Genomic DNA, 111273 nt, shown 5'->3' with positions numbered 1-111273 from the left:
TACCCCATGTGCACCACCGGCGCGTTCATCGCCCCCACCGCCTGGCGCGCCCGCGCCATGTCCTTGCCCCAGTGCAGGGACGGGTCCTCGAACCGCAGGCGCGCCTGCTCCATCGTCATCAAGGCCACCGGATGGCGCTCTTCGTGGTAGGTCTCCAGCAGTTCGGGCCCGGCCTCGCCGCGCAGCACGTGCGCGAGCTTCCAGGCCAGGTTGTGCGCGTCGGCGACGCCGGTGTTCAGCCCGAACGCGCCCAGCGGCGGGATGGCGTGCGCCGCGTCGCCCACCAGGAAGACCCGCCCGTCGGAGAGCCGGTCGGCCACCTGGCCGCGCCCCCTGAACGTCAGCACGCTGCGGATCTCCACCTCGATCGACGGGTCGCCGAGCGCCGTGCGGATGAGCTCGGGGGTCGGCTCGGTGCCGAGAGTGGTGAGGAAGACCCACTCGCGCTCGCCGTCGACCGTCACCAGCAGGCCGCGCGCGTCAGGATGCTCGATGTCGCACATCGCGAACGGCTGCTCCGGCCGCAGCTCGGCACCGAACAGCACGCTCGTCGTCTCCCTGCCCATCGCGCCGGGGCCGGTGACGCCGAGGCCGAGGATCCGCCGGACCCGGCTGCGCACGCCGTCGGCCCCCACGAGATAGCGCGCCCGCACCACCCGCCCGTCGGACAGGGTGGCCGTGACGCCGTCGGAGTCCTGCTCGAACGAGTCGAGCGCCACGCCGAACTCCACGTCGCCCGCTTTGGTGATCAGTACGCGGTCGAACCGGTTCTGCGCGCAGGTGCCGCGGATCCTGGCCGGCGTGTACGTGAACTCGCTCTCGCCCCTCGCCTTCCACGCCACGCCGTCGGTGAAGTCGGCCTCGGCCAGCGTACGCCCCTTGATCTTGCCCGCCCGCAGGTCGATCGCGGCCTCGTCGACCGCTTCCGCCAGGCCGACCTCGCGCAGAATCTCCACCGTTCGCAGCCCGATGCCGTTGGCCCTGGGATGGGGTGACAGCTCCGGTTTCTCCTCGACGACCAGGGGTTTGACGCCATGGTGGCGCAGCAGCACCGCGAGCATCAGGCCGACGGATCCGCCGCCGGCGATCAGAACATCAGTGGATACAGTGTGCCCGTTCATGGGAACACTGTAGCCATTCCGGTAGAGTCGTGTCCATGCCGCTTGTCTGGGAGCGTGAGCCGTACCGGCCGAAGAGGCAGGCCCTGAGCGTGGAGCGCATCGTCGGCGTGTCCGTCGCCATCGCCGACGCCGAAGGGCTCGACGCGGTGTCGATGCGCCGCGTCGCCGCCGAGCTTTCGACGGGCACGACGTCGCTCTACCGCTACGTGGACAGCCGCGACGACCTGCTCGACCTCATGGCCGACACGGTGCAGGACGACCAGGTGCCGCTGACCGGCGACTGGCGCGCCGACCTGGAGGCGTACGCCCACCACGAGCGCGAGCTGTGGCTGCGGCACCCCTGGCTCGCCCCGCTGCTGGCGACCCGGCCCTCGCTCGGCCCCAACTGGCTGCGCGGCCTGGAGCGCGCCCTCACCGCGGCCGCCCCGCTGACCTCCGACGTCGCCGCGGCGGGCTCGGTCGTCGGGCTGATCAGGGATTACGTACGGGGGGCGGTCATGCGCGAGCTCGCCGAGAAGGAGACCCAGCGGCGCACCGGCCAGACCGAGGACGAGTGGCGCGCCGACGTGGCCCCCTACATGCGCAAGATCATCGAAAGCGGCGACTATCCCCGGGTCACGAGCCTCACCGCGGCAGCCGACCTGAGCCCGGCCGAACAGTTCGCCTCCGGCCTGCAGCGCATCCTCACCGGCATCGCGGCCTCCCAGCAGACGGCTCCCTGAGCCGGCGCGCCCTGTTTCGTAGGGATCAGGCGGGCTCGGGCGGCTGGTCGCCGTGCGCCCGCGCGTTCCCGCTCGCCAGCCGGTCCATCACCCGCTCCACGAACAGCCGGTTCACGCGGTGCTGCTGCTCGTTGAGGTGGCGTTCGCCGTAGGCGGCGAGCATCGAGGAGACGTCGGCGCCGAACTCGACGTCCGGCCAGTTCTCCAGCAGGGGCAGGTACCGCGTCACCATGTCGTCGGCGAGCCGCTCGACGCTCTCCCACGGCGTGTCCGGGCCGAGTTCGCCGAAGCGCCGGACCAGGTCCGCCGTGGCCGGGGTGAAGAGGGCCTGCTCGGCCATGGCGCCGGCGAGGGCGGCGGTCCCGTTCTCGCCGATCAGGTGGGAGATCAGCAGGAGCTGCTCGTACTCGTGACGGGCCGTGTCCGGGGCGACGGCCTTGATGGCCTGGCCGTAGTCGGCCATCTCCGGCGGCAGGTCGGGCATCGCGCCGTCGCGGCGGAGCCGGGCGATGGCCGCCCGCCGGCTGGTCAGCCGCTCGATCTCGGCGACCGCCTGCCGGTCCAGCTCGTCGAGCACCTCCTCGGTGACCTGGGGATCGTCGAGCACGTCCGGGAGCTCGGCGAGCGGCAGGCCCAGCTCGGTCAGGCGGCCGATCCGCAGCAGCCGGACCAGGTGGCGCACGTCGTAGTCGCGGTAGCCGTTGACCGAGCGCTCGGGCTCTTCGAGCAGCCCGATCTGCAGGTAGTGCCGCACGGTACGGATCGTGACGCCGGCCAGCGCGGCCAGTTCACTGCTGCGCACCGGTCTCCTCCTTCGTCGTCGGCGCCCGTCCGCCGGCGTGGCCCGTCACCGCCTTGCCCCCGGCGATGTCATGGCGTGCAGGCTACCCGGGTCAGGTGCGGGCCTCGTAGGCCTCCCGGCTGGCCTCGATGTGCGCGACGTTCTCGATGGCCCAGCCGGCCAGCGCCAGCGCGGGCGGGATGAGACTCTTGCCGGTCGGCGTCAGGGCGTACTCCACCCGCGGCGGCACCTCGGCATGCACCGTCCGCGAGACCAGGCCGTCGCGTTCGAGGTTGCGCAGGGTCAGCGTCAACATGCGCTGGGAAATGCCGGGAACCTGCTCGTGCAGGTCGGTGAAACGCAGGCAGCCCTGGTCGAGGGTCGCCACGATCAGCAGCGTCCACTTGTTGCAGATCCGGTCGAGTACGGCGCGGAGCGTCCGGCCCCCGTCTCCCCGGATCATGCAGGTGTGCTCGTACTCCGACACGACAGCCCCTTGTGGGTAACGCACACGCGTGTGCCTTTTGTAGGGCTTTCGATAGTGACGCATCATGAGGCTGCCCCACCAGTGGTAACCATCGTGGCCGAGGCCACATCAACAACCCCCGAGGTGTGCCTTTCATGGAGATTTCCTATTGGGTCGTCGCCGCGCTCCTGACCCTCATGTACCTCTACTCCGGAGGCAAGAAGGTCGCCCAGGACAAGGAGCGGCTGCGGCCGATGATGGGCTGGGTCGACGCCGTCCCGATGCCGTTCGTCCGCGTGATCGGGACCCTGGAACTGCTCGGCGCGGCCGGGCTCGTCCTGCCGCCGCTGACCGGGATCGCGCCGTGGCTCGCCCTCGCCGCGGCCGTCGGCCTCACGCTGCTCCAGGTCGGCGGCATCACGCTGCACCTGAGCCGGGGCGAGGCACGGCTGATCGGGCTCAACGTCGTCCTCCTGGCCGCCGCGGCGGTGGCCGCCTGGCTCGCCACCGTCTGGCTCTGACGGTCTGGCTCTGACGGGCCCGTTCAGTCCTGCGGCTTGCGCCACACGATGCTGTAGCGCCACATGAGGTGGCGGCGGTACGCGGAGCCGGGCAGGAGCTCGGCGGCCAGCGCCCGCATCTCCGGGTACGTCACCGGCGGCGGCCACACCGTGGGCGACGGATGCTCCCAGTGGTTCTTCGTCGCCCGGTGCAGAACATTGGCGGCGACGGCGGCCAGCTCGCCCGGCAGGTCCCTGGGCATGGTGCTGCGGGCCAGCCCGACGACGGCCAGCACGCCGCCGGGGGCGAGCAGGTCCCGCATGCGGGTCAGCCCGGCGGCGGCGTCCATGTGGTGCAGGGTCGCCACCGAGGTGACGACGTCGAACGAGGCGGGCTCGAAGGGATGGGTGAGGAAGTCGCCCTCGATGTAGACGATGTCGCCCGCGTCGCCCGCATCGTCGGCGTCGCCCGCGTCAGGCACGCCGGCCGCGGCGGCCGCGTGGTCGCGAGCCTGGGCGATGCCGGCCGGGTCGCGGTCGACGCCGGTGACGTGCGGCACGACCCGCCGTAACTCACGGGCCAGTGTGCCCTCGCCGCAGCCCACGTCAAGGGCGCTCTTCGCACCGTCGGGGATCGCGCCCAGGATGCGCGGGTGGTAGTGGATGTTGTGGTTCCACCGCTTGCCGTTCTGCGCCGTCATGCGATCATCCTGTCGGTCGGAGAGATGGGGCGGTCAACCGAGGACGAACGGCAACCTCCCGGCCAGTTCGCCCAGCTCGGCCCGCTCCGCGCCGGTCGGATCGCGCCGCCCGGTGCCGACCAGCAGCGCGTCCTGGTCGGAGAACGACGCGGGGAACGGCGTCCCGGCGATCTTCTCCAGCATCTCGCGGGAACGGGCCGCGCCTTCCGAGGGCGGTCCCGGGATGTGCGGGAGGTGCGCGACGAGGTCGAGGTGGTGCAGCGTCCACTCCAGCACGTACGCGCCGAGGTAGTCGCCCGCCGTCAGAACCTCGTCACGGGTGCCGACCCGCAGCGCCGGATCGGCGAGACGGGCGGCCCGGCCGGCGGCGGACCCGACGTCGTCAAGATGGAACGTGAGCAGCCGAGGCTCCTCGTACGCCGCCGCCAGCCGGACGGTGAGCGCGTCCAGCGGATCCTCACCACTCGGCGGCGTATCCGAAACCTCCCAGTACGTCACCGCATCGCGGGTCGGCTCCGTGTCCGCGGGGGTCGCCAGCGTGATGAGAACGTCCTGCGCGTCGATGACCAGGTGACACACCAGATCCCGGACAAGCCATCCCCGGCACCCTGACGGCCGCGCGAAGTCCTCCCCACGAAGCTCGGCGACCGCCGCGAGCAACGCATCCCATGAGCGTGAGAAGAGATCCACTCCGGCAACGTAATGCGATCCCACGACAAGAACCAAACCAGCTCCGCCGGCGCCACCCCGCCAAACCCCATTGACCAGCGGCATCCCCGCGAGACATGCCGGCCCCGGCCCGTCGATCAACGGCATCGCAGCAAGACGCTCCAGACGCCGCCGGGTAATTGACAGCATCCGTGCACAACGCCCCGGCCACACGGCCCGGCGACCAGCGGCGTCGCAGCGAGACGTCCCAGCCACCCGGCCCGGCGTGGGCGGCTACGCCTTCGGTTCTTGGGCGATGCGGATCATGGTGCCGGAGGGGTCGCGGACGGCGCAGTCGCGAGGGCCCCACGGCTGCTCGGCCGGCTCTTCCAGCACCTCCGCGCCGCTGGCCCGCACCTTCTCGAAGGTCGCGTCGAGGTCGTCCGTACGGAAGATGAGCATCGGCATGACGCCCTTGGCGAGCAGCTCGCGCACGGCGTCGCCGTCGGCTTCGGATCGGCCGGCGTGCGGCTCGGACAGGACGATCTCGAGGCCCGGCTGGGTCGGGCTGCCGAGGGTGACCCAGCGGAACCCGCCCGAGGAGACGTCGTTGGTCACGTCGAGCCCGAGCCCGTCGCGATAGAAGGCGAGCGACTCTTCCACGTCGTTGACGGTGACGTGACAGTACTGCAGTGCGATGGACATGAGGTCAACGCTAAGCCGCGGCTTCGCGTCCCGCCTCCCTCCGGATCTCGGCGTGCCTGACCGGTCTGGTGCGCACCTTCGCCACGCACGGGGGCATGGCCGTCTCGGCGCGGTGCTCGCGGGCGCGGTAGGCGCTCGGCGTCTCCCCCACCAGCTCGGTGAAGCGCGAGCTGAACGAGCCGAGCGACGTACACCCCACCGCCATGCACGCGTCGGTGACGCTCATGCCCGCGCGCAGCAGGGCCATCGCCCGCTCGATGCGGCGGGTCATGAGGTAGCTGTAGGGGGTCTCTCCGTAGGCCGCGCGGAACCGCCGCGAGAAGTGCGCCGGCGACATGAGCGCGTGGCGGGCCATCGCCGCCACGTCGAGCGGCCGCGCATAGTCGCGGTCGATCAGATCACGCACCCGCCGCAGCCGGACCAGGTCGGCCAGGTCTTCCGCAGTCATGGGAAGAATATACAACCGCCCGCCGACAGAATCCGTTGACCTGCGATAACAGCCCCTGCGGAGGGTGATCGGGCAGGTGACGCACGCGAACGACCAGTCCGGTCCGGGTACGGGGCCAGGCGCGCCGATGGCCGGCCCTCCGGCGGAACTCCCCGCATCGGCAGTCCGCATTCCGGCGAACTCGCCCGCCGAAGGCCGCCCTCACCGCGTACCCGCCGCACCACCTCTACGATCTCAACCGTGACCGCCTACGACGCCGACCCGTTCGACCACCTCGACGCCGCCGCCCTGCCGCCGCGTCAGCAGCGCATCCTGGCCGCCATCCAGGACTGGGTGATCAGGTACGGCTACCCCCCGAGCACCCGCGAGCTCGGCCAGGCGGTCGGGCTGCGTTCGGCGTCCACGGTCTCGAAGCACCTCAGAAGCCTGGAGGACAAGGGTTTCCTGCGCCGGAGCGCGTCGATGACCCGGCCCATCGACGTCCGCCTGTTCCTGCGCGGCCCGGCGGCGGAGACGTCCGGCGAGCTGGTGAGCGTGCCGGTGGTCGGCGACATCGCCGCCGGCGTGCCCATCCCCGCGGACGAGCACCTGGACGGCTCCCTGACCCTGCCCCGCGACCTGACCGGGCGCGGCAACGTCTTCGGCCTGCGCGTCCGGGGCGACTCGATGATCGACGCCGCCATCTGCGACGGCGACCTCGTCGTGGTACGCCAGCAGCCCGAGGCCCACTCGGGCCAGATCGTCGCCGCGATGATCGACGACGAGGCCACCGTGAAGGTCTACCGGCGGCGCGGCGGGCACGTTCTTCTCGAACCTCGCAATCCCGCGTACGACGTCATCGACGGCGACCGTGCCGTGGTGCTGGGCATCGTCGTGTCGGTGTTGCGCAACGTCTGAGTGTCGCGGCTGTATGACGGCTCAGCGGTCGTGGCTGTGTGACGGCTCAGTTTCGCGTCAGCGGCCAGCGCCTTTACGTCGTAGATTCGGGCAATCCCGCACATGCTCCCCTGCCTCTCCTACTACGATCGTTTTAACGAGTGACTAAGGAGAAGGCATGACGGAGCAGGAGCGGGCACCTGCGGGCGTGGACGCGACCGTGCCGAGCGTGGCCCGGATGTACGACTATCTCCTGGGTGGCAAGGACAACTTCCGCGCCGACCGCGAGGCCGCCGCCCAGATCATCCAGCTCTCTCCCAACGCGAAGGAGGTCGCGCAGGCCAACCGGGCGTTCCTCGGACGGGCCGTACGCGCGGTCGCGGAAGGCGGCACCCACCAGTTCCTCGACATCGGCACCGGGCTGCCGACCCAGGACAACGTGCACCAGGTCGCGGCCAGGTTCTCCCCCGGCTCGCGGGTGGTCTACGTCGACAACGACCCGATCGTGCTCGTGCACGCCCGCGCCCTGCTGGCGGAGACCGGCGACGTCCTCGTGGTGGAGGGTGACATGCGCGACCCCAAGGCGATCCTGGGCCACCCCGACGTCACCGGCCACCTCGACTTCCGGCAGCCTTTGACGGTGCTGATGGTCGCGGTGCTGCACTTCATCCCCGACGACGACCAGGCCCAGTCCATCGTCCGCACCGTCCGCGAGTCTCTGCCGTCCGGCAGCCACCTGATCATCTCGCACGTGACCGCGGGCGAGCTGGGCAGCGACGTGGTCGGCGAGGGCAATGACGTCTACCGCAGGACCACCGCCGGCAACGTGACCCCGCGCACGCGCGAGCAGATCGCCGGCTTCTTCGAGGGGCTGGAACTGATGGAGCCCGGCCTGGTGTCGACGACCGACTGGCGCCCCGAGGTCGCCCTCGATCCCTCGCTCGCCGGTCCGGGCGGCGCCGACATCCTCTGCGCCGTCGGCCGCGTCCCCTGAGGTCCCTGCATCCCGGCTGCGTCAGGGCTTGGCGGCGGCGGCCAGGAGATCGGCCAGCTCCGCCGGACGGGTGAGCATGGGCCAGTGCCCGGAGTCGAGGTCGACGTAGTCGACCCGCTCGGCCTTGGCCAGCTCAGGCACGTCCCCGGCCGCGACCCACTCGCGCGCCTGCGCGGGGGTGAACTCGGGGCACACCACCAGCACGGGTACGCCGAAGCGCCGCTCGTCCGTCAGGCGCACCACGCCCTTCGCCACCCCCTCGGGCACCGGTACGGCCGCGCTCGCGAAGTCCCGCCTGGCCTGCTCGTCGAGGTCGGCGGAGTCGGGCCCCTCGAACGGCCCCCATCCGGGGAACGGCATGACCCCGTCCTCCACCTCGAAGAAGTCGGCGTAAGCCTGCCCGTCGCCCGACGGGAAACCCCCGATGAGCGCGACCTTGGCGACCCGGTCCGGGCGCGCGTCTGCGGCCAGCCAGGCCAGGGTGCAGGCGGCGGAGTGTCCTGCCACCATGACCTCGCCCCGCGCCGCGTCCACGGCCGCGAGCACCGCCGCCACCTGGTCGTCGAGCGTGGCCGAACGGGCTCCGTCGCCCTGGCCCGGCAGGGCGACCGGCACGGCGCGATGCCCGTGCGCCTCCAGGGCGGGAACGACGTCGTCCCAGGTGGAGGCGTCGAGCCAGAGGCCGCCGATCAGCAGAATGTCCATATTCAGGTCTTTCTCCTCGGTACGTCCCGGCGAGCGCCGTACCCGCGGGACCCGGTAGCCCCGCCAGGCTAGGACCGATTCCGGACGTTCGGCTTCCTGTTCTTGACGTGACCTCCTAATCTTCAGGGGTGCCGACCGATCTCAGCCCCACCGCACGGGCCCTGCGCACGATGGAGCTCCTCAGGAACCGCCCCGGCGTGACGGCCGCCGAGCTCGCCGATCACCTGCACGTCACCGAACGGGCCGCCCGCCGCTACGTCGGGATCCTGCGCGAGGCGGGCATCCCGGTCGAGTCCACCCGCGGCCCTTACGGCGGTTACCGGCTCGGGCGCGGCACCCGGCTGCCCCCGGTCGCCTTCACCGAGCCGGAGGCGCTCGGCCTGGTCATGGCGGTGCTCGACGGGCAGCCGGCCGCCACCGACGCGGGCGACGTCGTCGGCGCCGCGCTCGGCAAGGTCATCAGGGCGCTGCCGGAGAGCGTCGGGCGGCAGGCGGCGGCGCTGCGCGAGCACGCCTCGGCGGCTCCCGACCGGTTCTCGGCCCGGCCTGACCCGGCGATCACCAGCGCGCTCGTGGCCGCCGGCGCGGACCGGCGGCGCGTGGTGGTCGCCTACCGGAGCGAGTCGGGCAACGAATGGGAGGCGGAGGTCGACCCGTGGGCGGTCGTCGTCCGCCACGGCCGCTGGTACCTGCTCTGCCACTCCCACCACGCCGAGGCCGTGCGCACGTACCGGGTCGACCGCGTACGCGAGGTCCGGCGGACGACGCGGGCCTTCGAGCCTCCTGACGGCCTCGACCCGGTGGCGGCGCTGGAGGAGAACCTGGGCACCGGGTGGGAGTTCGGCACGCGGGTCGTGTTCGACGCCCCACGGGACGAGGTCGCGCCGTGGATCCGGCCGCCCATGGGACGGCTCGAACCTCTGAACGGGGGGTGTGTGCTGGTCGGCAGCACGAGCAACCCGTCGATGTACGCGCAGGAGTGGCTGCCGACGATTCCGTTCCCGTTCCGCGTCGAGGGCGGGCCCGAGCTGCGCGCCGCGGTCGCGACCCTCGTCTCCCGCCTCACCGCCTCCCTGGAGCCCCGCTGACCGCGCCCCCGGGCGGCCGAAGCAGCCACCGCGTCTCAAGCCGGTGTCACAGGCCGCCGCGTCAGAGGCTGTCGAGCGCGACGCCTATGATGCGTTCGGTGTCGATCTCCGGCCGGCCGTGCGGTGGAGAGCGCCGGACGGGCGGACTCGCCGCCCGGCCTCGCCTCACCGCTCATCGGGGGACCGGCGGGGACAATGGGGGCGACAGGGGGCGATGGCGGTGACGGACAGCGGGTCGGACGATCCGAAGGAGCTCGAACGGGCCGCGGAGGTGTTCGCGGACGTGCGCGGACGCCTGTTCGGGATCGCGTACCGGATGCTGGGCAGCGCCGGCGAGGCCGAGGACCTGGTGCAGGACGTCTGGCTGCGCTGGCAGGGCTACGACCGTTCGACGGTGGACAATCCGGCCGCGTTCCTGGCCACGACGATCACGCGCCTCGCGATCAACGAGCTGCAGTCCGCGCGCGTGCGCCGCGAGACCTACGTCGGCCCGTGGCTGCCCGAGCCGGTCGACACCGGCGCCGACCCCTATCTGGGGGCCGAGCGCGGTGAGGCGCTGAGCCTGGCGGTGCTGCTGCTGCTGGAACGGCTCTCGCCGACGGAACGGGCCGCGTACGTGCTGCGGGAGGCGTTCGACTACCCCTACCCGCAGATCGCCGAGATCGTGGGGCTCAGCGAGCCGGCAGTGCGCCAGCTCGTGTCCCGGGCCCGCAAGCGCGTGCTCGTCGAGCGCCGCGCCCCCGTGACCCCGGGCGCGCAGCGCAAGCTGCTGACGGCCTTCGTCGCCGCCGCCCGCGCCGGCGACCTGGCCACGCTGGAGGAGCTCTTCGCCGCGGACGTGGTCAGCTACTCCGACGGCGGCGGCGCCGCGCGTGCCACCCGCATGCCCGTGGTCGGGGCGACGCGGGTGGCGAAGGTCATCAAGGCGTTCGCGCCGCGCTTCTGGACGGGGGTCGAGGTGGCGTGGGGGACGGTGAACGGGCAGCCCGCGGCCCTGCTCAGCCGCGACGGCGAGGTGTTCACGGTCATCGCGGTCAGCGCCTCGGAGCGGGGCATCGACCAGGTGATGTGGATGATGAACCCGGCCAAGCTGACCGCCGTGGCCGGCGGCCGGCGTCAGGAGAGCGAGTAGCGGATCGGCAGTCGTTTGAGCCCGCCCACGAACGTGGTCGCCGTCCGCGCGGGCTCACCGTCCGGCTCGACGCGAGTCAGCCGGGGCAGCAGCTCGGCGAACAGCTCCTGGATCTCCATCCTGGCCAGCGCGGCGCCCAGGCAGTAGTGCACGCCTGAGCCGAACGCCAGGTGCCGGTTGGGGTCGCGCCCGGCGTCGAAGCGGAACGGGTGGGGAAAGACGTCTTCGTCCCGGTTCGCCGACGGGTAGACCAGCAGCACCGACTCCCCCTCGCCGATCGGCGTGCCGCGGACCTGGGTGTCGGCGGACGCCGTGCGCATGAACGACTTGACCGGGCTGACCCAGCGGATCATCTCCTCGGCGGCCGAGGTCAGCAGGCCGGAGTCGGCACGCAGCCGGCGCAGCTCGGCCGGGTGGCGGATGAGCGCGTCCAGGCCGCCGGCGATGGTGGAGCTGGTGGTGTCGTGCCCGGCGGTGGCGATGATGATGTAGTACGAGGCGACGGTGTTGTCGTCCAGGTGGCGGCCGTCCACGCGGGCGTTGGCGATCTCCGAGGCCAGGTCGCCGGTGGGGGTGGCGCGGCGGCGGGCGGTCAGGTCGTGGAAGTAGGCGAAGAGGTCCTCCAGCACCGAGGTGTGGTCGACGGGCGTGCCCGAGCCGCGCCCGGTGTCGGCGTCGTCCTGGCCGAACAGCTGCTGGGTCAGGCTGAGCATGCGCGGGAAGTCGGACTCGGGCAGGCCGAGCAGCGAGAGGATGACGTAGAGCGGGTAGTGGGCGGCGACGTCGCGGGCGAAGTCGCAGGCGCCGCCGTGCTCGGCCATGACGGTGACGTATCGCGCGGCCAGCTCGCGTACGCGTGCTCTCAGCTCGCGCATCGCCTTGGGGCGGAACCAGTCGGCCCCGATGGCGCGCAGTTCGCGGTGGCGGCGGCTGTCCAGGTGCACGAGGGTCGCCAGGGCCCCGCCCTTGGCGCGGCGGGCTTCGAGCGCGGCGTCGAGCGCGGCGGTGCGCAGGACGGGACGCGGGGCGTTGCGCCACAGGGCGTGGTCGCGTTCGATGTCGAGGATGTCGGCGTGCCGGGTGACGGCCCAGAAGGGCGTGTAGCCGGGGGCCTCGACGCGGTGGACGGGGGCCTGCTCGCGCAGGAGCGTGAGCGCGGCGTGCAGGCGGTCCTCGTCGGCGTAGGTGGCGGGGACGGCCAGCGAGCGGCCGGCCTCGGCCACGGACAACGCTGCTGGGGTGGCGGTCACGTGGAGGGCTATTCCCGCGCGACGTCCGGTCCATGCGGCCACCCGCCCGCTCGGCCGCCCGCCCGTCCGGCAGGTCAGCGCGGTCGGCGGGCGGGGTCAGAGCGGGCGGTGCATGATGTGGAGGCCCACGTATCCCCGTTCCGGATGCCGGAAGCCCTCGGGCACCGTCCCGATGATCTCGAAGCCGAGCGACCGGTAGAGCGACACCGCGTGCGTGTTCGTCTCGACGACGCCGTTGAACTGCATGGCGCGAAAGCCCCGCTCCCGCGCCCAGTCCAGCGTGTACGCGCACAGCGCCCGCCCGACGCCGCGGCCGGTGCGAGCCGGATCGACCATGTAACTGGCGCTCGCGACGTGGGCGCCGTTGCCCCACTGGTTGTTGTTCATCTTGGCCGTGCCCAGCACTTCGCCGGCGTCGTCCACGGCGACGACCGTGCGGTTGGGCGCCGGCAGCATCCACCAGTCATGAGCCTGGTCGGCGCCCATGTCGACGGGATAGGTGAACGTCTCGCCGGCGGCGACGATCTTGCGGAAGAACGGCCACACGGCCGCCCAGTCCTCCTCGGTGGCCTCTCTGATCACCATCCGGTCATCGTACGGGCGACGAAGACACACCCGCGACAGGTTATCCGCTGGGCTGCCGGCACAGTACGGCGGGATTCTCTGGGTTTACGGCACATTGCCGCCCTCGTCCGGTCTCCGTAGCCTCTGAGCATCCCCCCGCGACACCCCCGGGAGAGCCGCACATGCCCTTCACCAGCGCGTCGGACGTCGAGATCTACTACGAGACGGCCGGAGACCCGTCCGGCAGGCCGCTGGTGCTGATCGAGGGCTTCGGCGGGCAGCTCATCGGCTGGCACGAGGAGTTCTGCGCGCTCCTCGCCGACGCCGGGTTCCACCTCATCCGGCTGGACAACCGCGACGTCGGGCTGTCGCAGAAGTTCGGCGGCCCCGAGGACCTCGACGGCGGTTACGGGCTGTCGGACATGGCGGACGACGTGGTCAGGGTGCTCGACGCGCTGGGCCTGGAGAGCGCCCACGTGGCGGGCCGGTCGATGGGCGGGATGATCGCACAGATGCTGGCGATCGAGCACCCGCGGCGCGTACGCGGCCTGGCGCTGTTCTACTCGATCCCGGGACAGTCGCCGAGGTACGTGCTGCACGGCGAGCACCCCGAACGCCTGATGGTGCAGCCCAGGTACGGCCGCGACGAGGTCATCGCGTACGCGGCGGCCGCCCACCGGGAGGCCCGGCCCGACCATCCTGAATCCGAGGTGGAGTGGGCCCGCGACCGCGCCGCCGAGGCGTACGACCGCTGTTACGCCCCCGACGGCATGGCCCGCCAGTGGGCGGCGCTGGTGCGCGCCCCCGAGCGGCTCGAACGGCTGCGCGCGGTCGAGGCGCCCACGGTACTGGTGCACGGACGCGACGACCCGCTGCTGCACTGGCACGCCTCCGCGGACATGGCCGAGGCGATCCCCGGCTCTGAGCTGCACGTCTATCCCGGCATGGGCCACTGGCTGGAGCGCCGGCTGTGGCCCGACTACGTCGCCGCGATCACGCGTACGGCCCGCCGCCACGAGCTCGCGGGCGCCCGCTAGGAGGCTTCGCCCGGCCAGTTGGACAGGGCGAAGTGGAGGACGTCGAGGATCGCGGACCACGAGCTGTCCGTGTCGCGCACCCCGCTCGAATGGCTGAAGGACTGGGCCGCCTCCAGGCTCACGAACCCGTGGAAGGTGCTGCCGAGCAGCCGGATCGCGTCGATCTGGTCCGCCTCGGGCACCCGGTAGCCGCGCAGGATGGCGCGCGTCATCTCGGCGTGCCGGACGCCCGCGCTGGCCGCCGCGGTCTCCGGGTCGAGCGGGAAGCGGGTGGCGGCGTAGCGTCCCGGATGCCGCCTGGAGTAGTCGCGGTAGGCGTTGGCGAAGGCCACCAGCGCGTCCTTGCCCGCACGCCCGGCCAGCGCGTCGCTCACCTCGTCGGCCAGCTCCGCCAGGGCGAACAGCGCCACCTTGATCCGCAGGTCGCGCATGTTCTTGATGTGGGAGTAGAGGCTGCCCTCCTTGACCCCGAAGCTGCGCGCCAGCGCCGTGATCGTCACGTTGTCGAAGCCGAGCTCGTCGGCCAGGTCCGCCGCCACCTCGGTGAGGCGGTCGACGGTCACCCCCGCACGTGCCATGGACGTCCTCCCAGAAACCTAAACCATTTATGCATTTGCATAATAGTTTGAGCTTGTCTAGCCTCGCCACTCATGAAAGCCATCACCGAGCGTGACATCCGCGCGTCCTTCGTCAACTGCTCCAAGGGTGAGGCCAAGCGGCTCGGCCTGCCCAAGGACCTCGGCGACCAGCCGTGGGACGACCTCGACTTCCTGGGCTGGCGCGATCCAGGCGCGCCGGAGCGCACCTACCTGGTCGTCGAACGTGACGGGCGGCTGACCGGGATCGCGTTGCGGGTGACGTCCGGCGGCGGGCGCGGCTTCACCTCGCGCAGCATGTGCTCGCTCTGCCTGACCACACGGACCGGCGGCGGCGTGGCGCTGATGACGGCGCGGCGCACCGGCGAGGCGGGCCGGCTGGGCAACACCGTCGGGCAGTATCTCTGCAACGACCTGGACTGCTCGTTGTACCTGCGGGGCAGGAAGGAGTCGATGTCCGGGGGCGACCTGGAGGAGACGCTGCCGCTGGAGGGCAAGATCGCCCGCCTGCACGCCAACCTGGACGCCTTCCTCGCCAAGATCACCGCCTGAGGCTTTGAGGACGGCGCGGCGCGGAAGACGGCATCGCCCGCAGGCGGCCCTGCAGGGCCGTTACAGCAGGCGGCGCTGGAGGACGTCGGCGAGGGCCGTGGACACGAGCCGCTCGACCTCGGCCTCGCCCGGCGGGCCGCCCTCCCGCCCGGCGAACAGCAGGTGCCCGGACCCGATCAGCATGAGCGCGAGGGTGTCGACGTCGGCGTCCGCGGCGATGCGGCCCATGGCGCGCTCCTCGGCCAGATAGACCGCGATCATGCCGGTGGCCTCGGTGAGGATCGGAACGCCCGCGGGCGCGGTGACACGGAGCAGCGCACGCAGATCGTCGCGGAAGACGAGCAGACCGACGACGGCCACCGCGACCGAGCCGAACAACTCGGTGAGCGCGCCCGCGAGGTTGCCGGTCACGGTGCCGGTGCCCGCGGCGGCGCGCAGGACGGCCGCCTGCCGCTCGACCCCGGCGATGCGCTCGCGGACCAGCTCGGCCAGGAACTCGTCGAAGTCGGCGAAGTGCCGGTGCAGCACCCCCTTGGCGCAGCCCGCCTCGGTGGTGACGGCGCGGCTGGTCAGGGCCTGGGGGCCGGCGCGGAGCAGCACCCGTTCGGCGGCGTCGAACAGCTGCCGGCGCGCGTCGCGCATGGCCACTCCAGTCGGCATGACACGCCTTCCTTCCTCGCGGGTGAGCCACTGGCAACTTTATCGGCCGGCGCGCCCCATCAATTCGGAGTGAACACTCACTCCGTCCGTTCGACGTCATCCCTTCCTGGCCCTGGATGCCGGCTGTCCGGAACGGTGGCGTACCCATTAATCGGACTACTGCGGAGAAAACGGCGGAACCTACTGAGTCCGCCCGAACGTCCAACCAGAGCTAGCGTTCGCGTCCGGCATCCGTACCCGTTGTGGTGGTGCCGGCGCCGTAGTCCGGCCTGTTCGCCTTCGACAAATGACGCGAGTTCAGCCCCTCCCTCCACGTCACGGCAGAGCGCCGTGGCGGTCGTCGCCATGCGCCGGTTCGCCGGGTGGAGGGCCAGATGACTCCGATCCACATGGAGGACGCGTATGAGGTTCGACCGACCGCGCCCGCAGCGGCGGGTCTCCAGGCAGTTGCTCAAGGTCGCCGCCGTCGCGATCGTCACCGCCGGCGGGCTCGGTGTGACCGTGACGGCCTCGGCGGCCACCCTGACGCCGCCGGCCCCGACCCCGACGATCACCGAGTCCCCCACAGAAACTCCGACCGAGACCCCGACCGAGACCCCGACGGAAACCCCCGTACCGACGGAGACCCCGACTCCGACGCCCACCGCGACCGAGGTGCCGTCGATCAACCCCTGGAGCTTCCTGGGCGCGATGCACGGCGAGTTCGTGGTCCCGACCAAGGACGGGTGCGGCACCGTCACGGTGCTCGCCCAGACCGGGCAGGTGTCCGCCCTCGCGACGGACTCCATCACGGTACGCAGCCAGGACGGGTTCGAGCAGACGTACACGATCGACGAGTCCACCCGCCGGCCGGTGCGCTTCCGTGACCGGGAGGCCCAGATCGAGCAGGGCGGCTGGGTGTCGGTGACGGCCACCACGGACGGCACGACGGCCAGGGCGCTGAACGTCCTCGACCTGTCGCGGCCCGTCCGGCTGCACCCGTGGAACAACCGCGAGTGGAAGCGGGCCAAGCAGTGGTGGAGAGGCGTCGTGCCGACGTGGCAGACGCCGACTCCCTGCCCGACGCCGACGTCGACCGCCACGCCGATCCCATCGGACACCGCGACACCGCCCCCGACCGACCCGCCGACCGAGGTCCCGACGGAAACCCCGACCGAGACCCCCACGGAAACCCCGACGGAAACCCCCACAGAGACGCCGACCGAGACACCGGGCTCCTGAACGGCCCAGTGAGCGGGCGGCGACTGGCGATATCCCGTGGGAAGTTGTCGATCGGCCCACTGGGGCGAGGGTGCCGGGCAGCCTAGCGTTGCCTGCGCACCCGCCGCGACCACCCCAGAAACGGATGATCACGTCCCATGTCCATCGTCATGCCGATCCTCATCGGCGTCGTCGCCGTCACCCTGATCTCCCTGGTCCCCGAGCGGCACCGGCGCCCGCTCAACGCCGTCGTGGTGGCCGGGGCGGGCGCCGCCTATCTGAGCGGAGGCGGGCTCGGACCGTGGGCGTTCGTGCTGCCGGTCGTGATGAGTTACGTCGCCTACCGGGGGCTGGAGAGCTGGACCTGGATCGGCGTCGGCTGGCTGCTGCACACCGCGTGGGACGTGATCCACCATCTGAACGGCACCCCGCTGCTGCCCTTCGCCGAGCTGTCGTCGTTCGGCTGCGCCATCTGTGACCCGGTGATCGCGCTGTGGTGCTTCGCGGGCGGGCCCTCCGTCGTCGGCCTGGTCCGGGCCCGGTTCCGCCGCGATCCCGCGCTGGGCGGGCCCGTACAGGAGTGACGCTCGGCGGACCCTGTAGCCGTAATGACGGAATGAGCGGAAAGGCCCGTCAGTCCGGGGCGTACTGCGCGATCCCGTTCCCGAACGACCAGTCGATCGACTCGTTCTCGGTCAGCGTGACGAACACGTTCCGCGGCTCGGTGCCGGCGTACTCGTGGGCGAGTTCGGCGATGCGCCGGTAGAGCGCCCTCTTCTGTGCGGGGGTGCGCCCTGAGCGGAACGTGATCGCCACGAACACGAGGTCGTCGTCGCGGCTGATGCCGGGGAAGCCGTCGTAGCACAGCGTGCCGGTGGTGCCGTCGTGGCTGGTCAGGACCTGGAAGCGGTCGTCGTACGGGATGCCGATGGTCTCGGCCATGGCGTCGTGCACGGCGCGGCCGAGCGCGTCGAGCCGGTCGGGGCCAGCCCTGAGCGCGTCGATGCGGACGAAGGGCATGTCAGTCCTCTCCTGGACGGACGGCGAGCAGGGCGAGGGCGCCCTCGACGGCCTGGGCGTAGGCGCCGGCCGAGCCGGTGGCGCGGGCCAGCACGTAGCCGCCCTGCACCACCGCGACCAGCGCCGCGGCCGTGGCCGTGGGGTCGAGGCCCGCGGCGAGGTCTCCGTCGTCGCGGGCGCGCGTCAGCAACTCCGTCAGCCGGCCGGTGAGCCAGGAGAACGTGCGCTCGATCGGCTCGCGCAGCTCCGGGTCCTTCATCACGTCGGGGTCCTGGGTGAGGCGGCCGACGGGGCAGCCCTTGAGCGCGTCGCGTTCGCGGCGCAGGTAGGCGGCGACCTGCTCCAGGGCGGTGCCGGGGCCGGTGAACGCGGCCTGCGCCCTGTCCCTCAGCTCCGTGGCGCTGCGGTCGATCGCGGCCCGGGCCAGGTCCGGCTTGCCGCGGAAGTGGTGGTACATGCTGCCCTGGCCGGCGCCGGCCCGCGCCTGGATCGCCTTCGGGCTCGTGCCCACGTAACCGCGCTCCCACAGCAGCTCACGGGTGCTCTGGATGAGCCGTTCCCTCGTGTCCATGCCGTACATACTAGTAGGTACAGTCTCGTTCGCTACCATCCACCAGGTGGAAGATCACGCGATAGCCCCGCTGTACCTGCTGGCGGGCGCGCCGGGCGCGGGCAAGACGACCCTGCTCCCCCATCTGGTCGAGCGGGCGGGCGGGATCGTCGTCATGGACATGGACGAGCTGCTGGAGGACGGCCGGCTGGTCGGCGTGCCCATCGCGACGCCGGACGCGGCGCCCGTGTGGCCGGCGTACGACCGGATGTGGGGGCGGATCGTCACCATGGTGCGCCGCGCCGGCCATCCGGTCCTGCTGCTGTGCCCGGTGCCCGACCCCGGTGAGCTCGCGCCGGGAGCGCGGTGGGCGGAGCCGGCCCGCTGGGCGCTGCTGGACTGCCCGGACGACGAGCGGGTACGCAGGCTGCGGGCGCGCGGCGGTCCCGCCGAGTGGATCGGCGGCGCGCTGGCGGACGCCGCCGAGGGGCGCGAGCTGATCCCCAAGATCTTCGGCACGGGCGGCGGCGAGCCGGCCGCCGGGGTGGCGGAGCGGGTTCTCGCCTGGGTTCGCGAAGAGGCCGGGTGACGAAGATCACAACTGGCCGTTCGTCTCGTATGATCCGATCAGGGCGAGGAAGGGCGGGACCATGGCCGGAGATCACGATCGCGGCGCGCAGGGCTTACCGGACGAGCGGGCTCCCCAAGGGGTCGATCCGACGGTTCCCAGCGTCGCGCGCATGTACGACTACTACCTGGGCGGCAAGGACAACTTCCACGCCGACCGCGTGGCGGCGGAGCAGATCGTCGCCATCGCCCGCGAGAGCGGCGCCGACGTACGGGAGATGGCCCTGGCCAACCGCGGCTTCCTCGTCCGCGCCGTACGCCACATCGCCGGCTCAGGCGTAAGGCAGTTCCTCGACATCGGCACGGGCCTGCCCACGCAGGACAACGTGCACCAGGTGGTCCAGCGGGAGGCGCCCGGCTCGAAGGTCGTCTACGTCGACAACGACCCGATCGTGCTCGTCCACGCCCAGGCCCTGCTCGCCGACAACCCTCACACCGCCGTGATCGAGGGCGACCTGCACCGGCCCGACGCCATCCTGAAGGCCGCCGCCGCCCACCTCGACCTCTCCCAGCCGGTCGCGATCATCGTGGCGGCCGTCTTCCACTTCTTCCCCGACAACGACGAGGTGGCCGCGATCGTCGCCACCCTGCGCGAGGCCCTGGTGCCCGGCGGCCATCTGGTGATCTCCCACAGCTACGTCGAGCCCGAGGAGGGACGGGCCGACAAGATGGACGAGGCCAGGGGCGTCTACCGGCGCTCGGCCGCGGGGACGATCACCTGGCGCGACCGGGAGACCATGCGCGGCTACTTCGCCGGGCTTGAGCTGCTGGAGCCGGGGATCGTACCGGTTCAGGAGTGGCGCGACGACGAGACCTACCCGGCGCCCGGGCTGGCCAAGGGCGGCGTCCTGGCGGGGGTCGGCCGCCGGCGCTGACGCGCGACACGCGGGTGGCCTGTTTGACCTGGAGTGCACTCCAGCAGACAGGCTGTCCTCATGCAGAACGCCATGCGAACGCGTGCCATCGGAAACCTCCAGGTCAGCGCCATCGGGCTCGGGGCCATGCCCATGTCGGTGGCCGGTCACATGCCGGACGAGGAGCAGTCGATCCGGACGATCCTCGCCGCCTTGGACGCCGGCATCACCTTGATCGACACGGCCGACGCCTACACGCCCTCCCACGAGGACGTCGGCCACAACGAGCGCCTGGTGGCCAAGGCACTGGCGCGCTGGGACGGTGACACCGGCTCCGTGCTCGTCGCCACCAAGGGCGGCCACACCCGTACGCCGGACGGCTGGGACAGGGACGGGAGCCCGTCGTACCTGCGGGAGGCTTGCGACCGGTCGCTGAAGGCCCTGGGCGTGGACAGCATCGGGCTCTACCAGCACCACCGGCCCGACCCGAAGGTGCCGTACGAGGAGACCATCGGCGCGTTGAAGGAGCTGCACGACGCCGGCAAGATCCGGATGGCCGGCATCTCGAACGCCGACCCGGCGCAGATCAGGCTCGCCCACGACATCCTCGGCGAGCGCCTGGTGAGCGTCCAGAACGAGTACTCGCCGCGCTTCCGTACCAGTGAGCCCGAGATCGACGTGTGCGAGGAGCTCGGCCTGGCCTTCCTGCCCTGGTCGCCGCTCGGCGGCATCGGCCGCACCGGCGAGCTGCGCGAGCGCAACGCCGCCTTCACCGAGATCGCGCAGGCGCACGGTGTGTCCCCGCAGCAGGTCTGCCTGGCCTGGGAGCTGGCCCGCAGCCCGGTCGTCATCCCGATCCCGGGCGCCAGCCGGCCGGAGACCATCGTCGACTCCGCCGGCGCCGCCGCCTTGGAGCTGAGCGCGGAGGAGCTCGCCCGCCTGGGCTGACCTCGGCACCGGCGCCCCCGGCCCTGAGGGGGCGCCGCGTTCCGGCTACTTCCCCGAGGCGCCTCCCGGGAGAACCAGCTCCCGGGCCTTGGTGCCGAGGTCGGCCAGCAGCGTGGCCTTGCCGGTGGTGACGTCCACCGCGTAGAGGCGCCGGCTCGACTTGACGGACGTCGACACCGTGACGACCTTCTCGCTCCGCCACACGGACAGCCCGTCGATCCCCGTCTTCGCCGGCACGCCGGTCATCCGCACCTTCCGTACGATCCGTCCGGTCTCCGCGTCGAGCACGCCGAACGTGGTGTGCGCCCCCTTCCGGTAGTCCGCGTGGTCGATCGCGACCACCGTGCGGCCGTCCTGGTGCAGCTCGCTGAAGCCGATCCAGGCCCCCTTGAACCGCACCGGCTTCCCACCGCCTTCGACGGGCATCCGCCACAGGTCGGTCTTGACGTAACGGACCAGTTCGACGACCCCCTCCTTGATGCTGATCGGCTCGTACCGGCTGTTCAGCCGCTTCGCCTCGCCGGTGCGCAGATCGATCAGCGTCGTGGGGCGCTTCTTCCCGATCAGCGGGTCGAAGGCCAGGTGGCGGCCGTCGTCGGAGAGCACGAGGATGGCGCCGGCCTTGATCTCCTCCTGCCGGAACTTGATCGGCGAGGTCACCTCGCGCCCGGTCATCAGGTCGCGCACCACGAAGGCCACCGCCTCGTCGCTGTAGTAGGCGAGCTTGCGGCCGTCGCGGCTGAGCGCGAGGGGGACGCGATCGTGCGCCGCGGTGAAGGCAAGCGCCTGCGGCATCCGGTACGTCGTGCCGCCGGCGGTGACCACCCGCCACTCGGCGGGGCTGCAGTCGATCGTCCGGGGGGCCTGGCCGGCCGTGCACGCCGTCCGGTACGCGTGGCTGACCGTCCCCACCTTGCCCTCGGGCAGTTCGGGCACCTCCACGGCGTTCTGCGGCGTGGCGTCGGCGGCCAGCCGGTGCCACGGCATCACCAGGGCGACGCTCGTCGCGCCCGCCACCGCGAGCGCCGCCACGGACGTGATGGCCAGCGCCGTCCGCATCCTCCTGCGGCGGTGCCCGGCGATCGCCAGGTCGGCCAGGTTCACCATGGGGGCGTCGGCGGCGATGTCGCCCAGCGCCTCGCGCAGCCTCGTCACCGGGCCACCTCCTCGATCTCGGGCTCGGACAGCAGGTGCGCCAGCTCGGGGGCGATCGTCCGCAGCCGGGCCAGCGCGTGATGGGTCTGGCTCTTGACGTTGCCGACGGAGCACCCGAGCACCTCGGCCGCCTGCGCCTCGGTCAGGTCCTCCCAGAAGCGCAGCACGATCACGGCCCGCTGCTTGGGTGCCAGCCGGGCCAGCGCCTGGCGCAACACGATCCGGTCCAGCGTCCTCTCGTCGCTCGAGACGCCGTGCTCGGGCACGGCGGCGCTCGGCAGCTCGACGCGGGGGCGGCGGCGCCACGAGATGTACTGGTTCACCAGCGCCTTACGTGTGTACGCCACCGGATCGCCGCCGCCCTTGGACAGCTTGGCCCACTGCCCGAGCATCTTGACCAGCACGCTCTGCAGCAGATCCTCGGCGAGGTGCGCGTCTCCCGTGAGCAGGTACGCCGTCCGCATCAGCGCTTGCTGGCGGACGAGCACGAACTCGCGGAAGCCGTCGTGATCGTTCAATTCGACTCCTCTCGCCCGTTCCCTACGCCGGGGGCGGGCGAAAGGTTGTAGTGATCGTCCAGATTCTCGTACGGCTTCAGGCGATCGGGCCCAGCGCCAGCACGGCCACCACCGGCGCGAGATACAGCAGCGGGTACGGGACGTGGGCGTACGAGCGCGCCCTGAGCACGGTGATCACGGCCCCGGTGAAGTACAGCACCAGCCCGATCCCGGCCATGACCCCGACGACGGGCACGACCAGCCCCGCCAGCAGCCCGGCGGCCCCCGCGGCCTTGGCCGTGCCCAGCCAGGGCCACCACCTGCGGGCGACGCCGTACTCGGTCAGCGGCTCTACGACCCACTTGGCGCGGATGAAGATGGACAGTGCGGAGAAACCCACCCAGAGGGCGGTCAGGACGGTGACGACGGCAGTGAACATCAGACGCTCCTTCACGAACGGCCGCCGGCCCCGGGCGTGGTGCCCCGGAGCGGCCGATTCAGATGCATTCACTGCCTTGACCCGGGCCGGGGCACGAGTGTGACACCCCCTCGCGCGGATATCCCCGATCCAGGGATCCGCCCGCCGGGGATCCGGGAGCCGAGGGGCGGGGCGTTTTGGTGCCCCGCCTTCTCAGGTCGCGCGGTCGCGTAGGTACTCGGTCACCGTGGTGGCGCGGAGCATGTGGGGGTCGAGCAGTTCGGCGCGTCGCCGGGGGATGCCGCCGGCGAGAGCGGCGTCGGTGAGGGCGTTCCTGAGCCAGCGCACGTCCACCGGCCGGCCGTCGGCGCGCGTGAGCAGGGGCTCCCCCGCCGTCCGGTCGGACGACAGGTCGCACAGCAGGGGGCGGGCCGGCGTCGGGACCGGGAAGGCGACGAGGTCGCCCCGCGCGTCGTGCATCGTCACGATGGCGGGCTCCCCGGACACGACCGCCCGCAGGTCTTGCAGGGTCAGCCCGGCCAGGGCGTCGGCGCTCGCGCCGGTGGCGGCGAGCAGCGCGACGGCGACGGCCTCGGCGGTGCGGCCGCCGGCTGCCAGGCGGGCGGCGCCCTCGCGCAGCCGCCGCCGGTCGTCCTTGCTCAGCAGGCGGGGGTCGCGGCTCGCGTCCGTTCGCGGAGGCCATTCGTGTCGCGCGGCGCCGGTCCGCCAGGCGAAGGTGTAGAACGACGACAGCACGGCCCGCTTCCTGGCCACGGTCGCGCGGGCGAGGGGCCGGCCCGGGTGGCGCACGCCGACGGTGAGGCTGCCGGCGAGCGCGGCCTCGCAGTAGGCGTCCAGGTGGGCGGTGGTGACCTCCGCCGCTTCGACGTCCGGCTCGGCGGCCCCCAGCCAGCGCAGGAACGAGGCCAGCACCTGCAGTCGCGTCTGCCGCGCGGCGATGGAGACGTTCTCGCTCAGCCAGGCGATGGCGGTGCGGCGGGTCTCCGGGGGCAGCCCGTCCACCAGATCGACATCGGCGCCCGGCACCTGGCCTCCGTCGCCGGGTGTCCGGCGGGGTCGCAGCCCCTCGACGTCCTCTAAGCCGACGCCTCGCGCCTGACCGGCCGCCCCCGGCCCGCCCATCCCGGTCGCACCATGACCGAACGCACCGAACCCGGACGTGCCTTGCCCAGACGTACCGGCTCCGGACGTGCCAGGCCAAGACGCACCGAGATCGGGCGTATTGGATGGGGACGCGCCGGGCCCTGCCGCACCGAGCCCAACCACACCGGGCCGAGCAGGACCGCGGCCGGACGCATCAGGCCCGGATGCGTCGAGTGCGGCAGCACCGGCGCCGGTTGCACCGAGCCCGGCCGCGTTGAGCCTGGACGCGGTCACGCCGAGCCCAGAGGCGGTCACGTCCAGCCCCGGCGCGGTCACGCCGCGCTCCGGCCCGACCTCGCCGAGCTCGGTCCCGTAGCTGTTCCACTCGGGCCTGTACCCGCCGAACCCGGGCCTGCGTCCACCGGGCTCGGGGTTGTGGTCGCCGGAGCCGGGCTCATCCGCGCCCGTTTGTCCCGCTTCATGGCCCGCGATCTCGTCACCGGTCATCGTCCGCCCTGCCGCCTTCCACCCGGCCACCGCCGGTCCGGCCGGCCCAAACCCGGCCTCCTCCGGCCCGGCCACTTGCTCTGCTCGGCCGAGTCCGGTCACTTGCCCAGCCGAGCCGAACCCGGCCACCTGCTCTGCCTGCTCAAGCTCGGCCACGTGCGCCACCTGGCCAAGCCCAGCCACTTGCCCGGCCGGGCCACGCCCAGCCGCCTGCCCCGCCAGACCCAGCTCGGCCGGCTGCCCGGCCGGTGCGAGTCCGGGCGCCTGCGTCGAGGTCTGCTTTCGCTTCTTGATCGGCCCGCCTGCCATGGTGAGTGCTTCCTCCGGCTCGGTGCCGGGAGTGGAGGCGTCATGGGTTCGGGGCATGCTCAGCACTCGACCGTACCCGCCCTCACCGGCCTGACCTGCCGCGTCATGGACGTCGCGGAGGTGTCGGTGTCCATCGGGCGGCTGCGGGGGTCGCGGCAGCCTGAGCCAGGCAGTTCAGTCATGAGCTTGATCTTCTCACGGAGCGGCCCTTCCCAGCCTCCTCGACCGATTGTTGTAAGCCCTCACCCATGCCTTGGTCAGCACGGACGGGAGAATCGGCCGGTCGCAGGGGCCGGCGCACGGCCGGGGTGGGGCAGGTGGCGTCGGGTGATCCGGGTGGGCGTACGTGCCAGACTACGACGGATGCGGGTGGAGGAGACGAAGGCGATCGCGGCGGCGCTGGGCGTCGAGGTGGTCGCGGCCAGGACGCTGGCCGGTGGGTTCTCGCACGAGACGAGCCTGCTGGAGCTGGCCGGCGGAGGCGCCGTGGTCGCCCGGCTGGGCGGGCCCGACCCCGTCGTGGAGGCCGCGGTCATGGAGCTGGGCCGTCGTCACGTGCCGGTGCCTGAGGTGCTGCTCGTCCTGCCGTCCGTGGCGGGCGGGCGTCCGGCCATGGTGCTGGAGCATGTGGCGGGCACGCCGCTCGACATCGTGCTGTCCGACCCCGAGATCGTGCCGGTCGGCTCCGCCCCCGGGCCTGGACCTGGGGCCGCCCTGGATCCCGGCCTCGCCACCGCCGCGGATGAGTTGCGGGCGTTGGGGGTCGAGGTGGGGCGGGTGGTGGCGAGGATCGGGGTCGCGCGGTTCGATCGGCCGGGGTTCTTCGGGGGTCCCGATCTCGCGGTCGCCGCCGGCCCGCCCTGGTCCGAGCAGTTGCCCGCGTTCGCCGAGAGCCGCATGAGCAAGGTGCCGCCCTCCCGCCTCGATCCGGCGGTACGGGCGGCGTGGGCGCAGTTGTGCGCGGCGCACGCCCCGGCGCTCGCCGGCGTGGACGAGCGGGCCAGGCTCGTGCACGCCGACATCAACCCCAAGAATCTCCTGGTCACGCGGGCGGCGGACGGCTGGCGGGTGGACGCCGTGCTCGACTGGGAGTTCGCCTACGCGGGCTGCCCGTACGGCGACGCGGCCAACATGTTGCGGTTCGGAGCCGACTACCCGGCCGGCTTCACCGAGGGCTTCCGGGCGGGGTTCGCCGCGCATCTGCCCTCCGACCTGCCGCCTGACGACGACTGGGCCCATCTGGGCCGCGTGCTCGACATGTTCGCCCTCACCGATCTCGTCACCCGGCCCGCCGGGCATCCGGTCGCCGACCGGGCCGCCGAGGAGATCAGGCGGTGGGTGGCCGCGGGCGTTCCCCGCTGACGAAACGTCCGCCCGGCCCGTACGGTGCGAGCCGCGGGTCCGGCCACGGCGGGTTCGCTTCTAAGATCCGAGGTGTGGCCAAGTACATCGATCTGCATCCGGACAATCCCCAGCCTCGCCTGATCGGCCAGGTCGTCGAGCTGTTGCGCGGCGACGGGCTGATCGCCTACCCGACGGACTCGTCCTACGCCCTCGGGTGCCGGCTGGGCAACAAGGAGGGCATCGACCGGATCAGGGAGATCCGCCGCCTGAGCGACGACCATCACTTCACCCTGGTATGCCGGGACTTCGCGCAGTTCGGGCAGTTCGTCCATGTGAGCAATGCGGTGTTCCGCCTGGTCAAGGCGGCGACCCCGGGCGGTTACACGTTCATCCTGCCCGCGACCAAGGAGGTGCCCCGGCGCCTGCTGCACCCCAGGAAGAAGACGGTCGGCGTGCGGATCCCCGATCACGTCGTGACGCAGGCGCTGCTGGCCGAGCTGGGCGAGCCGCTGCTGTCGAGCACCCTGCTGCTGCCCGACGAGAGCGAGCCCATGACGCAGGGGTGGGAGATCAAGGAGACGCTGGATCACGCGCTGGACGCCGTCATCGACGCCGGCGAGTGCGGCGCGACCCCGACGACGGTCGTCGATCTGTCGCAGGACGAGCCGGAGATCCTGCGCCGGGGTACGGGAGATCCGTCCCTGTTCGAGTGACGAGTGGTCGGCGTCGGGTGATCCGCCGTCATCACGTGCGACGTGGCGTGGCGGTGGACGGCGGGTGGGCGCGGAGCCAGTCGGCCGCCCGGCGGGCCGACGCCCGTGACAGCCACGCGTCCTGGACCACCTCGGCCAGCTCCGCGCGGGTGAGCTCACCGAGCCTGGCGGCCCGCAGCAGCACCGACGCGTGCCCGTTGAAGTGCGGGGTGGTGAAGAACGGCGACGTCTCGTCCTGGACCAGTGCCAGTTTGTCCGCCTCCGACTCGACCCAGAAGACGATCACGTCCGGGTACCGCTCCCCGGTGTCCGGGTCCACCGCGTCCGGGCGCGGGTTGCGGAAGAAGACGAACGACTTGCCGCCCACCTGGTAGATCGGGTTGTCGCCGGTCCCGGGCCAGACGGTCACGTGCGGCATGGACAGGGCCAGCTCGTGCACGTCCTCGACGCGGGCGGGCCGGTCTCCGTCGTCGGTCTCGGTCATGGTCCCAGCGTAGGCGGCGGCGGGTTCCGTGTCCCAGGCGTTCAGGGCCCGCGGGCGGGCCCCGGTGACATGACAGAGTTCCCTCGGTGACGCCGGATTCGCTGGATTCGCTGGATTTCGGGGCAGGCCCCAACCGTTCGGACCCTCCAGGGCGTCTTGTCTACATGAGGGATTCCGAGGCGTTCGAGGCCTTCGTCGCCGCCTGGCACCCGAGGCTGCTGCGTGCGGCCATCCTCATCAGCGGTGATAGGCATCTGGCCGAGGACGTGCTCCAGGAAGCCCTGATCAAACTGGCGCGCCGCTGGACGAAGGTGCACACCGATCCGGTCAACTACGTACGTACCACCTTGTACCGGGACGTCGCGTCCAGACGGCGCAGGCGGCGGGAGTTCGTCTACGAGGAGCCGCCGGAACAACTGGACCAGGACACCTCCGAGGAGTCGGACCTGAAGCTGGTCTTCGCGCGCGCGCTGGCCAAACTGCCGGTGAAGCAGCGCGCGGTGCTCGTGCTGCGCTTCTACGAGGACCTGCCCGTCGGGGAGGTCGCCGCGATCCTGCGGGTCTCCCCCGGGACGGTGAAGAGCCAGACGCACGCGGCGCTGAAGCGGTTGCGCGAGGTCGCTCCCGAGCTGGAGGAGGTGCTGATATGACGGACCAGAGGTTGCGGGAGCTGTTCGGCGAGCTCGCCGAGACCCTGCCGGAGGGTTCGTCCAGCGCGGGAGAGTTGTGGCGGCAGGGCACGCGGAGCCGTGCCCGCCGCCGGTTGACGGCGGCCGCGGCGGTGGCGACGGTCGCCGCGGTCGTCGTGGCCGGGATCGTCATGACGCCGGAACCGGTCGAGCGCGGCGTCGCCGTTCACCCCGACGGCTCGCCCGCGGTCACGACGCCGTTCGCTCCCGCCGTGGACGTCGCGCCGCCGCCCGGCGGCGAGGCGGCGCTGCCCGTGCTGGCGACCGCGCTGCCGGAGAGGTGGGCCGGCGTCCCCGTCATGACCTCGGTCTCCGGGGCCGTCCTGGCGCTGGCCGAGTACGGCGACGGGCGGATCTACGCGTTGAAGGCCGACGGCCGCGTCTCCCTGGACGTGCAGCTGGACCAGGCCGTGGACGCGACCGGCTCCCCCAGCCCGCCGCTGGTCCCCAACTCGCTCGCCCCCGACGGGACGATGGCCGCCTTCCCGCAGAAGGACGCGGTGGTGGTCGTCGACCTGGTGGTCGGCCAGGCCAGGCGTTACCGGGTGCCGGGGTTCAACCAGGTGGTGCTGTGGCGCGGTGATCAGCTGCTCGTCGAGCAGGCGGCGGCCAACTACCTGATCGACCTGGCCACGGGGGCGGCCACGCGACAGCCGTTCAAGGGGTTCGCGAGCGCCGCGGGCTACGGCGACCTCAGGATCGTCTCGCCCGGCACGGGCCGCAGGACGCTCATCCGGCAGGGTGACCGGGAGCTGCGGCTGGACGTGGGAGGCATCACCGGCCAGGGCCGGATGCCCGTGCGCGGCCCCGGCGACCACGGGTGGCAGCGCGACGGCCTCGTGGCCAGGTCCGCGCCCGCGCACGACGACCGTCGGGGCCGGGCGGACGTGGTCGTCGTGGCCGACACCGCCACCGGACGGGTGGTCAGGACGTTGCTCCTGCCCTGGGGCGATCCGCCCGGCGCGCGCTGCGGGAAGAGCGGCTGCGCGGTACGCGGCTGGTACGGCCCCGACACGGTGATCGTCGAAAGCAGGGACAGGCTGCTCGGCTGGAACATCGGGACCGGAGCGCTGTCACGCCTCGCTGAGCTGCCCAAGGAGGTGACCGCCTACTCCCTGCGCAGCGGATGAGCGGCCGATGATCGGCCCGGCGACGGCGGCCCGGGGTGCGGAATCAGCGCCTCGGGAATGGCGCATGCCGTCAATTCAATTATTCGTCACCCGCAAACCGGGCGATGGCGTCGATTCGCAATAAATACCGGTATTAATGCATCTTCCGCAACTCGCATACTGTGTTTAAACTCGCTTTCGTGACGACACAACTGGCTCGTTACCTCACTCCAATGGAGGACAGCTCCAGGTGGGACGGTTTCGAATTCCGTCCCGGCGACATCGTCATCAATTCTCCGGCGAAGTGCGGCACCACCTGGACCCAGACGATCTGTGCACTCCTCATCTTCCAGTCACCCCGGTTGCCCGCCCCGCTGTCGAGCCTCTCACCGTGGATCGACATGCTCGTACGCCCGAAACAGGAGGTCTGGGACCACCTGTCCGCGCAGCGGCACCGCCGTTTCATCAAGACCCACATCCCGCTCGACGGCATCCCCATCGATCCCCAGGTCACCTACATCACGGTGGGACGCGACCCGCGCGACGTCGCCATCTCCCTGCGCAGCCATGGCAAGAACCTCAAACGCGACGTGATCCGCCGGCTGATCCACCAGGCCGCCCACCCCGGCGGCGGTGCGGCCGACGCCCCGGTGGACGGCCATGACGACCGAGACCTCCTCGACGAACGCACGTACCTGATGCGGTGGGTGGACAACGACGACCCGCCGCACGTCAACCTCGACTCGCTGCGCGCGCTGATCTGGACGCAGAGCCGGGCCTGGGTCCGGCGTACGGAACCGAACGTCGTCCTGCTGCACTACGCCGACCTGTCCCGCGACCTGGCCGGCGAGATGCGGCGGCTGGCCGGGCGGCTCGGCATCGAGATCGACGAGAGCAGGTGGCCCGAGCTCGTCGAGGCCGCCACGTTCCAGCAGATGCGAAATCGCGCGGACGAACTCGCGCCCGACGAGCAACTGGGTTACATCCGCGACCGCAAACGCTTTTTCCGCAGCGGAAAGTCCGGCGAATGGCAGCAGTTCCTCATCGCCGAGGATCGGGCGCACTACGACCGCAGGGTGGCCGGCCTGGCCGAACCGGACCTGCTCGAATGGCTCCACCACGGGACGGGCTGACCACGTGACCACCCTGTACGGATAACGCACCAGGAAATACGCAATATGACGCAAGAAGTGCCCGGGCCCGTGACGATCGAACGCGTTCCCTCGCTGTCCGACGTCGCGGGGCGTGCGTGGGACGACGTCGCCGACCCTAGGGACCTGTTCCAGAGCCGTGCGTGGCTGCGGGCTCTCGAACGTACCGGTGAGGCGCCCGTCATGTACCTGATCGCCCGCCGGCCCGGGCACTGCCGCATCCTCGGCGCCCTGCCCCTCTACGACTCGCTGCCCAGCCGTGGCGACTACCTCTACTGGCCCGAGCTGCACTTCCAGGACCTGCTGCGGGCCGCGGGCCCGGCCGGCGGGCGGCTGGGGCTGCTGGCCGGTTCCCGTGCGGGTTTCGGGACCCGGCTGGTCCTGGATCCCACCCTGCCGGGTCCGGCCAGGGCCGTGGTCCTGCGGGCGCTCAGGGACGCGGCCGGCGCCGTCGCGGCCGAGCGCGGGCTTCCGTACACCTTCTTCCTGTTCCTCGACGCCGCCTCGTGGCGGGAGCTCGCGCCGGTCACGGGCGACGGCGACCGGCACCGGCTGGCGGGCGTCGCCCAGACCGAGCTGGAGCTTCCCGGTACGTGCTTCGCGGACTACCTGGCGACGCTGCCGCGCAACACGCGTACCAGCGTCCGCAGGGAGGCCGGGCACTTCGCCGAGGTCTGCGCGACCGAGACCGTCCCTCTCCGCGAGGCCGTCCCGGCCGTCGCGCCGATGATCGCGAACGTGCGGGCCAGGCACGGGATGGCCTACAGCGTGGACGCCGTGGCGGGGCGGCTCTCGGCGTACGCGTCCGCGCTGGGCGACACCGCGGCACTGGCCGTGCTGTGCCGGGTGCGCGGCCGCGTCGTCGGCGCCGGGGTGCTGTGCCGGTGGCACGACCGGCTGTACGTGACGGACTTCGGGCGGGTGGACGACGAGGGTCCTGACCCGTTCGTGTACTTCAACGCGGCGATCTACGAACCCATCAGGCACGCGTACGCCATGGGCCTGTCCAGGGTCGTCACCGGCGCGGGGGCGGAGCTGGGCAAGGCCAGGCGCGGCGCCGCCGTGCTCCCGCTGGCGCACGTGGCGTGGCCGGCGAACGGCGAGCCCGGGAACGGCGCGACCGGCGCCGAACCGGCGGAGAGCCGCAGGAAACACTGGCGCGACCTCCGCGCCGCTCACCCCAGGTACTTCCACCCGGTGTGGGACGAGCTGCTGTGACGCGACATCGATCGGACGAGCGGGAGTCGTGCCCGCGAGGGAGGCCAGCGTGAGCCGACGGGACGAGCCGACCGGCCCCGCCCGCGACACCACCAGCACTGCCGTCAGCACTACTACCTACGCGGAAACCGGCCTGGGAGTGCTCGGGCGGGCGCCGCGTGACCCGGGCAGGGTCGCGCTGGTGCACGAGGACCGCGAGCTCACGTTCGGCGAGCTCGCCGCGCTCGGCGCGGACGTCGGCGAGGTCGTGCGGCGCCACCGGCTGGAGCGCCGCGTGGTGGGCGTGCCCGCCGAGCGGAGCCCGGAGTTCGTCGCGCGGCTCCTGGGGCTCTGGGGCGCGGGCGCCGTCCCGGCGATCCTCGGGGACTGGGGTCGTGAACGGGTACGCGGGGCGCTGGCGGTCACCGGCGCCGCCGCCGTCTTCGCCCCGTCAACAGCTCCGTCGTCCGCCCCCGCTGCCGCTCTGGAGCTGCTCGACGCCTCCGGCGGCGGCAGCGTCGCGGACGACGTGAGTCATGTCCTCTTCACGTCCGGGACGACGGGCAGGCCCAAGGGGATCGTCGTCGGACGGGCGGCGTTCGAGGCCGCCTGCGCGGCGTTCTTCGAAGAGCTGCCCATGGACGAGTCGGACCGGGTCGCCTTCCTCAGCAGGCCCGGCCACGATCCCAGCCTGCGGGAGCTGATCGCGCCCTGGGTCACGGGTGCGACGTTGTACGTCCCAGGCTCGCGCACGGCCGGCGATGCCCGGCCGGCGGCGGACTGGCTCGCCGCGCACTCCGTCACCGTGCTCCAGGGCTCGCCGGTCCTGCTCCAGCTCATGGCGGGCGCGTCTCCGCGTCCCGTACAGAGTCTGCGGCTGGTCTGCTCGGTGGGGGCGCGGCTCACGGCGGCGGCGCTGCGGGCGACGGCCCGGTTCGCGCCGCGTGCCACGGTCGTCAACTGTTACGGCGCGTCGGAGACGCCGCAGGTGGTGTGCGTGCACCGGGTTCCGCCTGGTCAGGGGGTCACCGGCGAGGACCCGATCCCCATCGGGCGCCCGCTCGGCCACGCCACGGTCAGGATCGTCCCGGAGTCCGCGCGGAACGGCGGCGTGAGTGATGGTGCGGGACTGGAGGGCCGGTTGCAGGTGGAGTCCTCGGCGTGCGCGCTCGGCTACACCGGCGGGGCTCCGCTGCTGACCACCGACCAGGACGGGCGGCGCTGGTACGACACCGGCGACGTCGTCCGCCTGCTGCCGGACGGCGACCTGTGCTTCCTGCGGCGGGCGGACCGGCAGGTCCAGGTCAACGGCACGCGGGTGGAGCTGGACGAGATCGAGGGCGCCGCCTCCCTGGCCCCCGGCGTGGCCGGCGCGGTGGCGACGTTCGTCGAGGACGGAGCGGGTGTGGGAACCGTGCGCCTGACCGTCGTACGGAGTCCGGGGGCGGCGGTGGACGGCGAGGAGGTCCGTGCGGTGCTCCGCGACCGGCTGGACCCGGCGGTCATGCCGTCGAGCATCGAGGTGCGGGACGAGGCCCGTAACGACTCCTGGAACGACGAGCCGGACGAGGACCGGGCCGACGCGTGGGGCGATGAGCGGAGCGACGGCTGGGACGACGAGCCGGGCGAGGACCAGGCCGGGAAGTTGTGGGCGGTGGTGGACGAGAGCGCCCGGTCGGTGCTCGGCCGGAGCGGGATCGACCCTGACGGCGGCTTCTTCGAGGCCGGTTTCACCTCGATGTCCCTGATGCGCTTCGTGTCGGAGGTCTCCATCCGCCTGGGCAGGGAGATCTCCCCGGTGCTGGTCTTCCGATATCCCACTTTGCGGGCTTTCGCCGATCACCTGCGGGAGACCCTGGACGACGACCTGACGTGAGGCGTCCCTCTCCCGAGGGCACGCCCGGCTCGATCTTGGTACGCGGCAAGCAGTTTGGAGGACGAACGACATGAGCGACCTCGTCGAGCCGATTGCGATCATCGGGATGGCCGGCCGTTTCCCCGGGGCGGCCGACACCCGGCAGCTGTGGGAGATCCTCGTGGCCGGCGAGGAGGCGGTGCGTTTCCCCGCCGAGGACGAGCTCCGGTCGAGGGGCGTGTCACCGGAGGCGCTGGCCGACCCGGCCTACGTGCGGGCGGTGGCGGAGCCGGAGGGCATCGACCTGTTCGACGCCGGCTTCTTCGGCCTGAACCGGCGCGAGGCCGACGTGTGCGATCCGCAGCTGCGGCTCTACCTGGAGACCGCGCACGCCGCCGTGGAGAACGCCGGCTATGACGCGACGCGGCTGGGCCGGGCGGGCGTGTTCTCGTCGGTCGCCGCGAACCGCTACGGGATCGGCCGCCTGATCGGGAACCTGGAGGCGCTCAGGAGTGCCACCGGCATGGGCGCCGGCATGTGGAACAACCCGGACAGCGCGTCGACGCTGGTGTCGTACAAGCTGAACCTGAACGGCCCGAGCCTGACCGTGCAGACCGCGTGTTCGAGCTCGCTGGTGGCGGTGCACCTCGCCGTGAACGCGCTGCGGCTGCGCGAGTGTGACGTCGCCCTGGCCGGGGGCGCGGACGTCGAGTTCCCCGTCGGGCACGGCTACTGGTGGGCCCAGGACGGCCCGCTCAGCCGCGACGGCCACTGCCGCCCCTTCGACGCGGCGGCCACCGGCACGATCTTCGGCAGCGGGGCCGGCGTCGTGGTGCTCAAGCGGCTCACCGACGCCCTGGCCGACGGCGACCGGATCTCCGCGGTGATCCGCGCGGTGGCGGTCAACAACGACGGCGCGCACAAGGTCGGCTTCACCGCGCCCAGCGCCGACCGGCAGGCGGAGGTCGTGACGCGGGCCATGGAGCTGGCCGGCGTGGGGCCCGAGGACATCGGGTACGTGGAGGCGCACGCCACCGCGACCCGCCTGGGTGACGCCATCGAGATCGCGGGGCTGCGGATGGCGTTCGGCGCGCGGGCGGCGTCGCGGGGCGAGCGGTGTCCCATCGGCTCGATCAAGGGGAACGTGGGCCATCTGGGGCACGCGGCGGGGATCACGTCGCTGATCAAGACCGCGCTGTCGCTGAGCCACGAACACATCCCCGCGACCGCCAACCTCGGCGAGGTGAACCCGCTGCTCGACCTCGGCAGCTCGCCGTTCGTCGTCAACGACGCGCTGCGGCCCTGGCCCCGGCCGGACGGGGGGCGGCGGCTGGCGGGGGTCAGCTCGTTCGGGATCGGCGGCACGAACGCGCACGCGATCCTCGAAGAGGCACCGGCTCGGGCGCCCGTCCCCGTCCGGACGGGCGAAAACGGCGCGCGCCCTGAGCTGATCCGCTTACCCTCGCCCCTTCCTCGGCCAACCCGTCCGCAACCGGCTTGCCCGGAGCCGGCGGAGCTGATCGTGTGGTCGGCGCGGACGCCGTCCGCGGCCGCGGCCTGGCCTGAGCGGCTCGCCCGATCCTTCGCGGGCAGCTCGGAGCCGCTCGCCGACGTCGCGTTCACGCTGCGAGAGGGGCGCACGCCGCATCCGGTACGGGGTGCGGTGGTGGTGGAGAGCCTGGCCGACGCGGCGGCCGCCGTGCTCGACGAGGGGCGGCGCATCGTCACCCCGCCGGAGCGGACGGACCGCAGCACCGTGTGCCTCTTCCCGGGCGAGAAGGCGTGGCATGCCGACATGGCGGCGGAGCTTCGCCGTACGGAACCGGTGTTCAGAGCGGCCCTGGACGAGTGCGTCGAGCTCTTCGACGCACTCGGCCTGCCGCTGCGGTCGCTCTGGGAGGGGACGCGGGAAGCCGTGCCGGACCAGCCGGTCGTGGCTGTCGCGCAGGCTGCGGTCTTCAGCGTCGAGTACGCGCTGGGACGGCTCTGGCGGGCGCTGGGCATCGAGCCCGACGTGCTGCTCGGCGTGGGCGTCGGGGAGTTCGCCGCCGCCACGCTCGCCGGGGTGTTCACCCTCCAGGAGTCGGTACGGCTGATCAGCGCCCGGGCGATGGGCGGGCCGTCCTCGGACAGTGCCGTCGAACGCTTCCGCGCCGCCTTCGACGGCATCCGGCCACGGCGTCCCCGGGCCGGGCTCTATTCCGCGGCCGGCGGCGGCCTGGTCGAGCCGGCCGCCGCGGGCAGCGCGGACTTCTGGATGCGGTCGCTCGACGGGCCCGTCCTGTCCGAGCGGGCGCTCGACGCCGTGCTGTCCTGTGGCGACCGGGTGCTGGTCGAGATGGGCCCAGGGCGGTCGCTCTCCACCCTGGCCCGTGCGCATCCCCAGGTGCGGGCAGGGCGGCATCTGGTGGTGCCGGTCCTGCCGGCCGGACCGTCGAAGGGCGCTACGGAACGGGCCTCGTTCCTGTACGCGCTGGGCCGGATGTGGACTCTCGGTGCGGAGGTGAACTGGGCGCCTCTGTCCGCGTCGGGTGCTCGTGAACGTGTGCCTCTGCCCGGTTACCCGTACCAGCGGGAACGGCACTGGATCGACCCGGACGCCGCAAAGGGCCCGGCCGACCGCGCGCCCGCGCACAAGGCGAACGGTGCACCTGCACACAAGCCGGACGGTGAACCCGCGCACGACCCAGGCGACGAACCCGCCCACGACCCGAGCGGCGGGGCGTTGCGGCTGCCCACATGGGTGGAGGCCGCCCCGGCCGGACGCCACGGGCCCGGTGCCGGGAACGGGTCGCGCCCGCTGGTGTTCCTGCCCGACGACCCACGCCGCGCGGCCGAATTGTCCGCCCTGCTCGACCGAGCCGGATGGAACGCGACGCGGGTCCGGCACAGCCCCACGTACACGGGCCCAGCGACCGACTCCACGGCCCACCCCGGGGACGAGTCCACTGCCAGGCCGGAACACCTGGAGGACCAGTTCACGATCCGTCCCGGGCACCCGGAGGACATCGTCCGGCTGCTGGATGAGCTGAGAGAGTCGCAGCGCTACCCGGAGCTCGTCGTCGACGCCACCCAAATCGGCGACCTGCCGGAACCCGACCTGACCAGCATCGACGACCAGCTCGACGCCGGTTTCCACCGAATCGTGGACCTGCTGCGGGAGGCGGCACGCCGCGCACCCGACAAGCGCGGCCGCGATGTCCTGATCATCACCGAGCTGTCCGCTGACGTGACGGGCGGCGAGCGCGTGCACCCGGTCCGGGCCATGCTGCTCGGCCTCCTGCGCAGCTACATGCTGGAGAACCCCCGTTCCCGCTGCAAGCTCATCGACGTCCAGAACGACGTGGGCGGCAACCGGCTGCTCACCGAGCTGCGCAACCTCGACCACTCGGAGATCGTCGCCCTACGCGGAGACCGGCGCTGGGTCCCCGGCGAACGACCACTCACCTTCGACGACACGCTCCCGGACGACCCGGCGTGGGAAACCACAGCCCTCCTTGGCATGCCCCCCGACCACACCGCTCTGGCCGACTCGGCTCCTGACCACGCGATCCCGCACGGCGCGGCCCCCAACGGCACAACACCTCATGGCGATGACGCAGCCGGTGCGAGCTCCAGCAACGCGGGGTTCAGTGATGCGGGGCCTGTCGGGCTGCGGCGCGAAGGCGTCTATGTGATCACTGGTGGGCTCGGAGGGCTCGGCCTGGCCGTGGCGCGGGGCCTGGCGGAAACCGGGTTACGGCCGCGCCTGCTACTACTGGGCCGCCGTACGGACGGACACGGGGACGAGCTGGCCGAGATCAGGGCGCTCGGGGCCGAGTGCCGGGTCGAGGCGTGCGACGTAACCGACGTGGAGGCGCTGCGCCGCGTGATCGGCCAGGCGTCGGAAGCCTTCGGCGGCGTCAACGGGGTGTTCCATCTGGCGGGGGTTGCAGGAGACGGCATGCTCCTCTTCCGGACGCGGGAGCAGCTGTCAGCGACCCTCGCGCCGAAGGTGCACGGCACTCTGGCACTGATCGAGGTGCTGCGGAATCGGCCCGGCCTCGACTTCTTCGTGGCCTTCTCCAGCCGGGCCGCACTCAGGGGCCTGATCGGCAGCGCCGACTACGCCGCCGCGAACGCGTTCCTCGACGCGGTGGTACGCCGGCAACCGCTGGCAGGCTGCGCCTCGGTGACCATCAACTGGCCGTCGTGGACCGAGGTCGGCATGGCCGCCCGCCAGGAGCTGCAGTCACACGCCGGGCGTCCGGGCCCGCGCACGGGACCAGGAACAAAGCCGGGACCGAAAGCGGGCCCAGGGACGGGAACGGCGGTGGGACCGGAAGCGGAACCGGGACCAGCGACGAAGACGAGACCGGAACCGGGGGCGGGGACGGAGCCACCGTCGGAGCCGACTGTGCGTCGGTGGTCGGTCCCGTTGTCGGCCGATAACTATCCGATCCTCGACGAACACCGCATGGACGGCATCCCGGTGCTGCCAGGCACAGCCCAGGTCGACTTCGTCCTGCGTGCCTTCCGCGAGGCGGTCGACCCCGTCAACAGCCGCCCCGCACGAGTGCGCCACATGGTCTTCCGGCAGCCCATCACCACCCCGGAGCCCGTCTCACTGGAGATCGCCTTCGAACCGCACGAGGACCTCTGGCGCTTCACCGTACGCACCGCGCCGCTGTCATCGCCCCCCGGCTCGCCCGGCGACCACCGCGTACACACGACAGGCGAGATCGGCCTGGTGGACGCCACCGCAGGCACGGTGGACCTGGACGGGCTGCGCGCGACGCTGACCAACCGGCGCACGCCCGTGAACGACCCGGCCAACCGCCTGTTCACCATCGGCCCACGCTGGCCGGGCGAGGAGATCTGGACGTCAGGGAAGGACCCGGGCACAAAGCTGGCCGTGCTCACCTTCCCCGACACCTTCAGTTACGAGCTCGGCGAGCACGCGCTGCATCCCACACTGCTGGACGCGGCGGTGTCCCTGGCACGCGATCCCGACCTGGAGCCACCGCACGCCCCGTTCGCGTACCAGTCGATCGTGGTGCACCAGCCGATCCCGGGCCGCGCGTACAGCCACATCCGCCGGCGACCGAGCGGTGCCGACACGATCGTGGCGGACATCGACGTGCTGACGGCGAACGGCGAGGTGGCCGTCGAGGTCAGGGGCTTCACCATGCGCCGAGTCGACGAGTCCATGGTCGCCCCCGACACCCACCGCGACGAGCGAGCCTCCGCCACCGAGCAGGAGCTCTCGCCAGGGGACGCGATCACGCCCACCACCGGAATCCGCCTACTGCTCCAACTCCTGGCCCGGCCCGAGCACCGGCAGGTGGCGATCACCGTCCCGGGACACGACGCCGTCATGAAGAACGCGACCGCACCCGTACAAGACGAGCCCGGCGCCGGCGCACCCCGCAAGCAGCCGGACCCGGCCGGTACGCGCCCCGCCACCACCCCCGAACGGCCCTCGGACGAGACGCCACAGCACCAGGCACAAGAGCAGGTGCCGATCGAGGACCGGCTGGCGGAGATGTGGTGTGCCGAGTTCGGGCTGGATTCGGTCGGCCCGGACGAGAACTTCTTCGACCTGGGCGGCGACTCCTTCGCCGCCGTCGGCCTGGTCGAGGAGATCCGCCGGGCCTTCACCGTGGACGTGGGCATCGCCGTGATCTTCGACCACCCGACGGTGGCCGAGCTGGCCGCCGAACTACGCCGGCTGAGCGAGTGAGAGGAGACCTACAAGAAACGACGTCACCAGCGCACGAGAGGTTCATCCAGAAAATGTGCTGAGCCATTCTCGAAGCGTCTCGGAAGGCAGCTCTTCAACCATCTGATGGCCCCCCGCGACCATATGGACGGAGAGCCGTTTCGTCGTGTAAAAATGCCACTCGTCGAGGTTTTCCGAGCTCCACGAACTGGCGTCGCCCTTGGCACCCACCGCGACGATCGGCGCGTTCAGCGTGGGCCGCGGATCCGATTCCAGATAACGATTGAGCAGCCGATATTCCGAGCGCCAGAGGCGAGCGTATTCGGCCAGCGCCGCCGTGTCCGCGATGTGCGCCGGCGCGTCGAGTTCCGCCGCCAGCGCCCGGTCCGGCAGTTCCGCCAGCGGCGAGACGGGCGTGCGGTGCGGCGGATACTGGCACATGACGACGACGCCCCGCACCCGCCCGTCCAGCCGCGCGGCCGCCTCCAGGCAGACCAGCGCGCCCATGCTGTGGCCGACGAGCACGACGTCAGCGGCGCCTGAGCGGTCGACGAGGGACGCGAGCGCCGCACCGCGCGAGTCGACGGGGGGCACGTTCATGGGCTCGCTCCAGACGGCCCGGCGGACGACGTGTTCCCGGCCGGGCTCGTTCCAGCGGTCCACGAATTTCGTCCGGCCGCCGAGCCCGGGGACGAAGACGACGCCACCATCATCGTCGAGCGGCGGGCTGACCACGTAATTAGCAGATTCCTGAGCGGCCACGTCAATTCTCTCCTCTGCGCACCCGTTGACAAAGCAAGGAAAACAACGTAGAGACCATTGGCCGCGGCCCTGATCCCGATTTCGGAACGGTCTCCGCATACCGCGGCGCTTACCGCTGATTTTTCTTCCCAGAATACTGGATCATTTATATGCACCTATGGCAAAGTGTGGCAGGTGACCACGCTGCTTGCCGCCGCCGTGATCATCCTGCTCGCCTCTACGGTGCACGCGGTGACCGGATTCGGATACGCCCTCGTCGCCACTCCACTTCTCGCCCTCACCGTCGACCCGCACACGGCGGTGGTCGCCACCACTATGTCCGCCCTGGCCATGACCATCACCATCGGCGTACGCCAGCGCCACCACGCCGAATGGAAGGTGGCCATGATCGCCATGGCCGGCATCCTGCTCGGCATGCCCCTGGGCCTCTGGGTCTACGGAGCCACGTCCGAGCGGGTCCTCACCGCGCTCATCGGCATCGGTGTCCTGGGCTGCACCCTGATGGTGTGGCGCCGGGTGAAAGTGCCGGGCAACGTCCCCGTGCTGGTGGGAGTGGGCCTCCTGTCCGGCGCGCTGTCCACCTCCACCGGCACCAACGGACCGCCGATGGTCGCCGCCTTCCAGGGCATGGGCTACGACCCGCACAAGTTCCGCGCCACCCTCGCCGCCGTGTTCGCCGGCACCAGCGTCTTCAGCCTGATCGGCTTCGCCGTGGCCGGCCAGGTGAACTCCCAGTCACTCTGGATCGGGCTGGTGGGGGTGCCGGTGGTGCAACTCGGCTACTTCATCGGCGACGCGGTGTTCAGCCGCATCGACCCCGACCGCTTCCGCCGGGTCGTGCTGCTGGCCCTGATCGTCAGCGCGGGAATGACCCTGTTCAGCGCGCTCAACAGCTGACGCCGGCGGTCACCACCCCGGACGTCACGGCGAGACCACCGTGCCGCGCGCCGCGCGGGGCTCCGGCACGGTGGTCGTCGCCCGGCCACCGGTCACGCCGAACCGGCCCCGGCCCGCTACGTGCGGGCGGCGGACTCGTTGACGACGGGTGCCGTACACCACGGCCGGGCCGGAAGCTGGCCGGTCGCGCCGAGCTCACCGAGCCACTGCAGTCCTTGTGCCGTTGCCCGTTCGAGGTAGATCCGCAGCAGGGTGACGCAGGTTCGGGCATCGCTTTCTGCTTGGTGCGCTGGGCCGTTGCCGAGTCCTTCGGCGGCAGCGCAGTCGGCGAGGCGGTGCGAGGGCAGGGTCGGCCCGAAGCGGCGCGCCAGGTTCAAAGTGCACAGGGTCAGGAGGTCGTCGGGAGCGTATCCGGCTCGGGCGAATTCGGTGCTGAGGACTTCGCTGTCGAAGCGGACGTTGTGAGCGACGACGATCGCGCCGTCGAGCATGGCCGCCACGTCCCCGGCGATCTGCGGGAAATAAGGCGCCGCCGCCAGCCCGGCTTCGGTGAGGCCGTGGATGTGGGTGGGACCCGAGCGGCCTCCCGGGTTGACCAGGGTGGAGTAGGTGCGGTCTTCGCTGCCGTCGGGGTGCAGGCGGATGATCGCGATTTCGGCGATGCGGGCCTCACGGGTGTCGAGGCCGGTGGTCTCGATGTCGACGACGGCGTACGGCAGCGACCCGATGCGGTGGCGGCGTGGCGGTGCGGCAGCCTTGGGTGTGTCCAGGTTGACCGCTCGGGTGTGGTCGCCGGTGGTGGCGAGAGCGCTGATGGACTGCTGGGTCTCCGTGACGTCGAGGCGGCGCGCGTAGGAAAGGGTGAGCAGTTCTTCGCCGATGACGTCGTCGTACTTGTCGATGCGCTTGTCGGGGATCAGCGCGGCCAGGGCAAGGGCGTCGGGAACGCCCTCCGCGGCCAGATCGGCCAAGAGGGCGGCGGCGGACTGCGGGGAGGTGTCGCTGATCAGCAGCGCGACTCCGTAGCGGACGATGTCGACGCCGTAGGCGTGCAGGGCCAGGCCGAGGGTGGTCATGATGGCGTCGCCGCGGAAGGGGAACAGCAGGGTGTCGTCGCCGTAGCCGACGAGCGGGGTGTCGTGCAGGCCGAGCCGGCGGTAGGCGGCGCGGCCTTCGGTGAGCAGGCGCTGGGCGGTGGCGTCCAGGTAGGCCGGGACGGTGGTGTCCTCGTACAGGAGGCGCATGGTGGTGCGGATGTGGTCGTGGACGAGCGGGCCGGCGCTGGTGAAGCGGGGCGGCCGGCCGCCGGAGGCGCGGGTGACCTCGATGAGCTTGGCGTGGGTGTCGATGGTGAGGATGCGCCAGCGGCGGCCGGCGAAGATGATCAGGCTCCCTTCCGGGAGCGGTTGTTCGAAGGGCAGGCTGCCGAGTGTGCGGCCCTCGGTGACGATGCGGTATTCGGTGGGGGCGGCGAAGGCGGCGTAGAAGGTGTGATGGTTGATCAGCCGCTCCCCCGTCTCGGCGGGCAGCAGGAGTCCGTCGCTCTCCTGGCGGATGAGGTCGGCGGCGGCGAGGTCGCGCAGCAGCGTGGCGAAGGTGGGGCTGTCGACGGCGTGGAAGGAGCCCTGCGCGCAGAGGGTGCGGTAGGCGTCGGCGGGGGTGATGCCGCCGTGCTGGGCGATGAGGGACAAGGTCTGCTGGGTGAGGGTGGACAGGTGCAGGGCTTCGGTGGCCGGGGGCTCGTACCAGCGTCGCAGGAGCAGGTCGATGGTGGCGATGGACTGCACGAGCTGGGCGCGCAGTTCGTCGGCCGGGTGGATGGTCGGGGTGGCTTCGGGTTCGCTGACGTACAGGCGAAGGATGGCCGGTCCACCGCGGCGGCCGGAGCGGCCGAGGCGTTGCCGCAGGGCGGCGACGCTGGGTGGGGCGCCGATCTGCGCGACGGAGGTGACGGAGCCGATGTCGATGCCCATCTCCAGGGTGGAGGTGCAGACGGCCGTGGCCGGGCGGGTGCGGTCCTTGAGGCGGGCTTCGGCGTGCTCGCGGATGTCCTTGGACAGGTTTCCGTGGTGCGGGACGAACTCCTCCGGTACGCGGGCGTTCTCGCAGCGGCGGTTGAGCAGGTCGGTGTAGTCCTCGACGGCGGCGCGGGAGCCCGCGAAGACGAGGTTGTGGGAGCCGCGCAGCGTGGTGAACAGGTGGTCGGCGATGGCGAGCCGGTCGCCGGTGGCGACGTCGTCGGCACCGACCTCCTCGCCGAGCGCTTCGTGGGCGGAGCGGTCGCGAGGGTCGAGCGTGGGCGCCGTCTCGACGTAGCCGCGGATCTGCAGGCGGAGCTCCTGGGCGTCGCTGCTGGAGACGATCACGGTGACGTCGTCGCCGGCCCGCGGCCGCAGGAAGCCGGCGGCTTTGCCCATGTCGCCGAGGGTCGCCGACAGGCCGACGCGGGGAATGCGGCGGCGGGCCGCCAGGTCGAGGCGGTGCATGAGGGACTGCAGCTGGGCGCCGCGTTCGGTGCCGATGAAGGAGTGCAACTCGTCGATGACGAGGTAGCGGACGGAGGCCATGAAGTCGCGGACCTTCCAGCCACGCAGGACGAACATGGCCTCCAGCGACTCCGGGGTGATCAGCAGGATGCCCCGGGGACGGTCGAGCAGCTTGCTCTTGGATGAGGCGGCGACGTCGCCGTGCCAGCGGGAGACCGTGATGCCGAGGTGGTCGCAGAGCTGGTCGAGGCGGCCGTACTGGTCATTGATGAGGGCCTTGAGCGGGCTGATGTAGACGGCGGCGAACCCCGCGGTGTCCGGCTGCTCGGTCAGGACCGAACAGATGGGCAGGAACGCGGCTTCGGTCTTGCCGGAGGCGGTGGCGGCGGCGATGAGCACGTCCCGGTCGCCGGCCAGGATCGGCGCGACGGCGGCTTCCTGCGCCTCACGGAGTTCGCGCCAGTTCTGCTGCCAGATCCACTGCTGGACCTTGGGGTGCAGGCGGTCGAAGGCGTCAGAGGCGGAAGGAGGCGAGGTCGTCATCGCCGGGCCCTCCGTCGGTGTCCTCGTCGAGCGGTGCGAGGTCGGGGTTGGTGTCCGGCACCGGCTCCACCGAGGGCAAGATCTGCCGCCAGTCCACGCCCGGGTTCTGCTCCAGTACGGCCAGCAGGTCGCAGAACGCCTTGATGGTGGTGCGGGGCGTGCGGAAGTAGGCCTCGCCGATGCGGTTGGCGCAGTGGTACATGAACGCGGCCAGCGCGTCGTCGGCCAGCAGGTATCGGGAGGGGTCGCCGCCGGCCTGGACGTGGCGCAGCTTGGTCAGCAGGACGTACAGGTCCTCCTGGGTGAGCGCGGCCAGGCGCAGCACCGGGCCGGAGTAGTCGACCAGGCCGGCGGCGGCGAAGGAGTTCTCGGCCAGCCGTGACTGCAGGGCCGGGTAGCTGAACAGGCCGCGCCGGCTGTCGGCGAGGAACTCCGGAGTGCCGCCGAAGACGAACCCGAGGTGCGCGGCGGTGCCCTGCAGGGTGTCGTTGAGGATGCGCAGGATCTGTTCGTAGTTGGAGTTGCGGGCCTGGGTGGAGGCCAGCTTGTAGAGGTTGACCATCTCGTCCAGGCACACCAGCAGCCCGTCGTAGCCGGCCAGCCGGACGAAACGGCTCATCAGCTTCAGGTGGTCGTGCACGGTGGCGTCGTCGATGATCGTGCGCACGCCGAGTGCCGAGCGGGCCTCGGTCTTGGTCGCGTACTCGGCGCGCAGCCAGCGCACCGCCGCCGACTTGAGCTGCTCGTCGCCGCTGTCGTGGCCGCGCCAGTAGGCGCCGACGACCTCGGCGAAGTCATAGCCGCCGGTCATCTCGCTCAAGTGGGCCAGCCTGGCCCGGATGACCTGCGACGGGTCGGCGCCGGCCTGCTGGGCCTCGGCCAGGGCGGTGGAGACGAACCGTTCCACCACACTGCTCAGCGCTCCCCCATCCGGTTTGGCGCGGGTGGCGAGGTTGCGCATCAGCTCGGCGTACAGGCTGCGGGCCTGGCCGCCGCTGGAGTGCAGGCGCCGGTCCGGGTTGAGGTCGGCATGCGCCGTGACCAGTTTCTTCTCCATCGCGATGGAACGCACCAGGTGCAGGAAGAACGTCTTGCCCGCGCCGAACTCGCCGATCACGAACCGCACCGCCGAACCGCCGTCGGAGATCCGGTCGATGTCGGTCACCAGCGCCTTCACCTCGGGTTCGCGGCCCACTTGGATGTGGCGCTGCCCGATGCGCGGCACGACGCCGGCCCGCAGGGACTGCAGCAGGGCGTCACGCTCTCGGGGGCGGATCGCGGTCGATGTCACGTCAGCATCTCTCCCAGCAGGTTGCGGTCGACCCGGATCGGGTCGTCTCCATCCAGCAGTGGTTCGCCCGTCAGCTCGTAGGCGGCCTCGTTGATGCGGTCCAGCGCGCCGTCCGGCAGGAGTTTCCAGCGCGCCGCCAGGTGCTCGAACTGCGCCCGCGAAATCTGCTCTGCCGAGGTCAGTTCGCGTACCAGCCCGGAGTGCTGCCCGTCCAGACCGGCCACGGGTGCGGCGGCGGGTAGCGGTGCGGCGGCCGGCGGGGGCTCGTCCTCGGTGAAGATCGAGCCCAGCAGCGCGCCGACGCGCGCGGTCTCGGCCAGTTTGGCCGCGATCGCCGCCTCGTCCAGCCGGACGAGCGGGCGGGCGGTCTGGTCGGCCTGCTCGGTCTGCTCGGCTTGCTGGGGGATGGCGTAGCCGCGTTCCGGGTGTGCTGGGCGGACGACGACCGGTTCCGTCGCCGGGGCGGGCTTGGTGGAGGCCGGCAGGAGAGCGGGATCGAGCTCCAGAAGGCGGTAGATCTTGGTGAGGGTCTTCACCTCGTCCGGCGAGATCCTGCCGTCGGCCCCGGCCACCGCGGTGAGGAACTCCGCCACGTACTGGCGCTGGGACGCGTCGATGCCCGCGACGCGCCGGGTCAGGCCGGTGAGCTTGACCGGGGTGACGGTCAGCCAGCGCAGGTGCGCGTGCAGGCGACGCCGCTCGTCCGCGGTCAGGTGCAGCGCCCGTTCCAGATGGTCGCTCAGGTGACGCTGCTCGGCCTCGTCGAAGTCGCCGTCGGCGGCGCTGACCGCCGCCGCCAGGTGCAGCAGCAACGTCGCCGCCTGGTAGGCGTCCGAGGCCGCCGCCGTCGGGCCGTCCGGCGCCGCGAACAACACCATGGATCCGGAGGTGAGCACCGCGCCGCCCAGGCGCGGGTCGGGCTCGATGCCGACCCCCGCCCGGCCCAGCACCTGCGCGAGAGCGACGACGTCCTTCTTGGCCGGCTTCGCCACCTGAGGGGAGGAGATGAAGGCGGAGAACTCTCCTACCGGTACGACGGCGAACTCCTGCGTGTCCAGCCGGTGGCGCGCCCACGCGATCGCCTGCCCGGCGCTGCCGCCGGACAGGTTCACCAGCTCGGCCGGCAGCAGCGCCTGTGCCTGGACCGAACGCTGCCCATCTGGCACCCGGCCGAGGTAACGGCTGTAGGCCTCGAGGTCGGAGGTGCACTCGTCGGCCAGTGCGACCAGTTTGCGGGTCGGGGCGGCGTACCCGAGAACGTCGGGCACACCGGGCAAGCTGAGCTCCGCCACTCCGCGAAATCCGGCACTGGCGGGCCGGTAGTCCAGCGTGACCTCCTTGCGGCCCGGCCGCACGACCAGCCCCTCTCCGTAGCGGGCGGTGTAACGCCGCGAGAAGAGCGCGTCGAACTCGGTGGCGCAGCGGGTGGCAGGGGTACGCGGGTAGTACTCCGGATGCGAGCGGATCCAGGTCAACGCCCAGTCGGCAGGCACGGGCACACCTTGCGCCGAGAACGTTCCAAGACCGGCGCGCAACCGTAGCGGGGGCGGATAGTCGCGTGTGGGCGCCGGCGCCTTCGCGGAGGGCTCGGCCGTGAACATGTCCAGCACCTGCTCGAACTGTCCCACATAGCGCTTGAATGCCCGGTGACCCCCGTAGATGGACAGGAGACGCCGGACTTCCTGGTGGATGATCGGCAGGTCGTACGCCGCGCTGGAACGGTCCCGCTGGAGGTCGTGAAGCACCCGCCGTTCCAGCCCGTAGAAGTAGAGGAACACATAGCCGATCGGCGCCTGCGGAAAGCGCCGCCCGTCGGCGAGCCAGGCAAGATAGGCGGCTCTCGACCGCGGCGGAATGTCGCTGTACGACGGCCAGTAGTCCAAACCCTGCCCGCCCCAGTCCGGCTGACGCAGGTCCACGGGCAGGGCCGGGTTGATCAGCGCCGGTTCCACCGTGTGGCCCGAAGGTGCGGCCAACCGCGTGCCGACGTAGAGAAGCCCGCCGACGATGTTGTAGCCCGCGATGGTGATTCCCGTGCCCGGACGCAGCCACGGATCCGCAGGAGCGTACGCACGAGCCTGGGCCGGCGGCGGGGCGGGAGCACGCGTCGCGTGACGACCAGGGTGAGCGGCGGAGGGATGCCGCTCGGATCCAGGTCGCGGAGCGGTCCTCACCGGTGGAGGGGGTTCACGCCGGAACCGGTCCAAGAAGCTCACTGATCACCCCTGCTCAGCCCGCTCGGCTCACGTTCAAGACGCCCGAGGCCATCCCCGCATCGGAAGGAACTTCAGTTCCTTCTCTTCCTCATAGCATCAGCAGGATCGCCTGTTACCGATCCACTGCACGGTCGCAGCCCTAATCGGGGTTTCGGTCCGTCCGCTGCACCACGTCTACTGATGTCCGGGCGCCCCCGGCTCAGGAGGAGCTCATCTCCGCCAGGCCCTTCTCCAGTGTCACGTCGGGCGAGTAGCCCAGTTCCGTCCGCGCGGCGGTGATGTCGTAGGAACGGTCGCGGCCGGTGAAGCTCACGAGCCAGTTCGTCAGCGCAGGCGCGGACTTCCGGCGGAGCAGGCGGGCCGTGCGGTCCATCATCGCCGCCATGGGCACCGCCATCGCCAGGGGGACGCTGCGGCTCTTGGACAGGTCCACGCCGCGGGTCGCCAGCAAGGGGGTGAGGAAGTCACGGATGGGCATCGGCGTGCCGTCCGTCACGTTGTAGACCCCGCCGTGGTGGCCTCGGGTGAGTGCGAGGATCGCGGCGGCGGCCAGGTTCTCGACGTGGACGAAGTCGACGATGTGCCTGCCGTGATCGATCCAGGCGAACCGTCCGGCCTCGGCGACCTCGACCATGTCGTTGATCGTGGTCATTCCGCGACCCCAGATGAACGGCGGGCGGAGCACCACCAGCTCGGTGTTCTCGCTGGGGGATTTCAGGAGTGCGCGCTCGGTGGCCAGTTTGACCCGGCTGTAGGCGATGTTCGGCCGGCCTTCCGGGGTCGATTCGTCGACGACAGGGCGACGTTGACTGCCTGTGGAGACGGATGCGGCGCTGATGAGCACGAAGCGGCGCACCCCGAAGGCGACGCTCGCGGCGTGCAGGGCGACCGTCGGCACGTGATTGGCCCGTTCGAAGAGTGAGTCGGGTCCCCAGAACTCCATGTGAGCCGCGACGTGCACGACCGCGTCGGCCTCACGCAGTTGGACGAGCCAGCTCGGCGCCGGGGAATCGGCCTGGTTGAGGTCCATGAGATCGCCGGGAACGGGCTCGGCTCCAGCCGCACGTACGCGCTGAATGCTCGAGCCCGATCGGGCGAGTGCCATGACCTCGTGTCCTTCGGCGATGAGGCGATGGACGAGAACGCCGCCGACGAAGCCGCTGCCGCCGGTGATGAAGATCTTCATGCTTCCGCTCCTGGTGGTTGATCGCGCACACACTCCCGCAAATACATTGGCATCGAATACTTTGATGTCGATGTATTGGCGTCTATGTAACCTCTCGTACGATGGGTGCGTCAAGCAGGAGGTGGGCGATGCCGCACGCGAGGAAGAGCGTGACCGCCGCACAGGTCGCCGACGAGTTCAGTCGGACGGCGAAGGTTCTCGTACGTCACTTCAACGAGCGTCTGGGCGAGCACGGGGTGTCGACGCCGAGGTCTCGCCTGGTGGTGGAGGTGGCGCGTTCGCAGCCTGTTCGTCTCACCGAACTCGCCCTCGCGGTCGGAATCGCCCAAGGGACCGCATCCACCTTGGTCGACGCGCTCGTCCGCGACAGGCTGCTCGAACGCCAGACCAGCGCGGACGACCGCCGGTCCGTGCTCCTTCACGTGACAGAGCAGGGGGCCGCGCTGGCGCAGGAGTGGACGGCCGGTTATGAACGGGCGGCGGACGAGTTGTTCAAGTCGCTCACCGCCGAGCAGATGTCGACCCTGGTCGACATCTTGCGGACTCTCAGCGCCGACGAGGCCCCGACGGCTAACAACAGCTAACGCGGCTGACAGCTGACGGCTGACGAGCGAAGCGATCTGCCCTGGACAAGGCTTTGTCCACATTGTCCAAAGCACTGATCTGGGCAGACAAAAGGGCGGCGTGCCGTGGCACGCCGCCCCATTGGCAGGTAACTCAGCCGCAGGCCGCGGCGGTGGTGCCGCTGCCCCGGTTGACGCGGCCGGTTCCGGCGGCCACGGTGCCCGAGGCCTTGGCGCAGACGCCGCTCGGCGCGTAGACCATGTCGCCCCAGTGGTGACCGCCGTTGCCGGCGCGGTAGGTGAACGACACCCGCTTCGAACTGGTGAAGACCGTGATCGAGCCGGTCGCGTTCTTCGGCACCTGGGCCTCGCCCCAGTTGGTGCCGCAGCGCCGCGAGTAGTACAGCCGGATCGCGCCCAGGCTGTCACCGATCTCGTTCTCGAGTGAGGCCTTCTTGCCCGTGAAGACCTTGCTGTTCGCGCATCCGCTCTTGTACGGGTCCTTCCCGTCGTACGGGTGCGCGCTCGCCGGCCCCGTGCTGAGCAACAGCGTGCTGATCGCCGCCGCGGAGACCGCGAGGGCGGCTACGTGGATCTTCATGTCGAACCGGCTCCTTACCGGAAGGCGAGGGCTCCGGGCCCCCGCGTGGTCAGCAGTCCCTGGTGATGTTCGTGAGATTCTCGGCCAGGCCCTTGTGGAATTTCTTCTTGCCCTTGGTGCCGCCGTTCGTGGCCAGGCATTCCTTCCGCGTTCCAGCTGGCCCCTTGAAATGCAGCTGGGCGTACACGCGGTGGGAGCAGTGATTGTTGAAGTAGACGGTCGTGGACGAATTTCCGTCCGACCACGAGTAATTCGCCTTCTTTCCGCTGGGCTTGATACACCGGACGCTGTCGCGTTCCACCGCCTGAGCGAGGCGTGTCGTGGTGCCCGTCGTGGTGCTCGTGCTCGCCGTCGCGGACGTGGCGGGTGCGCTCAGCAGTGCCACGGCGGCGCCGCAGGTCACCAGGGCCGCGGTCAGCTTCCTGTCGGTCATGGTCGCGCCCTTTCGTTCCGGGGAAATGTCCGTGGAAAAGAGAGGGGTTTCCGGCTTTCGTGGTACGGCGCGGCGAATGAAAGGCGCCGGCCGGGTAATTCCCTCCGATGGTCCGCCGATTCGGCGACCGCACGGGTCGCGGTGTGGCGGCCTTGACGATTCCGACTATGCCCCGCCGATCGGGTGGCGGCAACGAACTTACGTCGGAGAATTGTCCAAGCATTGTCCAGGGCGTCGCTTGGACAAAAGCCCCCTCGATCAGCGGGACCCAGCACGAGAGCGGGCAGCCGGCTCAGGCGTGCGCAACCGATGCGCGAGGGCGGGCGGTCAGTTCAGGCGTGCGCGACCGATGCCCAAAAGCGCGCTCGGCTCAGACGCGGACGATCGCGGTGTGGGCGTGGCCGCGGCTGCCGCCGACCTCCACTTTGATCGCGCGCTTGGACCTGCGCACGCTGCGGTCGCCCCGCTCGATCGAGCGCACCGGCCAGGGCAGCGTGATCTTCACCTCGTCGGCGGTCCGCGACGGGTCGGCGACCGCGAGCCGTACCCGTTCGTCGTCGCGGCGGACCAGCAGCGTGCACGGGCCGTCGGCGGCGAGCGGCCCGTCCATGGTCTGGACGGTCCCGGCGCGCCAGAAGACGGCGGCGAGCACGTCGCCGCGGGCGATGACCTGCGCCGTGCCCGAGTTGGCGAGGATCCTGACCCGCAGGCGGTAGCCGGCGGTCTGCGCGGCGGAGGCGCCGGGCAGGACGGCGTAGGCGTAGCGCGCCTTGCGCGGGTCGACGCCGTGGTCGAGGAGGATCGTGGTGTAGTGGCGGGTGACGGGGGTCGTGTCGCCGCCGGTGGTGGCGCCCTTGTCGATGTCCCGCCAGCGTCCCGTGCGCTTCTTGCGGATCACCTGCGGTCCTGGGCCGTCGAGCAGCGCGTACCCGGCCACGCCGGGCAGGTGCACCCAGTCGTCGCCCTTGGTCAGCGGGGGATGGCGGTCGTGGGTGTTGCGGTTCTCCACGATGGTCTCGATCCGGCGGCCGTCGGAGGCGGTGATGCCGGCGCCGAGCGCGATCACCGCGTCGTCCAGCAGGAACCACGCCTTCCTGGCCCGCAGCGAGGAGCCGCCGGCGATCAGCCGCATGGCCGCCACGCCCCACTCGCCGTCGAGCGCCACGCCGCCCGCCCACGGGGTGGGCGGCAGGCGGCGGTGGCCGTGCTGGAGATCGGTGCGCCGGCTGCGGTCGACGGTCGTGCCCGGCAGCCGGTACGGGTCGATCGTCGGCCACAGGTCGTCGTTCCAGTGGGTGAGGTCTCCGGTGTAGAGGTAGGTCATGCCGTCGCCGGTGTACCAGCCGTGCAGGTTCTCCCTGTTCATCGCCTCGGCCGCGCCGATCCGCTCCGAGCTCATGGCGATCGCGTACGCCCAGGTGGGACGGCGGTGCACGACCCGGTCCATGTCGGCGAACACGTACGTGCCCGTCGTACGCGGCCCGACCGGCACCGACGGGTCGTTCAGCAGCGCCGCCGCCTTGGCGATGCTGGCCGGGGGCGCCAGCGTGACATAGGGGACGGCCGTGTTACGGGCGAGCCAGCCCTTCACCATCGGCCGCCAGCGCGCGGCGTGACGCTCGGGCGCCGACTCCAGCAGGGTGAGGACGGCCTCGATCGTCTTCTGGCCCGAGTGGTAGTCGCGGTGGCCCTGCACCGAGATCTGCCGGCCGCGCACGCAGTCCATCATCAGCCCGTCGAAGACGAACGGCGCGAAGGAGCGGTCCACGAGGTCGTAGACGGCGCCGACGCCGGTGAGCTCCCAGGGTGAGCGCGCCAGCATCGCGATCAGCTTGGCCACGCTCTCCAGGAAGTCCACGCCGTAACTGCCGGTGTACGGGTACACGCCGTGCTGGATGAACGACCCGTCGCGGTAGAGGCCGTCGCCCGGCCCCCTGGTCGGCCGCAGCAGCGCGGAGACCGCGGCCCTGGCCCGCCTGACCAGGCGTTCGTCATGGGTGAGCAGCCCGCGCATGGCCACCGCCATGGCCTTGCCGGCCCGGTTGGCGCCGGTCTCGACGACGCCGGGGTGGCTGACGCGGCGCTCGGGGTCGGGGCACCAGCGGCGCAGCGGCCGCAGCCAGCGGGCGACGCGGTCGCGGGGCAGGCCGTCGTAGAGCAGGGCGCAGGTGTCGGTGAGCGCGCGGGGCACGCCGATCTCCCACCAGAACCAGTTACTGCCCCGCCGGTCGAGCCGCTCGTTGTAGGCGTGCTCGTACAGGAAGTCGAGCGCCCTGACCGCGGTCTCGGCGACCTGCCTGTCGCCGTGCATGGAGGTGCCCGGCGTGGCCCAGCCGAGCGCCAGGGTGCGCATGCGGTTGTAGGAACGGTTGAAGTCGCCCGTACGCGGGTCGCCCAGCGGCAGGTCCGGCCAGAGGCTCGGGCGGCGGGGGTCGGGCTTCATCTTGCGCAGCACCGCCTTGGCCGAGCCCTCGACCGCCCGCGTCTTGTCGGCGTAGGCGGGATCGTACGTCGCCCCGGCCAGCAGGCTCACCCACCGCTCGCGCGCGGCATCGAACGCCGCAGCGTCCAGCCCTGTGCCCAGCCCTGCGTCCACTCCCGCCTCCGCCCTCGCCTCGGCCCCCGTGGCCCCCGCCGGCCGGTCCCAGAGGGCGAGACCGGTCACGGCCGTGGCGCCGAGCAGGGCGGAGCGCCGGCTGAGGAGGTGGGTCATGGAGTCCTTCCGGCGGTCGGGGGGAAGATGAGCTGAAAAGATCCTATGTCGACAGACAGGTGGATCTTTTCCGCTCCCCCGGACGGGCCCGACCGGCTCACAACCCGGTCAGGGCCGACCGGGCTCCCCCGCCGACTGCGCGGTCAGGCGGGGCCGAAGACGCGGATCGCCTCAGGCGGCAGCTCGACGATCAGCTCGGAGCCGTGGCCGACGGCCGTCAGCGTACGCACCACCAGCTCCCGCTCCCCCAGCTCCGCCACGTACCGGTAGTGATCCCCGAGGAAGGCCCGAGAGACCACCTTGACCGTGACCACGTTGACCGCGTCCACGGGAACGTCACCCGGCGCGTGCACCACGATGCGCTCGGGTCGGACGGCCAGCCGCACGTCACCGGCGAGGTCCGAACCGGCGACCGTCAGCGGGCGGCCCAGCCCTTCGAGCGACACCTGCGCGGTCCCGTCCGTGCCCGGCGCAGCCCGGCCCGCGAGCACGTTCACGCTGCCCACGAAGTCGGCGACGAACTCGTCCGCGGGCTCGTGATAGATCTCCTCCGGAGTGCCGACCTGCCGCACCCGGCCCTGGTCCATGACCATCACGCGGTCGCTCATGGACAGCGCCTCGTCCTGGTCGTGCGTGACGAAGACGGTGGTGACGCCGATCCGCTGCTGCAGGGCGCGCAGCCACTCCCTGGCCCGTTCGCGCAGCTTGGCGTCCAGGTTGGAGAACGGCTCGTCCAGCAGCAGCAGGTCGGGCGGGTGCGCCAGCGCGCGGGCCAGCGCCACCCGCTGCTGCTGCCCGCCGCTGAGCTCGTGCGGGTAGCGCCGCTCCAGGTGGCCCAGCTCGACGAGTTCGAGCACCTCGCGGACGCGGGCGGCCCTGGCCGGGCGTTTCACCCGGCGGAGTTTGAGCGGGTACGCGACGTTGTCGTGCACCGACAGGTGCGGCCAGACCGCGTACGACTGGAACACCACGCCGCAGTTGCGCCGCTCGGGTGTCACGTCGATCCGGCCGCCGTCGAACACCACCCGGTCGCCGAAGGCGATGGTCCCCCGGTCGGGCGAGTGCAGCCCGGCGATCGACCACAGGGTGGTCGACTTGCCGCAGCCGCTGGGGCCGAGCAGCGTGAACAGCTCGCCGTCGCGTACGTGCAGATCGAGGTCGTGCAGTACGGCGTTCGAGCCGAAGCTCTTGGCGACCTTGGTCAGCGTGAGATCAGGCATGTGCCCGCACCCCCAGGAAGAGTCGACCGGCGCCCAGCACCGCGAGGGTGATGACCATCTGGATCACCCCGAAGGCGGCGACGGCGCCGCCGGTGCTCGTCGCCGCGAGTTGCAGCATGGTCAGGCCCATGACCGGCGTCCGGTCGGTGACCAGGAAGACGGCGGGGTCGGCGTCGTTGAGCATCGAGACGAACAGCAGCACGAAGCAGGCGGCCATGGCGGGCGCGCACAGGCGCAGCACGACGCTCACCGCGGCCTGCCACCAGGTGGCCCCCGACGTGCGGGCGGCGCGGACGAGGTCCTCGCCGATCGCGGCCAGCGCCGGGTAGAACACGCCGTAGCCGAGGGCGAGGCTGCGCACGGCGAACGCGAGCCCGATTCCCCACAGGCTGCCGCGCACGGCGCCGCCCGGGTCGAGGATGGCGAACGACCAGAAGAACGCCATGCCGGTCACGAGTCCCGGCATCATCCTGGGCCAGACCACCGCCTGCTGCAGCGAGCCGCGGAAGCGGAAGGAGGAGCGGTGGGCCACCACCGAGACGACGGCGATGGCCACCGTCGTGAGCACTCCGCCCGCTCCGGCGATGAGCAGGCTGTTCACGATCGACTCGCCCCAGATGGGATGCTCGGCGATGGCCTGGAAGTTCTCGACGGTCAGCACGGACCACGGGGTGACGTACGGGGTGAGGATGGTGGTGAAAGCGGACATCAGCACCCCTACCAGCGGCACGATGACGAACACCGCCAGCACGACGGCGAGCAGCGCCGCCGGCAGCCACCGGGCCGGCCCGAGGCCCACCACCCGGGTCGCGGTGGCCTTGCCGGTGACCGTCGTGTAGCGGGAGGCGTCCCCGACGAGCCGGTTGCGCAGGACGAGCAGCCCGGAGACGCAGATCAGGAGGAAGACCGCGCCGGCGGACACCAGCCCCTGGTTCGGCGGTGCCGCGTTGATCCAGTGGTCGTACAGGTACGTGGAGACGAACCTGATGTTGTTGGAGAAGCCCAGGATCAGCGGCAGGCCGAGCGCCTCGAAGGAGATGGCGAAGACGAGCAGCGCCGAGTTGAGCACGGCGGGACGCAGCAGCGGCACGGTCACCGAGAGCAGCGCCCGCAGCGGGCTCGCGCCGGCGCTGCGTGCCGCGTCCTCCAGGGCGGGGTCGATGGCGAGCACGGTGGTGCGGCAGAAGAGGAACACGGTCGGCGCGGCCACGGAGGTCGCCACCAGCACCATGCCCGGCAGGGTGTAGAGGTCGACGGGGAACGTGAGCACGGTGTTGATCTGCAGCCAGGAGCTGACGTACCCCGACGGCGCCCACATCGCCATCCAGCCGACGATGAGCACGAGGCCGGGCAGCATGATCGGCAGGATGAGCACGGCGGCGAGGAGCCGGCGCAGCGGCACGTCGGTGCGGGACAGCAGCACCGCCGCGCCCACCCCCAGCAGCACGGACGAGACCGTGGTGAGGGCGGCGAAGGCGGCGCTGTTGCCGACCGCGGTCCACCAGGCCGGGTCGGTCAGCAGGTCGCGGAAGTTCCCGAGCGTGAGCCCGCCGCCGGAGCGGTAGAGCGGCGTCGACCAGAGCGAGGCCAGCAGGATCGGCACCACGGGGCCGACGACGACGAGCAGGGTCAGGGCCCAGATCAGGTAGTGGCTGGCGGTCGTCGGCACGGACGGGCGCCACGGCCCGCGGGCCGGCGCCGGGGCCGCCGTCCCCGGCCGGGGGCCGGCTGTGAGGGTCACCGGCCGAAAGCCTTGTTGAAGCGGGCGACGATCTGGTCACGCTGGTCGGCGAGCTGCTTGTCGTACGTGCCGATGATCAGGTTGTCCTCGCCGACGATGGCCTTGACCTGGGGCAGGCCGAAGTCGCACTTCACGCCGTCGCGGTAGGGGGTGAAGCCGCCCTGGCAGGCGACCTCCTGCCCCGCGACCGACAGCAGCCAGTTGACGAAGACCTTGGCCGCGTTGGGGTGCTTCGCCTTGGCGGTCACGCCGACGCCGCGTGGCAGCAGCGGCGTGCCGTCCTTGAGGTAGCTGTAGTTGACCACCTTGGCGACGTCGTCGGTGATGAACGCGCGGACGGTGCCGGAGACGAAGAACTCGGCGGCGTACTGGCCCTGGGCGAGCTTGGTCACCAGGGGGCCGTTGCTGGACTCGACCGCGGCGTGGGGGCCGATCTTCTCCAGCGTGGCCCAGCCGGCCTCGCCGTACTTGCCGAGGTAGGCGCTGGTGGCTCCGTACTGGATGACGTTGCTGATGTCGGTGGTGGCGATCTTCTTGTTCAGCTTCTGGGCCATCGCGGCCAGCTCCACCATCGTCTTGGGCTGCTGGGCCTCGGGCAGCACCGCCTTGTTGAACACCGCGACGACCGGGTCCACGGACATGGAGTAGACGCCCGGGCCGAGGACGGCGTGCTCGGGCAGGTTCGGCGTGTTCGGGTCCTTGTAGTCCATGACGTTGCCGTTCGCGATGAACGACAGCCAGCCGACCGCGTCGCTGCTCATGACCACGTCGGCCGAGGCCGCCCCTGAGGCGGCCTCGGTCTCGTAGCGCTGGAACATCTCCTGGTTGCCGAGCGTGAGGCTGCGCGCCTTGATGCCGGGGAACGCCTTCTCGAACGCCTTCACCAGCGGCGCCATCTGCTGGTCCTCGGCGTTGGTGTAGAGCAGGACCTCGCCCTCGCTCTGCGCCGCCTTGAGGGTGGCGTCGTCCACGGGGGTGACCGTGGAGGCCTTGCCGACGTCCGCCGTGGCGGTGGGCTTCGCGGCGGGGGCGTCACCGGCCGGAGCGCCGCACGCCGAGGTGAGGGCGGCGGCGAGCGCGAGGGGCAGGAATGCGGTCCTTCTCATGATGTTCCTCGGGTTCTTCGACGGCGGCGACGGCGCCGGGACCTGACGCGGAGGACCGTGCGGGCGGCGGGATCACGGTCGACTCACTGTGACACCCGCCATCTTGTGAATGCTATGGCAAAACTGTCAATAGTTGCAGACGGCTTTTGCCATGGGATCTTTGGGGGCCGGAATGCGGGCATGACGGCACGGCCGAGCGGCATGACGGCACGACCGCTCGGCACGACAGCCGGCGCGGCCGCTCGGCGCGGTCACGCGACGTGGGTCAGGTCAGCCGGCCGCCTGGGCCGCGGCCCGGCCGGCCACGCGGCCGGAGAAGAGGCAGCCGCCGAGGAACGTGCCCTCCAGGGCGTTGTAGCCCATCATCCCGCCACCGCCGAACCCGTTGACCTCCCCTGCGGCGTACAGGCCGGGCAGCGGGCTGCCGTCGGCGCGCAGGCAGCGGCCGTCGAGGTCGGACTCCAGCCCGCCGAGCGTCTTGCGCGACAGGATGTGCAGCCGTACGGCGATCAGCGGCCCCGCCTTCGGGTCGAGCAGCTTGTGCGGGGCGGCCACCCGGCTCAGCCGGTCGCCGCGGTAGTTGCGCGCTCCCCTGATCGCGGTGATCTGCGCGTCCTTGGTGAACGCGTGGTCGATCTCGCGGTCGCGCGCCTCGATGAGAGAGCGCAGCGCCGGCTCGGTGAGCTCGGGGGCGTCCGGGTCGGCCAGCTTGTTCATGCCCGCGACCAGTTCGGCGAGGCTGCCGGCGACGACGAAGTCGGCGCCGTGCCGCTTGAACGCCTCCACCGGGCCCGGCGCCCCGCTCTTGACCCGCGACAGGACGAGCTTGACGTCCTTGCCGGTCAGGTCGGGATTCTGCTCCGATCCCGAGAGCGCGAACTCCTTCTCGATGATCTTCTGGGTGAGCACGAACCACGAGTAGTCGTAGCCGGTCCCCCGCAGGTGCCGCAGGGTGCTCAGGGTGTCGAAGCCGGGGAAGCAGGGTGCGGGCAGCCGTTCGCCGGTGGCGTCGAGCCAGAGCGAGGAGGGTCCTGGCAGGATGCGGATGCCGTGGTTGTCCCAGATGGGGTCCCAGTTGCGCAGTCCTTCGACGTAGTGCCACATCCGGTCCGGGTTGATCACCCGGGCGCCGGCCGCCTCGGCGATGCCGAGCATGCGGCCGTCCACGTACGCGGGCACGCCGGAGACCATCGTCCTGGGCGGCTCCCCCAGCCGGGCCGGCCACGCCTTGCGGACCAGGTCGTGGTTGCCGCCGATGCCGCCGCTGGTGACGATCACGGCCTGGGCACGCAGCTCGAAGTCGCCGACCGCGACGCGCGAGGTCGGGCGGCCCCGCTCCGCGTCGTCCGGCTCCAGCACCTGACCGCGTACGCCCGTGGCCGCGCCGCCCTCGACGATGAGGTCGTCCACACGGTGGCGGAAGGCGAAGCGGATCCGCCCCTCCTCGGCGTGGGCGCGTACGCGGCGCTCGAACGGCGCGACCACGCCGGGACCCGTCCCCCACGTGATGTGGAAGCGCGGGACCGAGTTGCCGTGGCCCTCGGCCCGGCCGTCGCCGCGCTCGGCCCAGCCGACCAGCGGGAAGATCCGGTGCCCCATCCCGCGCAGCCAGGCCCGCTTCTCCCCCGCCGCGAAGTCGAGGTACGCCTCCGCCCACGCCCTGGGCCAGCGGTCCTCCTCGCGGTCGAACTGCGCGCTGCCGAGCCAGTCCTGCCAGGCCAGCTCGCGCGAGTCCCTGATGCCCATCCGGCGCTGCTCGGGGCTGTCCACGAGGAACAGCCCGCCCAGGCTCCAGAACGCCTGGCCGCCCAGCGACCGTTCGCCCTCCTGCTCGACCAGCACGACCGAGCGGCCGGCGTCGGCCGCCTCGGCGGCGGCCACCAGGCCGGCCAGGCCCGCCCCGACGACGACGATGTCCGCGTCAGCCACGGCTCGCTCCGGCGGTGATCGGGGCGCCCGCCGGGACGGGCAGGGCGGCCAGGGGGACGTGGTGCTGGCCCGCGTGCATGTCGCGGTCGCGCAGCGAGCCCTGGGAGACAGGCCGGGGGAAGGAGATCTTGACGACGTTGAGCGACGGGATGCGGAACATCCGGACCGTGGCGGCGTCGACGCGGTAGAGGCGGGCGATGACGTGTTCGTCGATGAACGTCTCGTCCGCCACGACGCGGTAGCCGTCCGCGTCCCGCATGAACAGCTCCATCGTCACCCAGAAGGGCCCGGCGTTCTTGGACCGGACCTCAAGCGCGAGGTCGCCGACGGTGACCGGCGGCGTTCCGGGGGGTGTGTCAGTCATGGTGGTCTCCGTTTACTTCGTGCGGCCGATGCCGTGTTCCATCCGGAACATAGCGGTGGGCGTGACGCTGTCGACGACGTGGTTGAGCACGAACTCGTACGCGGGGCCCCGCTCGACCTCCGCCGGCGAGGACGCGAAGGCGAGGCTGGGCAGGTAGTTCATGCGCGGCACCGGCATGTGCAGCATCAGCGGGTTCGCGACCTTGGCCACCGCCGTCGCCGTGGCCTGGTCGGGGGCGGTGACGAGGAGCATCACGGCCACCTCGCGCGGCGGGCCGGTCTCGAACTCCAGGTCGTCCAGCACCGCGTTGTGGCCGTAGAGGCGCAGGTCGAAGGCGTAGTCGTCGTCCGCGAGCCCGAGCGTCTGGCGCACCCGCCGCCGCAGGTGCGTGCGCAGCAGGTCCGCCCAGGTCTCCAGGTCGCCGAGGATGAGCGGGTCGCGGATCGCACTGAACGAGATCGTCTCGTAGCCGGTGATCCTGGCGCCCTCCAGCTTGACGGTGTGCTGGTCGGCGGTGTGGAAGCGCGAGCCCTCGACCCGCACGGTGCGCTCGTCCACGGCGACGTAGGTGGCCTCGCGCACGTCGAGGGTCCCGGCGGGCTCGCGCATCTCGAACGGGTCCACGGTCTCGTACAGCATGTGGGCGGCGACCGTGTACGGCGTGCACGCGTTGCCCGGGTCGAGCGGCTCGATGGTGAACCCGTCCGCGTCGATCGTGGTGTGCACCCCGCCCGCGCGCGGGTCGATGGTGCACTGCCCGCCACACTCGACGATCTTGGCCGCGTGCCAGCTCGGCCCGGCCGGCATGCTCTTCATCAGCGGGTACGCCGCCGCCACCGCCGTGTCGGTGGCCCGCCCGGCGAGCACGACCTGGGCGCCCGCCTCCAGCGCCTCGACGATCGGCTCGTGGCCCATCATGCCGACGATGTGGGTGCAGCCCTCCAGCGTCTCGGCCCGGATCTCGCCCATGGGCGGCAGCGGATGGATCCGCCCGGCGTCGAGGTGTTCCTTGAGGCCGGCGGCGTCCTGCTCGCTGTAGATCCGCGCGACCTTGAGGTCGAGGCCCTCCTCCGCCATGATCTCGGCCACCATGCCGGCCACCCAGTCGACGCCGCTGTCGGTGCCGCTGGTGCCGCAGGAGCCGATGATCAGCGGCGCGTCCGCGCGGGCCGCCGCCTTGAGCAGGCTGCGCAGGTCGCGGGCCACCGCCTGCGCGGCGGTCTTCGCCGTTCCCGAGCCGAGATAGTACGGGCCCGAGTCGGTGGACCCGCCGTCCACGGTGATCACGTCGACGCCGAGCGCCAGGCCGCGCTCGATCGTGGCCTCGTCCCAGCCGGCGCCGAGCATGCCGACGGGCGTCATGATCCGGACGGAATCGGGTCTGTTGTCCATGCATCGCTTCTTTCTCGGGCGGATTTCTCGGGCGGATTTCTAGGGCGGATTTCTAGGGCGGGGGTCGGATCAGGCGAACCCGCGCGTCATGAGCGGATCAGGCGAACGCTCCTCGGCGGTGGGTGGCGACGCCGCGACCGTATATTTGCTATAGCATCATCGTCAATAGTTGCTTATTTTTCTGCCATTGCGCACGGTATGCTACGGCCGTGGCCATCGAATCCCTCGGAACACTCAGCAGCGACACCCTCGCCGACCGGGCCTATCAGTCGGTACGCGCGGCCATCGTCACGGGCGAGCTCAGGCCGGGCCAGAAGGTGACGGAGCGCGGGCTGGCCGAGCGGCTCGCGGTGAGTCCGACGCCGGTGCGCGAAGCGATCAGGCGGCTGGAGCAGGACGGCCTGCTCGAACGCACGGGCCCGCGCACGGTGAAGGTCTCCACCATCGGCGACATCGCGCTGCAGGAGCTCGCCGAGGTGGAGGTCGCGCTACGCGGGATGGTGGCCAGGTTCGCGGCCCGGCACGTGACGGCCGAGCAGCTCGACCACCTCGACGCCATCCTCGACGAGGCCGACGACCTGCTCATCCTCATCAAGCAGCGCCATCGCGACGGCGACCCCATGGCCAGGCACGTCACCCAGTTGCTCGACACGATGCAGCGCTTCAACGACGCGGTCAGCGCCTGCGCCGACAACCCGGTCCTGGTGCGCCTGCTCGACCAGACCCGGGTGTTCTCCCGTTCCGAGAGCCGGGCCAGGCGGCTGGAGCGCGTCGCGGAAGACCCGAACTTCGGCCTCGACCGCTACGCCAGCCATCGCGCGCTGGTGCGCGCGCTGCGGGCGGGCGACTCGGCGGCGGCCGAGGCCATCGTGATCGAGGACGCCCGCGGCGGCCTGAGCGCCCTGCTCTCGGGCGAAGCCGACCCGTCCCCGCCCCCGTCCCCGCTCCCGTCCATGCCCCCGACCTCGGAGACGTGACCGGGCGTGACCATCCGCGCCCCTGATCCTGGGGTCGCCCTAGGCTCCCGGCACCGCGATCAGGCCGTCTCGGGGTCGTCAGGCTCCCGGGACGGCGAGCAGGGCGCCGATCGCCGCGCTGAGCAGCAGGGTCGCGCCCATGACCGGACCGGCCGAACGGCTGCTGGGCGCGTCGGTGGTGCGCAGGCGCCGGGCCACCACGGCGAGCGCGGCCAGCTGGACGAGTCCGACGGCCGCCACGCCGAGGTCGTTCAGCAGCAGCGCCAGGGGGAGGAAGTGCACCGCCACGACGAGCGCGACCCACCAGGCCATCCACCGGGACGCCCCGCGCCTCGACAGCAGCAGGCAGCCGACTCCGGCGGCGACGACCTCGGCCACGGTCAGGACGCCGAACCAGGCGTACTTCCCCTCCAGCGCGGTCGGCTGGTCCCAGTTCGTGGCGGTCAGGATCCCGAACGCCACGGCGATCCCGATGCCCAGGACCGACCCGGCCCCGAGCCAGACCCGCCAGCGCTGGTCGGGGCTCTCCTGCGACCAGCCGAACCAGACGAAGGCCATCAGTCCGAACCACGCGGTCGTGAAGAACTGGTCGCGGAGGAACTCGGTCAGCATCGGCACTCATTCCTGTGGCGATCAGCGGTCGGAGCAGGACGAAGATCTACATGTCAGCACATGTCGCACTCCGAACGTTTTCGACACTGCTGGGCGAAACCGAAGTGTTATCCGATGCCCCAAACCCGGGCGTTTCCTGCCCTTCGCTGAGGGCAGTCGAGGCGCATGGCTACCCTTCTTTGGATCATCGCCGTCATCCTCGTCATCGCCGGCATCTACGTGCTGCTGGCCCGCCGCGACATCCTGTGGGGCATCGTCCTCATTGTGGTCGGGCTGCTCGTCGGACCTGGCGGTGTGAGCATCTTCAACGTCTGAGCCGCCGTGGGACGCGGGCGACCGCGCTCGCGCCCCACGGCCTCAGCGCGTGACACATCCGGCGGGGCAAGCGCTCCGGCGTCCTCCAACGCGACCTCCGCACCGACGCATTCCGGTACGAGGGTCTTCCGGGTTCACGGGGTGCCCGCCGGGCGGGGGCGCCGCATGCGCAGCCGTACCTGGGAGGAGCCGCTCTTCTGGGTGATGACGAGGTCGTCGCACAGGCGGCGCATGACCCACAGGCCGTAACCGCGAGGCCCGGCCTTCGGCGGCTCGTCCAGGCCGGCGCCAGGGCCGAGCCGGCCCGCCAGGTCGATGACCTCGACGGTGAGGAAGCCGTCGTCGGCCCAGATCCGCACCCAGCCCCGGCCGCCGGCGTGGTCCAGCACGTTGGTGACCGCCTCGTTGGCCGCCAGCGCCAGATCTCCCGCGCGCTGCGGACTCAGCCCGGCCTGCTCCGCGTGGCGGGACACCAGCTCCCGCAGTCCCGCGAGGTCGCTGCTGATCGGCCAGGTCGCGCTGTCGCCGGCGACGCTGTCGGGCAGAGGCGTGAACATCGGCCCCTCCTGCCCGCAATCACGCACCGTGGTCCCATGATGGCAGCACAACCTGCGCGTCCGCAGGCCAAAGCGGACAAAAGTCCGCTTCGACGGCGCCCGGACCCGATGAGACCGGCCGGCGAGTCAGGCCGTCGCGTCAGGCCGCGGGGGCGGGGAGACGGGCGGTGCGGGTGAAGAACTCCTGGATCTGGTGCACGACGGCGGTGAAGTCGTCGAAGCCGGTCGGCTTGGTGACGAAGGCGTTGGCGTGCAGCCGGTAGGTGCCGACGATGTCCTCGTCCTGGGAGGAGGTGCTGAAGACCACGACCGGGATGGTGCGCAGTTCGAGATCGGACTTGATCTGCTCCAGGACCGCGCGGCCGTCGTACTTCGGCAGGTTGAGGTCAAGGATCACCAGGTCGGGACGGGTGGCCTCGGCGTGCGCGCCGCGGCGGAACAGGATGTCGAGGGCCTGCTCCCCGTCCCACGCCAGGAGCAGGTTGGGGCGGGCCCGCCGCGTCTCCGCCTGCTCTTCGAACGCCTCCTGGATCAGGACCTGATCGGCCGGATCGTCCTCGACGACGAGGATGGTGCGCAACTCCGCGGCGTTCATGAGGTGAGCTCTCTCTCAGGACTGCCGGCTGTGGGGGTGTCGTGCTCGGTGAACAGTGCGATCAGTCCTTCGATGTGACGGTCGGCGTCGGCGGGATGGCGGAAGGGCCGGCTGGCGTCGACGCTGTAGTGTGTACGCCTGCCCAGACGCGTGCGGGTTATGTAACCGGCGTTCTCCAGGTCGGTGACGATGGCCTGGACGGCGCGCTCGGTGATGCCGGTGACGGCCGCGATCTCGCGGAGCCGCGCGTTCGGATGCCGGGTGACCTCGATGAGGACCCGGGCGTGGTTGGTCAGGAACGTCCACGGCTTGCCCGTCTGCGGCTGACCCGCATGTTCCACTGCTGACCTCCTTGTCGGCGATGTCGGCGAGAACGTAGGACCGGTCGATAGCTGAAGCCATATTACCGAAATCTCATTCATGAAACAGCCATCGTGGTCATCGGCGTCGAGACCGCGGGGGCGGAAAGCGCCACCGGTCATCCGCGAATCCGTCCGGCCACACGTACGATGACGTCGTGATGATGCCCGCCGGCGAGACCCCCGCCCCCGCGTCCGTGTGCCTGACGTCGTCCACGGCCGGCGACATCGTCGTGATCACCGTGGACGGAGTGCTGGACGCCACCACCCGCCAGCAGTTCGCCGACCACCTCGCCCAGGCCGGCACCTCCATCATCCTCGACCTCGCCGGCGCCACCTTCATGGACAGCCGCGCCCTCGGCCTGATCATCCACCACTGGCAGGCCAGCCAGGCCGCCGACGGCAAATTCGCCCTCGTCGGCGTCGACTACCGCCGCGCCAAAATCATGTGGATCACCGGCCTGGCCAAGGTCCTGCCCCTCTACGACGACCTCGACGAAGCACTCGCCGCCCTCACCTGAGCTGCCCTCGCCTGAGCGAGCGGCATCCGCCCTGGAGCGCGCCCACCCCCCGCGGCCTCGGCGAAGGCCCTCATGTGACACTGTTGCCGCGAAGCGCGACAATTGACCGCCCCGGAGGCGGTGTTGGGGGTGAGAGTGTGCCGCTTCGATGCGCGATCACCGCGGATCTTTCCCTGCTGCGGTCGCGGCTGCACGCCTTCGCCCTCAGTTCCGGATTCTCGGGCGAACGTGCGAACGATCTGATCATCGCGATCAACGAGGCGGCCGCGAACATCCTGGAACACGGTACCGGCGCCGGCGTCCTCACCGCCCGCAGGGACGCGCACGGCATCTGGGTCGAGATCGTCGAGCCGGGCGGCACGCTGACCGCCGATCACCTGCCGCCGTCCGATCCGCCGGCGAGCGCCGTGCGCGGGTTCGGGCTGTGGATCATCCGGCGGCTCTGCGACGTGGTCACCGTCGACCATCCGGACGGGCATCCGCGCCTGCGGGTGCACATGAGCGACACGTCGTGACCACCGGCCCGTCCCCCACGCCCGGCCTGCTGAGCTGGGATAAAAGGCGGGCGGCTGGACAGGACAAGGCTATGACCACGTTCGCTCTGGTCGTCATCGACATGCTGAATCCGTACGACCACCAGGACGCCGAGCCGCTCGCCGAGAAGGCGGCGGCGATCGTCGGGCCGCTGGCGGAGCTCGTCGCGTCCGCAGACGAGCACGACGACGTCGAGCTGGTGTACGTCAACGACAACTACGGCGACTTCGCCGCTGATCGGCGCGAGATCGAGGAGCGGGCGCTCAAGGGCCGGCGGCCGGACCTGGTGCGGCCGGTGCTGCCGCCGCCCGGGTGCGCGTTCCTGCCCAAGGTGCGGCACAGCGTCTTCTTCGGCACATCACTTGAGTATCTGTTGTCCCGGATACGGGTGCGCACGGTCGTGCTGGCCGGGCAGGTGACCGAGCAGTGCGTGCTCTACAGCGCGCTGGACGCGTACGTGCGCGACTACGACCTCACAGTGCCGACCGACTGCGTGGCGGCCATCCACGACGACCTGGGCGAGGCGGCGCTGCGCATGATGGAGCGCAACATGTCGGCGCGCCTCACCACCTCGCGCGCGTGCTTCTCCGGCTGAGCCGCCGAACGGAAGCTCCGCATTCGGTAAGGATCATGCCTGCGGCCCGCGTTCCTGGCGTGGCCGTCCTTTGTCCGGGTAGCCGCCGCGTACCCGGACAAGGAGTACAGAAATGACCAGAACAGCCCCGGAGACGAGGGCCGAGACGGACGTCATCGACCTGCTGCAGGCCCAGCACGGCATGATCAGGGACCTGTTCGACGAGGTCGAGCAGGCGTCCGCGAAGCAGCGCGGCGAGGCGTTCACCCGCCTGGTACGGCTGCTGGCCGTGCACGAGACGGCCGAGGAGGAGATCGTCCACCCCTTCGCCCGGCACGCCATCGACGGCGGCGACGGCGTGGTCAACGACCGTCTCGCCGAGGAGAACGAGGCCAAGCGGCTGCTGTCGCGCATGGACGAGGCCGGGCCAGACGCCCCCGACTTCATGCCGAACCTGCTCATGCTGCGCGCCGCCGTCGAGGCCCACGCCCGCAGCGAGGAGCGTTACGAGTTCGCCCAACTCCGCGCCCACACCAGTGAGGCGCAGCGGCGCGCCATGGCCATGGGTGTCAAGGCCGCCGAGGCGATGGCGCCAACCCACCCCCATCCCGGAACGGAGTCGGCCACCAAGAACCTGCTGGTCGGCACGCCGATCGCAATGATGGATCGGGTCCGCGACACCATCCGTAAGGCCATGGGCAAGAAGCCCTGAGCATGTGTACGCCCCGGCGACGTCGGCGTCCGAGCATCATGTCTACAACCGTATACTCTGGCGTAAGTCTACGAACGTAGACATGAACGTCACGACACGAGGAACGACATGAATCCGCAACTGACGGGCAGACGTGCGCTGGTCACCGGGGCCAGTTCCGGCCTCGGTGAGGCCATCGCCACGGCCCTGGCCGCCGAGGGGGCCGAGGTCGTCGTGCACGGCCGCGACCGGGCCCGTACCGAGTCCGTCGCCGGCGCCATCGAGGCGGCCGGCGGCGGCGCCGTCGTCGCCGTCGGCGACCTGGCCACCGACGCGGGAGCCGACGCCGTGGCCGGGGCCGCGCTGGCGGCTGGGCCGATCGACATCCTGGTCAACAACGCCGGCGCCTACCCGCACCGCTCGTGGCGGGACGCCACGGCCGACGACTGGCGCCAGGCGTACGAGGTCAACGTCATCTCCGGGATCCGCATGATCCAGCGGGTGGTCCCCGGGATGCGGGAGCGCGGCTGGGGCCGGGTCATCCAGATCGGCGGCGGGCTCGCCCTGCAGCCGGGCGCCGAACTGCCGCACTACAGCGCCACGCTGGCGGCCCGGCACAACCTCGCGGTGTCGCTGGCCCGCGAGCTGAAGGGCACCGGCGTCACGTCCAACACCGTCTCCCCCGGCGCCATCCTGGTCGACGGCGTCCGGCGCTTCATCACGGGCCTCGCGGCCGGGCGCGGCTGGGGCGGGACGTGGCCGGAGATCGAACGCCACGCGATCGAGGAGCTGGCGCCGAACGACGTCGCCCGGCTGGGCCGTCCCGAGGAGATCGCCGCCGCGGTGCTCTACCTCAGCGGCCCGCTCGCCGACTACGTCACCGGCACCACCCTGCGCGTGGACGGCGGCACCATCCGCGGCGTGCACTGATCACCCGCCGCGCCGGCGACGAGGGTGAACGCCGCGCCCCCGCCCGCACCGTTCACCGCAGGAGGTGGATTCCCATCTGAAACCCACTCGGTACACTCGCGGTGGACGGCGAGGAGGCGAGCGGTGGCACGAGAGGTGCGCGAGCTGGACGCCGGCTGCGCCATCGCGCAGGCCGCGGCGGTGGTCGGCGAGTGGTGGAGCCTGCTCATCGTGCGGGAGGTCAGCCGGGGCCGGCACCGCTTCGACGACCTCCAGGCCGAGCTGGCCATCTCGCGGCGCGTGCTGGCCGAGCGACTCAAGCACCTGCTCGATCACGCCGTGCTGGAGCGCCGCGCGTACCAACGGCGGCCGGTCCGGTACGAGTACCACCTGACCGACGCCGGCCGGGCGCTGGCCCCCGTGCTGATCGGGCTCCAGGACTGGGCCGACCGCTTCGTCCTCGGCGACGGCACCCTCACCGCCGGCGCCTCCCCCACCGGCCCCGAGGCCGCCCGGCTGCGCGCGCTGACCGGGACCTCCGTACCGCATCCCCTCAGCCTGCCCGCGACCGGCGGGGGCGAGCGGGACGTCGTGGCCGCCGACGCGCCCGCCACCGTGATCTTCACCTACCCGGCCACCGGCGCTCCCGGCCGCCCGCCGGAGGACTGGACGCGGATCCCGGGAGCGGCCGGCTGCACCCTGGAGAACCGCCTGTTCCGCGCCTCTGCCGCCGCCTTCGCGCGGGCCGGCGTGGCCCTGCGCGGGGTGAGCACGCAGAGCCCCGACGAGCAGCAGGCGTTCGCCGACGCCGAGGACATTCCGTTCCCGCTGCTGTCGGACGTGGATCTCGCCCTGTGCGCGGCCCTGCGGCTGCCCACGTTCCGCGCCGGGCAGACCCTGCGGCTCAAGCGGGCCGTCGTCGTCGCCGACGCCCACCGGACGATCCACCACGTCATCTACCCGATCGCCGACATCCCCTCGGCGGTCGACGAGGCCCTGCGGCTCGGCGCCGCGCTGGCGGATGCGGGCAGCAGCGCGCCGGCCAGCCGCCGCCAGTAGGGCATCGCCGACTCCCCCGGCCGCACCCCGATCACCTGTACGGTGACGTGGTCGGCGCCCGCGTCGAGATGGCCGTGCAGCTTGCCCGCGATCGTGTCCAGGTCGCCCCAGAAGACGAAGTCGTCCACCAGCCGGTCGCCGCCACCGCCGGAGAGCTCCTCCTCCGAATACCCCAGCCGCCGGAACTTGGCCAGGTTGTACGGCGTGGACAGGTAGGGACGCAGGTGCTCGCGCGCGACCGCCCGGGCCTCGGCCGGGTCGCTCTCGAACAGCACGGGGTGCTCGACCGCGAGGAAGGGCTCGGTGCCGAGGATGCGCCGCGCCTGCTCGGTGTGCGCCACGTTGACGTGATAGGTCTGCGCGCCGGCGGCCCGGTCGCGGGCCAGCTCCAGCATCTTGGGCCCGTACGCGGCCAGGATGCGCCGCATCGGCCCCCGCGGTGCCGGGCCGACCGGCTCCAGCGTGTCCATCTCGTCCAGGTAGGCGGCCATGGCCGCGAGCGGCGTGGTGCCCGGCCGCGGCTCGCCGCCGAAGCCGAGTCCGAGCACGTGCCGGTCCGGGTAGGCGTCGGCGAGCAGCGCCGCGGCCCCGTACGTCCACCGCGCCCCGCGCGACCAGATGCGCGCGACGCCGTTGACCACGCGCAGCCGACGGGTCGACGCGAGCAGGTAGCCGGCGTGCGTCAGCGCCTCGCGGCCGAGCAGCTCGGGCACCCACACCGCCGGCCAGCCCAGTTCCTCCAGCTCCTGGACCGACTCGCGCACCAGCGCCGCCGGCTGGTGCTCGAAATCAAAGGTGTAGATCCCGAACGTCCCGAGATCCATGCCGTGCATGCCGCTCATCGTGCCTCTCCCCGTTGACCACTTCGCATCAACATATCGCATTATCTCGATGCTAGTGTGCGGGCGGCGCGCTGAGGCACCGGTGGATCAGAGCTCGGACGCGCCCCACGAGGTGACCTTGACCGCGTCCCCGACGGCGATGGCGCCGGTCGCGACCACGGAGAACTTGGCGCCGAAGGCCACCCCGCCCTGGGCGGCCCTGCGGTAGCCGGCCAGGGTGCGCAGCGGCTCGTGACCCGCCTTCGTCCCGCTGCCCTGGTCGATCGTGGTGACGACACAGCGGATGGCGATCTTCGCGTAGCCGAGCTCGGCCGCGCCGATCGTGACGGTGTAGGCGCGGTCCTCGGTGTGCGGCTCGTCCCAGCCGTCCACGACGATGTTGGGACGGAACCGGTTGACGGGCAGCGGGCCCTCGCCGCGCGCGGCGAGCCTGTGGTTGAGCTGGTCGAGGCTGGCGCACGAGACGACGAGCACGGCGCCGCTGTCGGCGAACCCCGCCGTGCCGGACGTCCTGCCGCCGGTCACCCGGTCGTGCTCGGGCGGCACCCGGACGAGCCTGCTCGGCTGCCCGAGCACGTGCGAGAGCCAGCGCCCGGCCGCCGGCCCCTGGTCGATGCCCAGATACGGGTTCCCGAACAGCTCCACGCGCTCCCGAGTGCCGCTCACGTCCACGTCGAGGTCCAGATCCTCGATGCCGGGAGCCCGCAGGCGCAGCCGCGCGCCGCCGTCGCCGACCTCGGGGCGGATCAGCGCCATCCGCGGATCGCGGCGCTGGCTCATGAATCCGCCCTCCTCGTTGACGACCATGAAGCTGCGGTCGTACGCGAGGCCGGCGGGTGTGAGCGTCACCTCTTCCGCCGCCACTCCGGCGCATCCTTTGATCGGGTAGTACGTCAGTGCGGTGACGCGTGCTGCCATGCGCTGTTCCTCCGTGGCGAGTCCCGCGCTCGTCCGGTCCCGCCGGGCCGAGGGGGCTCTTTTTCACTTCTGTCCGAGTTCCAGAATGAAACCTACTCGGCCGGGGAACAGCCCGCCAACCGGGAACGAGCCGCATGACGGTGATGCGTGATGCTTGATGCGTGATGCTGGGCCAGACCGGCTCAGCTCGGGGTGCCGGTGGCGGCCTCGGCGGCCTCGGCCAGCTCGGCGTCCCGTTCGCCCTGGCCGGCGTGGGCGTCCAGCTGGGCCTGGTTGCTCTCGGCGCGCGCCAGGTCGCGGTGGCCGGTGGCGAGGATGGCGATGCCGACGAGGATCGCGCAGGCGCCGATGACGAACGGCACGTGCACGTTGTAGTGCTCGGCGAGCTGCCCGGCCGCGAACGGCGCCAGGCCGCCGCCGATGAAGCGCACGAACCCGTACGCCGCCGAGGCCACCGGCCGTTCCACCGGCGCGACCATCATCACGGCCTGGGTGGTCAGCGTGTTGTTCACGCCGATGAAGACGCCGGCCACGATCACGGCGGTGATCAGCACCGGCCGGTTGTCGACGAAGGCGGCGATGACGAAGATGACCACCGCGAACAGGGCGAGATTGCCGTAGAGCGTGCGGGCCAGGCCCAGCCGGCGCTGCAGCCAGGGCGCGCCGGCCACCGAGAAGATCGCCACCATCAGGCCCCAGCCGGTGAAGACGAGGCCGAGCTGGATGGCGTCCAGCTCCATGGGGAAGGGCGCGTAGCCGAGCACCGTGAAGAAGCCCCAGTTGTAGCAGAGGGCCGTCAGGCTCATGATCAGCAGGCCGCGATGGCGCAGGGCCTTGAGCGGGTCGAGCAGGGAGGTTCTGCGCGCGGGTTTCGGCTGCGGGCGTACCAGCAGGACGGTGGCGAGCAGGGCGACGGTCATCAGCACGGCTACGCCGTAGAAGGGGCCGCGCCAGCTGATGTGGCCCAGCGCGCCGCCGAGCAGCGGGCCGATGGCGATGCCCAGGCCGAGCGCGGCCTCGTACAGGATGATCGCGCCGCTGAAGCCGCCGCTGGCGGCGGCCACGATGACGGCCAGGGACGTCGCCACGAACAGGGCGTTGCCCAGCCCCCAGCCCGCGCGGAAGCCGATGATGCCGCCGACGCTGCCGGAGGTGCCGGCCAGCGCGCTGAACACGACGATCAGCACGAGCCCGGCGATCAGCGTCCACTTGGCGCCGATGCGGCTGGACACCCAGCCGGTGATCAGCATCGCGACGGCCATGACGACCAGGTAACTCGTGAACAGCAGCGTCACCTGGCTGGGCGAGGCGTGCAGGTCGGCGGAGATCGCGGGCAGGATCGGGTCGACGAGGCCGATCCCCATGAAGGAGATCACGCACGCGAACGCGACCGCCCAGACGGCCTTGGGCTGACGGAACGGGCTCGGGGCAGGGCTGATGGGGCTGGGGGCGGGGCTGGTCATTCACTCACCTCGGGGGAGGGGACAGCGGGGTCGGCGGGGCCGAAGGCTCGCGCGGTCAGCCGTTCGAGGGCAGGCAGCGCGGCGGCGATGGCGGCGCGGTCTTCCTGGGGCAGCTCCGCCAGCAGCTCGGCCAGCCGCTTGGCCTGGACCGCGCGGCGGCGGGCCAGCTCGGCGCGGCCGTGCCGGGTGATGGCGACCACGACGACACGCCGGTCGGAGGGGTCGGGCTGCCGCTCGGCCAGCGCCTCCCGTTCGAGCCGGGAGACGAGCTGGGTCATCGCGGGCTGCGTGACGCCCTCCATGACGGCCAGGTCGGTGAGCCGGCGTGGGCCCAGGCGTTCCAGGTTGGCCAGCGTGGACAGCGCCGTGATCGACAGGTCCCTGGGGACGTCGAGCAGGCGCATCATCGTCCTGATCCGGGCCAGCCCGACCGCCAGCTCCAGCTCGTCCACGGGCTGAGCAGGGGGATCGACATCCATAAGCAACTTATATCACTGGCTTATGTATGCCTTTACCCCGGGTTGCCCCGCGACCGAGCCCGGGGTGGGCTCAGGCGGCAAGGTGTTCGACGCCGGCGCACCACACGCGCAGGACGTGCTCGGTCGCGGTGATGCCGGCCAGCGGGTCGCCATCGATGAGGACGAGGTCGGCCCGGCGGCCGGGCTCGACGCTCCCCCGGTCGCCGAGGGAGAAGTGCCGCGCGGGCAGGGACGTCGCCGCGCGCAGCGCCTCGGCGGGGCCCAGCCCGGCCTCGACCAGCAGCCGCAGCCCCTGGTGCAGGCTCGCGCCGTGCTCGACCTGGAAGGGGACGCCGGGCTCGTCGTTGGCGTCGGTCCCGGCCAGAACGGGCACACCGGCCGCGTGCAGAGCCGCCACGGTCGCCGTGCTACCGGCGAAGCCGCCGGGGGCGCCGGAGGCGCGCTGGGCACCGCCAGCACCGTGAGCACCGTGAGCACCGTGAGCACCGTGAGCACCGTGAGCACCGTGAGCACCGTCAGCGCCTTGGGCGCCGAAGAAGCGGGCGAGGCCCTGCATCATGACCAGGGTCGGGACGGCCACGCGTCCCTCGGCGCGCATGCGGGTCACGTCGGCGGGGTCGGCAGCCGCGCCGCGCGGGCAGTGGGTGATGACGTCGGCGCCGGAGTCGACGGCCATCGTGTACGCCCCGGCGGAGGCGGCGTGCGCGACCACCCGCCGGCCGCGCGCGTGGGCGGCGTCCACGATCGCCTTGGCCACGCCGGCCTCCAGGCCGCCCCCGCCGGGCGCCTCCATGATGATCTTGACGTAGTCCGCGCCCTCCGCGATCCGGGCTGCGACCCAGCCCTCCGCCTCGCGGGCGTCCGTGACGACGGCCTCGGGCTCCTTCACCAGCAGGCGGGCGTGCGGTCCCTCGGGCCCGATGGCAGGCAGTCCGGCGCTGCGCAGGTCGGCGGTGCCCGGGGCGCCACGCAGCGAGGCGGACAGCTCCGGCGGCCAGGAGGCCATGTCCAGGCCGGTGGTCACCCCATGGCGGGCCAGCGCGTCCCGGGCGCGGGCGCTGCGGACGTGGACGTGGCCGTCGATCAGTCCGGGAAGCAGGACGGCCCCACGGGCGTCGATCCGCTCGCCCCGCGCCGCCCCGGAGGCGATGAGCCCGTTCTCGACGACGACGGTGGCCGGTTCCGTCAGCCGCCACCCGTCGAAGACCCGCGCGTTGACCAGGGCGAATGCGTTCACGATGGAGCCCTCCTCCATTTAAGGGACAGAATTGTCCTCTAATGAGGTGAGGCTAGTCCCCGGGGAGCTGGCATGTCCAATGCGGGCCGCGCGCCCGGGTCGGCTATAACCGGAGGCGTGCTCCCGCATCCCGCCGACGCCACCGACCCTCCGCCCCACCCCGCCGACGCCACCGACCCTCCGCCCCACCCCGCCGACGCCACCGGCCCTCCGCCCCACCCCGCCGACGCCACCGGCCCTCCGCCCCACCCCGCCGACGAACCGGCTCCCGGCTCCGGCGCCGGACCGGCGGGCAGGCCCACCCGGCGGCGGGGTGAGGCGCTGACCAGGGCGATCTACCGGGCCGCGTTCGAGGAGCTGGCCCGGCACGGATACGACGCGCTCGCCTTCGACAAGCTCGCCCCCCGCGCGGAGACCGGCAAGTCGGTCCTCTACCGCCGCTGGTCGAGCCCCGCCGAGCTGCTGCTGGACGCGATGAAGGATCCGGTCGAGGGGTTCGCCGACGCCCCCGTTCCCGACACGGGCACCCTGCGCGGCGACCTGCTCGCCCTGCTACGTGGGCTGGCCCGCGTGCTCGACGAGCCACGCGGCCGGGCCATCATCCCGCTGCTGACCGACCGGGGCCGCCCGCCGGAGCTGCACGACGCCGTCCGTTCCCTGGTCATCGTCCGCCACCAGGACATCGTCATCGGACGCCTGCGCGCCGCCGCCGAACGCGGTGAGGCGGATCCGGCGGCGGTGACGCCGCTGGTCGCGTCCGTCGGGCCGCGCATGATCCTGGGCGAGACGATGCACAAAGGGCACGTGAGCGAGGAGGACGTCGTCGCCGTCGTCGACGACGTCCTCCTGCCCCTCACTGCGCCCCGCCATCCGCGCGGCCCGAACCCCTGACCGCGCCCCGCCACCCGCGCGGCCCGAACCCCGGAGACCTGGTCAGGCCACCCGCGCAGGCCGAACCCCGGAGGCCGGGTCAGGCCGAGCCGCCGCCCAGGCTGATCTCGTTGCCATCGGGGTCCCGGTAGATCACCTTGGTCGCGCCCCCTTCGAACGTCTCCCGCTCCGCGGGCTCGATCCCCCGCCCCGCGACCTCGGCGACCTCCTTGTCCAGGTCGCCGACGTACAGCAGCACCAGGGCGTTCCCCGCCCGTCGCGGATCCTGGACGATGTAGACGTAACGGTGCTCGGCCGTCTCCCACACCGCCTCGATGTCGTTGGGCAGGAACGACGGCGGCCGGCCGAAGAACTGCTCGTACCAGGGCGCCGCCGCCGCGTAGTCGGTGACGGGAATGCCGGCGAAGAGATCCACTGTCAGGTCCTCATCCGTGTGCTGGGCCGATGTGTCACCCGTACCGACCTTCGCGGCGACGAAAACTCATCGCGACCAGGACCAGGCGACGGGCAGGGAGTGCACGCCGAAGATGAGCATCTCGTCCCGCAGCGGCACCTGCCCGGCGGGCACGGCCAGGCGCAGGCCGGGCAGGCGGGTGATCAGCTCGCGCAGGCCGATCCGCAGCTCGACCCGGGCCAGCTGCTGGCCCAGGCACTGGTGGATGCCGTGGCCGAAGGCAAGGTGCGAGGCGCGCGGGCGGAGCACGTCGAACCGGTCGGGTTCGGCCCAGTGCCGCTCGTCGCGGTTGACCTCCGGCGTGGCGATCACGACCGTGGCGCCGGCGGGGAGGTCCACGCCGCCCACCGTGACCGGCTCGGTGGTGACCCGGCTGACACCGAGCTGGATGATCGACAGGTAACGCAGCAGCTCCTCAACCGCGTCGTCGATCAGTCCCGGGTCGTCACGCAGGGCGCCGAGCTGGCCGGGGTGCTGGAGCAGCGCGAAGGCGCCCAGGCCGAGCATGTTCGCGGTGGTCTCGTGGCCGGCGCCGAGCAGCACGGTGGCGATGTCGACGAGCTGGGCGTCGGTCAGCGGCGGGTCGGCGTCGTGGATGAGGCCGGACAGCAGGTCGTCGGTGCGACGGGCGCGCTTGTCCGCGACGAGCCGGCGCATGAACGCGTGCAGCGCGGCGCCGGCCTCGGCCCGTGCCTCGGGCGGGGCGGCGGAGTTGAGCGAGACGGCGGTGCGTTCCTGGAACTCGGCCCGGTCGGCGTAGTCCACGCCGAGCAGCTCGCAGATGACCAGCGAGGGCAGCGGCAGGGCGAACGCGGGGACGAGGTCGGCCTCGGTCCCGGCCGCCCGCATCGCCTCGATGTGCTCGACGGCGATCTCCCTGACCCGCGCCTCCAGGGCCCGCATGCGCCGCACCGTGAACTGGCCGGTCAGCAGCCGCCGGATCCGGGTGTGCTCGGGCGGGTCCATGAACACGAAGAGCCCGTCCGCGCGGCTCTCGACAGCGGGCGCCTGAGGCGCCTTACCAGCCGCCAGAGCGGCCACCTCGTCCGGCCGCAGCGACATGGCCTCGCGGTGGCGCAGCTTGTCGGCGCTGAAGCGCGCGTCCGCCAGGACCGTACGGGCCTCCTCGAAGCCGGTCACCAGCCAGGCCGCCGCGCCGTTCGCCAGCGGCAGCGGCTGGACGGCGCCCCGCCCGCGCCGTTCGCGCAGCCCCGACGGCGGATCGAACGGGCAGCCGGCCCGCTCGACCAGGTTCGCGGGCAGGATCCTGCGCGCCGCCGTGGGATTGGCGGTGCGGGGCTCCTCGGTCAGGCTGTTGTCGGTCATCGGCACGTCCTGTTCCCGGGCGGGCCGCTTCCCGGCCCGCCCGTCCGGCGAAGGCGCAATCGTACCGAAACTACATGGCGCGCATCATTGCATAACGTGCATATTTTGCGCGTGGTTCAGGGGGTCCGCTGCGGGCCCGTCCCGCGGTGCTGGAGCAGCATGAGCGCGATGTCGTCTGCGCGGTGCCTGGTGTGGGGCGCGTGGTCGAGCAGGGCGTCGGTGAGGTGTTCGAGGGGTTCGTCGCAGGCGCGGGTGAGGTGCGCGGCGAGCCCGCCGATGGCCTCGTCGAGGTCGGTCCCCGGCGCCTCGACCAGGCCGTCGGTGTAGAGGGCCAGGACGGCGCCGGGCGGGAACGGCGTCTGCACGGTGGGATAGTCGGCGTCGGGATCGATGCCGAGCAGCACGCCGGGCGGCACGTCGATGACCTCGGCGGGCATGCTCGGCGGGCGCAGCAGCGGCGGCAGGTGCCCGGCGTTGGCCGCGCAGAGCGTGCGCAGCCGCAGGTTGACGTAGACGAGCAGGCAGCTGGTGAACAGGTCGGCGCGCAGGTCGATGAGCAGGCGGTTGGTGTGCATGAGCACGTCGCCGGGGCCGGCGCCGGTGGCGGCGTAGGCGTGGATGGCCGTGCGGACCTGGCCCATGAGCGCGGCGGCGGTCATGTTGTGTCCCTGGACGTCCGCGATGACCGCGGCGGCGGTGGTGTCGTCGAGCCGGATGAGGTCGTAGAAGTCGCCGCCGACGCCGACGCCCCGCGTGGCGGGCACGTAGCGGGCGGCCACCTCCAGCCCGGCGATCTCGGGCAGGCTGCCGGGCAGCAGGGAGGTCTGCAGGGTGTGGGAGAGCCGGTCCTTGGTGTCGTAGACGAGGGCCCGGTCGAGCGCCGGCCCCATCATGCCGGCCAGGGCGGTGAGCGTGGCGCGCTGCTCGGGGGTGAAGGGATGGGGATGGTCGAAGGCGAGCACGCAGCAGCCGAAGATGTCGTCGGAGACGGACAGCGGCAGGAACGCCCAGGCTTCCATCGGATCGTCGCGCCCCAGCTCGGGATAGAGCTCCCCCAGCTCGCTCCAGCCGCCCGCGAACAGCGGCTCGCCGCTGCGCAGGACCTGCGCCACTGGTGTGGGCGAGTGCAGGGGCAGCCCGTCGAACTGGTGGAGCACGCCGGCCGGATATCCGTGGGAGCCGACGATCCGCATCCGGCCGCCCTCGGCGATCACGATCGCCATGGCCGTGGCCCGGAACACCGGCATGACGTGGTCGGCGATCAGGTCGACGGCTTCGCGTACGTTCAGGGCCCGGGTCAGGCCCGCCACCATGTGCAGGAAGTTGTAGTAGACGTCCACCCGGTGCATCCCCGCCGCGCCGGCGGAGGGATCGCGCGGGTAGGCGTTGGCCGGGTCGTCCTGCGCGGCCGGGGTGATGCGCAGGCTGATGCCCGACGGGTCGGGATAGAGCCAGAACCGCAGCTCACGGCCGTCGGGATGACGGGCGGTGCACCACGTGAGCTCCTGGCTGACCACCGCGGCCCGGCAGCGGTCCTCGAAGACGGGGTCCTTCAGCCACGCCGCCACCTCCCACAGCGGTTTCCCGCGCAGTTCGGCCAGGTCGGTGCCGAGCAGGGCGGCCGCGGTCGCGTCGGCGAAGGTGATGACGCCGTCCAGGTTGAGCGCGACGCAGGCGCCGCGCAGCCGGTCGAGATAGCCGGCCATGGCGGCGTGCGGCTCCGGCATCAGGGCCCGCCCCTGCGGCAGGACGCGCGGCTCCCCGGCGGGCTCCAGCGCATGCCCGCTGTCGGCCGCCTGCGCGAGCAGGGTGGCCATGTTGTGGGCGGCGGCCTCGACGGCCTCCCGCTCGGCGGCGGCGAGCTCGGCCGGCCGCGAGGCCGGCCAGAGCAGGACCAGCGCCCCCCACAACCGCGGCCCGTCGCACAGGGGAACGGCGACGCACGCGAACCGGTACGGCAGCGCCAGGGCCGACCCGGGGAACCTGGCCGCCATCTCCTGGCGGTCGGGCACCCAGATCAGCCGGCGCCTCCGGACCGCCGCGGCCACCGGCGCGCTCGCGTTCGTCCTGATCCTGGTCCACGGCTTGACGATCTGGCCGGGCAGGCCGATCTCGGCCTCCATCAGCAGGACCCGCTCCCCGTTGTCCATCACATCGCCGGGCACGCCGCCGGGCACGTCCCCGGGCACGTCGCCGGGCGGGGAGAGCAGGTAGATCGCGCCGATGTGCGCCATCGTGTCACGGACAACCCGGGCCAAGGCCTCGTCCAGCCCCGCCGTGTACGGCCGGATCCGCTCATCAGCGCGGCTCCGCACGCGCTACCTCGTTCCGTCCTGCGCTGTCGTCGATGCCGTACCCGTTGGAGCTGTCATGGGTTCAATCGTAGGGAGCGGTGTCCGGGACGAGACCCACCGTTGCCACATCTTGGCGACGGACTTGCAGGAATATGGCCCTTTGTCACCAATCCGGCGTAGGGCCCTTGGGGCGCGGATCCGGGGGTGCGGTGGAGCGGCGGGTGACGAGGGTAGGGGTGACCGAGAAGCGCACCGCGGCGGTGCGCCCGCCGATGCGTTCGAGCAGCAGCCGGCCCGCCGTCCGCCCCATCAGCGCGCCGTCCTGGTCGACGCTGGTCAGCGCGATGTGCGCGAGCCCGGTCACGCGGGCGTTGTCGTAGCCGGCCACGGAGATGTCGCCGGGGACGGTCAGGCCGGCCTCGTGGACGGCCGCGAGGGCGCCGAAGGCGGCCTGGTCGGAGCCGGCGAAGATGGCGGTGGGGCGCGGGTCGCGCGACAGCAGCTCGCGGGTGCCCTCGTAGCCGCCCTCCTCGGTGTAGGAGGTGCTGGCCACGGCGATGTGCTCGGCCAGGCCGTGCTCGGTCATCACCCGTTCGTAGGTGGCCGCCCTGATGGTCTGCAGCAGGGCGGTCGAGCGGCTCCTGAGGGAGTCGGTGATGTGCGCGACGCGCCGGTGGCCCAGCCCGATGAGGTGCTCGACCGCCAGTTCGGCCCCCACCTCGTCGTCGTCGAGGACGCAGTCGTAGCGGGAGGAGCGGTCGTGGCGGCCGAGCACGACGAGCGGGGTGTCGTCGGCCAGCTGTTCCAGCTGCGCCCTGGCGCAGGCGGGGGCGACCCAGAAGACGCCGTCCACCTGCCGGTCCACCAGCGCGTCGCTCGCGCGCCGCTCCGCGGCGGGGTCGCGGCCGCCGCTCTGCACCATGATGGCCTGGTATCCGCTGGCGGAGATCTCCTCCGTCAGTCCGTCGATGATGTCGGCGAAGAACGGGTTCCTGATGTGCGGCAGCAGCACGCCGATGGTGAAGGTGCGCCCGCGCATGGCGCGGGCCGCGTTGTGCGGGCGGTAGCCGAGATCGTCGATGGCGGCCCGCACCTTGGCGCGCATCGCCTCGCTGACACCGCTGGCGTTGCGCAGCACCTTCGACACCGCCGTGGTGGACACCTGGGCGTGCCTGGCCACGTCGGTGATCGTCACCCTGCGCTGCCGGTCCCGTGTGACCATGTGCCGCCTCTCGCTCGACCAGACGCCGCTCGATTGTACGAGCCCCGCACCACCTCCACCTGGGATGGGTAACGTTACCCATCCGGCCTCGCCAAACCTTCAACATGCCCGCGATGACAAGGATGTCGATCGGGGACCGTTCCCCATCCGAGTCTTGACGACCCGCCACGTAACGCTTACGTTAACTCCCATCGGGGGACGTTTAAAACGTTTCAACGAACCCGGAGGGGCGTTGTGAAGACCTCGCACCGCATGGCGGGAGCGGCCCTGGCCGTTCTCACGATGACGGCCCTGACCTCGTGCGGCTCCGGCTCGAGCGGCGGTTCAGGACCGGCCGAAGACGGCTCGGTCACGCTGAAGTTCCTCGTCGACAACAGCCTCGGGACCACCGCCACCGCCAAGGCGCTCACGGACGCCTTCATGCGGGCCAACCCCAAGATCAAGATCGAGACGGAGACGCGGCCGGGAGGCAGCGAGGGCGACAACATCGTCAAGACCCGCCTCTCCACGGGCGACATGTCGGATGTGTTCTGGTACAACTCGGGCTCGCTGCTCCAGGCGCTCAACCCCGCGCAGACCATGGTCGACCTCACCGGCGACCCGGTGCTGGCCGGCGTGCGGAAGGACTACCTGCCGGTGGTGAGCCAGGAGGGCAAGGCGTACGGCGTCCCGGCCGGCACGCTGACCGGCGGCGGCATCCTGTACAACCGCAAGATCTACGAACGGCTCAAGCTGGAGGTCCCCACGACCTGGGCCGACTTCATGGCCAACAACGAGAAGATCAAGGCGGCCGGGATCACCCCGGTGATCGGCACGTTCAAGGACACCTGGACCTCGCAGCTGTTCGTGCTCGGCGACTTCTTCAACGTGCAGGCGGCGGTGCCGGGCTTCGCCCGCGACTACACCGCCAACAAGGTCAAGTTCGCCGGCACGCCGGCCGCGCGAGCCGGGTTCGAGCACCTGGCCGAGGTGCACGCCAAGGGCTACCTGAACGAGGGCTTCGGCTCGGCGACCAACGACCAGGGCGTCAAGATGCTGGCCGAGGGCAAGGGCGCGCACTACGCGATGCTCAGCTCCGCCCTGCCGCCGGTGATCGCCACGCTGCCGCAGGCGGCCACGGACGTCGGCTTCTTCGGCATCCCGGGCACCGACGCGGCCCGCAACGGCGCCACGGTCTGGGAGCCGGCCGCCGTCTACATCGCCAGGACCAGCGAGAACGTGGAGGCGGCCAAGAAGTTCCTGGCCTTCGTCGCCTCGCCGCCGGCCGCCGAGGCGGTCACCGCGGCCGTCCCGCCGACCGGGCCGTACCGGATCACGGGCGCCGAGCTGCCCGATGACGCCATCCAAGCCGCCAAGGACCTGCAGACCTACGTCGACCAGGGCGCCACGGCGCCGGCGCTGGAGTTCGTCTCGCCGGTCAAGGGCCCGTCACTGGAGCAGATCACCGTCGCGGTCGGCTCCGGGCTGACGCCGCCCGCCGAGGGGGCCGCCCAGTACGACAAGGACGTGGAGAAGCAGGCCAAGCAGCTGGGTCTCGCGGGGTGGTGACCAGCCAGCACGCCGGGCCCCGTACGGGGTCCGGCCCGGCCAGGGCCCCCGGCCGCGCCTCGCGCCGCCGCGACGCGGCCTACCCGTACGCGCTGTACCTGCCCGCCGCCGTCGTCTTCGGGGTCGTCTTCCTGGTGCCGACGGCCATGGCCTTCTACTTCGCGCTCACCCGGTGGACGTTGTTCGACAGCACGTTCGTCGGCCTGGACAACTTCCGCGACTTCCTGGCCGAGCAGAACCTCAGCATCGGCTTCGGCAACACGCTGTTCTACGCGGTGCTCACCAGCGGGCTGAAGGTCGTCCTCGGGCTGCTGCTGGGCGTGCTGCTCACCTCGCGGCTGCGGCTGCGCGGCTTCCTGCGCTCGGTGGTGTTCTTCCCGACGCTGGTCTCCACGGTCGCCGTGGGCATCACCTTCAGCATGCTGCTCAAGCCGGACACGGGCCTGGTGAACGAGGCCCTGGCCGTGGTGGGCGTGGACGGGCGCGACTGGCTCGGCGACGCCGCCACGGCGCTGCTGTCGGTGGCGCTGGTGGACGTGTGGAAGGGCGTGGGCCTGGCCACCGTCATCTACATCGCCGGCATCATGTCGATCCCGGCCGAGTACTACCAGGCCGTGGCGGTGGACGGGGGCGGCGCCTGGCACCGCTTCCGGCACATCACGCTGCCGCTGAGCCGGCCGGCCACGTACTCGGTGATCATCCTGTCGTTCATCGGCGGGCTGCGCTCGTTCGACCTCATCTGGACGATGACCCGCGGCGGGCCCGGCTTCACCAGCGACACCATCGCCTCGATCATCTACAAGCAGTACCAGGCCGGCTTCTTCGGCCTGTCCACCGCGGGCAACGTGCTGCTCTTCCTCGTCGTCACGGTCATCGCCGTGCCGCTCAACCATTTCCTCGGCAAGAGGCAGGTGGCCGCATGAGGGCGCTTCGCCGGCTGGGCGCGGAGACGCTCACGCTGGTCCTGGCCACGGTGATCTTCCTGGTCCCGTTCGCGTTCATGCTGCTGACCGCGGTCAAGGACCAGACGCAGGCCACCGACCTCGACTTCGCCTGGCCGACGAGCTGGCCGATCGTCGAGAACTTCGTCGCCGTGGTGGAGGCGCGCGACTACGTGCTGCTGCGCGCCTACGTCAACAGCACCGTGATCACCGTCGCCTCCGTGGCGCTGCTGGTCGTCTTCGCCTCGATGGCCGCGTTCGTGCTGCAGCGCCGTCCGGGCCGGGTGTCCAGGGTGGCCGGCTTCTTCGTGCTGTCGGGGCTGATCATCCCGCCGGCGGTCGTGCCGACCATCTGGCTGCTGCAGGCGCTCGGTCTGTTCAAGACGCTGCCGGGGATGATCCTGGCCGAGGTGGCCTTCCACCTGTCGTTCGCGATGCTGCTGTTCCGGGCGTTCATCGCGGCGATCCCGCGCGAGCTGGACGAGGCCGCCCAGATCGACGGCTGCGGCGGCCTGCGGCTGTTCTTCCGCGTCGTCTTCCCGCTGCTGCGGCCGGTCACCATCACCGTCGTCCTGGTCAGCTCGGTGAACATCTTCAACGACTTCGTCAACCCGCTCTATCTGCTGCCAGGCGACGAGAACGCCACCGTGCAGGTCACGCTCTACAACTTCCAGAGCCAGTACAACACCCAGTGGAACCTTTTGTTCATGGACATCGTGCTCATCACGATCCCGCCGCTGCTGCTGTTCGTCTTCTTCAACCGCAAGATCGTCGCCGGTATGACCGCCGGCGCCGTCAAGGGCTAAGGAGCGCCTTGCCACACGTCAGCACACCCACGTTCGAACACCACGACGACCTTCTCGGCATCGGCGAACCCGCGCCCCGCCTGTCCTGGACCGTGACCACCGAGCTGCCCGGGTGGCGGCAGGCGGCGTACGAGATCGAGCTGAGCGACGGCACCGCCACCGGCCGGGTCGAGTCGCAGGACTCGGTGCTCGTGCCCTGGCCGGGCGCGCCGCTGAGGTCGCGCGAGCGGCGCGGCGCGCGGGTGCGCGTCCACGGCGCCGACGGCTCGGCCGGCGCGTGGAGCGACTGGTCCTACGCGGAGGCCGGGCTGCTGGATCCGGCCGACTGGCGGGCGCGCGCCGCCGCGCCGCCCCTTGAGCTGCTGGGCGAGCCCGACGGGCCCGCGCCGCTGCTGCGCCGCGGCTTCGCCGTCCGCGGCCCGGTCGAGCGGGCCCGCCTGTACGTCACCGCGCACGGCACGTACGAGATCGAGCTCAACGGCCGCGTGGTCGGCGACGACGTGCTCGCCCCCGGCTGGAGCACTTACGGCCACCGGCTGCTCTACCGCACCCACGACGTGACCGGCCTGCTGCGCGAGGGCGGCAACGCCCTCGGCGCCACCCTGGCCGACGGCTGGTACCGGGGCCGCCTCGGCTTCAACGGCGGCAGGAGCGGCGTGTACGGCGACCGCACCGCGCTGATCGCGCAACTGGAGATCACCTACGCCGACGGCACCACGGACGTGGTGGCCACCGACGGCTCCTGGCGCTGCGCGGCCGGTCCCGTCACGGCCGCGAGCCTGTACGACGGCGAGCACCACGACGCCCGCCTGCTCCCGGCCGGCTGGTCGGAGCCCGGCTTCGACGACTCCTCCTGGCTGCCCGCCGACGTGCTCCCCCACGACGCCGCCCGGCTCGTCGCCCCCACCGGCCCGCCCATCCGCAGGACCGAGACGCTGCGCCCGGCCGCGATCCTGACCGGCCCGTCCGGGGAGACCATCCTCGACTTCGGCCAGAACCTCGCCGGCCGCCTGCGCGTGCGCGTCCAGGGCCCCGCCGGGCACACGATCACCCTGCGCCACGCCGAGGTCCTGGAGGACGGCGCGCTCGCGGTGCGGCCGCTGCGCGGCGCCGCCGCGCTCGACCGCTACACGCTGCGCGGCGACGGCCCTGAGACGTACGAGCCGCGCTTCACCACGCACGGCTTCCGCTACGCCCAGATCGACGACTGGCCGGGCGAGCTGGACCCCGGCGACGTCGAGGCGGTCGTCTGCCACACCGACATGCGCGCCATCGGCGACTTCGCGTGCTCCGACCCGCTGCTCAACCGGCTGCACGACAACGTGCGGTGGAGCATGCGCGGCAACTACGTCGGCCTGCCCACCGACTGCCCGCAGCGCGACGAGCGGCTCGGCTGGACCGGCGACATCCAGGTCTTCGCCCCTGCCGCCGCGTTCCTCTACGCCTGCGCGGGGCCGCTGACGTCGTGGCTCGCCGACCTGGCGGCCGACCAGTCGGAAGCGGGCACCGTGCCGCACTACGTGCCGTGGGTGGAGCTGAAGCCCGGCCTCACGCCCGCCGCCGCCTGGGGCGACGCGGCCGTGCTCGTCCCATGGGTGCTCTACGAGCGCACCGGCGACCTGGGCGTGCTGGCCGCCCAGTACGCGAGCATGACCGCGTGGGTGGACCAGATCGCCTCGCTCACCCACGACCATCTGTGGGACGAGGGCTTCCAGTTCGGCGACTGGCTCGACCCCGCCGCTCCCCCGGACCACCCCGGCCGGGCCCGTACCGACCACGCGCTCGTCGCCACCGCCTGCCACGCCTGGACGGCCCGCGTCCTCGCCCGCGCGGCGGAGCTGCTCGGCCACGCCGGCGACGCCGCCCGCTACACCGCCCTCGCCGACGAGGTGCGGGCGGCCTTCCGCCGCGAGTTCGTCACCCCGTCGGGCCGGCTGGCCTGCGACACCCAGACCGCCTACGCCCTCGCCCTGCACCTGGACCTGCTCGACGGGCCCGGGCAGCGCGAACGGGCCGGGCGGCGGCTGGTCGAGCTGGTCGCCGCCGACGGCCACCGCATCGGCACCGGCTTCGTCGGCACCCCGCTCGTCTGCGACGCCCTGTGCTCCGTCGGCGCCTACGACACGGCCTACGCCCTGCTGACGCAGCGCGAGTGCCCGTCGTGGCTGTATCCGGTGACCATGGGCGCCACCACCGTCTGGGAACGCTGGGACAGCATGCTTCCCGACGGCCGCGTCAACCCGGGCGAGATGACCTCCTTCAACCACTACGCCCTGGGCGCGGTGGCCGATTTCCTGCACCGCACGGTGGCCGGCCTGGCCCCGGCCGAGCCCGGCTACCGGCGCCTGCGCGTCGCGCCGCGTCCCGGGGGCGGGCTGACGCACGCCTCGGCCCGGCTCGACACGCCGTACGGGCCGGCCGCGGTCTCCTGGACCTTGGACGGCGGCACGCTGACAGTCACGGCCACCGTGCCGCCGGGCACGTCGGCGCTGGTGGAGCTGCCGGGGGCGGAACCGCGGGAGGTGGGGGCGGGCACCCACACGTTCGTGGGCTGACGGCCCGGCGTCAGGCGCGGTGGTACTGGGCGGGGGCGGCGACCTCGCCGCCGAGCTCCCCGGCGGCGCGGCGGGCCCAGTACGGGTCGCGCAGGAGCTCGCGGCCGAGCAGCACCGCGTCCGCCCGGCCCGAGGCGACGATCTCCTCGGCCTGGGCGGGCTCGGTGATCAGCCCGACCGCCGCCACGGGCATGCCGACCTCGTCGCGGACCCGCTGGGCGAAGGGCACCTGGTAGCCGGGGCCGGTCACCACCTTGGCGCCGGGGGCGTTGCCGCCGCTGGAGACGTCCAGCAGGTCGACGCCGCGGGCGTGAAGGTGCTTGGCGAAGCGTACGGTGTCGTCGGCCGTCCAGCCGTCGCGCCCGTCCTCGGGGTTCTCGGTGAGCCAGTCGGTGGCGGAGACGCGGAAGACGACGGGCAGGTCCTCGGGCCACACCGCGCGGACGGCGTCCACGACCTCCAGGGCGAGGCGGATCCGGTTCTCGAACGAGCCGCCGTACCCGTCGGTGCGGTGGTTGCTGTGCGGGGAGAGGAACTCGTGGATGAGGTAGCCGTGGGCGCCGTGGATCTCGGCGACCTCGAACCCGGCCGCGAGCGCCCGCCGGGCGGCCTCGGCGAACTGCCCGACGACCGCGCCGATGCCGTCCGCGGTGAGTTCGCGCGGCGTCGCCGACTCCGGGCCGAAGGGGACGGCGCTGGGGCCGATCGGGGTCCAGGCGTGCGGCTCGCCGGGCTTGAGCGGGCGGCCCTGGTCGACCCAGGTGCGTTCGGTGGACGCCTTGCGCCCGGCGTGGGCGAGCTGGATGGCCGGGACCGAGCCCTGCGTCTTCAGGAACGCGGTGATGCGGCGGAAGGCGTCCACCTGAAAATCGTTCCAGATGCCGAGGTCGTAGGGTGAGATGCGGCCTTCAGGGCTGACGGCGGTGGCCTCGGTCATGACCAGCCCGGTGCCGCCGGAGGCGCGGGCGCCCAGGTGGACGAGGTGCCAGTCGGTGGGCGCGCCGGCCGTCTCCCCCTCGGGCGCGGCACTGTACTGGCACATCGGGGCCATCCAGATCCGGTTGGGGATGGTCAGCGCCCTGAGGTCGTAAGGGGTGAACAGGGAGGCCACGGAGATGCTCCTCGTCTGAAGCCAGTTGTCATTTACTTGCACACGCCTTCTATTTATATCTGCGACTAGCCGCGCACGCAATTTCCCTCGCTCGTGGCCGGAAAAGCGCGAGTCGCTATCTTGGCCCTGTGATCCGCGCTGTGGTGCTCGATGTCGACGACACGCTCTGCCTCACCGAGGCCGCCTGCTTCGAACTGGAGAACGACGTGCTCGCCCGCCTCGGCCGGGAGCCGATGTCCCGGGACGCCCACGTGGCCACGTGGGGGCAGCCTCTGCTCCAGGCGATGCCGCAGCGCTCGCCCGGCCTCGACCTCGACGCCTTCGCCGCCGTCTATCCGCAGGTGCTCAGGCAGTACGTGGCGGCCGGCCGGCTGGACGTCGTCGCGCCGGAGAACCTCAGGGCCCTCGACGAGCTCGCCGCCGCCGGCCGCGCCCTCATGCTGCTGACCTCGCGCACCGAGGCGGAGATGGAGCACCTGATGGCGCCCGGCCACGCGCTGGCCGGGCGGATCGCCGCCGTCTACCACGCCGGCAACGTGCGCTTCGGCAAGCCCGACGCCCGCGCCTTCGACGAACTGCTGGCCGCCACCGGCCTGGACCCCCGGCAGTGCCTGTACGTGGGCGACTCCCCCGGCGACGCCCAGGCCGCCAACGGCGCGGGCCTGCGCTTCGCCGCCTGCATGCAGAGCGGCCTGCGCCGGCGCGCGGACTTCGGCCCGCACCGCGTGGACGCCTTCATCGACGCCTTCCCCGAGGTGGTGAACGCGGTCGCCCTCCTGGAAGACGGCTGCGATCATCGTACGGATGGAGGAGAACTGCGTCTTCTGCGAGATCACCGCTGACCGCGCTCCCGCCTACCGGGTGCTGGAGGACGAGCACGCGGTGGCGTTCCTGACCATCGCCCCCGCCGCCCCCGGCCACACGCTGGTCGTACCGCGCGAGCACGCCCGGGACCTGTGGGACCTGCCGGAGGCCGCCTTCACCGAGGTGGCCCGGCTGGCGCATCGCGTGAGCGCCCTGCTGCGGGTGGCGCTGGCCCCGGACGGGATGTCCGTCACGCACGCCACCGGGCAGGCGGCGGGGCAGGAGGTCTTCCACTTCCACGCCCACGTCGTCCCGCGATGGCACGGCGACGACGCCCGGGTGATGTGGAACTGCCGCCGCGCTTCGCCGCGAGAGCTGCGGGAGGTGCTGGAACGGGTCGGCGCGGCGCGGGGCCGCTAGCGCTCGGGGCGCTCCGGGTTGCACTGTGCAACTTTTGCATATTGCTATGAACGAGGCTCATCTCTCCCGCGTATCTCTTGGTGACCAGCGCCGCAGGACGGCCCCATCCCCGACTCCCGGAAGAGGTGGCGGTGCATGCGAATCCGCCGAAGCCGTCGCGTAACCATCGTCTGTGGTCTCGGCCTGCTCTGCTCGACGAGCGCCTGCGCCACCTACACGCCGACGCCCGTCTCGGACGTGGCCGCCATCAGCACCGCCACCGCCGGCATCACCGCGGAGCCTGACGACCCGGCCTCCTCCCCCGCCGAGAACGCCGAGAACGCCGAGGAGGAGAAGCAGGCCGCGACCCGGCAGACGGAATGGGGTCCCCTGTCGGAGGCCGACCAGGAGCTCGTCCGCAAGGTGCGGCTGGCCAGCCTGTGGGAGATGCCCATCGCGCAGGACGCGGTGCAGCGGGCCAGTATCACCAAGGTCCGCGAGGCGAGCAAGACGATCGCGTCCCAGCACCACACCCTCGACCGCCAGGTACGGGAGGTGGCCGCGAAGCTGGAGATCAAGCTGCCGGTGAAGCCCACGACGCAGCAGCAGTCCTGGATGTCCGACATTTCCAGCAAGTCGGGGGCGCAGTACGACGCCACGTACGTAAAATGGCTGCGTCTGGCCCACGGCCAGATCTTCGGCCTGATCGGCGCGGTCCGCGGCAGCACCCAGAACACGCTGATCCGCCGCTTCGCCGAGCAGTGCAACAGCGCGGTGCTCAACCACCAGCGCCTGCTGGAGAGCACCGGCCTGACCACCCCGGCGAGCTTCCCCTCCCCGCCCGCCACCTGACGCGGCTACCGCTGCAGCCGCACCTCGGCGTCGGCGGGATTCTCGCAGGAACGGGACTGCGCGTCGGCGCAGACGTATTCCCCCGACGACAACATCAGCACGATGCCCATCATGAAGACGGCACAGGTCAGCAGCATCAGCATGAGCCACACCTGGAGAGCGCCGTCCCGCCCGTGAGGCCCCCGCCTGCGCGCGGAGGATCCGGACAGCAACGCGTCGAGTTCGGGATCCTCCCTCGACAGGCGCGCGTCCATCTCCTCGAGTGCGCGGCTTTCCTCTCCGGAAAGGCCCATGTCTCACATCCCTCGGCGGCCGGTGACTGACCATTCTCAACCGCACTCAGCATGACGCATGAAACGAACCTTGCACACTGCAATAAAGCTGTGATCCTCGGCGCGGGTCAGGCGTGCTCCCAGACGTACTCGGCGACCTGGGCATGGGTGGCGTACCAGACGCCGTCGTGCGCGGAGATGTGCTCGACCAGCTCGCTCAGCGCGGCCATCCGGGAGCGGTGACCGATGACGTGCGGGTGCATGGTGAGCTGGAACAGGCCGCCCTCTTCGAAGGCGGCGTCGAACTCGTCGCGCCAGATCCCGGCCAGCTGCCGCGGCGGCGTGTGCGGCCGGCTCCCCGCTTGGCGGTCCATCGTCAGGTACGGCGCGTCGTCCCTGATCCACTCGACCGGGATCTCCACCACGCCGGTCGGCTCACCCTCGGCCAGCAGCTCGTACGGCTCGTCGTCGGCCATGAGCGAGGAGTCGTAGCGCAGGCCCAGCTCGCGGGTGATGGCGAGGGTGTGGTCGGAGAAGTCCCACGACGGGGTGCGCAGGCCCACGGGGCGGGTGCCGGAGAGCCGTTCCAGGGTGTCGGCGGCGCGCAAGGCCAGCTCGCGCTCGTCGGCCGGGGTGAGCAGCAGGTTGCGTTCGTGGATCCAGCCGTGCAGGGCGACCTCGTGGCCGGCGGCGACGTAGTCGCGCACCTCGCCGGGGTGCAGCAGTGCCGAGACGGCCGGCACGAAGAACGAGGCGGGGATGCGGTGGCGTTCCAGCAGGCGCAGGATGCGCGGGGCGGCGGCGCGGGAGCCGTACTCGCCCTGGGAGAGCCGGCCCGGCCGGGTCTCGCCGTCGCGCAGGGGGAGCGTCTCATGGTCGGAGCCGAAGGAGAGGGCCACGGCGACGCGGGCGCCGCCGGGCCAGGTGCGGGGGCTCAGGCTCCGGCCGGCACACACGCGCTCGACGTGGCCGCGCCAGGTGGGCTCGTCCCACTGCCAGGGCTGCTGTCCGGTCATGACGGGGTCTCCGTTCGTGGAGGGCTCAGGCACGTTCGAGCGTCGTGAGCTGGAGGGTGACGTCGTCGGGGCCGACGATGACGATATCCCCATAAATCCGGCGAACTTCACCAAAGGGGACGGGGTGCTGCATCCGTGCGGGATCCACCTGGCACGCCCTTCTCCTGCCGATCACCCCCGTCACGCTTTTCCGGAATTCAGGTCGGCGTTGTGCCGCGTGCCGGCCCTCGGCCACCGGTAAAAGCGAATTGTCGCCGCCGACTTTCCAGCGGCGGACAGTAGCGCGCCCTTCTAGCAGGGAACAACGAGCTGGTCAAGCCAGGCCGGGCACCACCTCCCGCCATGAAGGGCGCCATTTCGCGTGGCATTCTTTCCACGCGACCTCACGACGGAAATGGCGGCTCCAGTCCCCCGAATTGCGGAAAGCCCTCTCCTGATCGCGAATTCGCCTCGAACTACAATCGCTGGCGTGAGAAGGAACCTGCCCCGCCGGTGGGCGTGCCTCGTCCTGGGCGGGGCGCTGCTGATGCCGTACATGATGGTCGGGGTGCTGCTCTCGGGCCTGGTGCACGGCCGGCCGGCCGACGTGCTGCTGCCCCTTGAGGTGGGCGTGTTCGTCGCGATGCTGCCCGTGGTGGCCGTGACCGGGCTGTTCCTGCCGGTGCGGGCGCTGGAGCTCAACGCGGCGCAGGGCCTGCTCGGGGCGCGGGTGGAGACGCCGCCGCGGCAGGCGGGCAGGTCCTGGCAGGAACGGCGGCGCACCGCCGCCTGGTTCACGCTGCACCTGGGCGTCGGGGGCGTGGTCAGCGGCTGCACGCTGGCGATCGTGCCGTTCACGATGTTCACGCTCGTGCTGCCGTTCACCGGGGGAACGAGGATGCTCGGCATGGACGTCGGCCCCGGCTGGCCCGCCGTGGGCTGGACGCTGGCCGGGCTGGCGCTGCTGGCGGCGCTGGTCGTCCTCGCGGCGGGCGCGGGTGAGCTGCTGGCCAGGCTGGCGCCCGTACTGCTCGGCCCCACCCCCGCCGAACGGCTGGCCGCCGCCGAGGAGCGGGCCAGGACGCTGGCCGAGCGCAACCGGCTGGCCCGCGAGCTGCACGACTCGGTGGGGCACGCGCTCAGCGTCGTCACCTTGCAGGCCGCCGCCGCGGGAAAGGTGCTCGACCGCGACCCCGGCACGGCCAGGACCGCGCTGGCCGCGATCGAGCACTCGGCCCGCGCCGCCCTGGAGGACTTGGACCACGTCCTCGGCGTCCTGCGTCACGAGGCGCTGGGCGAGGGCGCGCTTGACGGGGAGGCGGGCCGGCGCGGGCCGCAGGCGACGCTGGCCGATCTCGGCGCGCTCGTGGACGCCTCGGGGGCCGAGGTGCGCCAGGACGTGGGCGATCTGTCGGGAGTGCCGGCCATGGTGTCGCGGGAGGCGTACCGGATCCTGCAAGAAGCCCTGACCAACGCGATCAGGCACGGCCACGGCCCCGTGCGCCTGACCGCCGCCGTCGAGGACGGCGAGCTGTGCCTGGAGGTCGCCAACGACGGCCGCCGCGCCGGCACGTCCCTGACCGGAGGCAGAGGCGTGGCGGGCATGCGCGAGCGAGTACGGCTGCTGCGCGGCGACCTCCAGGCGGGCCCCACGGAAGGCGGATGGCAGGTCACCGCCCGCCTCCCGCTACGGTCGAGCGCATGACACTCAGAGTCGTGATCGCCGACGACGAGGCCCTCATCCGGGCCGGTCTGCGCGTCATCCTCGACGCCGAGCCGGACCTCACCGTGGTCGGCGAGGCCGCCGACGGCGCCGCGGTGGTGCCCGTGGTCCGCCGCGAGCGGCCCGACGTCGTCCTCATGGACGTGCGCATGCCCGCCCTCGACGGCATCCGCGCCACCGAACGGCTGATGGCGCTCGACGAGCCGCCCAAGGTGCTGGTGGTGACCACGTTCGAGAACGACGATCACGTCTACGACGCGCTGCTGGCCGGCGCCAGCGGCTTCCTGCTCAAACGCACGCGACCGGACGACCTGGTCCAGGCCGTACGACTGGTCGCGTCGGGCGAGTCGCTGCTGTTCCCCGCCGCGATCAGGCGGCTGGCGGGCCACCGCGCCCCGAGCCGATCCCCCGGCCGCGTGCCCGGCATCGACCGGCTGACCGGCCGCGAGGGCGACGTGCTGCGCCTGATGGCCAAGGGCCTGTCCAATCACGAGATCGCGACGGACCTGGTCGTCAGCCAGGAGACGGTCAAGACGCACGTGGGCAACGTGCTGGCCAAACTGGGCGCCCGCGACCGCACGCAGGCCGTGATCGCCGCCTACGAGTCGGGCTTCGTCTCCCCGTCCGAGCAGGGGTGACGCGTCCGGTCAGGGACGGATGCCGCCGCGCCGCATGAGCTCGGCGACGGGCAGGACGGTCGCCTCCGCCGCGCTCAGCCCGGTGGCGGCCAGCGCCCGGTCCACCAGGTTCAGGCCCACCGCATATCCCGACATGTCGGGAATGCCGCGCGGTTCCTGCCCGAAGCGCCGCATGGCGCTGTCACCCAGCACGTACGCCGACGTGTGCTGCATCCCGGCCAGATCGAAGTCCGCCATGATCAGCTCGTACGCCCGGTCGAACTCCTCCCCCGTCACCATCGACGACCACGGCCCCATCGCCTCGGCCCCCGACAGTTCCCTGACGAACGCCTCGGCCAGCCCCTCGGCCACCACGTGCTCGCCGACGGTCACCGTGGCCGGGTTCCACTCGACGTTCGTGTAGCGCACGTTGTGGTGGAACTCGTGCACCGCCAGGTGGCAGATCCGCCCGAGCACCTCCTCCGACGGCCAGGCCAGCAGGTAGAGCCAGCCGGGCGCGCCACCCATGCCGTAGTAGCCGCCGGCCGTCGTCATCAGGTGCTCGTTGTCCGGGTTGCCCATCATGAACATGATCTGCAGCGAGTCGGCCTGCTTGGCCGCGTGCAGCCGCTCGGAGGCCCGTTCCAGCTCCCGGCGCACCTGCCCGAGCACGTCGGTCTCGATCATGCGCCGGACGGCGGGCAGGTAGCGCGGGTCGTCGGTGTCGACCAGGAAGCCGCCACCCTGCTGGTGGATGTCGACGATGTCGCCGGGCATCGGGATCACCTCGCGGATGGGCGCCAGCACCTCCCGCAGCAGGCCGGGCCGCCGCTCCAGCGGCTGCTCCAGCAGCTCGGCCATCGCCGTCAGCGTGTCGTGAACGATGAATTCCATGCCGGCGACGCTAAAGCCTCACGTTACGTGAGACTCAAACCCATTAACCGAGCCGTCACAGCGGCGCCTCGTCCCCCGGATCCTCCCCGGGCGAACGGCCAGGCGTGCTCGGCCCGCTCTGGCTCGGCGAGGGCGACTGCGACGGCGAGGGCTGCGGCATCGGCGTCTCCGGCGTCGGCGGCGGCGTCGGCACGAACACCGTGGGCGGCAACTGCCTCGGCTGCGGCTCGCTGTCGCGCCGCCCGAACAGCATCACCAGCAGGATGGCCGTCACCAGCAGGAGCAGCAGCACCAGGGTCAGCGCCGCCAGCAGCACCCGCTTGCGCGTCTCGGTCAGCGGCCGCGGCGGGCGCCCGGGACCGGGCAGCGCGGGCGCGCGGTCGGTCAGCCAGTACGGGACGAAGTCGGGCCCATGGGCCGCCCCGATGAACGTCCCGCCCACCATGACCGGCTCAAGGAACCACTCGGCCCCCGGCTGCCCCGGCGCGTAAGGCACCGCCACCCACGGCGCCCGCCCGCCCTCATAGGCCAGCACCTCCGGCGCGCCGTCCAGCACCGCGCCCCGCGAGCGCCCAGGACGCCCCAGCCGGCCGCGCAGCCCGGAACGCTCCCGCCCGCCGGCCTCCCTGATCGCGGTGACGAACCGGTCGCGCGCCGCGGCGTCGTACGCGGCCCCCCTGGTCAGCACGGCCAGCGACACGGCACGCCCGTCGGGCGACTGCGCCAGGTAGACGAACCCGGCGGGAGCCGCGTGCAGGCGCGCCTGCACCACGTAGGGACCGAGCCCGGGCGGATCACCGTACTGCAGGGGACTTGCCACGTTTGCCATGAAAGCACAGACGTGGCGTCGTGCACGTTTGCGGCGCGTTTGGTGGAATGGCGTCATGAGCGTCGCCGAAGAGTTGCCAGGCGGAAACGACGCGGCACTGCTGCGTCAGAGTCTCGACGAGGTCCGGCGTGTCATCGTCGGACAGGACCACATGGTCGAAAGACTCGTCGTGGCCCTGCTCGCGCGCGGGCACTGCCTGCTCGAAGGGGTGCCGGGCGTCGCCAAGACGCTCGCCGCCTCCACCCTGGCCACCGTCGTGGGCGGCACGTTCGCCCGGATCCAGTTCACCCCCGACCTCGTGCCGAGCGACATCGTCGGCACCCGCGTCTTCCACCCCTCCAACGAGAAGTTCGATGTCGAGCTCGGCCCCGTGTTCGTCAACTTCCTGCTGGCCGACGAGATCAACCGCGCCCCCGCCAAGGTCCAGTCGGCGCTGCTGGAGGTGATGGCCGAGCGCCAGGTCACCCTGGCCGGCGTCACCCACCCGCTGCCCAGGCCGTTCATCGTGCTGGCCACCCAGAACCCGATCGAGTCCGAGGGCGTCTACCCCCTGCCCGAGGTGCAGCGCGACCGGTTCCTGTTCCGGGTGCGGGTGCCGCATCCCAGCGCCCACGAGGAGCTGGAGATCCTGCACCGCATGAGCGTCACCCCGCCGGTCCCCGAGCGGGTGCTCGACCCCGCCCGGCTGCTGGCGCTGCAGCAGGCGGCCGAGCAGGTCTCGGTGCACCAGCTCGTCGCCGACTACGTCGTGCGGCTGGTCATGTCCACCCGGGCCCCCGCCGAGTACGGGCTGGCCGACCTCACCGAGACCATCGAGATCGGCGTCAGCCCCCGCGCCACCCTGGGCCTGGTCTCGGCCGGGCGGGCCCTGGCCCTGCTGCGCGGCCGCGACTACCTGCTGCCCGACGACGTACGCGACGTCGCCGTGGACGTCATGTCCCACCGGCTCATGCTCACCTTCGACGCCCTGGCCGACGGCGTCGACCCCGAGCAGGTCGTCAAGCAGATCCTGCACGCCGTACCCCCGCCCCTCGTCGTCTGGAACCAGAACCGTTGACCACCACCGCTGAGCAAGCCCTGCGGCGGCTCGAACTGACCGTCACCCGCCGCCTCGACGGGCTGCTGCACGGCGCCCACCAGGGGCTGCTGCCCGGCACCGGCAGCGAGGCCGGCGACAGCCGCGTCTACGTGCCCGGCGAGGACGACGTGCGCCGCATGGACTGGGCGGTCACCGCCCGCACCACCATCCCCCACGTGCGCGACCTCATCGCCGACCGCGAGCTGGAGACCTGGGCGCTGGCCGACCTGTCCCCCAGCATGGACTTCGGCACCGCCGACAGCGACAAGCGCGACCTGGTCGTGGCCGCCGTCGGCGCGCTCGGGTTCCTGTCCAGCCGGATGGGCGACCGCTTCGGCGCGCTCGTCCTGCACGACGAGTACGTGCACCGCATGCCCGCCCGCACCGGCCGCCCCGCCCTGTACGGGCTGCTGCACTCCCTCATGGACGCCCCCAGAGGCCGGATCGTCGAGGACCCGCCCGACCTGGCCGAGGGCATCGAGGTGCTGTCGGCCACCCGCAGGCGGCGCGGCATGCGGGTGATCGTCTCCGACTTCCTCGACGCGCAGCCCGACCTCGACCCCGACGCCGAACGGCCGTGGGAGCGCCCCATCAGACGGCTCGCGGCCCGCCACCAGGTGCTGGCGGTCGAGATCATCGACCCGCGCGAGCTGGAGCTGCCCGACGTCGGCCGGGTCGCGTTCGCCGACCCCGAGACCGGGAAAGTACGCGAAGTGCACCTCTCGCCAAAAATCCGGCACGCGTACGCGGAGGCGGCCGCCCTCCAGCGCGAGGGCACCCGCCTGGCCCTGCGCCGCGCCGGCATCGCCCACCTCGTCCTGCGCACCGACCGCGACTGGGTGTTCGACGTCGCGCAGTTCGTGCTCCGCCAGCGGCGCACGAGCCACCTAGCCCACCGGAGGCCCTCCGCATGACATTCCTCGCCGCGGGCTGGCTGTGGCTGTTCGTCCTGGTGCTGCTGCTGGCGGCCGGCTACGTCCTGTCGATGTTCGCCCGCCGCCGCTACACCGTGCGCTTCACCAACCTGGCCCTGCTCGACCTCGTCGCCCCCGCGGGCCCCGGCTGGCGCCGCCACGTCGCCCCCGGCCTGTTCCTGCTCATGATGTCGCTGCTCGTCGTCGGCGCCGCCAAGCCCGCCGACGAGGTACGCGTCCCCCGCGACCGCGCCACCATCATGATCGCCCTCGACGTGTCCCTGTCCATGGACGCCGACGACGTCCAGCCCGACCGCATCAGCGCCGCCAAGGCCGCCGCCCAGGCGTTCGCCAAGGAGCTGCCCGACCGCTTCAACGTGGGCGTCGTCTCCTTCGCCCGCTCGGCCAACGTCGTCATCTCCCCCACCACCGACCACCAGGCCGTGGTGACCGCCATCGGCAACCTCACCACCCGCCCCGGCACCGCGATCGGCGAGGCCGTCTTCAACGCGCTCGACTCGCTGCGCTCCTTCGACCAGCAGGCCGCCACCGACCCGCCGCCGGCCGCCATCGTGCTGCTGTCCGACGGCGACAACACCTCGGGGCGGTCGGTCAACGAGGCCATCGAGGCCGCCCAGCAGGCCCGCGTACCGGTCTCCACGATCGCGTACGGCACCCAGGAGGGCACCGTCTCCATCGACGGCAGGCCCGTGAACGTCCCGGTCAACAAGCAGACCCTGCAGTCACTGTCCGACGGCACCAGCGGCCGCGCCTACACCGCCGAGTCCGGCAGCGAGCTGCGCGAGGTCTACGAGCAGATCGGCACCTCGCTCGGCTACAAGCTGGTCAACCAGGAGATCACGCAGTGGTTCATCGTGGCCGCGATCCTGGCCGGAGTGCTGGTGGCGGGCGCCGCGGTCCTGTTCGGTTCACGGATCCCGTAACGTTTGGCGACGTGGCGCACTACTTCTCCGAGGAGCCGGGAGCGGCGAGCAGGCCGGGGCGGGTCGATCTCGTCCTGCCCGACCTGCATCTGCGGCTGGAGACCGACAGCGGCGTGTTCTCGCCGGAACGGGTCGACGTCGGCACCCGCGCGCTGCTGGAGAGCGTGCCGCCGCCGCCCCAGGAGGGCGACCTGCTCGACCTGGGCTGCGGCTACGGGCCGATCGCGCTCACCATGGCCTCCCGGGCGCCGGAGGCGAGCGTGTGGGCCGTGGACGTGAACCGGCGTAGCCTGGAGCTGACCGAGCGGAACGCCAAGGCCGCCGGCCTTTACAAAGTAAGATCGATGCACGCCGACGACATGCCGGACGACGTGCGGTTCCGGGCCATCTGGTCCAACCCCGCGATCCGCATCGGCAAGCCGGCCCTGCACGAGATGCTCACCAGGTGGCTGACCCGGCTGACGCCCGACGGCGTGGCCTACCTGGTCGTCCAGAAACACCTCGGCTCCGACTCCCTGCAGCGCTGGCTCGGCGAGCAGGGGTGGCAGGCCTCACGCGAGGCCAGCCGGGCCGCCTACCGGATACTGAAGGTGACCCGTTGAGAAGGCAACTGCGCCCCACCGACGTCAAGCGGCTCAACCGCACCTGGCGCAGGAACACCGGCAACCGCCTCGGCCTCATCGTCGAGTCGGTCACCGGCCCGTTCAACGTCGGCTCGATCTTCCGCAGCGCCGCCGCGTTCGGCGTGAACGAGATCTGGCTGGCGGGCAACGCCACCCCGCCCACCAACCCCAAGGCGGGCAAGACCGCGCTCGGCACCGAGCGCCTGGTCACCTGGCACGAGGCGGTGCCGGCCACCGAGGCGGTCAAGGCCGCCAGGGAAGAGGGCTACACCGTGCTGGCCATCGAGCTGACCGCGGAGGCGAGGCCACTGCACCGGGCCGACCTCGACCGCGACGTGTGCCTGGTGGTCGGCAGCGAGGACCACGGCTGCTCCCCCGCCCTGCTCGACGCCGTCGACGGCGCCTGCTACATCCCGCAGGTCGGCCGGGTGGGGTCGTTCAACGTGGCGGTGGCAGCGGCCATCGCGCTGGCCGAGGCGCGCCGCCAGGAGTGGCAGAATCTCCCCGATTCGTAACCTCACCGTTCATCAGGGAAGGGCATACTTCCAGTCGTGCTGAGCCGCCGATTCGCCTTCCTCGACCATCCAGGGCCGCTGGCCTTCGCCCACCGCGGCGGAGCGGCGGAAGGCGCGGAGAACTCCGCCGCCGCCTTCGAGCGGGCGGTCGCGCTCGGTTACACCCATCTGGAGACCGACGCGCACGCCACCGCCGACGGCGTGCTCGTGGCCTTCCACGACCACACGCTCGACCGCGTGACCGACGGGCGTGGCCGCATCTCCGAGCTGCCCTACCAGGCGGTCAGGAGAGCCCGCATCGGCGGGGTGCACGAGATCCCGCTGCTGGAGGACCTGCTCGGCACCTGGCCGGAGATCCGGTTCAACATCGACGTCAAGGAGGCGGCCGCCATCGCCCCGCTGGCCGAGGCGATCAGGCGGACCAACGCCTACGACCGGATCTGCCTGACCTCGTTCTCCGACGAGCGCCTCGCGCTGGCCAGGGCGGCGCTGGGCAGGGAGGTGTGCTCGGCGCTCGGCCCGCGCGGCGTGGCCGCTCTGCGGGCCGCCGCCGCCACCTCCGGCTACGGCCGCCTGCTGGCCCGCCTGTCGCGCGCCGGAGTGCCGTGCGCGCAGGTGCCGGTGGGCTTCCGCGGGCTACGGGTCACCACCCGGCGCCTGATCAGCACGGCGCACGCCATCGGCATGCAGGTGCACGTGTGGACCGTCAACGACCCCGCCCGCATGGAGCACCTGCTCGACCTGGGCGTGGACGGCATCATGACCGACAACGTCACCGGCCTGCGCGGGGTGCTCGAACGGCGCGGCCAGTGGCATCCCGGCAGCATGGCCGCCTGAGAGAGTCCCCTTCCCCCGGCCCCCGGCCGCCCGCATAGGAGCCACACGACATCATGCCCGTACCCGCACCCCCCGCGGACCTCGACGACTCCCCGGCGGCCCGCCGGCGTGAGCAGCGCGGCTGGTACCTCTACGACTGGGCCAACTCCGCCTTCTACACCACGATCATCTCGGTCTTCCTCGGCCCCTACCTGATCCCGGTCGCCAAGACCGCCGCCTGCGCCAAGGACTTCCCCGGCGTGGCCGCCGCGACCTGCGTCGACACCTTCGACCAGCTCGTGGCGGACAATCCGGGCCTGGGGTACGTCGACGTGCTGGGCGCCGACATCCGGCCGGCCGCGTACTTCGGGCTGATCACCACGGTCGCGGTGTTCCTGCAGATCGTGTTCCTGCCCATCGTGGGCGCGCTGGCCGACCACACCGGCCGCAAGCGGGAGATGCTCGGCGTCTTCGCCTACCTCGGCGCGCTGGCCGCGATGTCGCTGTTCTTCGTCGAGGGCGACCGCTACCTGCTGGGCGGGGTGCTGTTCATCCTGGCCAACGTGGCCTACGGCGCCTCTGTCGTCGTCTACGACTCGTTCCTGCCGCAGATCTCCACCCCGGAGGAGCGGGACAGGGTGTCGTCGCGGGGCTGGGCGATCGGCTATCTGGGCGGCGGCCTGCTGCTGGCGCTCAACCTGGTGCTCTTCCTGCAGCACGAGAGCCTCGGCCTGACCCAGGGCATGGCGGTGCGGATCTGCATGATGTCGGCGGGCCTGTGGTGGGCCACGTTCACGATCTTCCCGCTGCTGCGGCTGCGCAACCGGCCGGTGCCCGCGCACGAGAGCACGCCGCTGCGCTCGGTCGGCGGCAGCTTCCGCCAGCTCGGCCGTACGCTGTCGGAGCTGCGCCGCTATCCGCTGACGCTGCTGTTCCTGGTCGCGTACCTGGTCTACAACGACGGCGTGCAGACGGTCATCGGCAACAGCGCCGCCTTCGCCTCCGAGGCGCTCAAACTGGACCAGACGGTGCAGATCACGGCGATCCTCATGGTGCAGTTCGTGGCGTTCTTCGGGGCGCTGCTGCTCGGGTGGTTGGCGCGCGGCATCGGGACGAAGCGCACCGTTCTGGCCAGCCTGGTGGTGTGGACGGCGATCGTGGCGATGGCCATGTTCGTGGCCGAGGGGCAGGCGCTGCAGTTCTACCTGATGGCGTTCGCGATCGCGATCGTGCTGGGGGGCACGCAGGCGCTGTCGCGCTCGCTGTTCTCGCAGGTGATCCCCAAGGGGCGGGAGGCCGAATACTTCAGTCTGCTGCAGATCAGTGACAAGGGGTCGGCGTTCATCGGCTCGCTCACGATCACGATCACGCTGCAGCTCACGAACAGTTACCGGATCGCCATCCTGTCGATGGTCATCTTCTTCGTGCTCGGGTTCGTGCTGCTGGCCATGACGAACCTGCCGAAGGCCATCCGGGCGGCGGGCAACGAGGTGCCGGGGCGGGTCTGACCTGGTGTCCCGGGCCGGCTGAGCCGCGTCCCGAGCGCCCGGCCGGCCTCAGCCGGGCGGGCACTTGTCGGCCTGGGCACTGTCGGCCTGGGCACTGTCGACCTGGGCTGTCGACCTGGGCTGTCGACCTGGGCTGTCGACCTGGGCTGTCGACCTGGGCTGTCGACCTGGGCTCAGTCGGTGGCTTCGCCGGCCTCGGCGGCTTCGGCGGTTTTTGCGGTTTTTGTGGTTTCGGCGACTCCCGCGGACAGGAGCATCGTTCCCGGCCCTTGAGCCGCCCCCGGGCCGCGGACGGCCGTCACCGTGTCCGCCGTGGCCGCGCCCCCGCAGTGCGGGCACGTGACGACGGGCGTGAACTGCTCGCCGCAGTCGTGCACCAGCAGCGCGGGCGGCCCGCCGGGCGGGGTGGCCCACCGGTCGCCCCAGGCCATCAGCGTCATCAGCGCGGGCACGATGTCACGCCCGGCCCGCGACAGCACGTACTCGTGGCGCGGCGGGCGCTCCTGGTAGCGCCGCTTCTCCACCACCCCCGACGTCACCAGGTGCTCCAGGCGGCGGGTCAGCAGGTTGCGCGAGATCCCCAGGTCCTCCGCCAGGTCGTCGAACCGGCACAGGCCGAGGAACAGGTCACGCAGGATCAGCGGCGTCCACGGCTCGCCGACGACGCCGACGGCCTGGGCGATGGAGCAGTGCATCTCACCGAACCTGTTCATGACCCCAGGATAGTGGGTTGATAAAGTGAACCCATGACAGTTCACATTCAGGACTCACCGGCGCTGGCGTACCGGCGGGCCGGCGAGGAGCACGACCTCGACGCCCTGACGGCCACGCTCGCCGCCGACGTCGCCTTCCACTCCCCGCTCAGCGGCCGGGCCGCGTTCCGGGGCAGGGAGCAGGTGAACCGGCTGTTCTCCGTCGTCCTGGACACCGTCTCCGACCTCCGCTACCAGAGCGACATAGGCGACGAGCACACGCGGGCGGTGACGGCCACCGCGCGGGTCGGGCGCATGACGATGCACGAGACGGCCGTCCTGCGGTTCGACGAGGAGGGGCTGATCGAGGAGCTCACCATGTGGATCAGGCCGCTGCCCGCGCTCACCGCGATGATGGCCGCACTCGGCCCCGGCCTGGCCAGGGCGTCCGGCCGGCCCGGCCTGGCGCTGCTGGTCGGGGCCGCGGTCAAGCCGCTGGCCGCGATCACCCGCCTCGGCGACAGGACCCTCGTCCCACTGCTGACCCCACCTCGACAGGAACGGCCCTCCCACCTCGACAGGAACAGCTCTCCAGAACGAGAGCACCGCTCTTGACAGCGACGTTCCCTTGACGAGAGCATTGCTCTCATAGCAGAGCGACGCACCTTCAAGGGAGCACCGATGACCACCCCTCGGCTGACCGCCGCCGCCTACGCCTCCAGTGGGCTGCTCTTCCTCCTCTATCCGGCGATCCGCCCCTCGACCGACGACGCCGCCGCCATGGCCTCCACCGCGTGGGTGACCGGGCATGCGGCCGCGATGATCGGGTTCATCCTGCTCGGCCTGGGCGTGCTCGGGCTGCACCAGGTGCTCGGCGACCGGCTCTCGCTGCGGGCCGCCGTGGTGACGTGGATCGGGGCGGGCCTGACGCTGCCGTACTACGGGGCCGAGGACTTCGGGCTGAACGTCATCGCCCAGCGCTCCCTGCGCGACGGCGCGCCGGCGCTGATGGAACTGGCCGAGGAGTTCCGGTACGGGCCCGTCGCGGTCACCATGTTCGCCGTCGGGCTGGTGCTGCTCGGCGTCGGGACCGTCATGGCGGCGGTCTCGATCTGGCGCTCGGGTACGCTGCTGCGGTGGAGCGGCGTGCCGCTGGCGGCGGGGTTCGCGCTGTTCATCCCGCAGTTCTTCGGGCCTTACCCACTGCGGGTCGTCCACGGCGCGCTCATCCTGGTGGGCGGGGTGTGGTTGGCGGCGGTGCTGTGGCGGTCGGGCTCGCTCGCGGGACGTCAGCGCGCCGGCGTCACCCGGACGTGAAGCACGCCGTCCGGCCGGGGGTGGGCGGTCATGCCGGCGCGGGCGAGCGCGGAGACACGGGCCCTCGTGCGGACCGGCCCGGCCGCGTACGCGTCGGCGCAGGTCACGACGCAGACACCGTCGTCCCCGCCGGCGACGGTGACGTCGTACGGCCCTCCCGCCGCCCGGTCGTTCCGCCTTCCCGCCGCCCGGTCGTGGCGCTCGCCCGCCAGCCGTACGCGGGCTCGTAGCGCATCGGGGTGCCCAGGTGGCACGCCTGGAAGTGCGGCGCCTCCAGATGGGCGACCTCGTCGGCGGCATCACCGCCGGCCGCGTAACGATCACCTGGGTAGCGCTCGGTCGCGTCACGGCCGGCCGCGTAATCGTCGGGCGCAAGGCGATCGACCGCCGGGCGATCGGCCCCACCCGACCAAGCACGGCACATCAGGTCACCTCGCCACCGTCCTCGTCTTCACCCTCGTCTGCGGTCCGGCCCGCTGCCCCATTCGGCCGAACCGAAACCTCAGCCGGGACCCAGGCAGGACTGTGAGCCCGGAGCCGGGAGCGAAACGTCAGCCCAGGACCCCCGAGCGGGACCGGGAAGGGAACGTCAGCCCAGTCCCCAGAAGCTGAAAAATCAGAAAATCCGTGCCCAGGTCCGGATTTGTCACCTTCGGGAAGGACTGGCACGGCTCTCCCCGGTCAGCGGGTGAGTGAAGAGGTCCAGCAGAGGGCTTCGTCTCGCGACACAGTCGAGGCGCGCCCCTGGACGGACCCCTTCGGGCCGGGCGGCACGCCGTACAGGCAGGGACACGACACACCATGGCCGTCCAACCCCCCGCGCTTGAGTGCATGACCGCAGAAGAACTCCTCGACGAGCTGAACCGGCCGGACGTCGGCGCCCGGCGCCGCGCCCAGGTCCGCGAACGGCTGGTGGAGATGCACCAGTGGCTGGTCACCGAGGTCACCCGCCGCTACTCCGCCCGCGGCGAGCCGGTCGACGACCTGCGCCAGGCCGCCTACCTCGGCCTGGTCAAGGCCATCAACGGCTTCGACACGAGCCTCGGCCACGAGTTCCGCGGGTACGCGGCGATCACCGTGTCGGGCGAGGTCAAGCGGCACTTCAGAGACCGTACGTGGGCCATTCGGGTGCCGCGTCTGTTCCAGGAGCGCCGCGCCGAGCTCAAGCGAGCCACCGCCGACCTGACCCAGGAGTTGGGCCGCACACCGACCACGGCCGACCTGGCCACCAGAATGGAGCTGTCGCAGGAGGAGGTGCTGCGCAGCATGGACGCCTCGGCCGCGTACAGCACCCTGTCCCTGGACGCGCCGGTCGGCGACGACTCCGGCGGCGGCCGGGCCTGCCTGGGCGACCTCATCCCCGACCGCGACACCACGCTGGACACCGTGATCGACGCGGCGGCCGTCCGGCCGCTCGTCGCGGCCCTGCCCGACCGCGAACGCCACATCCTGCTGCTGCGCTTCTACGGCAACCTGACCCAGGCCGAGATCGCCGAGGAGTTCGGCATCTCCCAGATGCACGTCTCCCGCATCCTGCGCGGCGTGCTGACCGGGCTGCGCGAGTCGCTCAACACCGCCGACACCCGCCCGTCCCCCACCTCCTTCACCGCCGCCTGACCACACCGCCGCCACACGCACCGCCACCTGACCACGTAGCCGCCCCGCCGCCCGACCGCTCCGCCGCCACAACACCGCCGCCCGACCACATCGCCGCGTTACCGCATCGCCGCGTTACCGCATCGCCGCCCGAACGCTTCGCCCGCCGGGCGGGACGATGATCGCCCTCCTGTGATACCTTGGCCACCGCCGTGAGCCAGTGCGAACCGAGGAGGTGAGTCCCATCAACGCTGTGACATGCCGGGCCTCCCTCTCTCCCACGGCCTAGGGAGAGCCCGCGGGCATCCCGAAAGGCTTTCCACGTTCATGCGCATCATCTCCGAGACGTCGTCCGACGGCGTCCGCGAACAACTCTTCACCCTCGGCGACGTCCCCGGCGTGCTCTGGACGCCGGAAGACGCCACAGGCACCCGTCCGGTCATCGTGATGGGCCACGGCGGCGGCCAGCACAAGAAAACCCCCGGCGTCCTGACCCGCGCGCACCGCTTCGTCCGCGAGCGCGGCTTCGCGGTGGTCGCGGCCGACGTGCCCGGCCACGGCGACCGGCCGGTTGACCCGGAACTCGACCGCATCAATACCGAGAACCAGGCACGGGTGGCGGCCGGCGAGGACCTGGCCGCGCTGATCGCCGAGTTCCAGGCCCTCGTAGCCCGGCAGACCGTACCGGAATGGCAGGCCATGCTGGACGCGGTCCAGCACCTGGACCACGTCGGCCCCGGCCCGGCCGGCTACTGGGGCGTCTCACTCGGCTGCGGCCTCGGCGTCCCGTTCGTCGCAGCCGAACCCCGCATCCGCGCCGCAGTACTCGGACTCGGCGGAGCCGCTGCCACGGCCGAACTCGCGGCCCAGATCACCGTACCCGTGGAGTTCCTGGTGCAGTGGGACGACGAACGAGTACCACGGTCCCAGAGCCTGGCCCTGTTCGACGCTCTGGGCTCAGCCGAGAAGACCCTGCACGCCAACCCGGGCAAGCACGCGGACATCCTGCCGGCGTACGAACTGGACAGCACGCTGAGCTTCTTCACCCGCCACCTGACCTAACCGCCAGCCGAGACCTTGCCCGAGCGGTCCTCGCTCCGCTCGGGCAGTCCCGCCTCCGCGCAAAAGGTCATCACAATAGGGCGCTTCGCGCACGGAGCTCAGCCGCTACTCCCAGTCGAGCCAAGCCTCGACCCCGGGCACGTCCCACGAAATGTCTCGGCGTTCCATGACGATGTGCTGTGGTCGCGCAAGGGAGGGACGGTGACCGTTGATGGCCGTCCCTCCTGCACAGATCCGGGCGCGCGTAGCCGCAGACCGCAAGACCGTCACGCCACCCCGGCGAAGATCCACTTCGTGTTCCAGGCTTCCAGCATCCACGGAAGCACACGGCGCGCGGGCCGGAATCCGGCTGGAAGGCGCGCTGGTCCTCACCGATGTGGCGTTGCAGACCGATGGTCAGCCCGGCCGCGTCGAACACCTGGTGCACAGCGTCGGTGACGTGCTCGGCGTCGTCGGCGCTCAGCCGCACCGAGCCGAGCTGGTCGGCGAGCAGGCCGATGTGGGTGGCGAAGTGCCGGCAGGCCTTGGCCAACGCGGTTACCGGGTCGGCTCCGTCATCTGGCTGAACACGCGGATCGAGCCCAGGACATTCCTATGCTGCGGACGTTCGTGGATGACAGCCAAGGGGATCTTGATTCCCGCGGATTGATCAAAATGGCGTCATCGGCTACTTCGACAAGCGGCACCCGTACGACGTCACCCTGTGGCCCGTCGACCAGGGCCACACAACCGATGGCGCAGGGCATAGTCCCAGTCGCCGTGGAAGGCATGCCGGGTCGGGGCAGGGCAGCCATCTCCACGTCATTCTCTGCGGACCGCGGTCGGGTAGCCGCCGGAGTCTCACCCGCGGTCCGGTTCGTGTGGTGGTCGCTGCGATGGTGGCCGACGCTACCCCTATGCCCTTATGAATGCCTCAAGCCGAGGACTCGGAATCAGGTGTAGCCGAGTTGTTCCGGCAACAGGGGCAGTCGCTTCGACATCCGCAGGCTGTCTCGCCCGGCTTGGCGACCGGGACGACGAGCATGGGCTCAGCTCCTCGAACCGGTCGTACATAAGGCTGTCCCGAGGACGGGTCGTGTCCGATTCCCTTCAAGATGTGTCCGGTGCCCTTGGGAAAGCAGAACATCTCGTGGGGTCCGGCGCGATACCAGTCCTTGCCTTCTGGGGGCTGTGTGGCGAAGACATCATCGAAGTCCGCACCGGCCTCTCCCATCAGCATGTAGGAGATCCCGATACGGTCGATCGTTGGGGTCTTGCCCTGCATGACCTCCTGGACGAACTGCATCCAGGTCGGGTCAAGGCACATGGGGCCGGGAGCCGGTTGACCGGGGGGAGTCGGCACGCAGATCCAGTCGGGCGACCCTTCCCTGAGGACTGTCTTCATGTCGGAATCCAGAACCGTGGCCGTCTCCGCGATGAAGCGCGGGGCGGCACTGAGCGCGTCCCGGATCTTCTCTTCCTTCGTAGGCTCTCCGCGTTCTGACACGATCATTCCCTCGCAGAGCGTATGCGGTTCGAACTCAAAGGCAAGTCCGTCTTCGCTTTGGTCGAAGCTTCACATCGGCATGTCCCGACACGGACGGTATGTTCCCCGACACGGACCGTATATTCACGGTGTAAATTCCACGCGTTGTGCGATGCCTTGCTGGCGCGACTGGGCGTCGCCATTGCCGGGGTCAGGCGGTCTGTTCGCCGCCGGCGACGGCATACGTTGAGTCATGGCTTGTTGTGGCCTGTGAGGAGGTCAGGTCGATCCCTTGCCTGTCCCCGGGCCGAATCGGTGCCGGTACTCCAACGGAGTGAGCCCGATCTTGCGACGTATCAGTGCGCGCAAGTTGGCAGCGGTGCCCAGCCCGCTGTGCCGCGCGACCGTCTCGAAGCGCGACTCGCCCCGCTCGATCAGCCGGCATGCCAGGGCGAGTCGTTCCCCTGTGAGCCACGCCAGCGGTGTGGTGCCCATCTGCGCGTGGAAACGGCGATGCAGGGTGGCCGGACTGACCGAGGCGCGCGCTGCGAGGTCGGACACCGTGAGCGGGGCGTCCAGATGCTCCTGTGCCCAGGCGAGGACAGGCGCCAAGGACTCGTCCGGCACCGCGGGCACGGGCCGCTCCACGAACTGCCGTTGCCCGCCGTCGCGGTGGGCGGCGAAGACCAGCCGTCGGCTCACTGAATTGGCGACTTCCGCGCCGTGATCGCCGCGGACGATGTGCAGGCCGAGGTCGAGCGCGGCTGCGCTTCCCGCGGCCGTGAGAATGTCGCCGTCGTCCACGAACAACACGTCTGTTTCGAGCCGGACGGAAGGGAAGCGGGCTCGGAAGGAATCCGCCCACTGCCAGTGCGCGGTGGCCCGGCGCCCGTCGAGGACCCCGGCCTCGGCCAAAGTGAAAGCACCGCTGCAGAAGCCGACCAGGCGGGCGCCGCGCGCGTGCGCCCGCCGGATGGCATCGAGCACGGCGGTTCTGCGGGGCACCTCGACGTCGGGACGGTTCGGGACGATCAACGTATCTGCCGACTCAGCCGCTTCCAGGCCGGTGACGCCCGTGAGGGTGAAGAACCCGTCCCTCATCAGGGTGCGCGGCTCGGGGGAACACAGGCGAAAGTCGTAGAGATCGCGTCCGAGCTCGGGCCTGCGCAGGCCGAAGATCTCGGTCGCGCAGCCCAGCTCGAAGGGGTTGGAGTTCTCGTCCACGATCACGACGACCCGGTGCGGGCCGGCAGCGTGCGAGGATCCTTGCGTCATGTGCTATTCCTAGCACTCACACTGAGTACGCCCCATGCGCCAGGATTTACGCATGAGTATCGAACCCGTCGCCCTCAGTAAGGCCCTCGCCTCCTTCGACGCCCTGTGGAGCCCTCGCATAGTCACGCGCGTCAACGACTACGACGTACGCATCGCCAAGGTCGAGGGCGAGCACATCTGGCACGTCCATGACGACACTGACGAGTTCTTCCTGGTTCTCGATGGGGAGTTGCACATCGCCTTGCGTGAGCCCAGTGGGGAGCGTGTGGTCCGGCTCCCTGCGGGCGCGGTGTTCACCGTCCCCCGTGGCACGGAGCACAAGCCGTCCGCGCCCACCGGCGCCGCGATTCTCATGTTCGAGCCCACTGGGACACCGACAGTCGGTGACCGTCATGCCGAGATCCCTGACCACATCGACGCGACGACAGGGCACGCGCTCGGGTTCCTTGTCAACGGCCGAAAGGCTCCGCGTGATTGCTCAACCTGAATTCGCCGGTCAGACCGTCCATCGCGGGGCGTACTCCAGGTGGATCTCCTGCCCGCTGCCTGGCTTCAGATGCGGCCAATAGAACAGCCGGCAGACGTGATAGTTGCAGCCGCCCGAGAGGTACAGCAAGGTCGCGGCGGCGGGCGGCCCTTCCTTCGCCACGGCGAAGAAGTGGCGGGCCGGCTGCCGGAACGCCGCCGTGCTGCCGGTCAGAAACAGCGTCTCGGCGTGCACGCGCTGGTGGAGCGTGACCTTGTTCTCCTGGTAGTTCAGGGCCCGGTAGTCGATCTCCTCGTCGGCGGGTAGGTCGTTGTCCGGCATGCTCGCCGTCCGTATTTCGCACGAAGGGTTTCCAGCGGTGATCCGCTTTCGTACCTGTTTCCAGCGGGAGGGCGGGAACTGCAGCGAGTGGTGGACGAGCACTAGATCAAGCGGCCGGTCCGGGCACCTCTCCTCCTTGTCCCAGTCGAGGTTGACCCCAGGGGCGGACGGCGTGGCGCGCATCGGCAGGTAGACCAAAGAGCGCGGCGATCGGGCCGCGAGCAGCACGTCATCGGCCGAACACCGACATCGCGATCACGCTGTGACCAGGGCACCCGGCACGAAGCCCAAACAGGTGGTTCTGTAGGCGAGTTGCGGCAGCGTTTGTGGGTCAGCTGTCCCGTGACAGCGGAGGCGCTGAGCGCTGGGGTGTGTTGATGAGAAATGACAGCGCTCGATGGTTGCGGTGAGAGTATCGGGGGGGCTGCAGCCCGTAAGGGAGCCGTCGTGTGCCTCGGAGCTGGTGGTCTATGACGGCCCTGAGGAAGTGGCCCGGCATGAGCGGCTGCCGGCCAAGGCCGGCATGCGGCAGCCGAGGGGCGGGATCGGGTTGCGGTGGCGGCCGCCGGGCCGGGAGAGTGCCACGATGACGGAGATTCTTCTCTTGCCCGGTGGTGGGCGGAGGTCCACGGACTGGCGGCTCGCCGCGCCGTTGCTGGAGGCGGCGGGGCTGCGCACGGTGGCGGTCGATTTGCCGGATCTGGGCTCGTGGTCTTGGGCTGGAGCCGTCGAGTCCGTAGGTGAGGCGATCAACGACCACGACTTGGAGCATCCCGCCGTGGTCGGGCACTCGCTGGGCGGCATCGTCGCGGCCCTGTGGGCCTCAGAGCACCCCGAGTGCCCGCTCGCGGTCAATCTGGACGGGCACACCAATCCCACCGGGCCTTTCGACGGAGTCGACCCGGTCGGCGCCGAGCACACAATGCGCGCGTTCCTCGCCGAACAGACGGCGGGCGATCCGGAGATGACTCACTTCATCGCGCAGATGGACGCGCTCGACCTCATCGCCGTCTACCGGGCGGCCCGCTGTCCCCTCCTCGTCGTCTCCTCCAGCGGCTCGGACCTGAGTGCGATGTTGCCCCCGGCCGTCTCGCTGGCCTTCGACGCCTACGTCCGCGGCTTCGCTCGCGAACTGAAGACGGCCGCCGCGCAGACTCCGCTGCTCTCCCTCGCCGACCTGGCCACCGGCCACGACATGCACCTGGAGGCCCCGCACGAAGTGGCGCGCCTCATCCTCGGCCATCTGAGCTCCGGCCTCCATCCGAGCCCGTGATCCCCAGCTCCCTCCCACCGCGACTGAAGACCATTCAGCGCCCGCTTCCGCGTGATCATGACGGAGCGCTCGGTGATGCGGCCGCACCGGTTCCGTGCGGCTCCCCGTACCCGAGCGTGACGGAACGGGGACGGTCGTGGCCGGAGCGGCGGGCGGGGTGGGGTCGGGCGCGTGAGATGCTGCTTTCGTGACCAGGACTGAGCATGCCGAGCCGGCTCCGCGCCGCCGGCGGGGCCGTCCGGGCTACGACCAGCAGGCGATCCTGCGTGCCGCGGTCGAGCTGTTCAACCGCCGCGGCTACGACGCCACCAGCATGGGCGACCTGGCCAAGGAGCTGGGGCTGACCAAGGCCGCCATCTACCACCACGTCACGAGCAAGGAGCAACTGCTCGCCCAGGCGCTGGACGACGCACTCGACGAGCTGACCGCCGTCGTCACCGAGGCGTCGCGGAAGCAGGCCGGGGTCAGCGCGTACCAGCGGCTGCGCGAAGTGCTGCGGCGCAGCGTGGAGGTGCTGGTGGCGCATCAACCGTCCGTCACGCTGCTGCTGCGGGTGCGCGGCAACAGCGAGATCGAGCTGGCGGCTTTGGAACGGCGGCGCTGGCTGGACGACCGGCTGGCCGCGCTCGTGGCCGACGCCGTCGCCGAGGGCGCGCTGCGTGACAGCGTGCCGCCTGGGCTGGTGAGCCGGCTGCTGTTCGGCATGGTCAACTCGCTGGTCGAGTGGTATCGGCCGGATGGCGCGTACGATCTGGCGCTGGTCGCCGACGCGATCACCGCCATCGCCTTCGACGGCCTGGCCAAACACGAGATTTGAGCCGGTGTCGCGGCCGGATACCCGCCGAACCGGTCAAAGCGGTCGCTGATGCGGTAGTGCGGCTCCTGAACCGGTCAAGGGTGCTCGTCTGTACGGCTCCCCTACTGGTCAGCGGCCCTCGTCGGTACGGCTTCTGCGTTGGCGGCGGTCCAGGAACGCGGTCATGCGGGCCTCTTTGTCTTCTGTCTCGAACAGCACGGCCTGTGCCACGTCGTCCACGAACGGGTGCGCGTCCCTGGGCGCGTGGAAGACGGACTTCATCAGCCTGGTCGCCAGCGGCGCCTGGGCGGTGATGCGGTCGGCGAGCCGGTGGCCGGCGGTGAGCAGGTCCTCGGGTTCGACGATCTCGTTGAGCAGCCGTACGGCGTGCGCCTCGGCGGCCGTCAGCACGCGGCCCGCGAGCAGGATCTCCTTGGCCAGCGGCTCCCCCACGAGCGCGGCCAGCCGCCACGCCGCACCGGCCGCGGCGATGATGCCGAGGCCCGTCTCCGGGTTGCCGATCTTGGTACGCGGCGTGCCGATGCGGAAGTCGCAGGCGTAGGCGAGCTCGGCGCCGCCGCCCAGGGCGTACCCGTCGAGCAGGCCGATGACCGGCATCGGCAGCCGGTGCACCCGTTCGAAGATCTTGGAGTTGATGCCGCGCAGCGCGTCGTCGCGGCCGCGCTCGCGGAGCTGGGCGATGTCCGCGCCGGCCGCGAACGTGCCGCCCTCGCCGATGATCAGAACGACTTTCGGGTCGTCCTCGACGGCGGCGCACGCCTCGTGCAGCGCGGCGACGAGCTCGCGGTCGATGGCGTTGCGCACCTCGGGCCGGTTGAGCCGCCACACGACCCGGTCCTCGCCCTCCTCGACGAGCAGGCCTGACGACGGGACGGCGGAGTGTTCGGGCACGTGGCGGCTCCTGTGGTCGGTCGCGGGCGGGTCGGGGCCAGTCGGCGTTCGGTAATGGCGGTCGGTGTCCGGATCGGTGAGCG

The 111273-nt window shown here is 71.5% G+C and carries 114 protein-coding genes (1 of these 114 running past the window's edge); 56 read left to right on the top strand and 58 right to left on the bottom strand.

Annotated elements, in window-relative coordinates; translation table 11 throughout:
- On the bottom strand, nucleotides 1-1121 hold the 5' portion of the coding sequence (locus AB0C28_RS09300) for an FAD-dependent monooxygenase (protein ID WP_358073540.1). The gene continues 253 nt to the left of window position 1, outside the view; the window shows 1121 of its 1374 coding nt (coding positions 1-1121); its start codon is at nucleotides 1119-1121; the stop codon falls past the left edge of the window.
- A gap of 35 nt (nucleotides 1122-1156) precedes the next feature.
- Between AB0C28_RS09300 and AB0C28_RS09295 the strand changes: the two genes are divergently transcribed.
- A complete protein-coding gene (locus tag AB0C28_RS09295) occupies nucleotides 1157-1843 on the top strand; it encodes a TetR/AcrR family transcriptional regulator C-terminal domain-containing protein (RefSeq protein WP_357842803.1) in 687 nt (228 codons plus the stop codon).
- Between the two features lie 25 nt (nucleotides 1844-1868).
- Here the strand turns inward: AB0C28_RS09295 and AB0C28_RS09290 are convergent, their stop codons facing one another.
- Both AB0C28_RS09290 and AB0C28_RS09285 read right to left on the bottom strand, forming a co-directional pair.
- Nucleotides 1869-2645, bottom strand: a complete 777-nt coding sequence (locus AB0C28_RS09290; RefSeq protein ID WP_358073539.1) for a MerR family transcriptional regulator — start codon at nucleotides 2643-2645, stop codon at nucleotides 1869-1871.
- Between the two features lie 91 nt (nucleotides 2646-2736).
- Nucleotides 2737-3111, bottom strand: a complete 375-nt coding sequence (locus AB0C28_RS09285) for a helix-turn-helix domain-containing protein (protein ID WP_357842797.1) — start codon at nucleotides 3109-3111, stop codon at nucleotides 2737-2739.
- A gap of 134 nt (nucleotides 3112-3245) precedes the next feature.
- On the opposite strand from AB0C28_RS09285, the gene AB0C28_RS09280 reads away from it, so the two are divergent.
- Nucleotides 3246-3611 (top strand): DoxX family protein, encoded by a 366-nt coding sequence (locus AB0C28_RS09280; protein ID WP_358073538.1) that lies wholly within the window; start codon nucleotides 3246-3248, stop codon nucleotides 3609-3611.
- 23 nt (nucleotides 3612-3634) lie between these two features.
- Here the strand turns inward: AB0C28_RS09280 and AB0C28_RS09275 are convergent, their stop codons facing one another.
- The 4 genes from AB0C28_RS09275 to AB0C28_RS09260 all read right to left on the bottom strand — a co-directional run bounded on the left by AB0C28_RS09275 (nucleotide 3635) and on the right by AB0C28_RS09260 (nucleotide 6092).
- Nucleotides 3635-4291, bottom strand: a complete 657-nt coding sequence (locus AB0C28_RS09275) for a class I SAM-dependent methyltransferase (RefSeq protein ID WP_358073537.1) — start codon at nucleotides 4289-4291, stop codon at nucleotides 3635-3637.
- A 33-nt stretch (nucleotides 4292-4324) separates the two neighbouring features.
- Nucleotides 4325-4981 carry a maleylpyruvate isomerase N-terminal domain-containing protein gene (locus tag AB0C28_RS09270; RefSeq protein WP_358073536.1) on the bottom strand — a complete coding sequence of 219 codons (657 nt, stop codon included), beginning with the start codon at nucleotides 4979-4981 and terminating at the stop codon, nucleotides 4325-4327.
- Between the two features lie 252 nt (nucleotides 4982-5233).
- Complete coding sequence (locus AB0C28_RS09265; RefSeq protein ID WP_357842786.1) at nucleotides 5234-5644, bottom strand: VOC family protein; 411 nt, start codon at nucleotides 5642-5644, stop codon at nucleotides 5234-5236.
- Between the two features lie 10 nt (nucleotides 5645-5654).
- A complete protein-coding gene (locus tag AB0C28_RS09260; RefSeq protein WP_357842783.1) occupies nucleotides 5655-6092 on the bottom strand; it encodes a helix-turn-helix transcriptional regulator in 438 nt (145 codons plus the stop codon).
- 240 nt (nucleotides 6093-6332) lie between these two features.
- Between AB0C28_RS09260 and lexA the strand changes: the two genes are divergently transcribed.
- Both lexA and AB0C28_RS09250 read left to right on the top strand, forming a co-directional pair.
- On the top strand, nucleotides 6333-6989 hold the full coding sequence (lexA, locus tag AB0C28_RS09255) for a transcriptional repressor LexA (RefSeq protein ID WP_357842780.1): 657 nt from the start codon (nucleotides 6333-6335) through the stop codon (nucleotides 6987-6989).
- 157 nt (nucleotides 6990-7146) lie between these two features.
- Entirely contained in the window at nucleotides 7147-7962 is an 816-nt protein-coding gene (locus AB0C28_RS09250) for an SAM-dependent methyltransferase (protein ID WP_357842777.1), read from the top strand.
- Nucleotides 7963-7983: 21 nt separating this feature from the next.
- Here AB0C28_RS09250 and AB0C28_RS09245 read toward each other — a convergent pair whose 3' ends face one another.
- On the bottom strand, nucleotides 7984-8667 hold the full coding sequence (locus AB0C28_RS09245; protein ID WP_357842775.1) for an alpha/beta hydrolase: 684 nt from the start codon (nucleotides 8665-8667) through the stop codon (nucleotides 7984-7986).
- A 128-nt stretch (nucleotides 8668-8795) separates the two neighbouring features.
- Here AB0C28_RS09245 and AB0C28_RS09240 point away from each other — a divergent pair, with 128 nt between their 5' ends.
- Together AB0C28_RS09240 and AB0C28_RS09235 are read left to right on the top strand one after the other, a co-directional pair.
- On the top strand, nucleotides 8796-9755 hold the full coding sequence (locus AB0C28_RS09240; protein ID WP_358073535.1) for a WYL domain-containing protein: 960 nt from the start codon (nucleotides 8796-8798) through the stop codon (nucleotides 9753-9755).
- Nucleotides 9756-9969: 214 nt separating this feature from the next.
- Complete coding sequence (locus tag AB0C28_RS09235; RefSeq protein WP_357842769.1) at nucleotides 9970-10887, top strand: RNA polymerase sigma-70 factor; 918 nt, start codon at nucleotides 9970-9972, stop codon at nucleotides 10885-10887.
- Here the strand turns inward: AB0C28_RS09235 and AB0C28_RS09230 are convergent.
- Entirely contained in the window at nucleotides 10872-12137 is a 1266-nt protein-coding gene (locus AB0C28_RS09230) for a cytochrome P450 (RefSeq protein WP_358073534.1), read from the bottom strand. The two genes, AB0C28_RS09235 and AB0C28_RS09230, sit on opposite strands and share 16 nt — an antisense overlap.
- 96 nt (nucleotides 12138-12233) lie before the next feature.
- Nucleotides 12234-12722 carry a GNAT family N-acetyltransferase gene (locus tag AB0C28_RS09225; protein WP_358073533.1) on the bottom strand — a complete coding sequence of 163 codons (489 nt, stop codon included), beginning with the start codon at nucleotides 12720-12722 and terminating at the stop codon, nucleotides 12234-12236.
- 161 nt (nucleotides 12723-12883) lie between these two features.
- Between AB0C28_RS09225 and AB0C28_RS09220 the strand changes: the two genes are divergently transcribed.
- On the top strand, nucleotides 12884-13738 hold the full coding sequence (locus tag AB0C28_RS09220; RefSeq protein WP_358073532.1) for an alpha/beta hydrolase: 855 nt from the start codon (nucleotides 12884-12886) through the stop codon (nucleotides 13736-13738).
- On the opposite strand, the gene AB0C28_RS09215 is transcribed toward AB0C28_RS09220, so the two are convergent.
- Complete coding sequence (locus AB0C28_RS09215; protein WP_357842757.1) at nucleotides 13735-14316, bottom strand: WHG domain-containing protein; 582 nt, start codon at nucleotides 14314-14316, stop codon at nucleotides 13735-13737. The genes AB0C28_RS09220 and AB0C28_RS09215 overlap by 4 nt on opposite strands.
- A gap of 72 nt (nucleotides 14317-14388) precedes the next feature.
- Between AB0C28_RS09215 and AB0C28_RS09210 the strand changes: the two genes are divergently transcribed.
- Nucleotides 14389-14886 carry an FBP domain-containing protein gene (locus AB0C28_RS09210; protein ID WP_358073531.1) on the top strand — a complete coding sequence of 166 codons (498 nt, stop codon included), beginning with the start codon at nucleotides 14389-14391 and terminating at the stop codon, nucleotides 14884-14886.
- Nucleotides 14887-14946: 60 nt separating this feature from the next.
- On the opposite strand, the gene AB0C28_RS09205 is transcribed toward AB0C28_RS09210, so the two are convergent.
- Nucleotides 14947-15546 (bottom strand): TetR family transcriptional regulator, encoded by a 600-nt coding sequence (locus AB0C28_RS09205; RefSeq protein ID WP_357842752.1) that lies wholly within the window; start codon nucleotides 15544-15546, stop codon nucleotides 14947-14949.
- A gap of 402 nt (nucleotides 15547-15948) precedes the next feature.
- Here AB0C28_RS09205 and AB0C28_RS09200 point away from each other — a divergent pair, with 402 nt between their 5' ends.
- Together AB0C28_RS09200 and AB0C28_RS09195 are read left to right on the top strand one after the other, a co-directional pair.
- Nucleotides 15949-16767: a hypothetical protein gene (locus AB0C28_RS09200; RefSeq protein WP_358073530.1), complete on the top strand. Its 819-nt coding sequence runs from the start codon at nucleotides 15949-15951 to the stop codon at nucleotides 16765-16767.
- 137 nt (nucleotides 16768-16904) lie between these two features.
- Nucleotides 16905-17330: a DUF6010 family protein gene (locus AB0C28_RS09195; protein WP_358073529.1), complete on the top strand. Its 426-nt coding sequence runs from the start codon at nucleotides 16905-16907 to the stop codon at nucleotides 17328-17330.
- A gap of 49 nt (nucleotides 17331-17379) precedes the next feature.
- On the opposite strand, the gene AB0C28_RS09190 is transcribed toward AB0C28_RS09195, so the two are convergent.
- A complete protein-coding gene (locus AB0C28_RS09190; protein WP_358073528.1) occupies nucleotides 17380-17766 on the bottom strand; it encodes a tautomerase family protein in 387 nt (128 codons plus the stop codon).
- 1 nt (nucleotide 17767) lies between these two features.
- Nucleotides 17768-18337, bottom strand: a complete 570-nt coding sequence (locus AB0C28_RS09185; protein WP_357842741.1) for a TetR/AcrR family transcriptional regulator — start codon at nucleotides 18335-18337, stop codon at nucleotides 17768-17770.
- Between the two features lie 46 nt (nucleotides 18338-18383).
- Between AB0C28_RS09185 and AB0C28_RS09180 the strand changes: the two genes are divergently transcribed.
- The 3 genes from AB0C28_RS09180 (at nucleotide 18384) to AB0C28_RS09170 (ending at nucleotide 20745) form a co-directional block, all read left to right on the top strand.
- Nucleotides 18384-18905 carry an AAA family ATPase gene (locus AB0C28_RS09180; RefSeq protein ID WP_358073527.1) on the top strand — a complete coding sequence of 174 codons (522 nt, stop codon included), beginning with the start codon at nucleotides 18384-18386 and terminating at the stop codon, nucleotides 18903-18905.
- Between the two features lie 61 nt (nucleotides 18906-18966).
- Nucleotides 18967-19818, top strand: a complete 852-nt coding sequence (locus tag AB0C28_RS09175) for an SAM-dependent methyltransferase (protein WP_358073526.1) — start codon at nucleotides 18967-18969, stop codon at nucleotides 19816-19818.
- A gap of 72 nt (nucleotides 19819-19890) precedes the next feature.
- Nucleotides 19891-20745, top strand: a complete 855-nt coding sequence (locus tag AB0C28_RS09170; protein ID WP_357842731.1) for an aldo/keto reductase — start codon at nucleotides 19891-19893, stop codon at nucleotides 20743-20745.
- Between the two features lie 45 nt (nucleotides 20746-20790).
- Here AB0C28_RS09170 and AB0C28_RS09165 read toward each other — a convergent pair whose 3' ends face one another.
- The 4 genes from AB0C28_RS09165 to AB0C28_RS09150 form a co-directional block, all read right to left on the bottom strand.
- Nucleotides 20791-21900 (bottom strand): hypothetical protein, encoded by a 1110-nt coding sequence (locus AB0C28_RS09165; protein WP_358073525.1) that lies wholly within the window; start codon nucleotides 21898-21900, stop codon nucleotides 20791-20793.
- Nucleotides 21897-22418, bottom strand: coding sequence for a SigE family RNA polymerase sigma factor (locus AB0C28_RS09160; RefSeq protein WP_357842725.1), 522 nt, complete (start codon nucleotides 22416-22418; stop codon nucleotides 21897-21899). Before AB0C28_RS09160 ends, AB0C28_RS09165 begins: the two co-directional genes overlap by 4 nt.
- Nucleotides 22419-22494: 76 nt before the next feature.
- On the bottom strand, nucleotides 22495-22836 hold the full coding sequence (locus AB0C28_RS09155) for a DoxX family protein (protein ID WP_357842722.1): 342 nt from the start codon (nucleotides 22834-22836) through the stop codon (nucleotides 22495-22497).
- A 192-nt stretch (nucleotides 22837-23028) separates the two neighbouring features.
- On the bottom strand, nucleotides 23029-24792 hold the full coding sequence (locus AB0C28_RS09150) for a hypothetical protein (protein ID WP_358073524.1): 1764 nt from the start codon (nucleotides 24790-24792) through the stop codon (nucleotides 23029-23031).
- A gap of 306 nt (nucleotides 24793-25098) precedes the next feature.
- On the opposite strand from AB0C28_RS09150, the gene AB0C28_RS09145 reads away from it, so the two are divergent.
- Nucleotides 25099-26097, top strand: coding sequence for a phosphotransferase (locus AB0C28_RS09145; RefSeq protein ID WP_358073523.1), 999 nt, complete (start codon nucleotides 25099-25101; stop codon nucleotides 26095-26097).
- A gap of 74 nt (nucleotides 26098-26171) precedes the next feature.
- Complete coding sequence (locus tag AB0C28_RS09140; RefSeq protein ID WP_357842712.1) at nucleotides 26172-26792, top strand: L-threonylcarbamoyladenylate synthase; 621 nt, start codon at nucleotides 26172-26174, stop codon at nucleotides 26790-26792.
- Nucleotides 26793-26823: 31 nt separating this feature from the next.
- Here the strand turns inward: AB0C28_RS09140 and AB0C28_RS09135 are convergent, their stop codons facing one another.
- Complete coding sequence (locus AB0C28_RS09135; protein WP_358073522.1) at nucleotides 26824-27276, bottom strand: MmcQ/YjbR family DNA-binding protein; 453 nt, start codon at nucleotides 27274-27276, stop codon at nucleotides 26824-26826.
- A gap of 164 nt (nucleotides 27277-27440) precedes the next feature.
- On the opposite strand from AB0C28_RS09135, the gene AB0C28_RS09130 reads away from it, so the two are divergent.
- The 6 genes from AB0C28_RS09130 (at nucleotide 27441) to AB0C28_RS09105 (ending at nucleotide 38999) form a co-directional block, all read left to right on the top strand.
- Nucleotides 27441-27926, top strand: coding sequence for a SigE family RNA polymerase sigma factor (locus tag AB0C28_RS09130; RefSeq protein ID WP_357842706.1), 486 nt, complete (start codon nucleotides 27441-27443; stop codon nucleotides 27924-27926).
- Nucleotides 27923-29095 carry a hypothetical protein gene (locus AB0C28_RS09125; protein ID WP_357842703.1) on the top strand — a complete coding sequence of 391 codons (1173 nt, stop codon included), beginning with the start codon at nucleotides 27923-27925 and terminating at the stop codon, nucleotides 29093-29095. The genes AB0C28_RS09130 and AB0C28_RS09125 overlap by 4 nt, the downstream gene beginning before the upstream one ends.
- 179 nt (nucleotides 29096-29274) lie before the next feature.
- Complete coding sequence (locus AB0C28_RS09120) at nucleotides 29275-30207, top strand: sulfotransferase domain-containing protein (protein WP_357842700.1); 933 nt, start codon at nucleotides 29275-29277, stop codon at nucleotides 30205-30207.
- A gap of 69 nt (nucleotides 30208-30276) precedes the next feature.
- Nucleotides 30277-31443 (top strand): peptidogalycan biosysnthesis protein, encoded by a 1167-nt coding sequence (locus AB0C28_RS09115; protein WP_357842697.1) that lies wholly within the window; start codon nucleotides 30277-30279, stop codon nucleotides 31441-31443.
- 49 nt (nucleotides 31444-31492) lie between these two features.
- The gene (locus AB0C28_RS09110) at nucleotides 31493-33298 is read left to right on the top strand and encodes an AMP-binding protein (RefSeq protein ID WP_358073521.1); all 1806 of its coding nucleotides are present in this window, start codon (nucleotides 31493-31495) and stop codon (nucleotides 33296-33298) included.
- Between the two features lie 70 nt (nucleotides 33299-33368).
- Nucleotides 33369-38999, top strand: a complete 5631-nt coding sequence (locus AB0C28_RS09105; protein ID WP_358073520.1) for an SDR family NAD(P)-dependent oxidoreductase — start codon at nucleotides 33369-33371, stop codon at nucleotides 38997-38999.
- A 42-nt stretch (nucleotides 39000-39041) separates the two neighbouring features.
- Here AB0C28_RS09105 and AB0C28_RS09100 read toward each other — a convergent pair whose 3' ends face one another.
- Nucleotides 39042-39740, bottom strand: coding sequence for an alpha/beta fold hydrolase (locus AB0C28_RS09100; RefSeq protein ID WP_358073519.1), 699 nt, complete (start codon nucleotides 39738-39740; stop codon nucleotides 39042-39044).
- Between the two features lie 174 nt (nucleotides 39741-39914).
- Here AB0C28_RS09100 and AB0C28_RS09095 point away from each other — a divergent pair, with 174 nt between their 5' ends.
- Entirely contained in the window at nucleotides 39915-40637 is a 723-nt protein-coding gene (locus AB0C28_RS09095) for a sulfite exporter TauE/SafE family protein (RefSeq protein ID WP_357842685.1), read from the top strand.
- Nucleotides 40638-40753: 116 nt separating this feature from the next.
- On the opposite strand, the gene AB0C28_RS09090 is transcribed toward AB0C28_RS09095, so the two are convergent.
- The 4 genes from AB0C28_RS09090 to AB0C28_RS09075 all read right to left on the bottom strand — a co-directional run bounded on the left by AB0C28_RS09090 (nucleotide 40754) and on the right by AB0C28_RS09075 (nucleotide 48359).
- Entirely contained in the window at nucleotides 40754-43666 is a 2913-nt protein-coding gene (locus AB0C28_RS09090; RefSeq protein WP_358073518.1) for a DEAD/DEAH box helicase, read from the bottom strand.
- On the bottom strand, nucleotides 43638-44957 hold the full coding sequence (locus AB0C28_RS09085) for an ATP-binding protein (RefSeq protein ID WP_358073517.1): 1320 nt from the start codon (nucleotides 44955-44957) through the stop codon (nucleotides 43638-43640). Before AB0C28_RS09085 ends, AB0C28_RS09090 begins: the two co-directional genes overlap by 29 nt.
- Entirely contained in the window at nucleotides 44954-47131 is a 2178-nt protein-coding gene (locus tag AB0C28_RS09080; protein WP_358073516.1) for a TerB N-terminal domain-containing protein, read from the bottom strand. Before AB0C28_RS09080 ends, AB0C28_RS09085 begins: the two co-directional genes overlap by 4 nt.
- A gap of 241 nt (nucleotides 47132-47372) precedes the next feature.
- Nucleotides 47373-48359 carry an NAD(P)-dependent oxidoreductase gene (locus AB0C28_RS09075; RefSeq protein WP_358073515.1) on the bottom strand — a complete coding sequence of 329 codons (987 nt, stop codon included), beginning with the start codon at nucleotides 48357-48359 and terminating at the stop codon, nucleotides 47373-47375.
- A gap of 149 nt (nucleotides 48360-48508) precedes the next feature.
- Between AB0C28_RS09075 and AB0C28_RS09070 the strand changes: the two genes are divergently transcribed.
- On the top strand, nucleotides 48509-48943 hold the full coding sequence (locus AB0C28_RS09070; RefSeq protein WP_357842670.1) for a MarR family transcriptional regulator: 435 nt from the start codon (nucleotides 48509-48511) through the stop codon (nucleotides 48941-48943).
- A gap of 133 nt (nucleotides 48944-49076) precedes the next feature.
- Here AB0C28_RS09070 and AB0C28_RS09065 read toward each other — a convergent pair whose 3' ends face one another.
- The 9 genes from AB0C28_RS09065 to AB0C28_RS09025 form a co-directional block, all read right to left on the bottom strand.
- A complete protein-coding gene (locus tag AB0C28_RS09065) occupies nucleotides 49077-49523 on the bottom strand; it encodes a DUF2690 domain-containing protein (RefSeq protein ID WP_357842667.1) in 447 nt (148 codons plus the stop codon).
- Between the two features lie 49 nt (nucleotides 49524-49572).
- Nucleotides 49573-49956 (bottom strand): hypothetical protein, encoded by a 384-nt coding sequence (locus AB0C28_RS09060; protein WP_358073514.1) that lies wholly within the window; start codon nucleotides 49954-49956, stop codon nucleotides 49573-49575.
- Between the two features lie 370 nt (nucleotides 49957-50326).
- The gene (locus AB0C28_RS09055) at nucleotides 50327-52669 is read right to left on the bottom strand and encodes a polysaccharide lyase 8 family protein (protein ID WP_358073513.1); all 2343 of its coding nucleotides are present in this window, start codon (nucleotides 52667-52669) and stop codon (nucleotides 50327-50329) included.
- Between the two features lie 143 nt (nucleotides 52670-52812).
- Entirely contained in the window at nucleotides 52813-53889 is a 1077-nt protein-coding gene (locus AB0C28_RS09050) for an ABC transporter ATP-binding protein (protein ID WP_357842658.1), read from the bottom strand.
- Nucleotides 53882-55630, bottom strand: a complete 1749-nt coding sequence (locus tag AB0C28_RS09045; RefSeq protein ID WP_358073512.1) for an iron ABC transporter permease — start codon at nucleotides 55628-55630, stop codon at nucleotides 53882-53884. The genes AB0C28_RS09050 and AB0C28_RS09045 overlap by 8 nt, the downstream gene beginning before the upstream one ends.
- On the bottom strand, nucleotides 55627-56736 hold the full coding sequence (locus tag AB0C28_RS09040) for an extracellular solute-binding protein (RefSeq protein ID WP_358073511.1): 1110 nt from the start codon (nucleotides 56734-56736) through the stop codon (nucleotides 55627-55629). Before AB0C28_RS09040 ends, AB0C28_RS09045 begins: the two co-directional genes overlap by 4 nt.
- A 270-nt stretch (nucleotides 56737-57006) precedes the next feature.
- Entirely contained in the window at nucleotides 57007-58665 is a 1659-nt protein-coding gene (locus tag AB0C28_RS09035) for an FAD-binding dehydrogenase (protein ID WP_358073510.1), read from the bottom strand.
- Complete coding sequence (locus tag AB0C28_RS09030; protein WP_357842645.1) at nucleotides 58658-59029, bottom strand: DUF4387 domain-containing protein; 372 nt, start codon at nucleotides 59027-59029, stop codon at nucleotides 58658-58660. Before AB0C28_RS09030 ends, AB0C28_RS09035 begins: the two co-directional genes overlap by 8 nt.
- A 12-nt stretch (nucleotides 59030-59041) precedes the next feature.
- Nucleotides 59042-60421 carry an acyclic terpene utilization AtuA family protein gene (locus tag AB0C28_RS09025; protein ID WP_357842642.1) on the bottom strand — a complete coding sequence of 460 codons (1380 nt, stop codon included), beginning with the start codon at nucleotides 60419-60421 and terminating at the stop codon, nucleotides 59042-59044.
- Between the two features lie 209 nt (nucleotides 60422-60630).
- Between AB0C28_RS09025 and AB0C28_RS09020 the strand changes: the two genes are divergently transcribed.
- Nucleotides 60631-61398: a GntR family transcriptional regulator gene (locus AB0C28_RS09020; protein ID WP_357842639.1), complete on the top strand. Its 768-nt coding sequence runs from the start codon at nucleotides 60631-60633 to the stop codon at nucleotides 61396-61398.
- Nucleotides 61399-61476: 78 nt separating this feature from the next.
- Here the strand turns inward: AB0C28_RS09020 and AB0C28_RS09015 are convergent, their stop codons facing one another.
- Nucleotides 61477-62010, bottom strand: a complete 534-nt coding sequence (locus AB0C28_RS09015) for a hypothetical protein (protein ID WP_358073509.1) — start codon at nucleotides 62008-62010, stop codon at nucleotides 61477-61479.
- A 165-nt stretch (nucleotides 62011-62175) separates the two neighbouring features.
- On the opposite strand from AB0C28_RS09015, the gene AB0C28_RS09010 reads away from it, so the two are divergent.
- Nucleotides 62176-62325 carry a GPGG-motif small membrane protein gene (locus AB0C28_RS09010; RefSeq protein ID WP_181307280.1) on the top strand — a complete coding sequence of 50 codons (150 nt, stop codon included), beginning with the start codon at nucleotides 62176-62178 and terminating at the stop codon, nucleotides 62323-62325.
- Between the two features lie 134 nt (nucleotides 62326-62459).
- On the opposite strand, the gene AB0C28_RS09005 is transcribed toward AB0C28_RS09010, so the two are convergent.
- The 3 genes from AB0C28_RS09005 to AB0C28_RS08995 form a co-directional block, all read right to left on the bottom strand.
- The gene (locus AB0C28_RS09005; RefSeq protein WP_357842633.1) at nucleotides 62460-62882 is read right to left on the bottom strand and encodes an ATP-binding protein; all 423 of its coding nucleotides are present in this window, start codon (nucleotides 62880-62882) and stop codon (nucleotides 62460-62462) included.
- A gap of 139 nt (nucleotides 62883-63021) precedes the next feature.
- Nucleotides 63022-63477 carry a response regulator gene (locus AB0C28_RS09000; RefSeq protein ID WP_357842630.1) on the bottom strand — a complete coding sequence of 152 codons (456 nt, stop codon included), beginning with the start codon at nucleotides 63475-63477 and terminating at the stop codon, nucleotides 63022-63024.
- Entirely contained in the window at nucleotides 63474-63818 is a 345-nt protein-coding gene (locus AB0C28_RS08995; RefSeq protein WP_357842627.1) for a helix-turn-helix domain-containing protein, read from the bottom strand. Before AB0C28_RS08995 ends, AB0C28_RS09000 begins: the two co-directional genes overlap by 4 nt.
- Nucleotides 63819-63997: 179 nt before the next feature.
- Between AB0C28_RS08995 and AB0C28_RS08990 the strand changes: the two genes are divergently transcribed.
- The 6 genes from AB0C28_RS08990 (at nucleotide 63998) to AB0C28_RS08965 (ending at nucleotide 68124) form a co-directional block, all read left to right on the top strand.
- Nucleotides 63998-64357, top strand: coding sequence for an STAS domain-containing protein (locus tag AB0C28_RS08990; protein WP_357843100.1), 360 nt, complete (start codon nucleotides 63998-64000; stop codon nucleotides 64355-64357).
- A 137-nt stretch (nucleotides 64358-64494) separates the two neighbouring features.
- Complete coding sequence (locus AB0C28_RS08985) at nucleotides 64495-64872, top strand: ATP-binding protein (RefSeq protein WP_357842624.1); 378 nt, start codon at nucleotides 64495-64497, stop codon at nucleotides 64870-64872.
- Between the two features lie 71 nt (nucleotides 64873-64943).
- Nucleotides 64944-65486, top strand: a complete 543-nt coding sequence (locus AB0C28_RS08980) for an isochorismatase family cysteine hydrolase (RefSeq protein ID WP_357842620.1) — start codon at nucleotides 64944-64946, stop codon at nucleotides 65484-65486.
- Between the two features lie 112 nt (nucleotides 65487-65598).
- Nucleotides 65599-66177, top strand: a complete 579-nt coding sequence (locus tag AB0C28_RS08975; RefSeq protein WP_357842617.1) for a hemerythrin domain-containing protein — start codon at nucleotides 65599-65601, stop codon at nucleotides 66175-66177.
- 108 nt (nucleotides 66178-66285) lie between these two features.
- Nucleotides 66286-67086, top strand: a complete 801-nt coding sequence (locus AB0C28_RS08970) for an SDR family NAD(P)-dependent oxidoreductase (protein ID WP_358073508.1) — start codon at nucleotides 66286-66288, stop codon at nucleotides 67084-67086.
- Nucleotides 67087-67209: 123 nt separating this feature from the next.
- Nucleotides 67210-68124, top strand: coding sequence for a winged helix-turn-helix transcriptional regulator (locus AB0C28_RS08965; protein WP_357842611.1), 915 nt, complete (start codon nucleotides 67210-67212; stop codon nucleotides 68122-68124).
- Here the strand turns inward: AB0C28_RS08965 and AB0C28_RS08960 are convergent.
- From AB0C28_RS08960 to AB0C28_RS08940, 5 genes are all read right to left on the bottom strand, one after another.
- Nucleotides 68022-68966 carry a TIGR03620 family F420-dependent LLM class oxidoreductase gene (locus AB0C28_RS08960; RefSeq protein ID WP_357842608.1) on the bottom strand — a complete coding sequence of 315 codons (945 nt, stop codon included), beginning with the start codon at nucleotides 68964-68966 and terminating at the stop codon, nucleotides 68022-68024. The genes AB0C28_RS08965 and AB0C28_RS08960 overlap by 103 nt on opposite strands.
- 87 nt (nucleotides 68967-69053) lie before the next feature.
- Nucleotides 69054-69884, bottom strand: a complete 831-nt coding sequence (locus tag AB0C28_RS08955) for an MOSC N-terminal beta barrel domain-containing protein (protein ID WP_358073507.1) — start codon at nucleotides 69882-69884, stop codon at nucleotides 69054-69056.
- A 182-nt stretch (nucleotides 69885-70066) separates the two neighbouring features.
- On the bottom strand, nucleotides 70067-71347 hold the full coding sequence (locus tag AB0C28_RS08950; RefSeq protein ID WP_357842601.1) for an MFS transporter: 1281 nt from the start codon (nucleotides 71345-71347) through the stop codon (nucleotides 70067-70069).
- A complete protein-coding gene (locus tag AB0C28_RS08945) occupies nucleotides 71344-71826 on the bottom strand; it encodes a MarR family transcriptional regulator (RefSeq protein ID WP_357842598.1) in 483 nt (160 codons plus the stop codon). The genes AB0C28_RS08950 and AB0C28_RS08945 overlap by 4 nt, the downstream gene beginning before the upstream one ends.
- A 70-nt stretch (nucleotides 71827-71896) precedes the next feature.
- A complete protein-coding gene (locus tag AB0C28_RS08940) occupies nucleotides 71897-73063 on the bottom strand; it encodes an amidohydrolase family protein (protein WP_358073506.1) in 1167 nt (388 codons plus the stop codon).
- 117 nt (nucleotides 73064-73180) lie between these two features.
- Here AB0C28_RS08940 and AB0C28_RS08935 point away from each other — a divergent pair, with 117 nt between their 5' ends.
- Complete coding sequence (locus tag AB0C28_RS08935) at nucleotides 73181-73954, top strand: TetR/AcrR family transcriptional regulator C-terminal ligand-binding domain-containing protein (protein ID WP_358073505.1); 774 nt, start codon at nucleotides 73181-73183, stop codon at nucleotides 73952-73954.
- A gap of 79 nt (nucleotides 73955-74033) precedes the next feature.
- Here AB0C28_RS08935 and AB0C28_RS08930 read toward each other — a convergent pair whose 3' ends face one another.
- The 4 genes from AB0C28_RS08930 to AB0C28_RS08915 all read right to left on the bottom strand — a co-directional run bounded on the left by AB0C28_RS08930 (nucleotide 74034) and on the right by AB0C28_RS08915 (nucleotide 79250).
- Entirely contained in the window at nucleotides 74034-74369 is a 336-nt protein-coding gene (locus AB0C28_RS08930; RefSeq protein ID WP_358073504.1) for a VOC family protein, read from the bottom strand.
- 66 nt (nucleotides 74370-74435) lie between these two features.
- Complete coding sequence (locus tag AB0C28_RS08925; RefSeq protein WP_357842589.1) at nucleotides 74436-75734, bottom strand: cytochrome P450; 1299 nt, start codon at nucleotides 75732-75734, stop codon at nucleotides 74436-74438.
- A 116-nt stretch (nucleotides 75735-75850) separates the two neighbouring features.
- On the bottom strand, nucleotides 75851-78049 hold the full coding sequence (locus tag AB0C28_RS08920; RefSeq protein WP_358073503.1) for a SpoIIE family protein phosphatase: 2199 nt from the start codon (nucleotides 78047-78049) through the stop codon (nucleotides 75851-75853).
- A 142-nt stretch (nucleotides 78050-78191) separates the two neighbouring features.
- A complete protein-coding gene (locus AB0C28_RS08915) occupies nucleotides 78192-79250 on the bottom strand; it encodes a LacI family DNA-binding transcriptional regulator (protein ID WP_357842583.1) in 1059 nt (352 codons plus the stop codon).
- Between the two features lie 234 nt (nucleotides 79251-79484).
- On the opposite strand from AB0C28_RS08915, the gene AB0C28_RS08910 reads away from it, so the two are divergent.
- Genes AB0C28_RS08910 through AB0C28_RS08895 form a run of 4 tightly spaced genes read left to right on the top strand, consistent with a single transcriptional unit; the run spans nucleotide 79485 to nucleotide 85100 of the window.
- On the top strand, nucleotides 79485-80798 hold the full coding sequence (locus tag AB0C28_RS08910; RefSeq protein ID WP_357842580.1) for an extracellular solute-binding protein: 1314 nt from the start codon (nucleotides 79485-79487) through the stop codon (nucleotides 80796-80798).
- On the top strand, nucleotides 80795-81721 hold the full coding sequence (locus tag AB0C28_RS08905) for a sugar ABC transporter permease (protein ID WP_358073502.1): 927 nt from the start codon (nucleotides 80795-80797) through the stop codon (nucleotides 81719-81721). The genes AB0C28_RS08910 and AB0C28_RS08905 overlap by 4 nt, the downstream gene beginning before the upstream one ends.
- A complete protein-coding gene (locus AB0C28_RS08900) occupies nucleotides 81718-82545 on the top strand; it encodes a carbohydrate ABC transporter permease (RefSeq protein WP_358073501.1) in 828 nt (275 codons plus the stop codon). Before AB0C28_RS08905 ends, AB0C28_RS08900 begins: the two co-directional genes overlap by 4 nt.
- A gap of 8 nt (nucleotides 82546-82553) precedes the next feature.
- Entirely contained in the window at nucleotides 82554-85100 is a 2547-nt protein-coding gene (locus AB0C28_RS08895; RefSeq protein ID WP_358073500.1) for a glycoside hydrolase family 78 protein, read from the top strand.
- Nucleotides 85101-85110: 10 nt separating this feature from the next.
- On the opposite strand, the gene AB0C28_RS08890 is transcribed toward AB0C28_RS08895, so the two are convergent.
- On the bottom strand, nucleotides 85111-86211 hold the full coding sequence (locus tag AB0C28_RS08890) for an NADH:flavin oxidoreductase/NADH oxidase (RefSeq protein WP_358073499.1): 1101 nt from the start codon (nucleotides 86209-86211) through the stop codon (nucleotides 85111-85113).
- 128 nt (nucleotides 86212-86339) lie between these two features.
- Between AB0C28_RS08890 and AB0C28_RS08885 the strand changes: the two genes are divergently transcribed.
- The 3 genes from AB0C28_RS08885 (at nucleotide 86340) to AB0C28_RS08875 (ending at nucleotide 88266) form a co-directional block, all read left to right on the top strand.
- Nucleotides 86340-87053 (top strand): HAD hydrolase-like protein, encoded by a 714-nt coding sequence (locus AB0C28_RS08885; RefSeq protein ID WP_358073498.1) that lies wholly within the window; start codon nucleotides 86340-86342, stop codon nucleotides 87051-87053.
- The gene (locus tag AB0C28_RS08880) at nucleotides 87016-87435 is read left to right on the top strand and encodes an HIT domain-containing protein (protein WP_357842563.1); all 420 of its coding nucleotides are present in this window, start codon (nucleotides 87016-87018) and stop codon (nucleotides 87433-87435) included. The genes AB0C28_RS08885 and AB0C28_RS08880 overlap by 38 nt, the downstream gene beginning before the upstream one ends.
- Nucleotides 87436-87570: 135 nt before the next feature.
- On the top strand, nucleotides 87571-88266 hold the full coding sequence (locus AB0C28_RS08875) for a DUF4142 domain-containing protein (protein ID WP_357842560.1): 696 nt from the start codon (nucleotides 87571-87573) through the stop codon (nucleotides 88264-88266).
- A gap of 5 nt (nucleotides 88267-88271) precedes the next feature.
- On the opposite strand, the gene AB0C28_RS08870 is transcribed toward AB0C28_RS08875, so the two are convergent.
- From AB0C28_RS08870 to AB0C28_RS08860, 3 genes are all read right to left on the bottom strand, one after another.
- On the bottom strand, nucleotides 88272-88559 hold the full coding sequence (locus tag AB0C28_RS08870) for a DUF3040 domain-containing protein (RefSeq protein WP_357842557.1): 288 nt from the start codon (nucleotides 88557-88559) through the stop codon (nucleotides 88272-88274).
- A gap of 107 nt (nucleotides 88560-88666) precedes the next feature.
- The gene (locus tag AB0C28_RS08865; protein WP_358073497.1) at nucleotides 88667-89554 is read right to left on the bottom strand and encodes a polysaccharide deacetylase; all 888 of its coding nucleotides are present in this window, start codon (nucleotides 89552-89554) and stop codon (nucleotides 88667-88669) included.
- A gap of 25 nt (nucleotides 89555-89579) precedes the next feature.
- A complete protein-coding gene (locus tag AB0C28_RS08860; protein ID WP_358073496.1) occupies nucleotides 89580-89789 on the bottom strand; it encodes a hypothetical protein in 210 nt (69 codons plus the stop codon).
- Nucleotides 89790-90023: 234 nt separating this feature from the next.
- On the opposite strand from AB0C28_RS08860, the gene AB0C28_RS08855 reads away from it, so the two are divergent.
- Nucleotides 90024-91238 (top strand): histidine kinase, encoded by a 1215-nt coding sequence (locus tag AB0C28_RS08855; protein WP_358073495.1) that lies wholly within the window; start codon nucleotides 90024-90026, stop codon nucleotides 91236-91238.
- Nucleotides 91235-91894, top strand: coding sequence for a response regulator transcription factor (locus AB0C28_RS08850; RefSeq protein ID WP_358073494.1), 660 nt, complete (start codon nucleotides 91235-91237; stop codon nucleotides 91892-91894). Before AB0C28_RS08855 ends, AB0C28_RS08850 begins: the two co-directional genes overlap by 4 nt.
- 9 nt (nucleotides 91895-91903) lie before the next feature.
- On the opposite strand, the gene AB0C28_RS08845 is transcribed toward AB0C28_RS08850, so the two are convergent.
- Together AB0C28_RS08845 and AB0C28_RS08840 are read right to left on the bottom strand one after the other, a co-directional pair.
- Nucleotides 91904-92767: a DUF2268 domain-containing putative Zn-dependent protease gene (locus tag AB0C28_RS08845; protein ID WP_357842545.1), complete on the bottom strand. Its 864-nt coding sequence runs from the start codon at nucleotides 92765-92767 to the stop codon at nucleotides 91904-91906.
- A gap of 55 nt (nucleotides 92768-92822) precedes the next feature.
- Nucleotides 92823-93596 carry a hypothetical protein gene (locus AB0C28_RS08840; protein WP_357842542.1) on the bottom strand — a complete coding sequence of 258 codons (774 nt, stop codon included), beginning with the start codon at nucleotides 93594-93596 and terminating at the stop codon, nucleotides 92823-92825.
- Nucleotides 93597-93651: 55 nt separating this feature from the next.
- Between AB0C28_RS08840 and AB0C28_RS08835 the strand changes: the two genes are divergently transcribed.
- The 7 genes from AB0C28_RS08835 to AB0C28_RS08805 are packed head-to-tail and all read left to right on the top strand — an operon-like array spanning nucleotide 93652 to nucleotide 99994.
- Nucleotides 93652-94653: a MoxR family ATPase gene (locus AB0C28_RS08835; protein WP_357842540.1), complete on the top strand. Its 1002-nt coding sequence runs from the start codon at nucleotides 93652-93654 to the stop codon at nucleotides 94651-94653.
- On the top strand, nucleotides 94650-95588 hold the full coding sequence (locus AB0C28_RS08830) for a DUF58 domain-containing protein (protein WP_358073493.1): 939 nt from the start codon (nucleotides 94650-94652) through the stop codon (nucleotides 95586-95588). Before AB0C28_RS08835 ends, AB0C28_RS08830 begins: the two co-directional genes overlap by 4 nt.
- The gene (locus tag AB0C28_RS08825; RefSeq protein WP_357842534.1) at nucleotides 95585-96532 is read left to right on the top strand and encodes a VWA domain-containing protein; all 948 of its coding nucleotides are present in this window, start codon (nucleotides 95585-95587) and stop codon (nucleotides 96530-96532) included. Before AB0C28_RS08830 ends, AB0C28_RS08825 begins: the two co-directional genes overlap by 4 nt.
- An 11-nt stretch (nucleotides 96533-96543) precedes the next feature.
- Nucleotides 96544-97134 carry a methyltransferase gene (locus tag AB0C28_RS08820; RefSeq protein ID WP_357842531.1) on the top strand — a complete coding sequence of 197 codons (591 nt, stop codon included), beginning with the start codon at nucleotides 96544-96546 and terminating at the stop codon, nucleotides 97132-97134.
- Nucleotides 97131-97670, top strand: a complete 540-nt coding sequence (locus AB0C28_RS08815) for a TrmH family RNA methyltransferase (protein WP_357842528.1) — start codon at nucleotides 97131-97133, stop codon at nucleotides 97668-97670. The genes AB0C28_RS08820 and AB0C28_RS08815 overlap by 4 nt, the downstream gene beginning before the upstream one ends.
- A 39-nt stretch (nucleotides 97671-97709) precedes the next feature.
- Nucleotides 97710-98507 (top strand): glycerophosphodiester phosphodiesterase family protein, encoded by a 798-nt coding sequence (locus AB0C28_RS08810; RefSeq protein ID WP_357843097.1) that lies wholly within the window; start codon nucleotides 97710-97712, stop codon nucleotides 98505-98507.
- A gap of 53 nt (nucleotides 98508-98560) precedes the next feature.
- Nucleotides 98561-99994 carry an MFS transporter gene (locus AB0C28_RS08805; protein WP_358073492.1) on the top strand — a complete coding sequence of 478 codons (1434 nt, stop codon included), beginning with the start codon at nucleotides 98561-98563 and terminating at the stop codon, nucleotides 99992-99994.
- Nucleotides 99995-100167: 173 nt separating this feature from the next.
- Here AB0C28_RS08805 and AB0C28_RS08800 read toward each other — a convergent pair whose 3' ends face one another.
- A complete protein-coding gene (locus tag AB0C28_RS08800; RefSeq protein ID WP_357842522.1) occupies nucleotides 100168-100707 on the bottom strand; it encodes a helix-turn-helix domain-containing protein in 540 nt (179 codons plus the stop codon).
- Between the two features lie 33 nt (nucleotides 100708-100740).
- Here AB0C28_RS08800 and AB0C28_RS08795 point away from each other — a divergent pair, with 33 nt between their 5' ends.
- Together AB0C28_RS08795 and AB0C28_RS08790 are read left to right on the top strand one after the other, a co-directional pair.
- Nucleotides 100741-101301 (top strand): nuclear transport factor 2 family protein, encoded by a 561-nt coding sequence (locus AB0C28_RS08795; RefSeq protein WP_358073491.1) that lies wholly within the window; start codon nucleotides 100741-100743, stop codon nucleotides 101299-101301.
- A 66-nt stretch (nucleotides 101302-101367) separates the two neighbouring features.
- Entirely contained in the window at nucleotides 101368-102003 is a 636-nt protein-coding gene (locus tag AB0C28_RS08790; protein ID WP_357842517.1) for a hypothetical protein, read from the top strand.
- Here the strand turns inward: AB0C28_RS08790 and AB0C28_RS08785 are convergent.
- A complete protein-coding gene (locus tag AB0C28_RS08785; RefSeq protein WP_358073490.1) occupies nucleotides 101976-102257 on the bottom strand; it encodes a hypothetical protein in 282 nt (93 codons plus the stop codon). The genes AB0C28_RS08790 and AB0C28_RS08785 overlap by 28 nt on opposite strands.
- A gap of 577 nt (nucleotides 102258-102834) precedes the next feature.
- Here AB0C28_RS08785 and AB0C28_RS08780 point away from each other — a divergent pair.
- The 3 genes from AB0C28_RS08780 to AB0C28_RS08770 all read left to right on the top strand — a co-directional run bounded on the left by AB0C28_RS08780 (nucleotide 102835) and on the right by AB0C28_RS08770 (nucleotide 105310).
- Nucleotides 102835-103620 (top strand): SigB/SigF/SigG family RNA polymerase sigma factor, encoded by a 786-nt coding sequence (locus AB0C28_RS08780; protein WP_357842510.1) that lies wholly within the window; start codon nucleotides 102835-102837, stop codon nucleotides 103618-103620.
- Nucleotides 103621-103926: 306 nt separating this feature from the next.
- Nucleotides 103927-104661 (top strand): alpha/beta hydrolase, encoded by a 735-nt coding sequence (locus AB0C28_RS08775; protein WP_358073489.1) that lies wholly within the window; start codon nucleotides 103927-103929, stop codon nucleotides 104659-104661.
- Between the two features lie 211 nt (nucleotides 104662-104872).
- On the top strand, nucleotides 104873-105310 hold the full coding sequence (locus AB0C28_RS08770) for a hypothetical protein (RefSeq protein ID WP_358073488.1): 438 nt from the start codon (nucleotides 104873-104875) through the stop codon (nucleotides 105308-105310).
- A gap of 264 nt (nucleotides 105311-105574) precedes the next feature.
- Here AB0C28_RS08770 and AB0C28_RS08765 read toward each other — a convergent pair whose 3' ends face one another.
- Both AB0C28_RS08765 and AB0C28_RS08760 read right to left on the bottom strand, forming a co-directional pair.
- The gene (locus AB0C28_RS08765) at nucleotides 105575-106153 is read right to left on the bottom strand and encodes a hypothetical protein (protein ID WP_358073487.1); all 579 of its coding nucleotides are present in this window, start codon (nucleotides 106151-106153) and stop codon (nucleotides 105575-105577) included.
- Nucleotides 106154-106405: 252 nt separating this feature from the next.
- Complete coding sequence (locus AB0C28_RS08760) at nucleotides 106406-107401, bottom strand: helix-turn-helix domain-containing protein (protein ID WP_358073486.1); 996 nt, start codon at nucleotides 107399-107401, stop codon at nucleotides 106406-106408.
- A gap of 52 nt (nucleotides 107402-107453) precedes the next feature.
- Between AB0C28_RS08760 and AB0C28_RS08755 the strand changes: the two genes are divergently transcribed.
- Nucleotides 107454-107888 (top strand): cupin domain-containing protein, encoded by a 435-nt coding sequence (locus AB0C28_RS08755; protein ID WP_358073485.1) that lies wholly within the window; start codon nucleotides 107454-107456, stop codon nucleotides 107886-107888.
- Nucleotides 107889-107897: 9 nt separating this feature from the next.
- Here the strand turns inward: AB0C28_RS08755 and AB0C28_RS08750 are convergent, their stop codons facing one another.
- Complete coding sequence (locus AB0C28_RS08750) at nucleotides 107898-108209, bottom strand: hypothetical protein (RefSeq protein WP_358073484.1); 312 nt, start codon at nucleotides 108207-108209, stop codon at nucleotides 107898-107900.
- Nucleotides 108210-108795: 586 nt separating this feature from the next.
- Here AB0C28_RS08750 and AB0C28_RS08745 point away from each other — a divergent pair.
- The gene (locus AB0C28_RS08745; RefSeq protein WP_358073483.1) at nucleotides 108796-109482 is read left to right on the top strand and encodes an alpha/beta hydrolase; all 687 of its coding nucleotides are present in this window, start codon (nucleotides 108796-108798) and stop codon (nucleotides 109480-109482) included.
- A gap of 187 nt (nucleotides 109483-109669) precedes the next feature.
- Nucleotides 109670-110299 carry a TetR/AcrR family transcriptional regulator gene (locus AB0C28_RS08740; RefSeq protein ID WP_358073482.1) on the top strand — a complete coding sequence of 210 codons (630 nt, stop codon included), beginning with the start codon at nucleotides 109670-109672 and terminating at the stop codon, nucleotides 110297-110299.
- Nucleotides 110300-110407: 108 nt separating this feature from the next.
- Here AB0C28_RS08740 and AB0C28_RS08735 read toward each other — a convergent pair whose 3' ends face one another.
- On the bottom strand, nucleotides 110408-111190 hold the full coding sequence (locus AB0C28_RS08735; RefSeq protein WP_358073481.1) for an enoyl-CoA hydratase/isomerase family protein: 783 nt from the start codon (nucleotides 111188-111190) through the stop codon (nucleotides 110408-110410).
- Nucleotides 111191-111273: the final 83 nt, after the last annotated feature.

The organism is Nonomuraea sp. NPDC048892 (assembly GCF_040649735.1).
GTDB classification, from domain to species: domain Bacteria; phylum Actinomycetota; class Actinomycetes; order Streptosporangiales; family Streptosporangiaceae; genus Nonomuraea; species Nonomuraea maheshkhaliensis.
This window is presented reverse-complemented; position numbering and strand designations above follow the sequence as displayed.

Coding starts and splice junctions, on each gene's coding strand:
- AB0C28_RS08790 (WP_357842517.1), top strand. CDS start 101,368: ATGACCACCCCTCGGCTGACCGCCGCCGCCTACGCCTCCAGTGGGCTG.
- AB0C28_RS09145 (WP_358073523.1), top strand. CDS start 25,099: ATGCGGGTGGAGGAGACGAAGGCGATCGCGGCGGCGCTGGGCGTCGAG.
- AB0C28_RS08765 (WP_358073487.1), bottom strand. CDS start 106,153: ATGATCGTGTCAGAACGCGGAGAGCCTACGAAGGAAGAGAAGATCCGG.
- AB0C28_RS08795 (WP_358073491.1), top strand. CDS start 100,741: ATGACAGTTCACATTCAGGACTCACCGGCGCTGGCGTACCGGCGGGCC.
- AB0C28_RS09260 (WP_357842783.1), bottom strand. CDS start 6,092: ATGACTGCGGAAGACCTGGCCGACCTGGTCCGGCTGCGGCGGGTGCGT.
- AB0C28_RS08880 (WP_357842563.1), top strand. CDS start 87,016: ATGGAGGAGAACTGCGTCTTCTGCGAGATCACCGCTGACCGCGCTCCC.
- AB0C28_RS09235 (WP_357842769.1), top strand. CDS start 9,970: ATGGCGGTGACGGACAGCGGGTCGGACGATCCGAAGGAGCTCGAACGG.
- AB0C28_RS08755 (WP_358073485.1), top strand. CDS start 107,454: ATGAGTATCGAACCCGTCGCCCTCAGTAAGGCCCTCGCCTCCTTCGAC.
- AB0C28_RS09130 (WP_357842706.1), top strand. CDS start 27,441: ATGAGGGATTCCGAGGCGTTCGAGGCCTTCGTCGCCGCCTGGCACCCG.
- AB0C28_RS09125 (WP_357842703.1), top strand. CDS start 27,923: ATGACGGACCAGAGGTTGCGGGAGCTGTTCGGCGAGCTCGCCGAGACC.
- AB0C28_RS09280 (WP_358073538.1), top strand. CDS start 3,246: ATGGAGATTTCCTATTGGGTCGTCGCCGCGCTCCTGACCCTCATGTAC.
- AB0C28_RS09155 (WP_357842722.1), bottom strand. CDS start 22,836: ATGTTCACTGCCGTCGTCACCGTCCTGACCGCCCTCTGGGTGGGTTTC.
- AB0C28_RS08960 (WP_357842608.1), bottom strand. CDS start 68,966: ATGAGCGGCATGCACGGCATGGATCTCGGGACGTTCGGGATCTACACC.
- AB0C28_RS08840 (WP_357842542.1), bottom strand. CDS start 93,596: ATGGCAAACGTGGCAAGTCCCCTGCAGTACGGTGATCCGCCCGGGCTC.
- AB0C28_RS08760 (WP_358073486.1), bottom strand. CDS start 107,401: ATGACGCAAGGATCCTCGCACGCTGCCGGCCCGCACCGGGTCGTCGTG.
- AB0C28_RS08745 (WP_358073483.1), top strand. CDS start 108,796: ATGACGGAGATTCTTCTCTTGCCCGGTGGTGGGCGGAGGTCCACGGAC.
- AB0C28_RS08955 (WP_358073507.1), bottom strand. CDS start 69,884: ATGGCAGCACGCGTCACCGCACTGACGTACTACCCGATCAAAGGATGC.
- AB0C28_RS09220 (WP_358073532.1), top strand. CDS start 12,884: ATGCCCTTCACCAGCGCGTCGGACGTCGAGATCTACTACGAGACGGCC.
- AB0C28_RS09050 (WP_357842658.1), bottom strand. CDS start 53,889: ATGCCTGATCTCACGCTGACCAAGGTCGCCAAGAGCTTCGGCTCGAAC.
- AB0C28_RS09010 (WP_181307280.1), top strand. CDS start 62,176: ATGGCTACCCTTCTTTGGATCATCGCCGTCATCCTCGTCATCGCCGGC.
- AB0C28_RS09275 (WP_358073537.1), bottom strand. CDS start 4,291: ATGACGGCGCAGAACGGCAAGCGGTGGAACCACAACATCCACTACCAC.
- AB0C28_RS09245 (WP_357842775.1), bottom strand. CDS start 8,667: ATGGACATTCTGCTGATCGGCGGCCTCTGGCTCGACGCCTCCACCTGG.
- AB0C28_RS08770 (WP_358073488.1), top strand. CDS start 104,873: ATGGCCGTCCCTCCTGCACAGATCCGGGCGCGCGTAGCCGCAGACCGC.
- AB0C28_RS08870 (WP_357842557.1), bottom strand. CDS start 88,559: ATGGGCCTTTCCGGAGAGGAAAGCCGCGCACTCGAGGAGATGGACGCG.
- AB0C28_RS09250 (WP_357842777.1), top strand. CDS start 7,147: ATGACGGAGCAGGAGCGGGCACCTGCGGGCGTGGACGCGACCGTGCCG.
- AB0C28_RS09000 (WP_357842630.1), bottom strand. CDS start 63,477: ATGAACGCCGCGGAGTTGCGCACCATCCTCGTCGTCGAGGACGATCCG.
- AB0C28_RS08975 (WP_357842617.1), top strand. CDS start 65,599: ATGACCAGAACAGCCCCGGAGACGAGGGCCGAGACGGACGTCATCGAC.
- AB0C28_RS09055 (WP_358073513.1), bottom strand. CDS start 52,669: ATGACCCACCTCCTCAGCCGGCGCTCCGCCCTGCTCGGCGCCACGGCC.
- AB0C28_RS08780 (WP_357842510.1), top strand. CDS start 102,835: ATGACCGCAGAAGAACTCCTCGACGAGCTGAACCGGCCGGACGTCGGC.
- AB0C28_RS08915 (WP_357842583.1), bottom strand. CDS start 79,250: ATGGTCACACGGGACCGGCAGCGCAGGGTGACGATCACCGACGTGGCC.
- AB0C28_RS08875 (WP_357842560.1), top strand. CDS start 87,571: ATGCGAATCCGCCGAAGCCGTCGCGTAACCATCGTCTGTGGTCTCGGC.
- AB0C28_RS08835 (WP_357842540.1), top strand. CDS start 93,652: ATGAGCGTCGCCGAAGAGTTGCCAGGCGGAAACGACGCGGCACTGCTG.
- AB0C28_RS09195 (WP_358073529.1), top strand. CDS start 16,905: ATGTCCATCGTCATGCCGATCCTCATCGGCGTCGTCGCCGTCACCCTG.
- AB0C28_RS08980 (WP_357842620.1), top strand. CDS start 64,944: ATGACCACGTTCGCTCTGGTCGTCATCGACATGCTGAATCCGTACGAC.
- AB0C28_RS08775 (WP_358073489.1), top strand. CDS start 103,927: ATGCGCATCATCTCCGAGACGTCGTCCGACGGCGTCCGCGAACAACTC.
- AB0C28_RS09205 (WP_357842752.1), bottom strand. CDS start 15,546: ATGCCGACTGGAGTGGCCATGCGCGACGCGCGCCGGCAGCTGTTCGAC.
- AB0C28_RS08750 (WP_358073484.1), bottom strand. CDS start 108,209: ATGCCGGACAACGACCTACCCGCCGACGAGGAGATCGACTACCGGGCC.
- AB0C28_RS09135 (WP_358073522.1), bottom strand. CDS start 27,276: ATGACCGAGACCGACGACGGAGACCGGCCCGCCCGCGTCGAGGACGTG.
- AB0C28_RS08990 (WP_357843100.1), top strand. CDS start 63,998: ATGATGCCCGCCGGCGAGACCCCCGCCCCCGCGTCCGTGTGCCTGACG.
- AB0C28_RS09225 (WP_358073533.1), bottom strand. CDS start 12,722: ATGGTGATCAGAGAGGCCACCGAGGAGGACTGGGCGGCCGTGTGGCCG.
- AB0C28_RS08900 (WP_358073501.1), top strand. CDS start 81,718: ATGAGGGCGCTTCGCCGGCTGGGCGCGGAGACGCTCACGCTGGTCCTG.
- AB0C28_RS09105 (WP_358073520.1), top strand. CDS start 33,369: ATGAGCGACCTCGTCGAGCCGATTGCGATCATCGGGATGGCCGGCCGT.
- AB0C28_RS09200 (WP_358073530.1), top strand. CDS start 15,949: ATGAGGTTCGACCGACCGCGCCCGCAGCGGCGGGTCTCCAGGCAGTTG.
- AB0C28_RS09065 (WP_357842667.1), bottom strand. CDS start 49,523: ATGAAGATCCACGTAGCCGCCCTCGCGGTCTCCGCGGCGGCGATCAGC.
- AB0C28_RS09170 (WP_357842731.1), top strand. CDS start 19,891: ATGCGAACGCGTGCCATCGGAAACCTCCAGGTCAGCGCCATCGGGCTC.
- AB0C28_RS09210 (WP_358073531.1), top strand. CDS start 14,389: ATGAAAGCCATCACCGAGCGTGACATCCGCGCGTCCTTCGTCAACTGC.
- AB0C28_RS09075 (WP_358073515.1), bottom strand. CDS start 48,359: ATGAAGATCTTCATCACCGGCGGCAGCGGCTTCGTCGGCGGCGTTCTC.
- AB0C28_RS09015 (WP_358073509.1), bottom strand. CDS start 62,010: ATGCTGACCGAGTTCCTCCGCGACCAGTTCTTCACGACCGCGTGGTTC.
- AB0C28_RS08950 (WP_357842601.1), bottom strand. CDS start 71,347: ATGACCAGCCCCGCCCCCAGCCCCATCAGCCCTGCCCCGAGCCCGTTC.
- AB0C28_RS09185 (WP_357842741.1), bottom strand. CDS start 18,337: ATGGACACGAGGGAACGGCTCATCCAGAGCACCCGTGAGCTGCTGTGG.
- AB0C28_RS08850 (WP_358073494.1), top strand. CDS start 91,235: ATGACACTCAGAGTCGTGATCGCCGACGACGAGGCCCTCATCCGGGCC.
- AB0C28_RS09060 (WP_358073514.1), bottom strand. CDS start 49,956: ATGACCGACAGGAAGCTGACCGCGGCCCTGGTGACCTGCGGCGCCGCC.
- AB0C28_RS08945 (WP_357842598.1), bottom strand. CDS start 71,826: ATGGATGTCGATCCCCCTGCTCAGCCCGTGGACGAGCTGGAGCTGGCG.
- AB0C28_RS08970 (WP_358073508.1), top strand. CDS start 66,286: ATGAATCCGCAACTGACGGGCAGACGTGCGCTGGTCACCGGGGCCAGT.
- AB0C28_RS08925 (WP_357842589.1), bottom strand. CDS start 75,734: ATGACCGACAACAGCCTGACCGAGGAGCCCCGCACCGCCAATCCCACG.
- AB0C28_RS08825 (WP_357842534.1), top strand. CDS start 95,585: ATGACATTCCTCGCCGCGGGCTGGCTGTGGCTGTTCGTCCTGGTGCTG.
- AB0C28_RS09295 (WP_357842803.1), top strand. CDS start 1,157: ATGCCGCTTGTCTGGGAGCGTGAGCCGTACCGGCCGAAGAGGCAGGCC.
- AB0C28_RS09150 (WP_358073524.1), bottom strand. CDS start 24,792: ATGCCCCGAACCCATGACGCCTCCACTCCCGGCACCGAGCCGGAGGAA.
- AB0C28_RS09215 (WP_357842757.1), bottom strand. CDS start 14,316: ATGGCACGTGCGGGGGTGACCGTCGACCGCCTCACCGAGGTGGCGGCG.
- AB0C28_RS09090 (WP_358073518.1), bottom strand. CDS start 43,666: ATGACGACCTCGCCTCCTTCCGCCTCTGACGCCTTCGACCGCCTGCAC.
- AB0C28_RS09265 (WP_357842786.1), bottom strand. CDS start 5,644: ATGTCCATCGCACTGCAGTACTGTCACGTCACCGTCAACGACGTGGAA.
- AB0C28_RS09025 (WP_357842642.1), bottom strand. CDS start 60,421: ATGGACAACAGACCCGATTCCGTCCGGATCATGACGCCCGTCGGCATG.
- AB0C28_RS08805 (WP_358073492.1), top strand. CDS start 98,561: ATGCCCGTACCCGCACCCCCCGCGGACCTCGACGACTCCCCGGCGGCC.
- AB0C28_RS09175 (WP_358073526.1), top strand. CDS start 18,967: ATGGCCGGAGATCACGATCGCGGCGCGCAGGGCTTACCGGACGAGCGG.
- AB0C28_RS09005 (WP_357842633.1), bottom strand. CDS start 62,882: ATGTTCACGCCTCTGCCCGACAGCGTCGCCGGCGACAGCGCGACCTGG.
- AB0C28_RS09040 (WP_358073511.1), bottom strand. CDS start 56,736: ATGAGAAGGACCGCATTCCTGCCCCTCGCGCTCGCCGCCGCCCTCACC.
- AB0C28_RS09030 (WP_357842645.1), bottom strand. CDS start 59,029: ATGACTGACACACCCCCCGGAACGCCGCCGGTCACCGTCGGCGACCTC.
- AB0C28_RS09190 (WP_358073528.1), bottom strand. CDS start 17,766: ATGCCCTTCGTCCGCATCGACGCGCTCAGGGCTGGCCCCGACCGGCTC.
- AB0C28_RS08865 (WP_358073497.1), bottom strand. CDS start 89,554: ATGACCGGACAGCAGCCCTGGCAGTGGGACGAGCCCACCTGGCGCGGC.
- AB0C28_RS08845 (WP_357842545.1), bottom strand. CDS start 92,767: ATGGAATTCATCGTTCACGACACGCTGACGGCGATGGCCGAGCTGCTG.
- AB0C28_RS08800 (WP_357842522.1), bottom strand. CDS start 100,707: ATGAACAGGTTCGGTGAGATGCACTGCTCCATCGCCCAGGCCGTCGGC.